119 protein-coding genes, 1 riboswitch and 1 other annotated feature (2 of these 121 cut by a window edge) are annotated in these 115,343 nt (G+C 40.0%); of the genes, 116 read left to right on the top strand and 3 right to left on the bottom strand.

Going from position 1 to position 115,343, the window contains the following annotated elements; all coding sequences use genetic code 11:
• The 40 genes from ftsL to M3206_RS02555 all read left to right on the top strand — a co-directional run.
• Nucleotides 1–246, top strand: the 3' portion of a protein-coding gene (gene ftsL, locus M3206_RS02750) for a cell division protein FtsL (protein WP_251310966.1). Its footprint begins 120 nt before the window's first position; 246 of the gene's 366 nt are visible here — the last part of the coding sequence; the start codon falls outside the window, past its left edge; its stop codon occupies nucleotides 244–246.
• A 15-nt stretch (nucleotides 247–261) separates the two neighbouring features.
• Nucleotides 262–2,502 (top strand): penicillin-binding protein, encoded by a 2,241-nt coding sequence (locus tag M3206_RS02745; protein WP_251310965.1) that lies wholly within the window; start codon nucleotides 262–264, stop codon nucleotides 2,500–2,502.
• A gap of 69 nt (nucleotides 2,503–2,571) precedes the next feature.
• Nucleotides 2,572–4,506, top strand: a complete 1,935-nt coding sequence (locus M3206_RS02740; protein ID WP_251310964.1) for a stage V sporulation protein D — start codon at nucleotides 2,572–2,574, stop codon at nucleotides 4,504–4,506.
• Between the two features lie 201 nt (nucleotides 4,507–4,707).
• Nucleotides 4,708–6,174, top strand: coding sequence for a UDP-N-acetylmuramoyl-L-alanyl-D-glutamate--2,6-diaminopimelate ligase (locus M3206_RS02735; protein ID WP_251310963.1), 1,467 nt, complete (start codon nucleotides 4,708–4,710; stop codon nucleotides 6,172–6,174).
• Nucleotides 6,171–7,553, top strand: coding sequence for a UDP-N-acetylmuramoyl-tripeptide--D-alanyl-D-alanine ligase (locus M3206_RS02730; RefSeq protein ID WP_251310962.1), 1,383 nt, complete (start codon nucleotides 6,171–6,173; stop codon nucleotides 7,551–7,553). The genes M3206_RS02735 and M3206_RS02730 overlap by 4 nt, the downstream gene beginning before the upstream one ends.
• Complete coding sequence (gene mraY / locus M3206_RS02725; RefSeq protein WP_251310961.1) at nucleotides 7,550–8,524, top strand: phospho-N-acetylmuramoyl-pentapeptide-transferase; 975 nt, start codon at nucleotides 7,550–7,552, stop codon at nucleotides 8,522–8,524. Before M3206_RS02730 ends, mraY begins: the two co-directional genes overlap by 4 nt.
• A complete protein-coding gene (gene murD, locus M3206_RS02720) occupies nucleotides 8,525–9,877 on the top strand; it encodes a UDP-N-acetylmuramoyl-L-alanine--D-glutamate ligase (RefSeq protein ID WP_251310960.1) in 1,353 nt (450 codons plus the stop codon).
• 69 nt (nucleotides 9,878–9,946) lie between these two features.
• The gene (gene spoVE, locus M3206_RS02715; RefSeq protein ID WP_425590699.1) at nucleotides 9,947–11,014 is read left to right on the top strand and encodes a stage V sporulation protein E; all 1,068 of its coding nucleotides are present in this window, start codon (nucleotides 9,947–9,949) and stop codon (nucleotides 11,012–11,014) included.
• Between the two features lie 279 nt (nucleotides 11,015–11,293).
• A complete protein-coding gene (gene murB / locus M3206_RS02710; protein WP_251310958.1) occupies nucleotides 11,294–12,205 on the top strand; it encodes a UDP-N-acetylmuramate dehydrogenase in 912 nt (303 codons plus the stop codon).
• Between the two features lie 243 nt (nucleotides 12,206–12,448).
• Nucleotides 12,449–13,228 carry a cell division protein FtsQ/DivIB gene (locus M3206_RS02705; RefSeq protein ID WP_251310957.1) on the top strand — a complete coding sequence of 260 codons (780 nt, stop codon included), beginning with the start codon at nucleotides 12,449–12,451 and terminating at the stop codon, nucleotides 13,226–13,228.
• Nucleotides 13,215–13,910 (top strand): DUF881 domain-containing protein, encoded by a 696-nt coding sequence (locus M3206_RS02700; RefSeq protein ID WP_251310956.1) that lies wholly within the window; start codon nucleotides 13,215–13,217, stop codon nucleotides 13,908–13,910. Before M3206_RS02705 ends, M3206_RS02700 begins: the two co-directional genes overlap by 14 nt.
• Nucleotides 13,911–13,915: 5 nt before the next feature.
• Entirely contained in the window at nucleotides 13,916–14,623 is a 708-nt protein-coding gene (locus M3206_RS02695) for a DUF881 domain-containing protein (RefSeq protein WP_251310955.1), read from the top strand.
• Between the two features lies 1 nt (nucleotide 14,624).
• Nucleotides 14,625–14,978: a small basic family protein gene (locus M3206_RS02690; RefSeq protein WP_251310954.1), complete on the top strand. Its 354-nt coding sequence runs from the start codon at nucleotides 14,625–14,627 to the stop codon at nucleotides 14,976–14,978.
• 142 nt (nucleotides 14,979–15,120) lie between these two features.
• On the top strand, nucleotides 15,121–16,401 hold the full coding sequence (gene ftsA, locus M3206_RS02685; protein WP_251310953.1) for a cell division protein FtsA: 1,281 nt from the start codon (nucleotides 15,121–15,123) through the stop codon (nucleotides 16,399–16,401).
• Nucleotides 16,402–16,432: 31 nt separating this feature from the next.
• Nucleotides 16,433–17,626: a cell division protein FtsZ gene (gene ftsZ / locus M3206_RS02680; protein ID WP_251310952.1), complete on the top strand. Its 1,194-nt coding sequence runs from the start codon at nucleotides 16,433–16,435 to the stop codon at nucleotides 17,624–17,626.
• Between the two features lie 690 nt (nucleotides 17,627–18,316).
• On the top strand, nucleotides 18,317–18,454 hold the full coding sequence (locus tag M3206_RS02675) for a hypothetical protein (RefSeq protein ID WP_251310951.1): 138 nt from the start codon (nucleotides 18,317–18,319) through the stop codon (nucleotides 18,452–18,454).
• Between the two features lie 197 nt (nucleotides 18,455–18,651).
• Entirely contained in the window at nucleotides 18,652–19,581 is a 930-nt protein-coding gene (gene spoIIGA, locus M3206_RS02670) for a sigma-E processing peptidase SpoIIGA (protein ID WP_251310950.1), read from the top strand.
• 31 nt (nucleotides 19,582–19,612) lie between these two features.
• Nucleotides 19,613–20,332, top strand: a complete 720-nt coding sequence (gene sigE / locus M3206_RS02665; protein ID WP_251311042.1) for an RNA polymerase sporulation sigma factor SigE — start codon at nucleotides 19,613–19,615, stop codon at nucleotides 20,330–20,332.
• 121 nt (nucleotides 20,333–20,453) lie between these two features.
• A complete protein-coding gene (gene sigG, locus M3206_RS02660) occupies nucleotides 20,454–21,236 on the top strand; it encodes an RNA polymerase sporulation sigma factor SigG (RefSeq protein WP_251310949.1) in 783 nt (260 codons plus the stop codon).
• A 90-nt stretch (nucleotides 21,237–21,326) separates the two neighbouring features.
• Entirely contained in the window at nucleotides 21,327–21,611 is a 285-nt protein-coding gene (locus M3206_RS02655; protein ID WP_066240570.1) for a YlmC/YmxH family sporulation protein, read from the top strand.
• Nucleotides 21,612–21,684: 73 nt separating this feature from the next.
• Entirely contained in the window at nucleotides 21,685–22,509 is an 825-nt protein-coding gene (gene pgeF, locus M3206_RS02650) for a peptidoglycan editing factor PgeF (protein ID WP_251310948.1), read from the top strand.
• 4 nt (nucleotides 22,510–22,513) lie between these two features.
• Nucleotides 22,514–23,194: a YggS family pyridoxal phosphate-dependent enzyme gene (locus M3206_RS02645; RefSeq protein ID WP_285876667.1), complete on the top strand. Its 681-nt coding sequence runs from the start codon at nucleotides 22,514–22,516 to the stop codon at nucleotides 23,192–23,194.
• Between the two features lie 12 nt (nucleotides 23,195–23,206).
• Nucleotides 23,207–23,629 carry a cell division protein SepF gene (locus M3206_RS02640; protein WP_251310947.1) on the top strand — a complete coding sequence of 141 codons (423 nt, stop codon included), beginning with the start codon at nucleotides 23,207–23,209 and terminating at the stop codon, nucleotides 23,627–23,629.
• A 19-nt stretch (nucleotides 23,630–23,648) separates the two neighbouring features.
• Nucleotides 23,649–23,924: a YggT family protein gene (locus M3206_RS02635; RefSeq protein ID WP_285876666.1), complete on the top strand. Its 276-nt coding sequence runs from the start codon at nucleotides 23,649–23,651 to the stop codon at nucleotides 23,922–23,924.
• Between the two features lie 9 nt (nucleotides 23,925–23,933).
• Nucleotides 23,934–24,707, top strand: a complete 774-nt coding sequence (locus M3206_RS02630) for an RNA-binding protein (protein ID WP_251310946.1) — start codon at nucleotides 23,934–23,936, stop codon at nucleotides 24,705–24,707.
• 76 nt (nucleotides 24,708–24,783) lie between these two features.
• The gene (locus M3206_RS02625; RefSeq protein WP_251310945.1) at nucleotides 24,784–25,293 is read left to right on the top strand and encodes a DivIVA domain-containing protein; all 510 of its coding nucleotides are present in this window, start codon (nucleotides 24,784–24,786) and stop codon (nucleotides 25,291–25,293) included.
• Between the two features lie 39 nt (nucleotides 25,294–25,332).
• Nucleotides 25,333–25,560, top strand: a binding site (T-box leader).
• Between the two features lie 282 nt (nucleotides 25,561–25,842).
• Complete coding sequence (gene ileS / locus M3206_RS02620) at nucleotides 25,843–28,605, top strand: isoleucine--tRNA ligase (protein WP_251310944.1); 2,763 nt, start codon at nucleotides 25,843–25,845, stop codon at nucleotides 28,603–28,605.
• 132 nt (nucleotides 28,606–28,737) lie between these two features.
• Nucleotides 28,738–29,217, top strand: a complete 480-nt coding sequence (gene lspA / locus M3206_RS02615) for a signal peptidase II (protein ID WP_349773991.1) — start codon at nucleotides 28,738–28,740, stop codon at nucleotides 29,215–29,217.
• Nucleotides 29,210–30,124 carry an RluA family pseudouridine synthase gene (locus M3206_RS02610; RefSeq protein WP_251310942.1) on the top strand — a complete coding sequence of 305 codons (915 nt, stop codon included), beginning with the start codon at nucleotides 29,210–29,212 and terminating at the stop codon, nucleotides 30,122–30,124. Before lspA ends, M3206_RS02610 begins: the two co-directional genes overlap by 8 nt.
• A 194-nt stretch (nucleotides 30,125–30,318) precedes the next feature.
• Nucleotides 30,319–30,861, top strand: a complete 543-nt coding sequence (gene pyrR, locus M3206_RS02605) for a bifunctional pyr operon transcriptional regulator/uracil phosphoribosyltransferase PyrR (protein ID WP_251310941.1) — start codon at nucleotides 30,319–30,321, stop codon at nucleotides 30,859–30,861.
• Between the two features lie 159 nt (nucleotides 30,862–31,020).
• Nucleotides 31,021–32,340 carry a solute carrier family 23 protein gene (locus M3206_RS02600; protein WP_251310940.1) on the top strand — a complete coding sequence of 440 codons (1,320 nt, stop codon included), beginning with the start codon at nucleotides 31,021–31,023 and terminating at the stop codon, nucleotides 32,338–32,340.
• Nucleotides 32,341–32,472: 132 nt separating this feature from the next.
• Complete coding sequence (locus M3206_RS02595) at nucleotides 32,473–33,393, top strand: aspartate carbamoyltransferase catalytic subunit (protein WP_251310939.1); 921 nt, start codon at nucleotides 32,473–32,475, stop codon at nucleotides 33,391–33,393.
• On the top strand, nucleotides 33,368–34,660 hold the full coding sequence (locus M3206_RS02590; protein WP_251310938.1) for a dihydroorotase: 1,293 nt from the start codon (nucleotides 33,368–33,370) through the stop codon (nucleotides 34,658–34,660). Before M3206_RS02595 ends, M3206_RS02590 begins: the two co-directional genes overlap by 26 nt.
• Nucleotides 34,657–35,754 carry a carbamoyl phosphate synthase small subunit gene (locus tag M3206_RS02585; protein WP_251310937.1) on the top strand — a complete coding sequence of 366 codons (1,098 nt, stop codon included), beginning with the start codon at nucleotides 34,657–34,659 and terminating at the stop codon, nucleotides 35,752–35,754. Before M3206_RS02590 ends, M3206_RS02585 begins: the two co-directional genes overlap by 4 nt.
• Nucleotides 35,747–38,953 carry a carbamoyl-phosphate synthase large subunit gene (gene carB, locus M3206_RS02580; protein WP_251310936.1) on the top strand — a complete coding sequence of 1,069 codons (3,207 nt, stop codon included), beginning with the start codon at nucleotides 35,747–35,749 and terminating at the stop codon, nucleotides 38,951–38,953. The genes M3206_RS02585 and carB overlap by 8 nt, the downstream gene beginning before the upstream one ends.
• Nucleotides 38,950–39,720, top strand: a complete 771-nt coding sequence (locus tag M3206_RS02575) for a dihydroorotate dehydrogenase electron transfer subunit (RefSeq protein WP_251310935.1) — start codon at nucleotides 38,950–38,952, stop codon at nucleotides 39,718–39,720. Before carB ends, M3206_RS02575 begins: the two co-directional genes overlap by 4 nt.
• Nucleotides 39,717–40,655, top strand: coding sequence for a dihydroorotate dehydrogenase (locus tag M3206_RS02570; protein ID WP_251310934.1), 939 nt, complete (start codon nucleotides 39,717–39,719; stop codon nucleotides 40,653–40,655). The genes M3206_RS02575 and M3206_RS02570 overlap by 4 nt, the downstream gene beginning before the upstream one ends.
• Complete coding sequence (gene pyrF, locus M3206_RS02565) at nucleotides 40,628–41,362, top strand: orotidine-5'-phosphate decarboxylase (RefSeq protein WP_251310933.1); 735 nt, start codon at nucleotides 40,628–40,630, stop codon at nucleotides 41,360–41,362. Before M3206_RS02570 ends, pyrF begins: the two co-directional genes overlap by 28 nt.
• Complete coding sequence (gene pyrE / locus M3206_RS02560) at nucleotides 41,331–41,969, top strand: orotate phosphoribosyltransferase (protein WP_251310932.1); 639 nt, start codon at nucleotides 41,331–41,333, stop codon at nucleotides 41,967–41,969. The genes pyrF and pyrE overlap by 32 nt, the downstream gene beginning before the upstream one ends.
• A gap of 30 nt (nucleotides 41,970–41,999) precedes the next feature.
• A complete protein-coding gene (locus M3206_RS02555; RefSeq protein ID WP_251311040.1) occupies nucleotides 42,000–42,659 on the top strand; it encodes a class I SAM-dependent methyltransferase in 660 nt (219 codons plus the stop codon).
• A gap of 242 nt (nucleotides 42,660–42,901) precedes the next feature.
• On the opposite strand, the gene M3206_RS02550 is transcribed toward M3206_RS02555, so the two are convergent.
• Complete coding sequence (locus M3206_RS02550; RefSeq protein WP_251310931.1) at nucleotides 42,902–44,611, bottom strand: Rqc2 family fibronectin-binding protein; 1,710 nt, start codon at nucleotides 44,609–44,611, stop codon at nucleotides 42,902–42,904.
• A 97-nt stretch (nucleotides 44,612–44,708) separates the two neighbouring features.
• Here M3206_RS02550 and M3206_RS02545 point away from each other — a divergent pair, with 97 nt between their 5' ends.
• The 17 genes from M3206_RS02545 to spoVM all read left to right on the top strand — a co-directional run bounded on the left by M3206_RS02545 (nucleotide 44,709) and on the right by spoVM (nucleotide 62,695).
• Nucleotides 44,709–47,381 (top strand): calcium-translocating P-type ATPase, SERCA-type, encoded by a 2,673-nt coding sequence (locus M3206_RS02545; protein ID WP_251310930.1) that lies wholly within the window; start codon nucleotides 44,709–44,711, stop codon nucleotides 47,379–47,381.
• Nucleotides 47,382–47,957: 576 nt separating this feature from the next.
• Nucleotides 47,958–48,215 (top strand): extracellular matrix/biofilm regulator RemA, encoded by a 258-nt coding sequence (gene remA / locus M3206_RS02540; RefSeq protein ID WP_066240628.1) that lies wholly within the window; start codon nucleotides 47,958–47,960, stop codon nucleotides 48,213–48,215.
• A gap of 15 nt (nucleotides 48,216–48,230) precedes the next feature.
• Nucleotides 48,231–48,848: a guanylate kinase gene (gmk, locus tag M3206_RS02535; RefSeq protein WP_251310929.1), complete on the top strand. Its 618-nt coding sequence runs from the start codon at nucleotides 48,231–48,233 to the stop codon at nucleotides 48,846–48,848.
• Nucleotides 48,848–49,054, top strand: a complete 207-nt coding sequence (rpoZ, locus tag M3206_RS02530) for a DNA-directed RNA polymerase subunit omega (protein ID WP_251310928.1) — start codon at nucleotides 48,848–48,850, stop codon at nucleotides 49,052–49,054. The genes gmk and rpoZ overlap by 1 nt, the downstream gene beginning before the upstream one ends.
• Nucleotides 49,055–49,223: 169 nt before the next feature.
• Nucleotides 49,224–50,435, top strand: a complete 1,212-nt coding sequence (gene coaBC, locus M3206_RS02525) for a bifunctional phosphopantothenoylcysteine decarboxylase/phosphopantothenate--cysteine ligase CoaBC (RefSeq protein ID WP_251311039.1) — start codon at nucleotides 49,224–49,226, stop codon at nucleotides 50,433–50,435.
• Complete coding sequence (gene priA / locus M3206_RS02520) at nucleotides 50,432–52,840, top strand: primosomal protein N' (protein WP_251310927.1); 2,409 nt, start codon at nucleotides 50,432–50,434, stop codon at nucleotides 52,838–52,840. The genes coaBC and priA overlap by 4 nt, the downstream gene beginning before the upstream one ends.
• Nucleotides 52,841–52,856: 16 nt before the next feature.
• The gene (def, locus tag M3206_RS02515) at nucleotides 52,857–53,330 is read left to right on the top strand and encodes a peptide deformylase (protein WP_251310926.1); all 474 of its coding nucleotides are present in this window, start codon (nucleotides 52,857–52,859) and stop codon (nucleotides 53,328–53,330) included.
• Nucleotides 53,331–53,336: 6 nt separating this feature from the next.
• On the top strand, nucleotides 53,337–54,266 hold the full coding sequence (fmt, locus tag M3206_RS02510) for a methionyl-tRNA formyltransferase (protein WP_251310925.1): 930 nt from the start codon (nucleotides 53,337–53,339) through the stop codon (nucleotides 54,264–54,266).
• Between the two features lie 2 nt (nucleotides 54,267–54,268).
• Nucleotides 54,269–55,642, top strand: coding sequence for a 16S rRNA (cytosine(967)-C(5))-methyltransferase RsmB (gene rsmB / locus M3206_RS02505; protein ID WP_251310924.1), 1,374 nt, complete (start codon nucleotides 54,269–54,271; stop codon nucleotides 55,640–55,642).
• On the top strand, nucleotides 55,635–56,720 hold the full coding sequence (gene rlmN, locus M3206_RS02500; RefSeq protein WP_251310923.1) for a 23S rRNA (adenine(2503)-C(2))-methyltransferase RlmN: 1,086 nt from the start codon (nucleotides 55,635–55,637) through the stop codon (nucleotides 56,718–56,720). The genes rsmB and rlmN overlap by 8 nt, the downstream gene beginning before the upstream one ends.
• 7 nt (nucleotides 56,721–56,727) lie before the next feature.
• The gene (locus tag M3206_RS02495; protein WP_251310922.1) at nucleotides 56,728–57,486 is read left to right on the top strand and encodes a Stp1/IreP family PP2C-type Ser/Thr phosphatase; all 759 of its coding nucleotides are present in this window, start codon (nucleotides 56,728–56,730) and stop codon (nucleotides 57,484–57,486) included.
• Nucleotides 57,483–59,465 (top strand): Stk1 family PASTA domain-containing Ser/Thr kinase, encoded by a 1,983-nt coding sequence (pknB, locus tag M3206_RS02490; RefSeq protein WP_251310921.1) that lies wholly within the window; start codon nucleotides 57,483–57,485, stop codon nucleotides 59,463–59,465. The genes M3206_RS02495 and pknB overlap by 4 nt, the downstream gene beginning before the upstream one ends.
• Before the next feature lie 2 nt (nucleotides 59,466–59,467).
• Nucleotides 59,468–60,358, top strand: coding sequence for a ribosome small subunit-dependent GTPase A (gene rsgA, locus M3206_RS02485; protein WP_251310920.1), 891 nt, complete (start codon nucleotides 59,468–59,470; stop codon nucleotides 60,356–60,358).
• Nucleotides 60,359–61,006 carry a ribulose-phosphate 3-epimerase gene (gene rpe, locus M3206_RS02480; protein WP_251310919.1) on the top strand — a complete coding sequence of 216 codons (648 nt, stop codon included), beginning with the start codon at nucleotides 60,359–60,361 and terminating at the stop codon, nucleotides 61,004–61,006.
• 20 nt (nucleotides 61,007–61,026) lie between these two features.
• Nucleotides 61,027–61,133: riboswitch (TPP riboswitch) on the top strand.
• 164 nt (nucleotides 61,134–61,297) lie between these two features.
• The gene (gene thiT, locus M3206_RS02475) at nucleotides 61,298–61,867 is read left to right on the top strand and encodes an energy-coupled thiamine transporter ThiT (RefSeq protein ID WP_251310918.1); all 570 of its coding nucleotides are present in this window, start codon (nucleotides 61,298–61,300) and stop codon (nucleotides 61,865–61,867) included.
• Nucleotides 61,864–62,508: a thiamine diphosphokinase gene (locus M3206_RS02470; RefSeq protein ID WP_251310917.1), complete on the top strand. Its 645-nt coding sequence runs from the start codon at nucleotides 61,864–61,866 to the stop codon at nucleotides 62,506–62,508. Before thiT ends, M3206_RS02470 begins: the two co-directional genes overlap by 4 nt.
• A gap of 106 nt (nucleotides 62,509–62,614) precedes the next feature.
• Nucleotides 62,615–62,695 carry a stage V sporulation protein SpoVM gene (spoVM, locus tag M3206_RS02465; protein WP_066240671.1) on the top strand — a complete coding sequence of 27 codons (81 nt, stop codon included), beginning with the start codon at nucleotides 62,615–62,617 and terminating at the stop codon, nucleotides 62,693–62,695.
• A 100-nt stretch (nucleotides 62,696–62,795) separates the two neighbouring features.
• Here the strand turns inward: spoVM and rpmB are convergent, their stop codons facing one another.
• Nucleotides 62,796–62,984, bottom strand: coding sequence for a 50S ribosomal protein L28 (gene rpmB, locus M3206_RS02460; protein ID WP_066240673.1), 189 nt, complete (start codon nucleotides 62,982–62,984; stop codon nucleotides 62,796–62,798).
• A 234-nt stretch (nucleotides 62,985–63,218) separates the two neighbouring features.
• On the opposite strand from rpmB, the gene M3206_RS02455 reads away from it, so the two are divergent.
• The 11 genes from M3206_RS02455 to rnc all read left to right on the top strand — a co-directional run bounded on the left by M3206_RS02455 (nucleotide 63,219) and on the right by rnc (nucleotide 73,974).
• Complete coding sequence (locus M3206_RS02455) at nucleotides 63,219–63,581, top strand: Asp23/Gls24 family envelope stress response protein (protein WP_066289314.1); 363 nt, start codon at nucleotides 63,219–63,221, stop codon at nucleotides 63,579–63,581.
• Between the two features lie 15 nt (nucleotides 63,582–63,596).
• Entirely contained in the window at nucleotides 63,597–65,270 is a 1,674-nt protein-coding gene (locus tag M3206_RS02450) for a DAK2 domain-containing protein (protein WP_251310916.1), read from the top strand.
• Nucleotides 65,271–65,583: 313 nt separating this feature from the next.
• On the top strand, nucleotides 65,584–66,246 hold the full coding sequence (gene sdaAB / locus M3206_RS02445; RefSeq protein WP_251310915.1) for an L-serine ammonia-lyase, iron-sulfur-dependent subunit beta: 663 nt from the start codon (nucleotides 65,584–65,586) through the stop codon (nucleotides 66,244–66,246).
• A gap of 14 nt (nucleotides 66,247–66,260) precedes the next feature.
• Complete coding sequence (gene sdaAA / locus M3206_RS02440) at nucleotides 66,261–67,148, top strand: L-serine ammonia-lyase, iron-sulfur-dependent, subunit alpha (RefSeq protein WP_251310914.1); 888 nt, start codon at nucleotides 66,261–66,263, stop codon at nucleotides 67,146–67,148.
• Between the two features lie 7 nt (nucleotides 67,149–67,155).
• On the top strand, nucleotides 67,156–69,192 hold the full coding sequence (recG, locus tag M3206_RS02435) for an ATP-dependent DNA helicase RecG (RefSeq protein WP_425590695.1): 2,037 nt from the start codon (nucleotides 67,156–67,158) through the stop codon (nucleotides 69,190–69,192).
• A 176-nt stretch (nucleotides 69,193–69,368) separates the two neighbouring features.
• Nucleotides 69,369–69,941 (top strand): transcription factor FapR, encoded by a 573-nt coding sequence (gene fapR, locus M3206_RS02430; RefSeq protein WP_251310912.1) that lies wholly within the window; start codon nucleotides 69,369–69,371, stop codon nucleotides 69,939–69,941.
• 6 nt (nucleotides 69,942–69,947) lie between these two features.
• Nucleotides 69,948–70,946, top strand: coding sequence for a phosphate acyltransferase PlsX (plsX, locus tag M3206_RS02425; RefSeq protein ID WP_251310911.1), 999 nt, complete (start codon nucleotides 69,948–69,950; stop codon nucleotides 70,944–70,946).
• Between the two features lie 3 nt (nucleotides 70,947–70,949).
• Nucleotides 70,950–71,900: an ACP S-malonyltransferase gene (fabD, locus tag M3206_RS02420; protein WP_251310910.1), complete on the top strand. Its 951-nt coding sequence runs from the start codon at nucleotides 70,950–70,952 to the stop codon at nucleotides 71,898–71,900.
• On the top strand, nucleotides 71,893–72,633 hold the full coding sequence (gene fabG / locus M3206_RS02415) for a 3-oxoacyl-[acyl-carrier-protein] reductase (protein ID WP_251310909.1): 741 nt from the start codon (nucleotides 71,893–71,895) through the stop codon (nucleotides 72,631–72,633). The genes fabD and fabG overlap by 8 nt, the downstream gene beginning before the upstream one ends.
• Before the next feature lie 212 nt (nucleotides 72,634–72,845).
• Entirely contained in the window at nucleotides 72,846–73,079 is a 234-nt protein-coding gene (gene acpP, locus M3206_RS02410; RefSeq protein WP_066289334.1) for an acyl carrier protein, read from the top strand.
• 178 nt (nucleotides 73,080–73,257) lie between these two features.
• A complete protein-coding gene (rnc, locus tag M3206_RS02405) occupies nucleotides 73,258–73,974 on the top strand; it encodes a ribonuclease III (protein WP_251311038.1) in 717 nt (238 codons plus the stop codon).
• A 47-nt stretch (nucleotides 73,975–74,021) separates the two neighbouring features.
• On the opposite strand, the gene M3206_RS02400 is transcribed toward rnc, so the two are convergent.
• Entirely contained in the window at nucleotides 74,022–74,246 is a 225-nt protein-coding gene (locus M3206_RS02400) for a DUF1128 domain-containing protein (RefSeq protein ID WP_251310908.1), read from the bottom strand.
• A 271-nt stretch (nucleotides 74,247–74,517) separates the two neighbouring features.
• Here M3206_RS02400 and smc point away from each other — a divergent pair, with 271 nt between their 5' ends.
• The 48 genes from smc to flhA form a co-directional block, all read left to right on the top strand.
• Nucleotides 74,518–78,084, top strand: a complete 3,567-nt coding sequence (gene smc / locus M3206_RS02395) for a chromosome segregation protein SMC (protein ID WP_251310907.1) — start codon at nucleotides 74,518–74,520, stop codon at nucleotides 78,082–78,084.
• A gap of 12 nt (nucleotides 78,085–78,096) precedes the next feature.
• Entirely contained in the window at nucleotides 78,097–79,086 is a 990-nt protein-coding gene (gene ftsY / locus M3206_RS02390) for a signal recognition particle-docking protein FtsY (RefSeq protein ID WP_251310906.1), read from the top strand.
• A 202-nt stretch (nucleotides 79,087–79,288) separates the two neighbouring features.
• On the top strand, nucleotides 79,289–79,612 hold the full coding sequence (locus M3206_RS02385) for a putative DNA-binding protein (protein ID WP_251310905.1): 324 nt from the start codon (nucleotides 79,289–79,291) through the stop codon (nucleotides 79,610–79,612).
• Between the two features lie 15 nt (nucleotides 79,613–79,627).
• Nucleotides 79,628–80,974, top strand: coding sequence for a signal recognition particle protein (ffh, locus tag M3206_RS02380; RefSeq protein WP_251310904.1), 1,347 nt, complete (start codon nucleotides 79,628–79,630; stop codon nucleotides 80,972–80,974).
• Nucleotides 80,975–81,056: 82 nt separating this feature from the next.
• On the top strand, nucleotides 81,057–81,329 hold the full coding sequence (gene rpsP, locus M3206_RS02375) for a 30S ribosomal protein S16 (protein ID WP_066393596.1): 273 nt from the start codon (nucleotides 81,057–81,059) through the stop codon (nucleotides 81,327–81,329).
• Nucleotides 81,330–81,349: 20 nt separating this feature from the next.
• On the top strand, nucleotides 81,350–81,577 hold the full coding sequence (locus M3206_RS02370) for a KH domain-containing protein (protein ID WP_077361335.1): 228 nt from the start codon (nucleotides 81,350–81,352) through the stop codon (nucleotides 81,575–81,577).
• Nucleotides 81,578–81,729: 152 nt separating this feature from the next.
• On the top strand, nucleotides 81,730–82,248 hold the full coding sequence (rimM, locus tag M3206_RS02365) for a ribosome maturation factor RimM (protein WP_251310903.1): 519 nt from the start codon (nucleotides 81,730–81,732) through the stop codon (nucleotides 82,246–82,248).
• 3 nt (nucleotides 82,249–82,251) lie between these two features.
• A complete protein-coding gene (gene trmD, locus M3206_RS02360; RefSeq protein WP_251310902.1) occupies nucleotides 82,252–82,992 on the top strand; it encodes a tRNA (guanosine(37)-N1)-methyltransferase TrmD in 741 nt (246 codons plus the stop codon).
• A 113-nt stretch (nucleotides 82,993–83,105) separates the two neighbouring features.
• Nucleotides 83,106–83,450, top strand: coding sequence for a 50S ribosomal protein L19 (gene rplS, locus M3206_RS02355; RefSeq protein WP_066289359.1), 345 nt, complete (start codon nucleotides 83,106–83,108; stop codon nucleotides 83,448–83,450).
• Nucleotides 83,451–83,534: 84 nt separating this feature from the next.
• On the top strand, nucleotides 83,535–84,086 hold the full coding sequence (gene lepB, locus M3206_RS02350) for a signal peptidase I (RefSeq protein WP_077361329.1): 552 nt from the start codon (nucleotides 83,535–83,537) through the stop codon (nucleotides 84,084–84,086).
• Nucleotides 84,087–84,097: 11 nt separating this feature from the next.
• A complete protein-coding gene (ylqF, locus tag M3206_RS02345) occupies nucleotides 84,098–84,958 on the top strand; it encodes a ribosome biogenesis GTPase YlqF (RefSeq protein WP_251310901.1) in 861 nt (286 codons plus the stop codon).
• Nucleotides 84,959–85,073: 115 nt separating this feature from the next.
• Nucleotides 85,074–85,859 (top strand): ribonuclease HII, encoded by a 786-nt coding sequence (locus M3206_RS02340; RefSeq protein ID WP_251310900.1) that lies wholly within the window; start codon nucleotides 85,074–85,076, stop codon nucleotides 85,857–85,859.
• 1 nt (nucleotide 85,860) lies between these two features.
• Nucleotides 85,861–87,303 (top strand): DUF6240 domain-containing protein, encoded by a 1,443-nt coding sequence (locus tag M3206_RS02335; RefSeq protein ID WP_251310899.1) that lies wholly within the window; start codon nucleotides 85,861–85,863, stop codon nucleotides 87,301–87,303.
• The gene (locus M3206_RS02330) at nucleotides 87,300–87,566 is read left to right on the top strand and encodes an EscU/YscU/HrcU family type III secretion system export apparatus switch protein (protein ID WP_251310898.1); all 267 of its coding nucleotides are present in this window, start codon (nucleotides 87,300–87,302) and stop codon (nucleotides 87,564–87,566) included. The genes M3206_RS02335 and M3206_RS02330 overlap by 4 nt, the downstream gene beginning before the upstream one ends.
• 55 nt (nucleotides 87,567–87,621) lie before the next feature.
• On the top strand, nucleotides 87,622–87,780 hold the full coding sequence (locus M3206_RS02325; protein WP_251310897.1) for a small, acid-soluble spore protein, alpha/beta type: 159 nt from the start codon (nucleotides 87,622–87,624) through the stop codon (nucleotides 87,778–87,780).
• A 202-nt stretch (nucleotides 87,781–87,982) separates the two neighbouring features.
• Nucleotides 87,983–89,143 carry an ADP-forming succinate--CoA ligase subunit beta gene (gene sucC / locus M3206_RS02320; protein ID WP_251310896.1) on the top strand — a complete coding sequence of 387 codons (1,161 nt, stop codon included), beginning with the start codon at nucleotides 87,983–87,985 and terminating at the stop codon, nucleotides 89,141–89,143.
• Nucleotides 89,144–89,180: 37 nt separating this feature from the next.
• Nucleotides 89,181–90,104 carry a succinate--CoA ligase subunit alpha gene (gene sucD, locus M3206_RS02315; RefSeq protein WP_251310895.1) on the top strand — a complete coding sequence of 308 codons (924 nt, stop codon included), beginning with the start codon at nucleotides 89,181–89,183 and terminating at the stop codon, nucleotides 90,102–90,104.
• A 103-nt stretch (nucleotides 90,105–90,207) separates the two neighbouring features.
• Nucleotides 90,208–91,074 (top strand): DNA-processing protein DprA, encoded by an 867-nt coding sequence (gene dprA / locus M3206_RS02310; protein WP_251310894.1) that lies wholly within the window; start codon nucleotides 90,208–90,210, stop codon nucleotides 91,072–91,074.
• A gap of 98 nt (nucleotides 91,075–91,172) precedes the next feature.
• Nucleotides 91,173–93,248: a type I DNA topoisomerase gene (topA, locus tag M3206_RS02305; protein ID WP_251310893.1), complete on the top strand. Its 2,076-nt coding sequence runs from the start codon at nucleotides 91,173–91,175 to the stop codon at nucleotides 93,246–93,248.
• A gap of 11 nt (nucleotides 93,249–93,259) precedes the next feature.
• Nucleotides 93,260–94,567: an FADH(2)-oxidizing methylenetetrahydrofolate--tRNA-(uracil(54)-C(5))-methyltransferase TrmFO gene (trmFO, locus tag M3206_RS02300; RefSeq protein ID WP_251310892.1), complete on the top strand. Its 1,308-nt coding sequence runs from the start codon at nucleotides 93,260–93,262 to the stop codon at nucleotides 94,565–94,567.
• A gap of 61 nt (nucleotides 94,568–94,628) precedes the next feature.
• Entirely contained in the window at nucleotides 94,629–95,531 is a 903-nt protein-coding gene (gene xerC, locus M3206_RS02295) for a tyrosine recombinase XerC (protein WP_251310891.1), read from the top strand.
• Nucleotides 95,532–95,556: 25 nt separating this feature from the next.
• Nucleotides 95,557–96,096, top strand: coding sequence for an ATP-dependent protease subunit HslV (gene hslV, locus M3206_RS02290; RefSeq protein ID WP_251310890.1), 540 nt, complete (start codon nucleotides 95,557–95,559; stop codon nucleotides 96,094–96,096).
• A gap of 25 nt (nucleotides 96,097–96,121) precedes the next feature.
• A complete protein-coding gene (hslU, locus tag M3206_RS02285) occupies nucleotides 96,122–97,516 on the top strand; it encodes an HslU--HslV peptidase ATPase subunit (protein WP_251310889.1) in 1,395 nt (464 codons plus the stop codon).
• Nucleotides 97,517–97,540: 24 nt separating this feature from the next.
• Nucleotides 97,541–98,320: a GTP-sensing pleiotropic transcriptional regulator CodY gene (codY, locus tag M3206_RS02280; RefSeq protein WP_251310888.1), complete on the top strand. Its 780-nt coding sequence runs from the start codon at nucleotides 97,541–97,543 to the stop codon at nucleotides 98,318–98,320.
• Nucleotides 98,321–98,657: 337 nt separating this feature from the next.
• The gene (flgB, locus tag M3206_RS02275; protein ID WP_251311037.1) at nucleotides 98,658–99,044 is read left to right on the top strand and encodes a flagellar basal body rod protein FlgB; all 387 of its coding nucleotides are present in this window, start codon (nucleotides 98,658–98,660) and stop codon (nucleotides 99,042–99,044) included.
• 8 nt (nucleotides 99,045–99,052) lie between these two features.
• Nucleotides 99,053–99,499, top strand: coding sequence for a flagellar basal body rod protein FlgC (gene flgC / locus M3206_RS02270; RefSeq protein ID WP_425590698.1), 447 nt, complete (start codon nucleotides 99,053–99,055; stop codon nucleotides 99,497–99,499).
• Between the two features lie 12 nt (nucleotides 99,500–99,511).
• Nucleotides 99,512–99,811 carry a flagellar hook-basal body complex protein FliE gene (fliE, locus tag M3206_RS02265; protein WP_251310886.1) on the top strand — a complete coding sequence of 100 codons (300 nt, stop codon included), beginning with the start codon at nucleotides 99,512–99,514 and terminating at the stop codon, nucleotides 99,809–99,811.
• 82 nt (nucleotides 99,812–99,893) lie between these two features.
• Complete coding sequence (gene fliF / locus M3206_RS02260) at nucleotides 99,894–101,486, top strand: flagellar basal-body MS-ring/collar protein FliF (RefSeq protein WP_251310885.1); 1,593 nt, start codon at nucleotides 99,894–99,896, stop codon at nucleotides 101,484–101,486.
• 13 nt (nucleotides 101,487–101,499) lie between these two features.
• The gene (gene fliG / locus M3206_RS02255) at nucleotides 101,500–102,513 is read left to right on the top strand and encodes a flagellar motor switch protein FliG (RefSeq protein ID WP_251310884.1); all 1,014 of its coding nucleotides are present in this window, start codon (nucleotides 101,500–101,502) and stop codon (nucleotides 102,511–102,513) included.
• Entirely contained in the window at nucleotides 102,506–103,312 is an 807-nt protein-coding gene (fliH, locus tag M3206_RS02250) for a flagellar assembly protein FliH (RefSeq protein ID WP_251310883.1), read from the top strand. The genes fliG and fliH overlap by 8 nt, the downstream gene beginning before the upstream one ends.
• Entirely contained in the window at nucleotides 103,302–104,621 is a 1,320-nt protein-coding gene (fliI, locus tag M3206_RS02245) for a flagellar protein export ATPase FliI (RefSeq protein WP_251310882.1), read from the top strand. Before fliH ends, fliI begins: the two co-directional genes overlap by 11 nt.
• Nucleotides 104,621–105,058, top strand: a complete 438-nt coding sequence (fliJ, locus tag M3206_RS02240) for a flagellar export protein FliJ (protein WP_251310881.1) — start codon at nucleotides 104,621–104,623, stop codon at nucleotides 105,056–105,058. The genes fliI and fliJ overlap by 1 nt, the downstream gene beginning before the upstream one ends.
• 14 nt (nucleotides 105,059–105,072) lie before the next feature.
• Nucleotides 105,073–105,639 (top strand): MotE family protein, encoded by a 567-nt coding sequence (locus M3206_RS02235; protein WP_251310880.1) that lies wholly within the window; start codon nucleotides 105,073–105,075, stop codon nucleotides 105,637–105,639.
• Nucleotides 105,640–105,653: 14 nt separating this feature from the next.
• A complete protein-coding gene (locus tag M3206_RS02230) occupies nucleotides 105,654–106,808 on the top strand; it encodes a flagellar hook-length control protein FliK (protein WP_251310879.1) in 1,155 nt (384 codons plus the stop codon).
• 6 nt (nucleotides 106,809–106,814) lie between these two features.
• Nucleotides 106,815–107,267, top strand: a complete 453-nt coding sequence (gene flgD, locus M3206_RS02225) for a flagellar hook assembly protein FlgD (RefSeq protein ID WP_251310878.1) — start codon at nucleotides 106,815–106,817, stop codon at nucleotides 107,265–107,267.
• 14 nt (nucleotides 107,268–107,281) lie between these two features.
• Nucleotides 107,282–107,659 carry a TIGR02530 family flagellar biosynthesis protein gene (locus M3206_RS02220; protein WP_251310877.1) on the top strand — a complete coding sequence of 126 codons (378 nt, stop codon included), beginning with the start codon at nucleotides 107,282–107,284 and terminating at the stop codon, nucleotides 107,657–107,659.
• Between the two features lie 85 nt (nucleotides 107,660–107,744).
• The gene (gene flgG / locus M3206_RS02215; protein ID WP_251310876.1) at nucleotides 107,745–108,545 is read left to right on the top strand and encodes a flagellar basal body rod protein FlgG; all 801 of its coding nucleotides are present in this window, start codon (nucleotides 107,745–107,747) and stop codon (nucleotides 108,543–108,545) included.
• A gap of 47 nt (nucleotides 108,546–108,592) precedes the next feature.
• Entirely contained in the window at nucleotides 108,593–108,808 is a 216-nt protein-coding gene (locus tag M3206_RS02210) for a flagellar FlbD family protein (RefSeq protein ID WP_251310875.1), read from the top strand.
• Nucleotides 108,809–109,237 (top strand): flagellar basal body-associated protein FliL, encoded by a 429-nt coding sequence (gene fliL / locus M3206_RS02205; protein ID WP_251310874.1) that lies wholly within the window; start codon nucleotides 108,809–108,811, stop codon nucleotides 109,235–109,237.
• A gap of 33 nt (nucleotides 109,238–109,270) precedes the next feature.
• Nucleotides 109,271–110,263: a flagellar motor switch protein FliM gene (gene fliM / locus M3206_RS02200; protein ID WP_251310873.1), complete on the top strand. Its 993-nt coding sequence runs from the start codon at nucleotides 109,271–109,273 to the stop codon at nucleotides 110,261–110,263.
• Nucleotides 110,257–111,399 carry a flagellar motor switch phosphatase FliY gene (fliY, locus tag M3206_RS02195; protein WP_251310872.1) on the top strand — a complete coding sequence of 381 codons (1,143 nt, stop codon included), beginning with the start codon at nucleotides 110,257–110,259 and terminating at the stop codon, nucleotides 111,397–111,399. The genes fliM and fliY overlap by 7 nt, the downstream gene beginning before the upstream one ends.
• 18 nt (nucleotides 111,400–111,417) lie before the next feature.
• Entirely contained in the window at nucleotides 111,418–111,780 is a 363-nt protein-coding gene (locus M3206_RS02190; protein ID WP_251310871.1) for a response regulator, read from the top strand.
• 15 nt (nucleotides 111,781–111,795) lie between these two features.
• Nucleotides 111,796–112,449, top strand: coding sequence for a flagellar biosynthetic protein FliO (locus tag M3206_RS02185; protein ID WP_251310870.1), 654 nt, complete (start codon nucleotides 111,796–111,798; stop codon nucleotides 112,447–112,449).
• Nucleotides 112,442–113,122: a flagellar type III secretion system pore protein FliP gene (fliP, locus tag M3206_RS02180; protein ID WP_251310869.1), complete on the top strand. Its 681-nt coding sequence runs from the start codon at nucleotides 112,442–112,444 to the stop codon at nucleotides 113,120–113,122. The genes M3206_RS02185 and fliP overlap by 8 nt, the downstream gene beginning before the upstream one ends.
• Before the next feature lie 17 nt (nucleotides 113,123–113,139).
• Nucleotides 113,140–113,412 (top strand): flagellar biosynthesis protein FliQ, encoded by a 273-nt coding sequence (gene fliQ, locus M3206_RS02175; protein WP_066289449.1) that lies wholly within the window; start codon nucleotides 113,140–113,142, stop codon nucleotides 113,410–113,412.
• A 1-nt stretch (nucleotide 113,413) separates the two neighbouring features.
• Nucleotides 113,414–114,187 carry a flagellar biosynthetic protein FliR gene (gene fliR, locus M3206_RS02170; protein WP_251310868.1) on the top strand — a complete coding sequence of 258 codons (774 nt, stop codon included), beginning with the start codon at nucleotides 113,414–113,416 and terminating at the stop codon, nucleotides 114,185–114,187.
• Between the two features lie 4 nt (nucleotides 114,188–114,191).
• On the top strand, nucleotides 114,192–115,271 hold the full coding sequence (flhB, locus tag M3206_RS02165) for a flagellar biosynthesis protein FlhB (RefSeq protein ID WP_251310867.1): 1,080 nt from the start codon (nucleotides 114,192–114,194) through the stop codon (nucleotides 115,269–115,271).
• A 23-nt stretch (nucleotides 115,272–115,294) separates the two neighbouring features.
• Nucleotides 115,295–115,343: the beginning of a flagellar biosynthesis protein FlhA gene (gene flhA, locus M3206_RS02160; RefSeq protein WP_251310866.1), read on the top strand. 1,985 nt of this gene lie beyond the right edge of the window; only the first 49 of its 2,034 coding nucleotides appear in the window; its start codon is at nucleotides 115,295–115,297; the stop codon falls past the right edge of the window.

Genomic DNA, 115,343 nt, shown 5'->3' with positions numbered 1-115,343 from the left:
CTTTGGGGAATGATGGGAGTGGTTCTGATAGCGGGTCTTGTATGGCTAATTTCACTATACGCATCTGTCTATCAGACTTCAGCAAAGGTTGAAACCATCCAGAGAGATATAGCTGCTGAAACAAAGATCGTAGAAGATTATCACCTACAAGTAACAGAATTAAGTGATCCTAATCGCATTATGAAAATTGCCAAAGAACAAGGATTTATTTTTGATGATAAAAACGTAAAAGTTGTTCAGGACTAAAAAGCAGGTGCTGTTATGAAACTTAAGAGAAAAAATGTGGGAGCAGGTATTCTTATGGTTTTGTTTACCGTGCTCTTTTTTGTATTAACAAGTAAGTTCTTTTTCGTTGCCTATTCTCAATCCGCAGAAGGTGTAGATTTAATTGAATATGGTAAGAGAAAATGGATGAAGAGTGATGTTCTAGATGCGAAGCGTGGAACGATGTTTGACAGGAATGGTGAAGTAATCGCACAAGACATTCCTTCTTATAGTGTTATCGCAATTCTTGACAAGAATTATCCGAATCATATTAAGGAACCCGAGGAAGCAGCAAAAAAGCTCGCAAAGATCCTAGATACAGATGAGGATAAGCTAGAAGAACTTCTTAGCAAGGACGGCAGGTTCCAAGTAGAGATTCCTGCAGGAAGAAAAATATCTTACCGGAAAAAAGAACAGATCGAAAAGTTGAAGATTGCTGGGATTGATTTTCTTCGAGAATCAAGGCGCTATTACCCTAATCAGACATTTGCATCTCATGTCATCGGGTACACAAGGAATGGAGAAAAAGGTGTACAAGCTGGTCTCATGGGTCTAGAGAAACAGTTGAATAAGTTTTTGCAGGAAAAGGACGGAAAGGTAACATTTCTTGGAGATGCATTCAGCCGTGCGATTCCAGCAAATAAAGAGACGGTTGAAAAGCCTATACACGGCAAGGATGTTTATCTGACACTCGATGAAAAAATACAGCTCTATCTGGATGAAGCTGTTCAAGAAGCTGCAAAGGAATATGAACCAGAAAAGATTATTGGAATCGTAGCAGATCCTAAGACTGGCAGAATATTAGGAATGACTAATTATCCATCATTCAATCCGAATGAAAAGAAAATTGATAATTATACCAACTTTGCTATTTCGGATGCGTTTGAACCTGGTTCGACCATGAAGATATTCACGCTTGCAGCAGCCATTGAAGAAGGCAAGTATAATGGGAACGAATCCTTCCAATCTGGATCGTATAAAATTCCAGGAAACAGACCGATCAGTGATCATAACCGAAAAGGCTGGGGAACGATCACATATAATGAAGGGGTGCAAAATTCTTCTAACGTAGCCTTCTCAAAAATTGTCCGGGAAAAGTTAGGCTACGAGAAGTTTAGAAGCTACATTTCAAAATTTGGTCTGGATCAAAAAACGAATATTGACCTGCCTAACGAGAAAACGGGTTCAATTCTATATAACTATGAGATCGAGAAAGTAACCACTGCGTTTGGTCAAGGTTCGACGGTCACACCGATTCAACAGATTCAAGCCGCTACCGCTATCGCAAATGGCGGGAAAATGATGCAGCCGTATGTTGTTGATAAGATCTTAGATCCTGAGACGAAAAAAACGATTAAGGAGAATAAGCCTAAAGCCAAAGGCCGGCCAATATCTGAAGAAACTTCTAAGCAAGTAAGAGATATTTTAGAGACGGTAGTTACAGAAGGAACAGGAAAACCGTATATGATCGACGGATATAGTGTAGCGGGCAAGACAGGTACTGCCCAAATTCCTGGGAAAGATGGCAGATATATTTCAGGATGGGGAGAAAACATTTTTTCATTCATCGGAATGGCGCCAAAAGATGATCCGAAACTGCTAGTCTACGTGGCTGTTGAACGACCCAATGTTGAATTTCCAGAAATGGGTTCCACACCAACAGCGAATATTTTTACGAGCGTCATGAAGAGCAGCCTTCAATATTTAAATATCCAGCCGGAAGCTGAAGAAAAGCAGAAGAAATCAAAAGTAAAAAAATCTTACGGTAAAGAATTGGATAATTACACGGGTCAATCTGCTAAGGAAACTAAATCACAACTTGAAAAGTTAGGGATGAAAGTATCTGTTATAGGTTCTGGCGATGAGGTGATCAAGCAAGAGCCATACGAAGGAGCCTACGTCATTAAAGGTGAGCGTGTCATCCTGCGAACATCAGGAGATGCCAAAATGCCAGATCTAACAAACTGGTCCTATATGGAAATACTTAGACTTAGTAAACTATTAGAACTAAAAGAAACCATCACAGGCTCGGGATTTGCTGTTAAACAAAACGTTAAGGTAGGAAATCCAGTAAAACGAGGGGATTACTTAGTGGTTCAGCTTGAATCGCCTAAGGAAACAAAGCCTGCAGCTGAAGAAGAAAATAGTGAAGAACTTGAAGAAAATAATGAAGGAACAAATCCGAATGATGAGCAATCGGAACAAAGCAGTGAAGAAGAAACCATCGTAACGGACTAAGTGTATTTGTTCTATGCGCTTGTGTACAAGCATATATTTGAAACGAACCATACAGAGGGGGTATTGTATGTGCGAGTTTCAAATGTGACAGTACGCAGGCGCTTAATTTTTGTTCTTGTATTTGGACTAGCATTCTTTTTTGTAATTTCGGTCCGTCTCGGATATGTACAGTTTGTTCTAGGGGATATGCTGACAGATCAAGCGCTGGATTCTTGGAGCCGGAATATTCCTTTTGAACCCAAAAGAGGTAAAATTATTGACAGAAACGACGTAGTACTCGCAACAAATATTAGTGCACCAACCGTTTTTGTCGTTCCAAGACAGGTGAAGGAACCGGAAGAAACAGCAGAAAAATTAGCGGCCGTCCTGAATATATCAAAAACAGAAGTTTATAAGAAGATTACGAAAAAAGAATCGATTGTAAGAATTGATAACGGTGGCAGAAAGATCAGCAACAATAAAGCAAAAGAAGTAGAAGCATTAAATTTATCAGGCGTGTTTGTTGCTGAAGACAGCAAGCGTCATTATCCCTTTGGTTCATACCTTTCTCATGTACTGGGTTTTGCAGGTATCGATAATCAGGGATTAACAGGTCTGGAACTGTATTATGACGATCAATTAAACGGTAAAAAAGGACATGTTTCCTTTTTCTCTGATGCTCGCGGCAGGAGAATGCCTTCATTATCCGATAAGTATGAAAAGCCTAAAGATGGTTATGATCTGCGCCTGACTACTGATTCAAGAGTACAGACGATCATTGAGAGGGAATTGGATATCGCGCAAGCCACATACAATGCAGATGGAGCAATTGCTATCGCTATGAATCCCAACACGGGTGAAATATTAGGTATGAGTTCAAGACCTGATTTTGACCCCGAAGAATATAAACGTGTAGCACCTGAAGTGTATAACCGAAACTTGCCTGTTTGGGCACAGTATGAACCTGGTTCCACTTTTAAGATTATTACATTGGCAGCTGCTCTGGAAGAAGAAAAAGTAGATCTTGAGAAGGACCACTTTCATGATCCGGGATCGATTGAAGTTGCAGGACGAAAGCTGAAGTGCTGGAAAGCGGGGGGTCATGGCAGCCAAAGCTTCTTAGAAGGTGTTCAAAACTCATGTAACCCTGGTTTTGTTATTTTAGGACAGCGATTAGGTAAAGAGAAGCTGTTCTCGTATATAAAAGACTTTGGATTTGGTGAAAAAACAGGGGTCGACCTCGCTGGTGAAGGAAAGGGAATCCTGTTTCCTCTAGATCGAGTAGGTCCGCTCGAACTAGCAACTACTGCTTTCGGCCAAGGGGTTTCCGTGACACCCATCCAACAAGTTGCAGCCGTTTCTGCGGCCGTAAATGGGGGGTACTTGTACGAACCATATATAGCTAAAGAGCTAGTAGATCCTGTAACGGGCAAAGTAGTGAGTAAGCAAACTCCGAAGCTTAAAAGAAAAGTTATATCCGAAGAGACTTCCAAAAAAGTTAGACACGCTTTAGAAAGTGTTGTCGCTCAAGGAACAGGGAAAAATGCATTTGTAGATGGTTATCGTGTAGGCGGTAAAACAGGTACTGCACAAAAAGCAGAAGGCGGCGTCTATTTAAAGAATAACCATATCGTATCTTTTATTGGAATGGCCCCTGCGAACAAACCTGAAATTGTCGTCTACGTCGCGATTGATAATCCAAAAGAAACCTTGCAGTTCGGGGGAATTGTAGCAGCTCCAATTGTAGGTAATATTATTGAAGACAGTCTTTCGGCAATGGGTGTGGCGAAGCAAAAAGGCCAGATTGAAAAAGAAAAAACCTGGCTGGATGCTCCTGAGGTGGTCGTGCCCAACCTAGTAGGAAAGAAAACAAAAGACCTGACAAATCTGTTATACAATTTAAAAATTGAAACATCTGGAAAAGGGAACTACATCGTTCAGCAAGCTCCTCAAGCAGGAGTGAAGCTTCAAGCAGGAAAAACGATTCGTTTATTTTTGGGTGACAAAAAAGATGTAGAAGATTAAAATGGAAGATGTACACATAGCCAAGCGCGTAATCTTGCCTTGGCTTATTTTTCTTAAAAAGCAGGTTTTTATCAATAGTACTCTTTTTACAATGTTTGCATGGAGTGAGAGATGCGAGACTCCTGGGCTTATGTTCCAGTCGAGACTCAGCTGTAAAAACCTTAAATTACTTTTTATCGATTAGAGGAGAGATCAGGATTAATGGAATTAAAAGAACTGCTTACATATTTAGTGAACTATGAAATGGATATAGAAGCCAATCCTGAAATTACCTCTGTTGAAATGGACTCGAGGAAAGCGGGGAAAGGCTGTCTGTTTGTTTGTATTGAAGGACTGATTTTTGACGGCCATGATTTTGCTGAGACAGCTGCAAAGAATGGGGCAGCCGCCATTTTAGCTGAGAAAGATATCGATGTTAATATTCCTGTTATAAAAGTTAAGAACTCTAAAAAGACGCTGGCTGTTTTGGCAGATGCCTTTTATGGACACCCTTCACAAAAGTTGCACTTAATCGGAATTACAGGAACAAATGGCAAGACTACAACATCTCATCTGATTGAAAAAGTTTTTCGTGACGCAGGCAGAAGTACTGGAATGATCGGTACGATTGAAATGAAGATTAAAGATCAAAGTTTTAAAGTTGCAAATACTACACCTGATTCACTATTTCTTCAAAATGCTTTCTATAGAATGAATCAGGAAAAAGTAGATGCGGCAGTCATGGAAGTTTCCTCACATGCTCTTGATCAGGGACGTGTATGGGGTTGTGATTTTGATATTGCGGTCTTTACAAATCTTACACAGGATCACTTGGACTACCATAAAAACATGGAAGAGTATCAGTTTGCTAAAAGTCTTTTGTTCTCTCAAATGGGCAATACTTATCATAAAACAGATCGAAAGGTAGCGGTCCTCAACAGCGATGATCCAGCTTCTAAATTATTTGAGAGAGTGACATCTGCGCAAGTGATTTCTTATGGGATCGACAGTGATAGTGATGTTAGGGCTTCAAACATAACGATCGGTTCAAACGGAACTTCCTTTACTTTAACTACTCCAAGAGGTACTAGAGACGTAACACTAAAATTGATTGGGAAATTTTCCGTTTATAACGTACTTGCCGCTATTACAGCTTGCTTATTATCCGGTTTAGAACTTGATCAGATCGTATCATCACTTGAAGAAGTTAAGGGGGTTTCCGGAAGATTCGAACCCGTTATAGAAGGTCAAGATTTTACAGTGATCGTTGACTATGCCCATACACCTGATAGTTTAGAAAATGTTCTAAGAACGATCAAAGAATTTGCGAAAGGAAATATCACCGCCATCGTGGGCTGCGGGGGCGACCGGGATAAAACAAAGCGTCCTTTGATGGCTGGGATTGCTGCGGACTTAGCGGACTCAGCTATTTTCACAAGTGATAATCCAAGAACGGAAGATCCTCTACAAATTTTAAAAGATATGGAAGAGGGAGCAGACAAAGGAACTTATGTGACCATTCCGGACAGAAAAAAAGCGATCGAATATGCGATTGAACGCGCAAATACAAATGATGTTATACTTATTGCCGGTAAAGGCCATGAGACGTATCAAATAATTGGAAAAGACGTGTTCGATTTCGATGATCGAATTGTTGCACGTGAAGCAATTAAGGCGGTGAAGAAATGAAGCTGGATTTTAAGGAACTGGTCGCATTAGCAGACCGCGCATCCGGTAAAATAGAAAACGTAGTACTTGAAGGTGTTTCAAAAGATACACGACAGAAATCCGAGAACGCTCTTTACCTGCCTATAGCAGGAGAGCGTTTTGATGGACATGATTTTTTAATGGATGCCATTAAACAGGGATGCATCGCTACAGTATGGGAAGAAGGAAAAGAACTTCCTTCAGGTCTTCCAGAGGAGTTCCCTGTCCTTTATACAAAAGATACAGTAGCGTACTTGCAAAAAATAGCTAAGCATTTCCTAAAGAAAGTGAATCCTGTTGTAGTTGCTGTAACAGGTAGCAATGGAAAAACGACTACAAAAGACATGATCGAAAGTGTGTCTTCAACGAATTTCAAGACCTTTAAGACACAAGGCAACTACAACAATCATATTGGGCTTCCTTTAACGATCCTCGCTATGGATGAAACGACAGAGGTTTTGATTCTTGAAATGGGAATGAGCAACTTTAATGAGATTTCCCTTTTAAGTAAAATGGCGGAACCAGATGCTGCAGTTATTACAAACATTGGTGAGAGTCATCTTGAACAGCTTGGCAGTCGAGAAGGGATTGCAAAAGCAAAACTGGAAATCGCAGATGGGTTAAAGCAAGGCGGTCTCTTAATCATAGATGGAGATGAACCGCTTCTTTCACATGTAAAGGGTGAGAATGTACTTCAAGTCGGTTTTGGAGATTCTTGCACACTTAAGTTATCCAACTTGCACACTGATGCTCAAGGAGTATCTTTTACTTTGGAAGAGGGAACAACTGAATACCGAATCCCTATGCTTGGGCGTCATAATATTAAAAATGCAGCATATGCGATTGCGATTGGGCATTATTTAAATATAGAAGAAAACAAAATTCAAGAAGGTCTTGAGAACTTAAAAGTTACGTCCATGAGATTAGAGTTGAAAAAGGGCCGAAAGGGTACGCTTTTGATTAACGATGCGTATAATGCTAGTCCTACAAGTATGATCGCAGCACTTACAACTCTAGCCGAATTAACTGATATCCCTAATAAGGTAGCTGTACTTGGAGATATGTATGAGCTTGGTTCTACTGAAGAGGAAATGCATAGAAGAGTAGCCCATTATGTAGGACCTACGATTAATCATGTGATTACCATTGGAGAAAAAGGCGCATGGATCGCAGACGAGTTAAAGAAAAGAAAACGGGAAGACCTTGAAGTGATTCAATGTCTGACAAAAGAAGAAGCGCAGGAACCGATTGAAAAGCTTCTATCGAAAGACACTGCTATTCTTTTTAAAGCATCAAGAGGGATGGTTTTAGAAAAACTAATCTCTACATTTACAGAGGAAGAACAGGAGTCGAAAAAATGATTGAGCAAGTCTTACTTTTTACATTAGTTGCATCCTTCTTAATAGCAGTTTTAAGCTCACCTTTTTTTATCCCTTTTTTAAGAAGGCTAAAATTCGGACAGAGCATTCGTGATGAAGGACCCAAATCTCATCAGAAGAAACAAGGAACACCTACAATGGGTGGAATTGTTATCGTGTTAGCTTTAATTATTGCCACATATGCGATGACAGCAAAGTTTTTCACGATTACAACTGAAACACACCTTCTTCTTCTTGTTACATTTGGTTATGCACTTATAGGATTTTTAGATGATTTTATAAAAGTTGTAAAGAAAAGAAATTTAGGATTGACGTCTAAACAGAAGCTAATCGGACAGCTTATCATAGCTGCACTTTTCTATTTAGGATTAAGATTAATTGACTTTTCCACTAAAGTCGAAGTTCCTGGAACAGATATTGCGTTTGACTTAGGCTGGTTTTATCCGATCTTTGTCCTATTCATGCTGATTGGAGCATCTAATGCAGTAAATCTTACTGACGGCCTTGATGGTCTGCTTGCTGGAACAGCTGCTATCGCATTTGGAGCCTTTGCCGTATTGGCTTCAACGATGCTTCAATTTGAAGCAGCTATCTTCTGTGTGGCAGTCGTAGGAGCAGTTCTAGGGTTCTTGGTGTTTAATGCGCATCCCGCAAAAGTGTTCATGGGCGATACAGGTTCACTAGCACTTGGTGGTGCAATAAGCGCAGTCGCAATTTTAACGAAGATGGAAATCTTACTTGTGATCATTGGTGGAGTTTTTGTTATTGAAACACTCTCTGTGATGATTCAAGTTACGTCTTATAAACTTACCGGAAGACGTGTATTTAAAATGAGCCCGCTTCACCATCATTATGAACTATCCGGCTGGAGTGAATGGCGCATCGTTGTTACCTTCTGGCTTGTAGGACTTGTTTTTGCAGCATTGGGAATTTATTTAGAGGTGTGGGTTTAAATGAAGAATAAAGAGTTTTTTAAAGGTAAAAACATTTTAATCGTTGGTTTGGCGAAAAGCGGTTTTGCTGCAGCAAAACTGCTTCATTCTTTTGGAGCACTTGTTGCAGTAAATGACAGACAGCCAAGAGAAGGGAACAGAGAAGCTGAAAGGCTTGAAGAGATTGGGATTTCAGTAGTATGCGGTGGACATCCCTTAAGCTTGCTTGATGGTGATATCGATTTTGTAGTAAAGAATCCAGGAATTCCTTACGAGAACCCTTTAATTGCCGAAGCAATAAAACGCAAAATTCCTGTTTATACAGAAGTTGAGATCGCTGGTCTTATTTCCGAAGCATCTATTATTGCTATAACCGGCTCTAATGGAAAAACAACAACGACTACACTTATTGGTGAGATGTTAAAGAACAGTGAAAAAAAACCAGTAGTAGCAGGGAATATCGGTACTGTATTTTCTGAGGTTGCAGCTAAATCAACTGTTGAAGAAATCCTTGTAGCCGAACTATCAAGTTTTCAGTTGATGGGGACAGAACAATTCAAACCCCAGATCTCTGTCTTTTTAAATTTATTTGAAGCACATCTCGATTATCATGGTTCTTTAGATGAATACGGTAAAGCAAAAGCGAAGATCACTGAAAATCAAAATGAGAGCGATTTTGTTGTCTATAATGCAGATGATGAACGTGTATCAGAGCTCATGAAAGATTCAAATGCTCAGCACATCCCTTTCTCGGTGAAAAAGCAGTTCAAAAACGGAGCATATATGCAAGATGATGCTTTGTATTTTCAAGATAAAAAGATTATTGAACGAAAAGATATCGTGTTGCCTGGTGAACATAACCTATCAAATATCATGGCAGCCGTTGCAGCATCGATGCTGGCAGGTGCAACGATCGAACAAATCGTAAACGTGTTAACCACCTTTGCCGGAGTAGATCACCGTCTTCAATATGTAGGCCAGGTGGAAGGAAGACGTTTTTATAATGACTCAAAAGCTACGAATATCTTAGCTACCAAAGCTGCTCTTTCAGCTTTTGAAAAAGATGTAATCCTTTTAGCAGGTGGTCTTGACAGAGGAAATCCATTCGATGACCTTATTCCAGCATTACAAAATGTAAAAGTCCTTGTTACATTCGGCCAAACAGCTGAAAAAATGGCGGATGCGGGACGAAAAGCAGGAATAGAAACGATAAAACGTGCTGATAATGTGGAAGAAGCTGTTCCCGTGGCGTACAGCCATTCAAAAGTCGGTGACGTTATCTTGCTTTCACCTGCTTGTGCAAGCTGGGATCAATATAAGACTTTTGAACAAAGAGGGGACATGTTTATCAACTCCGTGCATAAACTTAAATAAGGTTTGTACAAAAACTAAGAGTTGAGGTGTTTCCCTTTGCCTGCAACGAGATCAACCCCTGATATAATCATGATTGTAGTTACACTTGTTCTGTTATCCGTAGGGATTATTATGGTCTATAGCGCTAGCGCGGACTTAGGACAGTATAAGATGGATGATTCATTCTTTTTTGTGAAACGGCAGATGTTATTTGCTGGAGTAGGAATTGCAGCGATGTTTTTTATTATGAACGTAAACTATATGACATGGAGAGCCTGGTCAAAAATTCTGCTTATCATTTGTTTCTTTCTACTGGTTGCTGTATTAATTCCTGGTGTAGGGATGGTTCGCGGTGGTGCAAGAAGCTGGATTGGTGTAGGAGCTTTTTCTATTCAGCCTTCTGAGTTTATGAAATTAGCTATGATCGTCTTTTTAGCAAAATATTTATCAGAACACCAAAAGAAGATTACTTCTCTTAAAAAGGGTTTGCTTCCTACACTGTCATTAGTGATGGTTGCATTCGGAATGATCATGCTTCAGCCTGATCTTGGTACAGGAGCAGTTATGGTTGGAACGAGTATAGTTATGCTTTTTGTTGCTGGTGCAAGAATCTCGCATTTCGTTGGAATGGGAGTCCTCGGTTTAATCGGCTTAGCAGGATTGATTATTTCAGCTCCATATCGTATTAAACGAATTACATCGTTTTTAGATCCTTGGAGTGATCCGTTGGGCAGTGGATTTCAGATCATACAATCCTTGTATGCTCTGGGTCCAGGTGGCTTGTTAGGACTCGGTCTAGGGCAGAGCCGGCAAAAGTTCGGTTACCTGCCAGAACCGCAAACCGATTTTATATTCGCGATAATATCAGAAGAGCTTGGGTTTATTGGTGCGGTATTCGTTTTGATTTTGTTTAGTCTGCTCTTGTGGAGAGGGATTAGAATAGCCCTAGGAGCACCGGACCTTTTCGCATCATTCTTAGCAATCGGAATCATCGGTATGGTCGCTATTCAAGTAATGATCAATATTGGCGTAGTAACAGGACTTATGCCGGTTACGGGGATTACCCTTCCGTTTCTAAGCTATGGAGGTTCTTCTCTTACATTGATGCTCGCTTCGATCGGCGTAATATTAAACATTAGCCGCTACGCGCGGTATTAATACTTGAGTTTCATAGGGAATTCTCTTATTCTAAACATAGTGAAGATTCAATGGCTACCCTGTCGCATTTGACAGGGTATCTTCTTTTTTAAAGTTGTTTTTTTATGCTTCTCTAACAAGACTATACTAAAAAGGTTATTTCTTAAGACCTAATAGCAATAAACATACTTGTTCTTTCGAATACTTCTTTGTTGATGTTTATTAAACGTTTAAACTTGGAAAAGAATAATGCATAACATATAAATAGAGTTATGTGTGATGAATGTAGGGGGTTTTATAATGTTAAACCAATTAGCAGATACGTTAAAGAATGAAGATTTAGGTACCGTGGTATTAAATGAACCGTTAAAGAATCACACCACATTAAAAATCGGCGGTCCAGCCGATCTATATTTTGAGCCGAAGGATATCGACTCGCTTAAAAAAGCGGTTGTTTACTTAAAAGAAGCAAATGTTCCAATCCGTGCAATCGGCAGAGGTTCTAACCTTCTCGTAGCAGACGGCGGTATCGCTGGTGCAGTTATCAAAGTAGGGGAGGGGCTGAACCATTTAAAACAAGAGGGTAACAAAATTACCGTTGGCGGAGGGTATTCATTAATTCCGCTTGCAACCTTAATGTCACGAGAAGCATTTACAGGCTTAGAATTTGCGGCAGGAATCCCTGGTTCTGTAGGCGGGGCTGTATTTATGAATGCAGGAGCACATGGTTCCGATATGTCTCAAATCGTTGAGAAAGCACTTATTCTTTTCCCAGACGGTGAACTGAAGTGGCTGTCGAATGAAGAACTTGAGTTTTCTTACCGTACTTCTGTGCTTCAAAAAACAGGAGGCATCTGTGTAGAAGCTGTTTTAGTATTACAAAAAGGCGATAAAGAAACCATTATGGCAGAACTTAAGAAAAATAAAGACTATAGAAGAAATACACAACCATGGAATTTCCCTTGCTGTGGAAGTGTTTTTCGTAACCCGTTACCTAACTACGCTGGTCAGCTGATCGAATCATCTGGCCTTAAAGGAAAACAAATCGGCGGAGCTCAAATTTCAGAAACGCATGCTAATTTCATCGTAAACACGGGGGATGCTAAGGCACAAGATGTTTTAGATCTTATTGCTTTTATCCAAAAGACCATTAAAGAAAAGCATGGTATCGACATTGAAACTGAAGTTGAAATTATCGGTCGAAGTGAATAACAAAAAAATGGATAAATAGTGCTAAATTGGGACTTATCCGTGCTATAATACAAAGAACAAGAGAAAAATGACCAACGACGTTGTAAAGCGAAGAATCAGTTTCGTATAATCCTGATAAATCGGCTGCTTTCATGAAGCCTTAATATGTAGGGCTTGGCGTCTCTAGCCAAGTTCTTTTATTTGATTAAGCTATTGGGCATTTTAATTTTTTTCTTGTACTATATGATAAAACGGAGGAAGAGGATGGACAAGGTTAAGGTTGTCAAGATAGAGGACCGAATCCCTAAGCTAAAAGAACATCGCAAACAAAAAGCGAATCGCCGCCTGATATATTACTTGTCCTTTTTCTTCCTGTTATTAGTGGTCGTGGTATATTTTCAATCTGATTTGAGCCATGTAAAAAAAATAACGGTTTCAGGGAACTACTTTGTAACGGATGATGAGATTTTAGATCAGGGTCAAGTTTCTACACAGACAAAGTACTTAAATATATCAGAGGAAAACATACAAAAAAGGCTCGAATCGATTTCCGAGATAAGCTCTGTTTCCATTGAAAAGAAATTCTTTAATCATGTTGTAATTAACGTTAAAGAATATCAAAGGGTTGGTTATTTTAAAAAAGACGATACATATTATCCGATGCTTCAAAATGGAAAGATGCTTGAACCTCTCAAAAAAAATGAGAGACCAGTAAATGCTCCAGTCATTATTAGCTGGGAAGATCCTGAACAACTCGAAACGATGGCACAGGAACTTCAAAAGCTGCCAGAGGGAATCATTCACCGTATTTCAGAAATTACTCATACACCCGAGTCGGACAACCCTAGTAAACTAACATTATTCATGACAGATGGAAATAAGGTAGTTACTTCAATACCGAAGTTTTCTGAAAGACTTTCTGATTATCCAACTTTGATAAGTGAAATTAAGGAAGATGAAAAAGGTACATTTTATTTAGGTATTAGTACGCGATTTGAACGATACAACCGAGAAGTCACGGAGGAGAAAAATGAGGAAAATTAAAGGGATGCATCTCTTTTTATCTCTTATTCTTCTAGTTACCGGTTTCATTTTATCCTTTTCCTACCAAAGAGCTCAAGAAGAGCAAAAGGAAGCCGTCAAAACGAACGAGTGGAGAAAAGAAGATTCTTTGCGCAGTCAAATATTGAGTCTTCAAAAAACAAACCGAGAGCTGGCTACAGATCTTAAAGGATTGCAGCAGAGCGTAGAAATGAAAGAAAACAAACTGGCTGACCAGGAAGAAATATCTTCTAAACTCGTAGAAGAATTGAAAGATTTGCGAATGGTAGTAGGGAATGTGAAAGTGAAAGGGGAGGGGGTTGAAGTGACTCTTCAAGACTCCTCTTATATTCCAGAAGGTGAGAACCCCAACAATTATATTGTCCATGAAGAACATATTAGAAGTGTTATAGATGAACTTCATGTATCAGGGGCAGAAGCAATCGCAATAAACGGTCAGAGGATTTCACATGATACCTATATCGCTTGCGTCGGACCAGTCATAAGTGTTGATGGGAATCAATATCCAGCACCATTCGTTATTACAGCCATTGGTAACTCATCCGCTCTGGTTAAATCTCTAAATCTATATATTATAGATAAAATTGTAAATGATGGTGTAGAAGTAAGGGTTGAACAGGAAAGCATGATCGAGATGGAGCCATTTATAACAGAAGAGGGATGAGTAAGTTGAAAGATAAACCATTTATGTTTGCAACTATTGCCCTCATTTTAGGCGGAATGCTGGCGATCCAATTTGAGACCACCAATAATCCCATCATCAGAGATACTCGAGATTTATGGGAACTTAGAGCCGACCTTGAAAAAGAAAAACAGCGTCAGCAAGAGCTGAATGAGGAACTTCAGCGTTATAGCGAACTTTTAAACAAGTATAAAACTGAAGGAAAAGACGAAAAAATCGAAGCGATGGAGAAAGCTTTGACAGATTTAAAAAAACAAGCAGGATTAACTTCAGTGAGCGGTCAAGGAATCGTGATGACTATCGAACCTTTTAATGACGGGCTAATTGGGGTAGATCGCCCTCAGCCGAAGATTGACCCTGATATGCTTAGAAGACTTGTAAATGAATTAAATAGATATGACGCGAAAGAGATCAGTATCGATGGGCAGCGCATTATATCGAAAACACCGATCCGGGAAGTAAATGGAAACATTTATATAAACAACGAGCCGATTTCAACTTTTCCAATAGAAATCAGGGTACTGGCAAAGAACCATGAAAAATTGCATCAAAAAATTATTGCATCGCCTGCGGTTGAGGAGTTCATAAGGGAAGACTTTCTTGTGGAATCAACTCCATCACATAAGGTGATATTGCCAGCTTATGATAAAGAAATAAAGGTGAAGTTTATGAAACCGGCAAAGGAGGAAACATAAGATGTGGTTACCGGTACTTGGGCTTTTAATAGGTCTATTATTAGGTTTCATGTCTGATATCCGGGTCCCTCCTGAATACTCAAACTATTTATCAATAGCTGTATTGGCTGCACTGGATACATTGTTTGGAGGTATCCGTGCTCATCTCCAAGGCAGTTTTGAAGATAAAGTGTTCATTACAGGTTTTTTCTTCAATATTTTACTGGCTGCTGGTTTAGCATATCTAGGTGTTCACCTAGGTATCGACCTATATTTAGCTGCAATTTTTGCATTTGGGGTAAGGCTGTTTAACAATATTGCCGTTATCAGGCGACTATTGATCTCTAAATGGTCTGACTCACGTAAAAAGGCCTAAAAAATTTGAAAAAACGGTAAAAAAAAAGAGGGATAACCCTTTGTTTGTGGAATGTATTCCATAAATAAGCGGAAATGAAGGAATTTTGTTCATCTTTCATAGATGAAGATTTAATGGATGAAAGGTTAGGAGGTGCCACAGAATGAACAGCAATGAAATTTATGTAAGTTTAGACATCGGTACATCCAATATTAAAGTGATCATTGGAGAAATGACCAGTGAATCCTTTAATGTTATTGGTGTTGGCCATGCAAAATCAGCTGGAATCCGAAAAGGTTCCATTGTAGATATTGATGAAACTGTTCGTTCCATAAAGAAAGCCGTTGAACAGGCAGAAAGAATGTTAGGAATCCCGATTAATGCCGTTATCGTAGGTGTAAAAGGAAACCATATTCAACTTCAACCTTGTCATGGAGTTGTAGCTGTATCAAGAGAAGATCGTGAAATTGGCGATGAGGATATTGCTAGAGTCATAGAGGCAGCTCAGGTCATATCAGTGCCTCCAGAAAGAGAAATCATCGATGTTATTCCACAACAGTTCATTGTTGATGGTACAGATGAAATCATTGATCCAAGAGGAATGCTTGGGGTACGATTGGAAATGGAAGGAACGGTTATAACCGGTTCTAAAACCATCTTACATAACTTACTTCGATGTGTAGAACGAGCAGGTCTTACAGTTGCTGATATTTGTTTAGAACCATTAGCTACTTCATCAATCGCTCTTTCTCGTGATGAAATGGAGCTTGGCGTAGCACTGATAGATATCGGCGGTGGTTCTACTACGCTTTCCGTTTTCGAACAGGGGACGATGCAATTAACGACAGTTTTACCGATTGGCGGAGACTTTATTACAAAGGATATATCAATCGGTCTAAGAACCTCTGCAGAAGATGCTGAACAAATCAAATTAAAACACGGGCATTCTTTTGTCGATTATGCTTCCAAAGATGAAACATTCACTGTGTCTCAGATCGGCTCTTCTCAAGAACAGGAAATTTCACAATATGAGCTTTCATTAATCATCGAGGCACGTATGGCCGAAATCTTTGAAATGATTGATGATGAATTGCATCAGCGCGGATATTCTGAACTACCGGGTGGTTTCGTCATCACTGGTGGGGTAGCAGCTATTCCAGGAGTATTGGAATTAGCTCAAGACATATTTCAACAGAATGTAAGGGTCTCATTACCTGATTATATTGGAGTAAGAGAACCGAAGTTCACAGCTGGGGTAGGGCTGATCCAATTTACTCACAAAAATGTTAAAGTACAAGGAAAAGAAGTTGCTTCCGCATTAGCCGAAGATGCAGAGGAGCCTTTGCCAAAGAAAAAACAGTCCAGCCAGAAGCCGGCACAAGAGAAACAATCCGGCGGAATGAAATCAAAAGTGAAAGACTGGTTTGGTTTATTTTTCGAATAACTTAAGGAACTAGTCATTAGGAGGAACGCTCATGTTAGAGTTTGATATGAATATGGATCAATTGGCAACGATTAAAGTTATAGGTGTTGGCGGCGGCGGAAGCAATGCTGTTAACCGAATGATTGAACATGGGGTACAAGGTGTAGAATTTATTTGTGTGAACACTGATGCACAAGCCTTGAACCTTTCAAAAGCACCGGTAAAAATGCAGATTGGCACGAAGCTAACAAGAGGTCTTGGAGCAGGTGCAAATCCTGATATCGGTAAAAAAGCTGCAGAAGAAAGCCGCGAACAGATTGAAGAAGCTCTAGCTGGGGCCGACATGGTATTCGTCACAGCGGGAATGGGTGGAGGAACTGGAACTGGTGCAGCTCCAGTCGTGGCTGAAATCGCAAAGGATCTTGGCGCACTTACTGTAGGTGTAGTTACAAGACCTTTCACTTTTGAAGGCCGCAAACGTTCTACACAGGCAGTTGGTGGAATTTCTGTATTAAAAGAAAAAGTGGATACACTCATCGTCATTCCAAACGATCGTCTACTAGAAATCGTTGATAAAAATACACCAATGCTTGAAGCATTCCGTGAAGCGGATAATGTACTTCGTCAAGGTGTACAAGGTATTTCTGACCTGATCGCTGTACCAGGTTTGATTAACTTGGACTTTGCAGACGTTAAGACGATCATGACAGAACGCGGATCTGCCTTAATGGGTATCGGTGTGGGTACTGGTGAAAACCGTGCTGCAGAAGCTGCTAAAAAGGCGATTTCTTCACCACTTCTTGAAACGTCTATCGACGGAGCAAAAGGTGTCTTGATGAATATTACGGGTGGAGCTAACTTAAGTCTTTATGAAGTAAACGAAGCGGCTGATATCGTTTCATCAGCATCTGATCCGGAAGTAAATATGATCTTCGGTTCTGTAATCAACGAAGAATTAAAAGATGAAATTCTTGTTACTGTTATTGCTACTGGTTTTGATGAGACTGAAAAGCTTGGGAATAATCAGCAAAGAGCTGAACGTCCAAGAATGCAGCAATCACCTGCATCTTCTACTCAATCTTATTCCAATCAAAGCCAGCCGCAATCACAAAGTCAGTCTCAGTCTCAATCACGTGAGGAAAGCCAGTCTGAATCTAGAAGCAACAATTCTTATTCCAATGCGGATTCAGATACTTTGGATATCCCTACGTTCTTGCGTAACCGCAGCCGTAACAGAAGAAGATAAGTTAACATTTGAAAGCATGTTCTCTTTTATAGAGAGCATGCTTTTTTTGTTGATTATTTGTTAGGCTTTTTCAGAGTAGTATTTGTAAGGAGTTGATTTCCGCTCCAGGTTGCTCGCTTTCCACGGGGCGAACGGTGAGCCTCCTGCCGCTACGCGCCTATAGAAGTCTCCACCTGCCCGCTCGTCCCGTAGGACAAGGAAGGCTCCGGCAGCGAAACATCGCACGAAGAAAATGCGATTTTCCATTTTCGAGGAGTCGGCAACCTTACGCTTCAATCAACTTACAAGGGAGGAAAAGAAAATCATCAATAATTATTCTGTTAGATCAAGGTCGTTCTGTGAGTCATTGATTTCCGATCAAATCAACTTGCATAGGAGAAAATACATTAAAAACGATCTGTTAGAGCAAGGTTGTTTACTGCTCCCCTTCAAAAGAAATTTCACTAAACAAAACTTCCTCCTAAGGATCATCTCACTATCAACTGTTGAACTGAAGAAACTCTTCTTTGCTTGTTAATCGGAGAGGAAGGACAAGACTCCTGCAGGATGAGTGAGACAGGTGATATCGTTCAATGGCGCGAAGCGACGAACGGGCTCACCACGCATCCTGCGGAAAGGGAGTCCCGGATCGGAGAGTAACCTCTTTCAAGAGCATCTAAGATTTGCTCCTAAGAGAAATCGGAAAAATTCTTGAATGATTGGTTAATCGGAGAGGAAGGACGAGACTCCTGCAGGATGAGTGAGACAGGTGAGATCGTTCAATGGCGCGAAGCGACGAGCGGGCTCACCGCGCACCCTGCGGAAAGGGAGTCCTGGATCGGAGAGTAACCTCTTTCAAACTGCGAGAAATTTTAAGATTTTTCTCTCCTTTTTTGTCATAATCTTGTCCCAAAAACGTATATCTAGCATATACGTTTTTTTGACAAAAAAAGAGAAAATAAGAACAATACTTCTCTCAAAAACTGACAGACTTTCAAACAACCTATACGTTATACTAATTTCAAAATTAGGAAAGGAGAAAACCAATGACCCTTTACTTGGATGTCATTTGGTTTCTTAATTTCTGCATTGATTATGTATTGATCTCGTTAACAGCTTATATTTTAAAGCGCAATGCATCGAAAAAGAGAATCCTTCTTGCTTCACTCCTTGCATCCAGTTATGTCCTATTAATGGTTTATCCAGAATTAATGGTTTATCCAGAATTAATGGTTTTCTCACAGCCTATTGTGAAATTTATCTGGTCGATAGCCATTATGCTTGCGGCTTTTGGTTTTAAGCGTATACGTTTTGTGGTAAAAAATGTAGCCATGTTTTATTTTGTTTCTTTTATAACGGGTGGCGGGATATTTGCACTTCATTATTTTATGCAGAGTGATGCTGTAATTATGAATGGTGTAATTACTACAAAGAGTACAGGAATGGGTGATCCGGTAAGTTGGTTATTTGTAGCTGCAGGGGTACCTGCTTTATGGTATTTTTCAAAGAAACGAGTGGATGACATTACTGTGGAAAAAATGGATTCCAACAGTCTTGTCAAAGTGAAAATCTCCATAGGAGAAGTCATTATTCAGGCAAATGGACTTATTGATACAGGTAATAAATTATACGATCCCATTTCAAAAATGCCCGTTATGGTGTTAGACATGAATATCCACAGTTCGAATTTTCCAGAAGCCATCCAAGCTGCAGCAAAAGATGTCATGTCGATTGGTACTGAAGAGAATGAGCATCCGTGGATCAACAGATTGAGAATTGTCCCATATCGTTCTGTAGGTCATCAGCAATTTCTTGCGTGCTTAAAGCCAGATCGTATTGAAATCGAGAAGGAGGATCTTATAGCTTGTTCTCCACCTGCTTTAGTTGGCTTAAGCTGGACGACATTATCAAGTGAAGGGCAGTTCGATGCGATCGTGCATCCCAAAATGTATCTTCAACATGTACAAGCGTCATAGAAATACACAATGTGAAAGGGGAGTAAAAATGATCAGCAAATTGCGACTTAGATTAACAATGGTTTGGTATAAGTTATTATTTAAACTTGGTTTAAAATCTGATGAAATTTATTACATTGGCGGCAATGAAGCGCTGCCTCCCCCATTAAGCAAAGAAGAAGAAGCGGTTTTGCTCGAAAAACTTCCGTCTGGTGATAAGGCTGCTAAATCTCTGCTGATCGAGCGGAATTTACGTCTTGTTGTCTATATTGCCAGAAAGTTTGAAAATACAGGAATCAATATTGAGGACTTAATCAGTATAGGAACAATCGGCTTAATAAAAGCTGTTAATACATTTAATCCCGAAAAAAAGATCAAGCTCGCCACCTATGCGTCGAGATGTATAGAGAATGAAATTTTGATGTACTTAAGACGAAATAACAAAACACGTTCGGAAGTATCTTTTGATGAACCATTAAATGTGGATTGGGATGGAAATGAACTGCTGCTGTCAGATGTTCTTGGGACTGAAGACGATATCATTACAAAAAGAATAGAAGCAAATGTTGACCGAAAACTTTTGCTTAAAGCTCTATTTACGTTGAATGACAGAGAGAAACAGATCATGGAATTACGGTTCGGTCTCTCTGGAGGAGAAGAAAAAACACAAAAAGATGTGGCAGATATGCTGGGTATTTCTCAATCCTATATTTCAAGACTTGAGAAGCGAATTATTAAAAGACTTCAAAAAGAATTTAATAAGATGGTCTAGGCATTATTTTATATAGGGTATTGAATCATTAAGGGTTTAAATCACTATTTACAATTGCATAAATTTCCCTCCATTCGGTGATACTTAATTTGAAATTAGCTCCCGGCAGGAGGGAAAAGACTTGACAAGAAATAAAGTTGAAATTTGCGGAGTTGACACATCAAAGCTTCCTGTTTTAAAAAACCCAGAGATGCGTATCTTGTTTGATAAAATGCATAAGGGTGATCCCGATGCACGAGAAACTCTAGTGAATGGAAACCTCAGACTTGTACTGAGTGTGATTCAACGTTTTAACAATCGAGGCGAGCATGTTGATGATTTATTTCAAGTAGGGTGTATCGGACTCATGAAATCCATTGATAATTTTGACCTTAGTCAAAATGTAAAGTTTTCTACCTATGCGGTACCAATGATTATAGGTGAGATTCGCCGATATCTTCGGGACAATAATCCGATACGTGTTTCCAGAAGCCTAAGAGATATTGCTTATAAAGCTTTGCAAGTTCGTGACCAGCTTATGAATAAATTATCCCGGGAGCCGACCGCGCAGCAGATTGCAGAAGCATTAGATGTACCAAAAGAAGAAGTTGTTTTTGCACTTGATGCCATACAAGATCCTGTTTCATTGTTTGAACCAATCTATAATGATGGTGGCGATCCGATCTTTGTAATGGATCAAATTAGTGATGACAAAGCGAAAGACATGCAATGGATTGAAGAAATCGCTTTAAAAGAAGGAATGAGACGTCTAAATGACAGAGAGAAAATGATATTAACGATGCGATTCTTTCAAGGAAAGACACAGATGGAAGTGGCCGATGAAATTGGTATCTCACAAGCCCAAGTGTCAAGACTTGAGAAAGCGGCGATTTCACAGATGAACAAAAATATACAGAGCAGTTAAAACCCGTAGATTTGCGGGTTTTTTTTATTGACGGTGAACATGAAACTGCTTGTTCCCTCATATAATGAAAACAGAAAGGCGGGTTGTGACATGAACAAAATATCAGACTTTCAAGTTAAAGACGTTGTTAACGTAGCAAACGGAAAAAAACTTGGCCATATTGCTGATCTTGAAATCAATTTAAATACAGGAAAGATTGATGCGATCATTATTCCCGGTGCAGGAAAAATGCTTGGCTTTTTTGCAAGAGAGAATGATATTGTTATTCCATGGCGCAACATTGTAAAAATTGGTGCAGACGTCATACTCGTCCGGCATATGGAAGCAAGTGAACTAAATGAATATGTAAAAGAGCCGTTTGATCAAATGAAATAAACGGTTCTTTTTTTCTTTTTTCCTCAAAAAATGTGGTAAAATAAAGATAAAACTTTCCAGGAGGTACATACATATGAAGACGTTTAAACAAACTGGAAAGTACCTACTTATTGAAGAATGGCGAAAAGAGAACCCTTTGATCACCGCAGGTTTCACAATGCGTGATGGAGGGTATAGTCCAATGCCTTTCTGCTCATTAAATATGGGGTTTCATGTTAATGATGACCCCCGCTATGTACAAGATAACCGCAAAATGTTTGCAGATGAAATTAATTTTCCTATTACTAATTGGGTAGGTTCTAAGCAAGTTCACGGGACGAAGATTGTTAGAGTAACAGAAAAAGACCGTGGCAGAGGTTCACTGGATTTTGATTCAGCGATCCCGGATGTTGACGGATTGTACACTGAGCTTAGAGATATTCTATTAACTTCTCTTTATGCGGATTGTGTTCCATTGTACTTTTATTCCCCAAAGAATAATTTGATCGGACTTGCACATGCAGGGTGGCGTGGAACAGTAGGAAAAATAGGACCTAAAATGGTTGAGATCTGGTGTGAAAGAGAGAAAGCAGACCTCCATGAAATTAAGGCGGCGATCGGACCGGCAATCGGTGAATGCTGTTATGAGGTGGATGAAAAGGTTATCCGCGAAGTCAAGACAGCTCTAAATAAAGAAGAAAATCCTGATGTATTCACAGCTAAACACAATGGCCGTTATCAGCTGAATTTACAAAAATTGAATGAGAGTTTGCTATTGGAAGCAGGTTTGCTCCCAAAAAACATCATAACCTCTACACAATGTACGAGCTGTGAAAATTCTTTGTTCTTTTCACACCGCAAAGACAATGGCAAGACGGGCAGGATGATGAGTTTTATAGGCTGGAAAGGAGTTAAGTAAGCGTTTGAACATATTAGATAATAAAGAAAAGATTTTAAAGAAAATAGAAGAAGTTTGCTTGAAAAAAAACAAAGATCCTAAGGGCGTTAATCTAGTTGCTGTTACGAAATATGTAAGTAATGAAACAACGAAGAACGCTGTCTTAGCGGGCATCGAACATATCGGTGAAAATCGAATTGAAGGATTGCTCGAAAAAAAGGAATATCTGAAAGACATGGATGTGAAATGGCATTTTATAGGCACACTTCAGTCCCGAAAAGTAAAAGATATCATTAATCACGTTGACTATATTCATTCCTTAGATCGGCTAAGTTTGGCAAAAGAAATACAAAAAAGAGCTGACAAGACAATTTCTTGCTTTGTACAAGTGAACGTTGCAGAAGAAGATTCAAAGCATGGACTGGCAGTAAAAGAAGTCGTTGGTTTTGTCGATAAACTAAAAGACTACGATAAGATTAAAGTAGTCGGTCTTATGACGATGGCGCCTTATACAGAAGATGAGTCGGTCTTAAGAAATGTCTTTTCAACGTTAAAACAATTGCAACGAGACATTCAAAATAAAAAATTTTCTCATGCACCATGTGAAGAGCTTTCTATGGGAATGTCCAACGACTATGTGATAGCAGTTGAAGAAGGAGCAACTTTTGTACGAATAGGTACAGACTTAGTTGGAAAAGAATTCTAGGAGGTGGAATCAATGGGAATCAAAACAAAGTTTAAACGATTTTTTGATTTAGAAGATGATTATGAGTATGAAAATGAATACGAAGAAGAATCGTTGGCTGAAGAGGAAGAGATTACACCATCTCATACGAAAAAAGGCAAGCCGAATGTTGTGAGCTTGCAAAGTATTCAACAACAGGTTAAGGTTGTTCTTGTTGAGCCGCGCGTATATGCTGAAGCTCAAGATATTGCAGATCAGCTCAAAAATCGAAGAGCTGTAGTTATGAATTTACAAAGAATCCCGCATGATCAAGCGAAACGGATCGTAGACTTCTTATCAGGGACCGTTTATGCGATCGGCGGAGATATCCAAAAGCTCGGACCAAACACATTTTTGTGCACGCCTGAAAACGTAGATGTTTCCGGTACGATCTCAGAAATGATGGAAGAAGACTAAATCAGGCAGGTGAAATTTATTGGTATACGAAATTGCATACGTCGCTCAGAAACTTATACAAATCTACTACTACATGATTATAGGGTACATACTTTTATCTTGGTTTCCAAATGCTAGAGAGTCATCGATCGGGCAGGTAATAGGAAGACTGGTTGAACCTTACCTTTCTCCTTTCCGTAAGATTATTCCGCCTTTAGGAATGATCGATCTATCACCAATCGTAGCGTTGATGTCACTTCATTTTGCACAATATGGTGTAAGTGCAGTAGCTAGAATGCTTGCGGGTTCTTTTTAAGGAATATATATGAGTATTTATCAGCACTTCCGGCCTGATGAACATGAGTTCGTTGATCGCGTCATACGGTGGAAATTAGAAACAATAGAACGATACAGTCCGAAGCTTACTGATTTCCTGGATCCGCGGGAACAGGAAATTGTGAAAACAATTGTAGGAAACGATCCGGATGTCCGCCTCTCTCTTTGGGGTGGCTCTTCTTTTTCTGAAAGAAAAAGAGCACTGCTTTTTCCAGAGTATTATGACGCAACTCAAGAGGACTTTCAGCTCGTCTTTTATGACATTGACTATCCTTCAAAATTCACGACCATCGAGCATCGGGACGTACTTGGCGCCTTGATGAACATCGGTGTGAAAAGAGGTAAGTATGGCGATATCCTTATATCAGGAGATCGCGTGCAGTTTGTTTGTGCATCAGAAATATCAAGTTTTATAGAATTGAACCTTACGAAAGTAGGAAAATCAGGGATTAAGCTGCACCGTATTGAAAAAAGTGACTTGATGCCAATTGAAACGAATTATGATGAAAGAAATGGTACCGTTTCTTCTCTACGGCTGGATGTAGTCGTCGCGGAAATCTATAATCTATCACGCTCAAAAGCATCGCCTTTAATTCAAAGTGGCCGAGTTAAACTGAATCATAAAATAACCGACCAGCTATCATCAGAGGTGATGGAAGGTGATGAACTCTCTGTTAGAGGGTTTGGCAGAAGCAAATTATTCGCTATCGAAGGTATGACCAAGAAAGAAAAATGGCGTATTCGATATGGACTTTTAAAATAATTTCTGGGAATAGCAGGAATGACAGACATTTTGTCGAATTTAGGTAAAAAATAATGCATCTATGGAGGTGGCTGTTTTGCCTTTAACGCCGTTGGATATTCACAATAAAGAATTTTCAAGAGTTTTCAGAGGGTATAGTGAAGATGAAGTAAATGACTTCTTAGATCAAGTCATTAAAGATTACGAAGCGGTTATTCGTGAAAAGAAAGATTTAGAGGAGACAGTTTCCAAGCTCGAAGAAAAGATTTCCTACTTTAAAAATATTGAAGAAACGTTGAATAAATCCATACTTGTTGCTCAAGAGACGGGTGAGGAAGTTAAACGTACAGCTACAAAAGAAGCGCGTTTGATCGTTAAAGAAGCTGAAAAGAATGCAGACAGAATCATAAATGAAGCTTTATCAAAATCAAGAAAGATTTCCATGGAGATTGATGAGTTAAAAAAGCAATCATCTGTATACCGTACCAGATTCAGAATGTTGATTGAAGCTCAGTTAGAAATGTTAAAGAATGATGATTGGGATTCTTTAAATGCTCCAGAAAACCTTGAGGGCTATGAGCTTAAAGAAGTAAAGACGGAAACTTGACATTCATTTAAAAAATCGCATATACTTTTGTAAGATTAATATGTAACGAAGACGGGGACAGTAAAATACATAACTCTATTCTAGCGAACCAGGATACGGTGCAAGCCTGGTATAGGGAAGTATTCGAAAATCACCCCTGAGTTCCTGTACTGAAAAGCATGAGTAAGTTCAGGCGTTTCATCCACGCTACGGATGACTAAGTGGGTTTTAAATCTTAATTTAGAACTTATTAGGGTGGTACCGCGGGATAACCTTCTCGTCCCTACTGTAACAGTAGTGGGCGAGAAGGTTTTTTTTAATGTCTTTTCTAAATTGCAATTAAAAAGTTTGCCGTTTCTCTACATGGCAAGTTGATTGCGTGCAAGGTGCGAGACTCTTACGGGACAAGTGGGACAGGTGAGACTCCTAACGCCGCAAAGCGCAGGATGCTCACCGCCCGCCCCGTGGAAAGCGGGCATCCTGAAACGGAATCAACCTCTCACACAATCATCAAAGATCGCGGAACACAACCTTTTATTTTTACGGTAACGATATTAAGGAGGAAAAGCAATGAATTATAAAGACACACTCTTGATGCCTAAAACAGAGTTTCCGATGCGTGGAAACCTTCCGCAGCGTGAACCTGTCGTTCAAGAAAAATGGAACAAATTAGATATCTACAACAAGGTGATGGAAAAAACGAAGGATCTACCGCCTTTTATCCTTCATGATGGTCCTCCTTATGCAAATGGTGATATTCACATCGGCCATGCTGAAAATAAGATCTTAAAAGATATCATCGTTCGTTTTAAATCGATGACAGGTCACTATTCTCCATATGTACCTGGATGGGATACACATGGTCTTCCAATTGAGACTGCTCTAACAAAGAGTGGAAAAGTTAAAAGAAAAGAACTGACGGTTGCTGAGTTCCGTAAACTTTGTGAAGAGTATGCATTGAAGCAAGTGGATCATCAACGTGAGCAATTTAAACGTCTAGGTGTCCGCGGGGATTGGGAAAATCCTTATATCACGTTAAATAAAGGGTATGAAGCTAGACAGATTGAAGTATTTGGCGAGATGGCAAAAAGGGACTTAATCTATAAAGGATTAAAGCCTGTTTATTGGTCTCCATCATCAGAATCTGCACTAGCTGAGGCTGAGATCGAGTATCAAGATAAGCGTTCTCCTTCTATCTATGTAGCCTTTGATGTGAAAGATGGAAAAGGCATTTTAGATAATGATGAAAAATTAGTGATCTGGACAACAACTCCTTGGACGATTCCAGCAAACCTTGGTATTGCTGTTCATCCAGAGCTTGATTATGTTTCCGTTCAAACTGAAAACGGTAAATATGTTGTAGCTGAAGCGCTAGTAGAATCTTTAAAGCAAGAGTTCGAATGGGAACAAGCTGAAATTGTTAAGCGATTTAAAGGTGCTGAAATCGAACGCGCGGTTGCTGTTCATCCGCTGTATGATCGTGATTCCCTTGTTATGCTAGGTGATCATGTAACTACAGATGCAGGTACAGGTTGTGTTCATACTGCTCCTGGGCACGGGGAAGATGACTTCCTTGTAGGTAAGCGATATGGGTTAGATGTTTTATGTCCTGTGGATGACCGTGGTGTAATGACAAAAGACGCTCCTGGTTTTGAAGGTATGTTCTACGATGAAGCGAATAAGCCAATCACTGAACAGCTGAAGGAAAAAGGTGCATTATTGAAGCTATCGTTCATCACGCACTCCTATCCGCATGACTGGAGAACGAAGAAACCTGTTATTTTCAGAGCAACAGCTCAATGGTTCGCTTCAATCAAAGGAATTCGTGAAGATATGCTTCGCTCAATTGAAGAAGTAAACTGGATTCCTTCATGGGGAGAAACTCGCCTTCACAACATGATCAAAGACCGAGAAGACTGGTGTATTTCTCGTCAGCGTGCATGGGGTGTGCCGATTCCAGTATTCTATGGTGAAGATGGTGAAGCGATTCTTACGGAAGAAACAATCTCTCATGTTGCAAAACTGTTCAGAGAGCACGGTTCTAATGTTTGGTTCGAAAGAGAAGCGAAGGACTTACTTCCTGAAGGATTCACTTCTCCGCACAGTCCAAACGGACGTTTCTCAAAAGAAACAGACATCATGGATGTGTGGTTTGATTCAGGGACATCACACTGGGGTGTACTTGAAGAAAGAGAGAACTTAGTTCGTCCGGCAGATCTCTACCTTGAAGGTTCTGACCAATATCGAGGCTGGTTCAACTCATCACTTTCAACTTCAGTTGCCATCACTGGTAAAGCCCCTTATAAAGCTGTGCTAAGCCATGGATTTGTTCTAGATGGTGAAGGACGTAAGATGAGTAAATCGATCGGTAACACACTAGATCCGATTAAGGTGATGAAGCAGTTAGGTGCCGATATCATTAGACTTTGGGTTTCTTCTGTAGATTATCAAGCGGATGTACGTGTATCCGATGATATTTTAAAACAGGTTGCAGAAGTATACCGTAAAATCAGAAATACACTTCGTTTCTTATTAGGAAATTTGCATAATTTTGATCCTAAACAGCATGCAGTAGCATTTGAAGATATGCCGGACCTTGATAAATATATGATGGTTAAGCTGGATCAAGTGGTTGCAAAAGTTAAAAAAGCATATGAAGAGTATCAATTTATTACGGTTTATAATACGATCCACAACTTCTGTACGATCGATTTAAGTTCTTTCTATTTAGATATGGCAAAAGACACACTTTATATCCAAGCTGAAGATGATCAAAAACGCAGAAGCATTCAAACTGTATTATATGAATCACTCACGGCTCTAACTAAACTTGCTGCGCCTGTTTTATCCCATACGGCAGATGAAGTTTGGGAATATATCCCAGGAGTTGAAGAGGAAAGTGTTCAATTGACTTCTATGCCAGAAGTGAAGAACTACAAAGATACAGAACAGCTTGAAAAAGAATGGGATCTGTTCATGGATGTTCGTGATGAGGTTCTAAAAGCTCTTGAAGAAGCAAGAAGCCAAAAGACGATCGGAAAATCACTTACTGCGTTTATCACACTGTATCCGACGGATTCACTTAAGCCTTGGCTTGAACGTGTAGAGGATTTGAATAAACTCTTTATCGTTTCTAAAGCTGAAGTTGGAGGCGTAAAGTCCGAAGCACCTGAAAATGCATCTGTTTTTGAGCACGTGGCTGTTTCTGTAACTTCTGCAGAAGGTGAAACATGTGAGAGATGCTGGGTCGTTTCAGAGGAAGTTGGAAAAAGTGACAATCATCCAACACTTTGTGCGAGCTGTGCAGATATCGTAGAAAAGAACTATGCTTAATAGTGAGAGAAATCCCGTGATACCGCGGGATTTTTTCTTTTAAATCTATGCAGAAATAATCAGATGAATGGGTAAATTAAATTGTAGAACATCCGACGGCTGTGCTACAATTCATAAAGACATATTTCAAATATCGGAGGAGTTCTTTTGTTTTATTATCTATTGGCCTTGTTAATGTTTGCTGCTGATCAAGCGACAAAATGGATGATTGTAAAAAAGATGGACCTCGGCCAGTCTATCCCTGTCATCGATCAAGTATTCTACATAACCTCACACCGTAACAGAGGGGCTGCATTCGGTATTCTGCAAGATCAGCGATACTTTTTTATTATCATAACGATTATTGTTGTTGGAGCTGTCATCTACTATTTACAGAAGCATGCAACTGATAAATTGCTTAAAACGGCACTTGCACTTGTTCTTGGTGGTGCATTAGGAAACTTTATTGATCGTCTACTGCGTGGAGAAGTTGTAGACTTTGTTGATGTTTATATCGGAAGCTATGATTTCCCTATCTTTAATGTTGCAGACAGTGCGTTAGTAATCGGTGTAGGTTTGATTTTTATTCAGAGTTTTATGGATAGCAAACAGAAGGAGACAGAAAATGAGTAAATTTGAATATACGGTAACTTCAGAACAAAAAGGGAACCGTATTGATAAAGTTTTATCTGATGTCCAAGAGGAATGGTCAAGATCACAGATTCAAAATTGGATTAAAGATAAAATTGTCTTACTAAACGATAGACCGGTTAAATCAAATTATAAATGTGCAACCGGTGATGTTGTTGAAATCGAAATTCCTGAACCACAGGAACTGGACGTTGTGCCAGAAGAGATGGATCTTGATATCGTTTATGAAGACTCTGATGTTCTTGTGGTGAACAAACCTAGAGGAATGGTCGTTCACCCAGCACCAGGACACTATAGTGGAACCCTCGTAAACGGTTTGATGGCACATTGCAAAGATTTATCTGGAATCAATGGTGTTCTTCGCCCTGGAATCGTCCATCGGATCGATAAGGATACGTCAGGATTATTAATGGTTGCTAAAAATGATATGGCACATGAATCACTTGTAAACCAGCTTAAGGCCAAAACAACAACAAGAGTTTATAAAGCGATCGTACATGGGGTGATGCCGCATGATCAAGGAACAATTGATGCTCCAATCGGCCGGGATAAAAGTGACCGCCAGAAAATGACCGTAACGGATGAGAACAGCCGTGATGCTGTCACACATTTCAATGTGATTAAACGATTCACGAACTTTACATTCGTGGAATGCCAGCTTGAGACGGGTAGAACGCACCAGATTCGCGTTCATATGAAGTATATTGGATTCCCGTTAGCTGGAGATCCTAAGTACGGTCCCTCTAAAACCCTTCCAATTGATGGACAGGCTCTTCATGCTCAAACGTTGGGCTTTAAGCATCCTCGAACGGACGAGTACATGGAATTTGAGAGAGAGATTCCATCTGAAATGCAAGACCTATTGGATTTGTTAGAGAAAAGAAGTTGACAAAGAGAATACAGTTTGTCATAATCAATGTAACTTAAATAGTCCTTTAACTTTAGTCCCGTGAGGCTGAGAAGGAAACGTTATTAATGAGAATCCATATGGGATTACTCTATCCTCTCGTCATGCGTGACGGGAGGATTTTTTTTGCAGACGATGACGGTTAAAGGGACCATGGAAATAAGGGAGGGTGCATTATGTCAAAAACAGTTTTAATGGATGACCAGGCAATTAGAAGAGCGTTGACCCGAATTGCTCATGAAATCATAGAGCGGAATAAAGGCGTCACGAACATTGTATTAGCTGGCATAAAAACCCGAGGTGAGTTTCTTGCAAAAAGACTTGCTGAAAGAATTGAACAAATTGAAGGAAACGCTGTTTCAGTAGGTGTGATTGATATTACGCTCTATCGAGATGACCTTAGAATCAAGACGGAAAATCAAGAACCTGAGTTAAAAGGAACGGATATTCCTGTAGAAGTAACAGATAAAAAAATTATCTTAGTAGATGATGTTCTATATACCGGAAGAACCGTCAGAGCTGCTATGGATGCAATCATGGATCTAGGAAGAGCATCGAGCATCCAGTTGGCCGTACTGATTGACAGAGGTCACAGGGAACTTCCGATCAGAGCCGATTATGTTGGAAAAAACGTACCAACTTCAAGTGAGGAAGTCATTTCAGCTTCGTTGATCGAGGTTGACGGACTCGATGAAGTAGCGATCTCAACAAATAAATAATATCCCTTTAAATACAGTCCAGAGAGGCTGGCAAGGGAGGTAATAAATCGCGTGCAGTATAGGATAACTGTATGCGTGTGCCTCCACGGCCTCTTTTGCAAAAGCAAAAGAGGTTTTTTTATGGCAAGAAAGCTTTTTTAAAAGAGGAGGTCATTCGATATGGAAAACAATACAAAGGCAATTTTAGATGTGAATGAAAAACCATCACCGGTTCAATGGCTTACACTAAGCCTCCAGCACTTATTCGCGATGTTTGGTGCAACTGTACTTGTCCCGTTCTTAGTGGGACTTCATCCTGGTGTGGCACTTGTGTCAAGTGGACTTGCTACACTGGCTTACCTACTCGTAACAAAAGGACAGATTCCGGCATACCTCGGGTCGAGCTTTGCTTTTATTACTCCGATCTTGACTGTAAAAGCTTTTGGCGGTCCCGAAGCTGCAATGCTCGGAAGTTTCTTAGCAGGTTTGGTATACGGGGCGGTCGCATTACTCATTAGAGGCTTTGGTTTTAAATGGTTGATGCGCGTACTCCCTCCAATTGTAGTAGGACCTGTAATTATCGTAATCGGTCTCGGTCTTGCAAATGTTGCTGTAGGAATGGCAATGAATGTACCAGGAACTGAAAACTACAGCTTAACTCACTTTACAGTTGCTCTTTTTACGCTAGCTGTAACCATCATTTGCTCCATCTTTTTTAGAGGAATCTTAGGAATCATCCCGATCTTAATCGGAATCATCTCTGGATATACGTTCGCATACTTTAGAGGATTGGTCGATTTCACAAAAGTAGCTGAAGCAAAATGGATTCAAGCTCCGGATTTCATCGTACCGTTCGTAACTTATACTCCTGACTTCTCATGGAGCATCGCGATGATCATGATGCCTGTAGCAGCAGTAACGATCGCTGAACATATCGGACATCAGCTTGTACTATCCAAGGTAGTTGGACGCAATTTTATAGAAAAACCAGGTCTTCATCGCTCCATTTTAGGAGACGGAATTGGGGTTATGATCGGCTCTATGATTGGTGGACCGCCAGTAACAACTTACGGTGAAAACATTGGTGTATTGGCAATCACAAGAGTCTACTCAGTGTTTGTAATAGGAGGTGCTGCCGTGACAGCCATCCTGTTCGGATTCTCTGGTAAGGTAACAGCATTGATCAGCACAATTCCAACAGCAGTTATGGGAGGAGTATCGATCCTCTTGTTCGGAATCATCGCTTCTTCAGGATTAAGAATGCTGGTAGACAACAACATCGATTTCGGAAACAAAAGAAACTTGATCATCTCTTCTGTTATTCTTGTAACTGGAATTGGAGGAGCGGCACTCAAGATTAGTGAAAACTTTGAGGTTGCTGGAATGGCGCTTGCAACATTAATTGGAATCTTCTTGAACCTGGTACTGCCGGGAAAAGAAGAAGATAAAGATTTAATGAACAAGATGTTTAAAAAAAACGGTAACGACACAGCTGCATAAACCACCTTTTAATTAAGTACGAGAGACTTAAAAGGGTGAACTTTAATCAATAGGAGAACGTTGTTTCTTCTGTTAAGGTGCACCCTGAAAAAACTTTCAGGGTGCTATTTTTTTGTAAAAGGAGAGTTTGGGATGAATCATCTGCTATCAATGAATGAATTATCGATTGAAGACATCCAGTACATTTTAAATACGGCTGAAGAATTTAGAGGCGGTAAACAAGAGACATCGTTTGATCAGAAGATGATCGCAAATTTATTTTTTGAGCCAAGCACAAGAACAAGGTTCAGTTTTGAGGCTGCTGAGCACAAGCTTGGTATGAAACCTATGAATGTTGAAGTAAGTGGATCAAGTGTACAAAAAGGCGAAACCTTGTATGATACTTTACGCACACTTGAGGAAATCGGAGTTTCGGGGTTTGTCATCAGGCATCCTGAAGATCGCTACTTTGATGGCTTAGCTGAAAAAATAAAGGTACCAATCATCAACGCAGGTGATGGCTGCGGAAATCATCCCACGCAATCACTTTTAGACCTATTAACGATCCAGCAAGAGTTCATTGTTATTCAGGGGATCACGGTGGTCATCGTTGGCGATATTCTTCACAGTCGAGTAGCCCGCTCTAATGCTGAAGTTCTCCGAAAGATGGGTGCAAGAGTGCTATTTTCTGGCCCTGAAGAGTGGTTTGTAGATGAATGGAAGGATGATTTCATCCCGATGGATGAAGCAGTAGAAGTCGCTGATGTCGTAATGATGCTAAGGATTCAGCATGAAAGACATAGCGCAAGTATGCTGCTGACAAAGGATGACTATCACAAGCATTATGGTTTAACAGTAGAACGCGAAAGAAAAATGAAGGAGCATAGCATCATCATGCATCCAGCTCCAGTGAATCGCGGAGTAGAAATAGCAGACGAGCTGGTGGAATGTGATCGCTCTAGAATATTTAAACAAGTTCAAAACGGCGTATACATCCGAATGGCTGTGCTTAAATGGACACTAAAATCAAACCAGGAGGCGGTAAACAATGGGTTACTTATTGAAAAACGCTAGCATTTTAGACGGAAAGAACAATCTGATCGAAATAGATATCCTGATTGAAAATGATGTGATAACGAAAATAGAAAAGAACATCTCAAGTGATCAGCATGAAGTATTTGAAGCAGAAGGAAAACTCGTTACTCCCGGTTTTGTAGACCTGCATGTTCATTTAAGAGAGCCGGGTGGTGAACATAAAGAAACGATTGAGACAGGAACAAAAGCAGGGGTGAAAGGCGGTTATACAACTCTAGCCGCAATGCCTAACACTCGTCCAGTCCCAGATACGGTTGAAACGATGGAATTTATTCAGCAAAGAATCAAAGAAACGGCAAGCTGCAGAGTGTTGCCATATGCCTCAATAACAACTCGGCAGATCGGTAAAGAATTAACGGATTTTAGCGGATTATTAGAAAAAGGAGCCTTTGCTTTTACAGATGATGGAGTTGGTGTTCAATCAGCCGGTATGATGCTAAAGGCTATGAAAGAAGCAAGTAAGAATGACGCAGTAATCGTCGCTCATTGTGAAGACAATACACTCCTTCCTAAAGGAGGGGCGTTTCATGAAGGGGGATTCACTGAAGCAGAAGGCTTGCCTGGTATTCCATCTGTGAGTGAATCTGTTCATATCGCGCGTGATGTTCTTCTAGCTGAAGCTGCAAACGCAAGATATCATGTCTGTCATGTTAGTACAAAAGAGTCTGTAAGAGTTATTAAAGACGCAAAACGTGCTGGGATTAAAGTTACAGCAGAAGTTACGCCACATCATTTGATCTTAAGTGATAAGGACATTAAGCCAAACGATACACATTATAAAATGAATCCGCCACTTAGAAGCGAAAGTGATCGTGAGGCACTGATACAAGGATTAAAAGAAGGCACATTAGACTTTATCGCAACAGACCATGCTCCACACAGTGCAGAAGAGAAAAAACAGGATATTGAACTCGCCCCTTTTGGAATCGTAGGACTGGAAACCGCTTTTCCGCTTCTCTACACGGAGCTTGTTTTAAAAAAGAATATTCTTACACTGCAAGAGCTAGTCGACATGATGACCAAAAAGCCTGCTGAGAGCTTTAACCTTCCGTTCGGAAGACTTTCAGAAGGAGTAAAAGCCGATCTAACAGTCGTTGATCTCGATAGAGAAGAAACAATCGATGCAGAAACCTTTGTATCGAAAGGTAAAAATACACCTTTTGGTGGAAGAGTATGCAAAGGTTGGCCAGTCGCAACCATTTTTGAAGGAAAGCTTGTTTACAACAAGGAGGAGAGCTTCGTATGAAACGTTACTTAATCTTAGAAGATGGCACAATTTTTAAGGGTCTAGCATTTGGTTCAAGCCGTGAATCGAACGGTGAGGTTGTTTTTACAACGAGTATGACAGGCTATCAAGAGGTTTTGACAGATCCTTCATACTGTGACCAAATCATCACTTTCACATATCCGCTAGTAGGGAATTATGGAATTAATCGAACAGATTATGAATCCATACGCCCTGCAGCAAGCGGAATTATCGTAAATGAACATGCAGAGTTTCCAAATCATCATGAAGGCATGCAATCGTTAAGCAGCTGGCTGACAGCAAAGGACATTCCAGGACTTTACGGAATAGATACAAGAAAACTAACAAGAAAAATCAGACAGCATGGAACGTTAAAAGGAAGATTGTCGAACACGATTGAAAATGCTCAAGAAATAATTAATGAAATAAATGCAGCACCTCTAACAACGGATCAAGTATCAAAAGTGACGACGAAGACTCCCTATCACCTTCCAAACAGTGGAAATAGAGTGGTTGTAGTAGATTTTGGAGTAAAAACAGGTATGTTAAGAGAATTATCAAGAAGGTTGTGTGATGTGATCGTCGTTCCTTATAACACGCCAGCAGCCGATATTATCCGCTTACAGCCAGACGGTGTTCTATTAAGCAACGGACCTGGGGATCCAAAAGATGTACCTGAAGGCATCACGATGATACAAGAGCTTTTAAACTATAATATACCGATTTTAGGAATCTGCTTAGGTCATCAGCTTCTTGCTCTTGCTTGCGGCGGTGACACGGAGAAACTGAAATTCGGACATCGCGGATCGAATCATCCCGTGAGAGACCTCGAGACAGGTAAGATTGCACTTACTTCTCAAAACCATGGTTATGCCGTTACAGTGGATTCGTTAGTGAACACATCGTTGGAACTTACACATCAGGCTGTAAACGATGGGACTGTTGAAGGGTTGAAACATAAAGTGAAAAGGGCTTTTTCTATCCAATACCATCCTGAAGCATCACCTGGTCCTCAAGATTCGAATCCAATCTTCGATGACTTCATGAAAATGATCAAAACAACAAAGAAAGAAGGTTTGATGCAGAATGCCTAAACGACATGACATCCGAAAAATTTTAGTAATTGGATCAGGACCAATCGTAATTGGACAAGCAGCAGAATTTGACTATGCAGGAACACAAGCTTGCCAAGCATTAAAAGAAGAGGGATATGAAGTTGTTCTTGTGAACTCAAACCCGGCAACGATTATGACCGATCCGAACATGGCAGATAAAGTATACATTGAACCTTTAACGCTTGAATTTGTATCAAGAATTATCCGCCAGGAACGTCCAGATGGTCTACTTGCTACTCTTGGAGGACAGACCGGTCTGAACTTGGCAGTTGAACTCTTCAACTCTGGCATTTTAGAAGAATATAATGTGGAACTTTTAGGAACTAAGCTACCATCCATTCAGCAAGCGGAAGACCGTGATTTGTTTAGAGAATTAATGAGAGAGCTAAATGAGCCCGTTCCTGAGAGCGCAATTGTTCACAACATGGAAGAAGCAAAGGAATTTGTTGACCAACATGGATACCCGGTGATTATTCGCCCAGCCTTTACACTTGGCGGAACCGGTGGGGGCATCGTAAATGATGAAGAAGAATTCTTAGAGATCACAGCAGCGGGACTGCATGCAAGTCCTGTTGGCCAAGTATTGATCGAAAAAAGCATTGCTGGTTTTAAAGAAGTAGAGTACGAAGTGATGAGAGATAAGAATGACACAGCGATCGTTGTTTGTAACATGGAGAACATTGATCCAGTGGGGATCCATACAGGAGATTCAATCGTTGTTGCACCAAGTCAAACCTTAACAGACAGAGACTATCAGCTGCTAAGGAACGCTTCATTAAAGATAATCAGAGCTTTAAAAATAGAAGGCGGCTGTAATGTTCAGCTCGCGCTGGATCCAGATAGCTCGCAATATTATGTAATCGAAGTGAATCCGCGGGTAAGCCGTTCATCCGCATTAGCTTCAAAAGCTACCGGTTATCCGATCGCGAAGCTTGCAGCTAAGATCGCTGTAGGGTATACGCTAGACGAAGTTAAAAATCCTGTAACAGGTACTACTTATGCTTGTTTTGAACCAGCCCTGGATTACATCGTAACGAAAATACCAAGATGGCCGTTCGACAAGTTTGAAGGTGCGAACCGAAAACTTGGCACTCAAATGAAAGCCACTGGAGAAGTAATGGCGATCGGCCGTAACTTTGAAGAATCACTGTTAAAAGCAGTGCGCTCTCTTGAGATTTCAGCTTTCCACCTGGGAGTGACGGATAATCAACTAACGGTATCAGAAGTAGAAGAAAAAATCTTGCGAGCTGATGATGAGCGGTTATTCTATATCGCTGAAGCATTTAGAATGGGAATCACAGTTGAGCAGATTCATGAATGGACAAAGATTGATCTTTTCTTCCTTGAAAAACTCCACGGCATGATTCTACTTGAAAACAGAGTGAAAGAACGAAAGCATGATGCCGGTATCTTACAGAAAGCGAAGGAAAAAGGATTTAGTGATAGGTGGATCGCAGACGCATGGGGCGTGGATGAATATGACCTATACAAATTCAGACAAAAAGAAAACATCAAACCAGTTTTTAAAATGGTAGATACGTGTGCCGCCGAATTCGAATCGACAACACCTTACTACTATGGCACATATGGTGAAGAAGATGAGTCTGTCATCACAGATAAAAAGAGTGTGGTTGTACTAGGGTCAGGCCCGATCAGAATCGGACAAGGAATTGAATTCGATTATGCAACGGTCCACACAGTATGGGCAATTCAAGAAGCGGGTTATGAAGCCATCATTATTAACAACAATCCTGAAACTGTTTCTACTGACTTTAGCATGTCGGACAAGCTTTATTTTGAGCCATTAACGGTCGAAGATGTCATGCATGTAATCGAGCACGAAAAGCCAGAAGGGGTAATTGTACAATTTGGCGGACAAACTGCGATCAACCTCTCTGAAGAACTTGAAAGAAGAGGAATCAAAATTCTTGGAACCTCCCTCGACAGTATGGATTTAGCAGAAGACAGAGAACGTTTTGAGAAAGTGATGCAGGAGCTTAACATTCCTCAACCTGCTGGAAAGACCGCTTTTTCAGTAACTGACGCGGTAACGATCGCTTCATCTATCGGTTACCCGGTGCTCGTTCGACCTTCTTATGTTCTTGGCGGCCGAGCGATGGAGATCGTGTATCAAGAATCTGAACTCTTGCAGTATATGGAGAACGCAGCACGAGTTAACCCTGATCATCCTGTCTTGGTCGATCGATACCTTGAAGGAAAAGAGATTGAAGTTGACGCGATTTCTGATGGGAACGACGTCTTCATTCCAGGAATGATGGAGCATATTGAACGGGCAGGTGTTCACTCAGGTGATTCTATTGCTGTCTATCCTCCACAGACACTGCCAGAAGAAATCAAGCAAAAGATAATCGACAGAACGATTTCTATCGCGAAAGGCTTAAATATAATCGGTCTCTTGAATATCCAGTTTGTTTGGCATAAAGATGAAGTTTACGTCCTTGAGGTGAACCCGCGCTCCAGCCGAACAGTTCCTTTCCTAAGCAAGATCACAGGGGTACCGATGGCGAACGCAGCGACAAAAGTGATCTTAGGTGAAAGCTTGAAGCAGCAAGGATATGAAACAGGCTATCAAAAAGAAGCCGATGAAGTTTCTGTTAAAGTACCTGTATTCTCCTTCGCAAAACTGCGCAGGGTCGATACGTATTTAGGACCTGAAATGAAGTCGACAGGAGAAGTAATGGGAAGAGATAAGAATCTTCAAAAAGCGCTATATAAAGGACTTATCGCCTCTGGAATAAAGATTCCGGCCTATGGAACAGTGCTCTTTACAGTAGCTGATAAAGATAAAGCTGAAGCACTTGAAATGGTAAAAAGATATTATGAGATCGGCTACACTATTATGGCAACAGAAGGAACGGCGAGCATTATTGAAAAAGAAGGGATTCCCGTTGACGTAGTCGGTAAAATCGGTTCAAAAGGAAGAAACTTGCTTGATGTGATTCGAAAAGGAGAAGCACAGTTTGTTGTAAACACACTGACGAAGGGAAAGATTCCTGCAAGAGACGGATTCAGAATTCGAAGAGAATGTGCGGAAAACGGAGTGGTCTGTCTGACAAACTTGGATACTTCGGAAGCCTTGTTGGAAGTGCTTGAATCGATCTCTTTCTCGGCTCATGCCCTTTCATCCTTTACGAAAAAAGAAAAGGTGCTTGTATGAAGAAACATTTGCTAACCATTACTTCAAATACGGAAATTGCACGCAACATCTTTGAGATGAAACTGACTGGCCCTGGTACAGCAACGATGACTGTACCTGGTCAGTTTCTCCATGTCAGTGTCGGAAATAACACGTCTAAACTTCTGCGTCGTCCGCTTTCCATCTGTGATGTGGATCTTGAAAGAGAAGAAGTCACTCTGTTATATCGAGCACAAGGAGAGGGAACGAAGCAGCTGAGCCAAAAGCACACGGGAGAAACAGTGGATGTACTAGGACCACTAGGGAACGGTTTTTCGACTGAATCCAGTGAGGATCGTAAAAAAGCATTGTTGATCGGAGGCGGTATCGGTGTACCTCCACTCTATTATCTTGGAAAGAAACTAAAAGACAAAGGGATACAAGTAACTTTCATTTTAGGTTTTCAATCTCTCGAAGCCAGCTTTTATATTGAACAGTTTCAAGAAATAGGAGAGACGATCGTTACGACTGTGGATGGATCACTCGGTTTAAAGGGATTTGTAACGGATGCGATGGATCAGCCAATTTCGGATGAGCCTTTAATCTACTCTGTTGGACCGGCTGTCATGCTCAAAGCTGTTGAACAAAAAGCACAAGGATTAAATGGATTCATCTCTTTAGAGGAAAGAATGGGCTGTGGGGTAGGTGCTTGTTTCGCATGTGTATGCCCAACAGAAACTAGACAATCAGGCTATGTGAAAATCTGCAGCGATGGGCCTGTCTTTAAAATGGGGGAGGTTGTATTATGAGCCGATTACGTGTTTCATTGCCAGGATTAGATATGAAAAATCCCATCTTGCCAGCATCAGGCTGTTTCGGATTCGGAAAAGAATACGCAAAATGGTATGACTTAAGCCTATTAGGTGGAATTACGATAAAGGCAGCAACACTTGAAGGACGGTTCGGCAACCCCACACCGCGGGTAGCAGAAACTGAAAGCGGCATGTTGAATGCAATCGGACTACAAAACCCAGGAGTTAAAGGAATCATCGAAAATGAACTTCCTTGGTTGGAACCTTATAATATCCCTATCCTAGCAAACATTGCAGGATCTACGGAAGAAGAGTATATAGAGGTGACCAAGCATATCTCAGCTTCACCACTAGTGTCAGCCGTAGAATTAAACATATCCTGTCCCAATGTAAAAGAAGGCGGCATACAGTTCGGAACGCATTATAAATCTGCTGCTGATTTAACGAGAAAAGTAAAAGGTGTTTCTGAAAAACCTGTTTACGTAAAGTTATCCCCGAACGTTTCAAACATCACCGAGATGGCTGAAGCTGTTGAAGATGCTGGCGCTGACGGATTATCCATGATCAACACGCTAGTAGGCATGAAGCTTGATTGGAGAACAGGACAGCCTATCTTAGCGAATAAGACAGGCGGGCTTTCAGGACCAGCGATCAAACCGGTCGCTATCCGTATGATCTATGAGGTGAGTCAAAAAGTTTCCCTTCCGATTATAGGAATGGGCGGTGTGAGTACGGCTGAAGATGTGTTAGAGATGATGTCAGCAGGAGCTTCGGCAGTTGCGGTTGGGACAGCAAATTTTGTTAATCCATTTATATGTCCGGAAATTATTGAAAAACTGCCCGAACTGTTAGATGAGATCGGTGTTGAACAAATCAGTGAAATGACTGGAAGGAGTTTTAATCAATGGAAAACCCCGTTATCATCGCGTTAGACTTTGAAAATGGCGATAAAGCGAAAGAATTTCTTACATCTTTTGAAGGACAATCCCCATACGTAAAAGTAGGGATGGAACTTTTTTATGCGGAAGGACCTTCGTTCATCAAATGGCTGAAAGAAAGAAACTTTCGTATTTTCCTGGATTTAAAGCTTCACGATATCCCTACAACCGTTCATAAAGCAATGAAAGTTCTCGGCGGGATGAATGTTGATCTTGTCAACGTACATGCAGCAGGGGGAATACAGATGATGAAAGCTGCTAAAGAAGGTCTGGTAGCAGTTGGCGCACACCACACGAAATTGATAGCTGTTACTCAGCTTACAAGTACCACTCAGAACGTTCTAAGAGATGAACTTCTAATTCAAGATACAAGTGTAAACGACTGCGTTGTACATTATGCAAAACTTGCAAAGGATTCGGGGTTGGACGGAGTGGTTTGTTCTGTTAAGGAAGCGAATTCTATTAAAGAATACTGCGGAGAAAATTTCTTAACCGTAACCCCAGGCATCAGACCACAAGGATCAGATATTCACGATCAAGCGAGGATTGCTACACCTGCTGAAGCAGCCAAGATGGGATCAGATTTTATGGTTATCGGAAGAAGCATCACACAATCGGATCAGCCATCTGACACTTATCAAACCATAATAAATGAATGGAGAGAAAGCTATGAAAACAACAATCGCAAAACATTTGCTTAACATCAAAGCTGTTACACTTTCACCCGAGGAACCATACACATGGTCTTCAGGTATGAAATCTCCAATCTATTGTGATAATCGGTTGATACTTGCTTATCCTGAACTGCGTAAACAAGTTGCCGAAGAATTGGTTTCATTGATTAAAAAACATTACACAGAAGCTGATGTTATTGCTGGTACAGCTACTGCTGGAATCCCGCATGCTGCTTTTGTTGCAGACCAAATGTATTTACCGATGTGCTACGTCAGGTCGAGTGCAAAAGCGCATGGCAAAGGTAAACAAATTGAAGGTCTAACAGAAAAAGTGAAAAAAGCTGTAGTGGTGGAAGACTTAATATCAACAGGTAAAAGTTCTATTCAAGCCTGTCAGGCCCTTCAAGAAGCTGGAGTTGAAGTATTAGGTGTAGCAGCAATATTCAGTTATGGATTGAGTAAAGGAACTGCAGCATTCCAAAAAGAAGGTCTTTCCTTCCAAACGGTCACAAATTTTAGTACATTAATAGAGGAAGCACAAGAAAGCGGTACGATTAGTGAACAAGGGCTTTCTTTATTAAAAGAATGGCAAAAGGACCCTGAGAACTGGGGTGCAGCCACTTTTTCCAAATAGTTTTCTAAGGGGAATACGATTTTGAGAAAAATGAACGGTGAAGAATTTGATGATTTAGTATCTTTTTTCGACGGTATGGCACGAACCACTTGGCTTAAGAGTGTACACGATACCTTAAAAGAAATAACAGGATCCTGGGAAGGTAAGGACATTTTAGATGTCGGATGCGGAACAGGCAGGTTGTTGCTGCGGGGAGCAGAAGAAGCTAACAAAGTGGTCGGCGTTGACCTTTCTTCAGAAATGGTGAAAGCGAGCATTCAACAATTTTTCTATCATGAGCTCAGCGGCAAAAGTGAATTTTTAATTGCCGATGCTGAAAACCTTCCGTTTGATGAAGATTCCTTTCATCTAGCATTATCAACATGTGTGATGTTCTTATTGCCAGATCCTTCAAAGGGTATAAAAGAAATCAGACGTGTGCTGAGAAAAGACGGCCAGATGGCTATGTTTAACCCTAGTGAAAAGATGAGTCAAGCAGCAGCGGCTCAGTACGCAAAAGAAAATGATATTAGTGGTTTTGAGCGAATAGCTCTTCTAAAATGGTCGAACGTCAGTACAAGAAGACACCGTTATACACCAGATGAAATGACTAAATTGCTTAAAGAACTAGGTTTCACAGAAGTAACACACAAAGAAGTACTTGGCGGACTTGCCATAATAAGCAAGGCAAAAAAACAGCAGGACAGCTAATCGATAGCAGTCCTGCTGTTTTTTGTTTTGGTATTGATTGTTTTAGGTTGTAGTTAATCCTTGGAGTTTTACTCAAAGGTTGTAGTTGCGAGACTCCTGCGGGACTGGCGGTCAGGTGAGACACTTAAAAGTGAAACGCCCGAATGTGGCTCACCGCCTGCCCCGCGGAAAGCGAGCAACTGGAACGGAAATCAATAACCTTCAAAAACAACAAGAAATTACTTAAAAAAGCATTTGTATCCTTACTTCTTCAACTTAAAAACAAGATCTTCGTCAGGAGTTACATACAACGTCTGCTGATTGTCATATATAACAAAACCAGGCTTAGCCCCACTTGGTTTCTTCACATGTTTCACAAGTGTATAATCAACCGGCACCGAACTGGAGTTTTTAGCTTTGCTATAAAATCCGGCTAAAACTGCAGCTTCTTTTAGATCTGTTTCACTCGGGTCCGCCGAACGAATGAGCACATGTGATCCAGGGATATCTTTTGTATGAAGCCATGTTTCGTTCGCGCGTGATAATTTGAATGTTAAATAGTCGTTTTGTTTGTTGTTCTTTCCGACTAATATTTCAGTTCCATCACTAGAGATGAATTTCTCGGGTTGTGGAGCTTGGTTTTGTTTTTTCCTTTGCTTGCTCTGCCGGTGTTTTAAATAACCGCCTTCCGCAAGCTCTTCTCTTATTTCTTCCACATCCTTCATGGATGCAGAATCCATCTGAACGATAAGTCGTTCAAAATAGAGAAGCTCATTCTTAGATTTTTCGATCTGATCTTTTATGATAGAGACTGATTTTTTGAGTTTTCCATATTTTTTAAAATAGCTTTGAGCATTTTCGGCCGGTGTCTTTAAAGGATCAAGTTTAATTTGAACGACTGGCTGGTCTTCACTGAAGTAATCCTCAACTTCAATGACGGTATCACCTTTTTTAGCCAAATACATATAGGCAGTAAGGAGTTCACCTTTACGCTGATATTCCTCAGCGTTTACGGTTTGTTCAAGTTCCTTTTCTAATTTCCCGATCTTTTTCACAATCTTTTCATACTCATTCGAAAGGTATTTCTCAAGGTCGTTCGCCTGTTGTTTAATACGATCCCTGTCAGCTTTTCCGTAAAAGAAACGGTCTAATAACTTACTTACGGTTTCAAAAGAACGAATTTCTCCTTCAACATGTGTTAAAGAAATAACATAAAAGTATTCTTTCTTCGGATTCGTTATCATCTGAGGTTCATAGCGCTTTTCAGTAAGTTGATTCATCACCGATAAGAAGGACTCAGCTACCTGATCCTGAATGGATAAACCGGCTCTTTCTACGATTTCTTTGGCGATTAAGGGTGAAAACCCGCTGAATCTCGTAACTAGCTGTTTATCCAGTTTTCCTTCATTCCAAGAGATCTTAGAAATAAATTCTTCTTTCTTTGAAATCGTGAACGGATCAACTTTTTCTTGTGAAGGAGGAAGGATATACGTAAAACCAGGCAGTATGGTTCGATGTCTGTTTTGAAAACTAGGAATATGTTTGATGCTGTCTATTATTTTTTTAGACTTTTCATCCGTCAATATAATGTTCGAATGTCTTCCCATGATTTCTACATAAAGGACTTTTGTGGTCTCATCCCCAATTTCATCTCTGTTTTTAACAGTAATCTTTATGATTCGTTCTACACCCAGCTGTTCGATTTTTTCAATAAAAGCGCCTTCTAGATGTTTTCTGAGCAGCATGCAAAACATCGGAGGAGTTTCAGGGTTTTCATATTGGTGTTCAGTTAGATGTATCCGTGCAAATGATGGATTAGCGGATATCAATAGCTTATGATTCTTGCCATTTGAACGAATGGTAAATACAAGATCTGTTTTATGCGGCTGATAAACTTTTGAAATACGACCGGATGTTAAAGTATCCTGAAGTTCAACAGTTACAACGCGTGTCATTATTCCATCAAAACTCATGATAGGTTCACCTCTTATTTCTGATTCATAGTATAGCATTTTTGCGGACATGCCTGCATATAAATGGCTTTAACTAATCTTATTAGAGGTGGAAGCTATGAATTGGTACCAGCTGCCGCAAGACGAAATTGAATCAATTCTCAACAGCAGGTTAGAGAAAGGCCTAACCAAGAATGAACAGGAAAAGAGATTGAAGCTTGATGGACCCAATCAGCTCGAGGAAGGTAAGAAACAATCAGCAATCCTCATGTTCCTAGCACAGTTTAAGGATTTTATGGTGCTCGTTTTATTGGCAGCAACCTTGCTGTCTGGTTTTTTAGGCGAGTATCTAGATGCGATTGCTATTATTCTAATCGTGGTGATGAATGGGATACTAGGGTTTATTCAGGAAAGAAAAGCAGAGAAATCCCTTGCTTCTCTAAAAGAGTTATCAGCTCCTACTGCGCAAGTTTTAAGAGAAGGTAAGTGGGTTTCAATCCCTGCAAAAGAGGTCGTTACGGGTGATGTGATTCGAATTAAGAGTGGTGATAGAGTGGGAGCAGACATACGCTTGCTTAAAGCTTCTGGCCTTCAAATAGAAGAGTCTGCTTTAACGGGTGAATCCGTTCCTTCTCAAAAGCATAACAATATCATTACTGCAGAGGAGCTTCCACTGGGTGACCAAGAGAACATGGCATTTATGGGAACAATGGTAACTCGAGGAACAGGACAAGGAATCGTAGTAGCGACTGGTATGAAGACGGAAATGGGTAAGATCGCACACTTGATCCAGTCTGCTGAGAACCTGGCAACTCCTCTTCAAATGAAACTTGAACAGCTCGGTAAAATCTTGATTGCTCTAGCATTATTGTTAACCGTTCTTGTCGTGGTTGCAGGAGTTATGCAGGGACACGATCTGTACAGCATGATTCTAGCAGGAGTTTCACTAGCGGTTGCGGCAATTCCTGAAGGACTGCCTGCGATCGTTACAATAGCACTCGCACTCGGTGTTCAAAAGATGATCCGGAAACGAGCGATCGTCCGCAAGCTTCCTTCTGTTGAAACACTTGGCTGTGCCACGGTGATTTGTTCAGACAAAACAGGAACACTTACACAGAATAAAATGACAGTCACGCGAATTTGGTCTCAAGGCAGAACGTGGTCTGTCATGGATGATGAATTTGAAGTGGTGGGCTCAGGACTTAACGAAGACGGTAAAAGAGGAGATAAGCTTACAGAAGTGCTAGCTTATGCTGCACTTTGTAATAACGCTACTCTTGAAGAAGGCAAGAATGGTTCGTTGATTGAAGTGGGAGATCCTACTGAAACAGCTTTGTTAGTCAGCGCCTATAAAGCTGGGATTACGAAAGAGTCGTTAAGTGAACAATTTACAATTCAGCATGAGTTTCCTTTTGATTCATCACGAAAAATGATGAGTGTCATTGTTCAGGATACAGAAGGGAATAAGATGCTCGTTGTAAAAGGTGCTCCAGATGTTTTAATGGAAAAAAGTGATTACATTGTTTGGGATGATAAGAGACAGTTAATGAAACAAGCTCATAAGGAACGCATTAAAGAAGCGATCTACGCATTAGGCAGTCAAGCGTTGAGAACGATAGCTGTTGCTATCCGGCCATTAAAAGAAGGAGAGTATTATGCACAAGCCTCCTTTGCTGAAAGAAGCCTGACTTTTATCGGACTTCAGGGAATGATGGATCCCCCTCGTCCAGAAGTTGAAGAAAGTATAAGAGATTGTCAGACTGCCGGTATAAAAACGATCATGATCACAGGCGACCATGTCGTAACAGCAGCCAGTATCGCTAAACAGCTGAACATGCTTCCTGAAGGCGGACGAGTAATGGAAGGAGCAGAGTTAGCACAGCTGAATGATGAAGAACTAGACAAAGTTTCAGAGAATGTTTATGTGTATGCGAGGGTATCTCCTGAACATAAATTAAAAATCGTAAAGTCTCTGCAGAGAAAAGGGCATGTTGTTGCGATGACAGGAGACGGGGTGAATGACGCTCCTGCTATTAAGTCGGCAAATATCGGAATCGCGATGGGGATGACCGGAACCGATGTTGCAAAAGAAGCTTCGTCTCTTGTACTCGGAGATGATAACTTCGCAACCATTCGTGCAGCGATTGAAGAAGGAAGGAATATCTATGAAAATATCCGGAAGTTTATTCGATATCTATTAGCTTCCAACGTGGGCGAGATTCTTGTTATGCTTTTCGCGATGATCATGGGACTGCCTCTCCCGCTCGTGCCGATTCAAATTTTGTGGGTGAACCTCGTCACAGACGGATTGCCTGCAATGGCTCTAGGGGTGGATCAGGCTGAAGAAGACGTAATGAGGCGAAAACCGCGTCAGGCAAAAGAAGGGGTATTCTCCAGAGGTCTTGGATGGAAAATTGTTTCCCGCGGATTTTTAATCGGAGCGGCTACGATTCTCGCTTTCTGGGTAACGCTAAAAGAAAATCCAGATCAGTTGATCGTGGCACAGTCCGTAGCATTTGCTACACTCGTTATGGCGCAATTGATTCATGTGTTCGACTGCAGAAGCGAACGTTCCGTCTTCCATAGAAATCCGTTCCAAAACGGATATCTAGTATTAGCGGTCATCTCATCGATCCTTTTACTGCTGGTTGTTATGTATATACAGCCTTTACAAGAGATTTTCCACACTGTTCCGCTGTCAGTAAGACAATGGCTGCTTGTGCTAGGAATGGCTTCTATCCCAACATTCGCATTAGCTGGTTTTCAGCTGTTTAAAAGAGAAGCAAGATAAAAAGAAAGCTGGCTCACTAATTTAGGAGCCAGCTTCGTTTGTTTTTCTAACTACAAATTAATCTGCTGTGGGAATTTGTTTAATCTAGGTATGATTCTGGAGGTCTATGCACGTTTCAAGAGATCTATGCACGATTCAGTAAGGACTATGCACTGTTCCCGAAAATCTATGCATGATCACCGAGTTCTATGCATAATCAGGAGGTCTATGCACGATTCTGGGAGGTCTATGCACAAATCCGGCAGATCTATGCACATTCCATGTAAAATGATTACATAAAGTTAACATAAATGCGCGCTCCGGGAGATATCATGCTACTCCGTAAGAAATAGACCGACTTTAAAGCAACTCATCCGCAAATCTGCATATTAAACACGTTGTGAAAATATAAAACTCTACTCCTTACAAAGTGTTTTTTCACGTTATTTCCTCAAAATTAGGGAAAATAGTTTAGATTCTCGGATTTGTGTGCTAAAATATAAGAACATGTGTACAGTTTTTCACAATATCATGCAATTAGCGTATGACCCGTTATTCCATTTGGCTAGAATAGTAGCAGGTTAGGGGCGGTTAAAGATGAAATTAATTAATATTGGTTACGGAAATATTGTTGCTGCTCACAGAATTATTGCGGTAGTCAGTCCAGAATCTGCACCGATTAAACGATTAATTACGGTTGCAAGAGAAAAGAACATGCTGATTGATGCTACATATGGCCGTAGAACGAGAGCGGTCGTTGTGACTGACAGTGATCATGTCATTCTGTCGGCTGTACAGCCAGAAACTGTAGCTCACAGACTCATGTCAGTTGATGAGGGCTCAGAAGAAAGTTAGGTTGTGGAGGTTTATATGGAAAAAGAAAGAGGCATTCTGTTTGTGCTTTCCGGCCCTTCTGGTGTAGGAAAGGGTACTGTTTGCAAGGCGCTTCGTGAACAAAAGCTGGACATTCAATATTCAGTCTCAGCGACGACAAGAAAGCCGCGTGAAGGCGAACGACATGGGGTAGAATACTTCTTTAAAACAAAAGAAGAGTTTTTACGCATGATTGAAAATAAAGAATTACTAGAGTGGGCAGAATATGTCGGGAACTATTATGGTACGCCGATCGAATATGTGAACCGCACTCTTGACGAAGGCAAAGATGTAATTTTAGAGATTGAAGTTCAAGGTGCACTTCAAGTGAAAAATATCTTTCCGGAAGGTGTATTTATCTTCTTAACGCCACCTAGCCTGGATGAACTAAGAAACCGTATTGTTGGGCGAGGCACTGAGACTGAAGATTTGATAAACAATCGGATGACAGTAGCCAAAGAAGAGATCGAGCTTATGAAGCACTATGATTATTCTGTGGTTAATGATGAGATCGAATCAGCTTGTAATCGTATTAAAGCAATCATTACAACTGAACATTGCCGTGTGGACCGAGTTCGTCCAAAATACCAAAAAATTTTAGGAGATGACCAATAATGCTATATCCTTCCATCGATTCTCTTATGGAAAAAATCGACTCAAAATATTCTCTTGTTACTCTAAGTTCAAAACGTGCGAGAGAAATTCAAAAGTATGGCAACCAACAGATCGCTAAACCTGTTTCACATAAGTTTGTTGGGAAAGCACTTGAAGAAATTCAATCTGGAATCTTAACAAAAGTTGGAGAAACACCTGCTGATTAACATATAAATCTTGAAAAAATATACAACCTTATTTAGAGGTTGTTATTTTTTTGTTCTGCTTTCTGAACGTAAAATACGATTTTTATATAAATTCATAAAGTTTTTTAATACATATAAATGCTGTAAAATAGATGTGAATTGTTAAGCAAATGAGCGGCGGAAGGGGTTTATTATGGAAAAGAAAAAAATATTGCTTGCTGTTTCAGGCGGAATTGCGGCCTATAAAGCAGCTCCTGTGGCAAGTAAGTTATACCAAAGCGGATACGAAGTGAAAGTGATTCTTACAGAGTCTGCCCAAAAATTCATTACACCGTTAACCTTTCAAACGCTGACAAGACAAGCCGTATATACAGATACATTTGAAGAAAAAGACCCTGCGGTTGTTAGTCATATCGATATCGCGGATTGGGCAGACCTTGTACTGATAGCTCCTGCTACCGCAAACGTTATTGGGAAGCTAGCAAACGGCATGGCTGACGATATGCTTTCTACTACTTTACTAGCAACAAAAGCAGACGTGCTGATCGCACCTGCTATGAACGTAAATATGTTTAATCATCCAGCTGTAATAAAGAACATGGAAACACTTGCTTCGTTTGGGTGGAGATTTATTGAACCGAACGAAGGACTCCTTGCCTGTGGATGGATTGGTAAAGGAAGACTTGCTGAACCAGAAGAACTGATAGAAGCGGTTCATATGTACTTTAATGAGAAAAGAGATGATCAACCCTTTCCTCTTAAGGGAAAAAAAGTAATGGTCACAGCTGGTCCGACGAGAGAAGAACTCGATCCTGTAAGGTATTTTACAAACCATTCATCAGGCAAGATGGGGTATGCGATTGCGGCTGCAGCAAAAAACCTTGGGGCAGATGTTACGTTGATAACAGGACCTACATCTCTTGAGGTTCCATCTGGCGTGAAAGTTGAAAAGGTCATTTCTGCTAAAGACATGTTTGAAAAAGCAATCAGCCTATACGGTAAACAGGATGTCGTTATTAAATGCGCAGCGGTTGCAGACTATACACCCGTAACCGTTCATGAGAATAAGTTTAAGAAAAAGAATGATACATGGACGATCGAACTTAAGAAAACCGATGATATTTTAAAAGAGCTTGGCAAGAGAAAAGAACATCAGATTCTCGTTGGATTCGCTGCTGAAACTGAAAACCTTGAAGACTATGCGAAGGACAAATTGGAAAGAAAGAATTTAGACATGGTCGTTGGAAACGATGTATCTAAAGAAGGATCTGGTTTTGGTAGTGACACAAACGAGATAGTCATGATTAAAAAAGATGGATCCGTACGCCCGTTGCCTATCCTTTCAAAAGACCAGGCGGCAAATGAAATTTTACAAGAAGTGATGGAAATGATGAAACCATGATCGCTGCAGTCGTTGTTGATGTCCCTTCTGGAAGTGTCAATAAGACGTTTGATTATAAAGTCCCTCCTGAGCTGGAAAATTGGGCAGAACCAGGTATGCGTGTGATTGTTCCTTTTGGACCAAGAAAACTGCAAGGATTTATTTTAGCCTTAAAGGAATCGTCCTCTGTAAAGGGTATAAAGAACATTATCGAAATACTCGACCCTTTGCCTGTTCTTACACCCGAACTTATTGATCTTGGCCAATGGCTGGCAGAAAATACACTAAGCTTTTACATTACTGCTTATCAGGCGATGTTACCTGCAGCTATGAAGGCTACTTATGAGAAGATTTTTACGGTCCTTAAGCCTGAAAAGTTATCGGAAGAATTATCCGTACTTTTCTCAGCAAATGGAGAGCTAAGTTTAAATGAAGTCTTAAAATCCTACTCCCATCTACTGAAAGATCTACAAGAGCTGACAAAAACAGGAGTATTGGATGTTGTCTATAAAGTAAAAGACAAGGCGAATAAAAGGATCGTAAAATTTGTTTCTCTACTAGACAAAACGAAAGCTGAAGAGCTCTTAGAAGGAAAAGGGAATAGGGCTGAAAAGCAAAGAGCTATCATTTCCGAGCTCATAAAGAGACCACCTGGTGAATACTCCTTGCAGGAAATCCTTCATGAAACAGGTGCTTCTCTTTCTTCAGCTCAATCGCTTTTTAAAAAAGACGTCATTCTTATAGAAGAAAAAGAGGTATACAGAGATCCGTTCCAGGGCAGAAACATCCAATCGACAGAGCCGCTTCCATTAACGGAAAATCAGAAGAACGCAATCACTCCGATCTTAGATTCTATTGAAAACGATGAGCATCAAACGATACTTGTTCATGGGGTTACCGGTAGCGGAAAGACGGAGATCTATCTTCAATCCATACAAGCTGTCATTGATAAAGGGAAGGAAGCGATCGTTTTAGTTCCTGAGATCTCACTCACGCCTCAAATGGTCAACAGATTTAAAGGCCGCTTCGGAAGTTCCGTTGCAGTGTTGCATAGTGCCTTGTCCATAGGAGAGAAATATGATGAATGGAGAAAGATTCTTCGAAAAGAAGTATCAGTCGTCGTAGGTGCTCGTTCAGCTGTTTTCGCTCCATTTGAAAATTTAGGGATTGTTATTATCGACGAGGAACATGAATCAAGCTATAAGCAGGAAGATCACCCGCGCTATCACGCTAGAGACGTAGCAATCTGGAGAGGGGAATATCATTCTTGTCCGATAATCCTAGGTAGTGCAACACCCGCTTTAGAGACTTATGCAAGGGCGCAAAAAGGGCGCTATAAGCTTGCTCAGCTTAGTACTCGTGTTCATTCAAATTCGATGCCAGAAGTGAAAATTGTAGACATGAGGAATGAGTTGAAGAACGGAAACCGCTCGATGTTTTCTAATGAATTAATGGAGAAACTAAAAGAAGGAATTGAAAAAGGTGAGCAATCTGTTCTTTTTCTTAACAGACGCGGCTATGCTTCATTCATCTTGTGCAGAGATTGCGGATATGTAGCACAATGTCCACATTGCGATATCTCCCTGACTTATCATAAAAGATATGGTGAATTAAAATGTCACTATTGCGGATACAAAGAAATTACACCGAGAGCCTGCCCTTCTTGTTCCTCTGAACATATTCGTTTTTTTGGAACAGGAACACAAAAAGTAGAAGAAGAGCTTGCAAAAGTCCTGCCTGAAGCTAGAGTAATACGGATGGACGTAGATACCACTTCCAAAAAAGGTAGTCACGAAAAATTACTAACGTCTTTTGGAAATGGTGAAGCAGATATTTTGCTTGGTACTCAGATGATCGCAAAAGGGCTTGATTTTCCAAAGGTAACTTTAGTTGGTGTGTTGGCTGCTGACACGATGCTGCATCTGCCAGATTTCAGAGCGTCAGAAAAAACATTTCAGCTTCTTACACAAGTGAGCGGACGAGCAGGGAGACATGAACTTGAGGGAAAAGTCATTGTTCAAGGATATGATGTAGAACATTACAGCATTCAGTTAGCTTCACAACATGACTATATCAGTTTTTATAATTACGAAATGAAAACAAGGAAACTGCATCAATACCCTCCGTTTTATTATTTGGGTCTACTGACCTTCAGTCATTTGGAGTTAATGCAGGTTGTAGAAGCAAGCGAAAAGGCAGCCAGCTTTTTATCCAAAAGACTGTCACCTGAAAGCCTCATGCTTGGCCCTGTTACGTCACCTATCGCACGTGTGAAGGATAGATATCGCTATCAGGTAATGATAAAATACAAAAATGAGCCAGAGCTGAGAAGCTGGTTTGAAGAAATCATTGCTCATTTTCAAAAAGATAAAAGCATAAAAGATCTGCAGATTACGGGAGAATTAAACGCCCAGACACTTATGTAGCAGTTAGGAGAATACGATGACCATACTAAAGATTGTAGAACACCCAGATCCTGTTCTCGAAACAAAATGTGAACCGGTAACGGTATTTGATAAGAAGTTAAAAGAACTTATAAACAATATGTTTGATACGATGTACGATGCAGAAGGAGTTGGACTTGCAGCACCTCAAATCGGTATTGCTGAACAGATTGCAGTTGTAGATATCGGAGATGAAACGGGCCAGATCGTGTTAATTAATCCTGTTGTAACAGCATCTTCTGGGAGCCAGACGGGACCAGAAGGCTGCTTGAGTTTCCCCGGTCTTTTCGGTGAGGTTGAACGTCCTTTTAAAGTAACCGTAAAAGCACAAGATGAGAATGGAAAAGAATATACGATTGAAGCGGACGATTTTCTTGCAAGGGCACTTCTTCATGAGATCGATCATCTGCATGGCATTTTGTTTACATCAAAAGTAATCGCTTATTACGAAAACGAGGAAATGGAGAGATAGGATAGCATGAAGATATTATTTATGGGAACACCTGACTTTTCCGTACCCGTGCTTCGTCAGCTTGTTGAAGATGGCTATGACGTGATTGGCGTTGTTACGCAGCCGGACAAGCCGGTAGGAAGAAAAAAAGAAATCAAACAGACACCAGTAAAAGAAGAAGCAATTAAACATGGCATTCCTGTGTATCAACCTGTAAAACTGCGTGAAAGCTATGAAGAGATCTTGGCACTTAAGCCTGATCTTATCGTTACAGCTGCTTACGGTCAGATTCTGCCTCTGGCTATTTTAGAATCACCTCAGTATGGCTGTATCAACGTTCATGCTTCATTACTTCCAAAATACAGAGGTGGAGCACCGATCCATAAGAGCATTATCGATGGAAATGATAAAACCGGTATTACGATCATGTATATGGTTGAAAAATTGGATGCAGGTGATATACTTACGCAAGTTGAAGTGCCGATCGAAGAAAAAGATCATGTGGGATCCATGCATGACAAATTAAGTGCCGCAGGTGCTAAATTGTTATCAGAGACCATTCCTTTGCTTGTTGAAGGGGAAATCACACCAGTTCCTCAAAAGGAAGAAGAAGTAACTTTTGCTTGGAACATTACAAGAGATGAAGAAAAGATCGATTGGACACGCTCAGGTAAAGAAATTTATAACCAGATCCGCGGGTTGCATCCATGGCCAGTTGCTTACACCTTGTTAAATGGAAAGCCTCTTAAAGTTTGGTGGGCAGAAAAGCAAGAAACAAGCGCTGATGCAGAACCAGGTACGGTGATCGATGTACTTGAGAACGGACTTCAAGTGGCCACAGGAGATCAAACGAGTATTATAATTACCGACTTGCAGCTCTCTGGGAAAAAGAGAATGCTTGCAAGTGATTATCTTAAAGGAGCAAGCGTACCACAAGGCTTGAAATTAGGTGAATAAAGTTGGAAAACAACATACGGGCAATCGCCCTGGACGTTTTAATTAAAATCGAACAAAATCAAGCGTACTCCAATTTACAATTGAATCAGGCGCTTCAAGACACACATGTAAAAGACATTGATAAAGGTCTTTTAACGAGCATCGTTTATGGTACGATCCAGCGTAAGAATACGATTGATTTTTATTTGGATCAACTATTGAATAAACCAATCAAGAAAAAAGATCGTTGGGTTTTATCCCTGCTCAGGTTATCTATTTTTCAAATGCTGTATATGGACAGGGTCCCTGATCACGCAATCATTCATGAAGCAGTAGAAATCGCAAAACAAAGAGGACATCAAGGTCTAGCTGGTCTAGTAAACGGTATTCTTCGAAAATTACAGCGTGAAGGCACGGAAGAGATGGACAAAAAAGCCGGCACCGGTTCCAAGAAAGCTGCTTTAACTTATAGCATGCCCGAATGGCTTTTTGAACGTTGGACAGCTCAGTTTGGACATGAAGATGCTGAACGAATGGCCGAATCAAACCTCTTGCCATCCCCAGTTACAGCAAGAGTAAACACGATGCTGACCACAAGAGATGAAGTTCTTGAGCAGTTGAAACAAGAAGGAGTTTCTGCGGAAGAAGGAGAATTGTCACCTGAGGGTATCATAATAAAAGACGGATACCTTCCTGAAACAGAGGTTTATCGTAAAGGCTACGTGACGATTCAAGATGAAAGCTCTATGTTAGTAGCAAGAGCTGTCGCTCCTTTACCTGGAGAAACCATTCTAGATGCATGTGCTGCTCCAGGTGGTAAATCCACTCACATGGCTGAGATGATGAATGGAAGCGGAAAAGTTGTTTCACTGGATCTTCATGCTCATAAGATAAAGTTGATCAATAAACAAGCGGAGAGACTTGGGCTAGCCAACATCGAGGCATCCGTTTTGGATGCAAGAAAAGTTGGAGAACATTTTGATGATGCGTCCTTTGATAGAGTGCTTGTTGATGCTCCTTGCAGCGGATTTGGTGTGATCCGTAAAAAGCCGGATCTTAAATGGTCTAAATCTGAGGAAGACGTTTTGAAGCTTGCTTCCATCCAAAAAGATATTTTGGAGTCTGCTTCAAAAATGGTGAAAACAGAAGGGATACTCGTCTATAGTACGTGTACGGTAGATCAAGAAGAAAACACGTATTTGGCAGAATGGTTTTTGGAAAATCATCCGGAATTTGAATGGGATCCGGATTTTTCTGAAAAGATGCCAGCAAACGTGAAAACCTTTATAATAGAAGGGCGATCAGATTTGCAAATCATGCCTCATTATTTCAACAGTGACGGCTTTTATATTGCGGCTTTTAGAAAAACGAAAACAGGTGGTGAGAAACATGCTTAAACCTTTAACAGATAAACAGACTAAACCTAATATTAAATCCTCTATTTTCTCTTTGGAGCTTCATGAACTAGAAACGTGGTTAAAGGATATTAGAGAACCTAAATTTAGAGGTAAACAAATCTATGAATGGCTGTATAAAAAACGTGTGTCTTCTTTTGAGGAGATGACTAACCTTCCGCTAGGTTTACGTGAGAAGCTGGAAAAAGATTTTTATATCAAGCCATTAAAAGAAGTCGTTCGTCAGGAATCAGCAGACGGCACGATAAAATTCTTGTTTGAACTACAGGATGGCTATTCGATCGAAACCGTACTTATGAGACATGAGTATGGAAACAGCATCTGCGTAACCACTCAAGTGGGTTGCCGCCTTGGTTGTACGTTCTGTGCCTCTACATTGGGAGGATTGAAGCGTAATCTTCAGGCTGGTGAGATTGTTGCACAGGTTCTCCAGGTTCAAAGAGCTCTAGACGAAACTGATGAAAGAGTAAGTTCTGTAGTTGTCATGGGAATTGGAGAGCCGTTTGATAATTATGATGGGCTTATGTCGTTCCTCAAAATTATCAATCATGATCTAGGTCTTAATATCGGAGCGCGTCATATCACCATTTCAACGAGTGGTGTGGTTCCTTACATTTATAAATTTGCAGATGAAGGAATGCAGATTAATTTTGCCATTTCCCTTCATGCACCAAACACAGAAACAAGAAGTCGCTTAATGCCAGTCAACAGAATGTATCCTTTAAACGAACTGATGGATGCTATTCGTTATTACATCAAGAAGACCGGCAGACGTGTAACCTTTGAATATGGGTTATTCGGAAAAGTTAATGATTCCGTAGAGCATGCAAACGAGCTTGCGGATCTAATAAAGGATATCAAGTGCCATGTTAACTTGATACCTGTTAACTATGTACCAGAGAGAGATTATGTAAGAACACCAAAAGCACAAATATTTAAGTTCTTAGAGACGTTAACCTCAAGAGGCATTAATGCCACCATCAGAAGAGAACAAGGACATGACATTGACGCGGCATGTGGTCAGCTGCGTGCGAAGGAACGTAAAGAAGAGACGAGGTGACGGGGATATGCAAATTGCCTTTCAAACAGATGTTGGAATGGTAAGGAAGCATAATGAAGACAGCGGGGAAGTGTTCACAAAGGGTGAACACTTTCTTGCAGTTATTGCTGATGGCATGGGAGGCCATAAAGCAGGAGATATCGCAAGTCAGGAAGCCCTTAAAGTGATTAAAGAAGCTTGGGTACATTTTGAAGAAAATGTAGGGAACATAAAAGATTGGATTCAAAATGTGCTGAGTGATGCAAATAAACATATCTTTCAATTTTCACAGAATAACCCAGAGACTAGAGGAATGGGTACTACGATTGTAGCGGCTTTGGGAACGAAGCATGAGATTACGGTTGCTCATATCGGTGATAGCCGTTGTTATTTGTACTCTGACAATCAATTGAAGAGAGTAACAGACGACCATTCTCTCGTTCAGGAACTTGTAAAATCAGGGCAGATCACCGAAGATGAAGCTGAGATTCACCCAAGGCGAAACATGATCATGAAGGCTGTTGGAACGGATAAGACCGTTGAGGCAGAATTAAATGTAATCACCTGGAACACTGGTGATTATTTATTGCTTTGTTCAGATGGTTTATCAGACAAAGTATCATTTAATAAAATTAAAGAAGCTTTGGAAGACTCAATGGAAAGCGTTAGTGATAAAGTTGATAAATTAATAACCTGGGCAAAAGATGCGGGTGGAGAAGATAATATTACTGCTATCCTTATTCAAAACAGTTCTGACACAGAAACAAAAGGGGAAGCAAAAGCATGATTGGAAAAAGAGTCAGTGGCCGCTACAAACTTTTAGAAGTAATTGGTGACGGCGGAATGGCCATCGTTTATCGAGCAAAAGATCTAATACTCGATCGTGATGTTGCTGTAAAAGTTCTTCGTTCAGAGTTTAATAAGGATGAAGATTTTATTAGACGTTTTAAAAGGGAAGCAGAATCAGCTACAAGTCTGGATCATCCGAACATTGTAAGCATTTATGATGTCGGAGAAGATGAAGAGATTTATTTCATCGTTATGGAGTACGTGCAAGGGAAGACGCTTAAACAATACATAAAAGAACATGGGAAAATTTCTGTAGAAGAGTCCCTGCACATCATGAAGCAGATTGTTTCAGGTATGGCGGTTGCACATGAACACGGAATTATTCATCGTGATATTAAACCACACAATATCTTAATCACCGAGGATGGTACAGCGAAACTTACCGATTTCGGAATTGCGCTGGCAATTACTTCTGCAACCATTACACATACCAATTCAATATTAGGTTCTGTTCATTATTTTTCTCCGGAACAAGCTCGCGGAGGAATTGCTAATGCCAAATCGGATATCTATTCATTTGGTGCAGTTCTATATGAGATGGTTACGGGTAGAGTACCTTTTGTTGGGGAATCGCCGGTTTCTGTGGCATTGAAACACCTGCAGGAAAATGTGATTGAACCCCGCAGGTTAAACTCAGAAATTCCACAAAGTGTTGAGAACATCATCTTAAAGTCACTGGCAAAAAATCCTCTCAAACGATATGACAGTGCACAGGAACTATTAACGGATATGAACTCAGCACTTTCGCCAGATCGTATGTTTGAGCAAAAATGGACAGAAGACAGTGACGAGGATGAAAAAACAAAATTCATTCCACCAGTTGTTCCACCGCCTATTGAGGAAAAGCTTGTTAAGGAAGAAGAAGAAAAAGCTCCAAAAAAGAAGAAAAAGAAATGGTGGTTAATTCTTCTCATATCCCTTCTGTTGCTGGGAGGAGCAGCAGTAGCCGCTTTCACGATCTGGTCATCTGTGTTTTCCGTACAAGAAGTCAATGTACCAGATGTAGTTGGGGACACTTATGAGGACGCATTCGATAAGTTAAAAGCAAAAAATCTGAACGTAAAACGAGAAGAAGTCTTTGATCCCGAAATTGAAGACGGTCATGTAATACGTCAGAACCCTTCCTCTGGAACAGTTGTGAAAGAACACGCTGTTATCGTCCTTCATGTATCAAAAGGGCCAGAAAAGGAAAATATGCCAGATGTAGAGGGCTATAATATCGAATCAGCTCAAACACTTTTAAAGGACAAAGGTTTTACAGATATAAATATCAATTATGAAGAATCTGATACTGAACCAGAGGGTACAGTACTCACTCAGAGTCCTGATCGAGATGAAAAGGTAACACCTGCTGAGACTACCGTTACATTGACTGTCAGCTCAGGAACACCGACCGTTCAAATCTCTAATTTAATCGGATTAACAGAGCAAGATGTCAAAACCTATTCGGAAAATGAGGGACTGATTGCTGAATTTACATCCGAGTACTCAGATACGGTTGAAAAAGGAAAAGTGATCTCTCAAAATCCTGCTCCATTTACTCAAGTTGAAAAAGGAGCTACCATATCAGTGGTTCTATCTGATGGACCAGATCCCAACAAAGAAAAAGAAGAAGAAGCGCCACCACCTGAACCAGAGAAACCTGCCGGTGATCGAACTACAACTAAAAAGATAGAAGTAAGACTTGGTAAAAAAGAAAGAAATGAGCCGGCTCACGTAAGAATTGTTTATTCTGACAAAAATGCAAAAGATAAAGTATTTGTAGAAGAAGAAATATCGGAAACAAAGGAATACGCTCTTCCTTTAACTATTGCTGAAGGCGGCACCGCTTCATACGTTGTATATATCAATGACAAAGAAGAAAAGAAAGAAACCATAAAATATGATGATATTAAGGAAGGGGACGATGGTGATTAAGCATGCCTGAAGGAAGAATCGTTAAAGCGCTGGCTGGTTTTTATTACGTAAAGGAAACGGGCAAGGAGGAAGTTTTCCAATGCAGGGGTAGAGGGAACTTTCGAAAGAAAAAAGTAACTCCGCTTGTTGGGGACTGGGTAGAATATGAGTCGAGCAATGTAACGGATGGTTATATTCTTGATGTGAAAGAACGAAAAAATGAATTAGTCCGTCCTCCCATCGCAAACGTAGACCAGGCCATTCTCGTTTTTTCGGCAACTGAACCTGATTTTAGCACGCTTCTCTTAGACCGGTTTTTAGTCCATATAGAGGCAAATGATATTTTGCCTGTCATCTGTATTTCAAAGATGGATCTCGTTCAAGGAACTGACGACATTGATGAAATCCAAAAATACATTGAAATCTATAAAGGGTTAGGCTACGAGGTGTTTCCGACATCAACGAAAACAGACGAAAGTTTAGAAATGTTCTATCCGCTGTTTAAAGATAAAGTGACCGTATTTGCTGGACAGTCAGGTGTCGGAAAGTCCTCCTTATTAAATGCCATCAATCCAGAGCTCATGCTTGAAACAAATGAGATATCGAGTCACTTGGGACGGGGTAAACATACAACTCGCCATGTTGAGCTCATTTTATTCGGAAACGGACTTGTCGCGGATACTCCTGGTTTCAGTTCTTTGGATTTTATGAATATTGAAGCTGAAGATTTGTCTATGTATTTTCCTGAGATGAATGAAAGAAGGGGCAATTGTAAATTCCGAGGTTGTTCTCATACTTCTGAACCAAAATGTGCTGTCAAACAAGGTGTCGAAGAAGGTGCCATCCCACAATTTCGATATGATCACTACGCGAGCTTTTTACAGGAAATAAAAGATCAAAAACGGAGGTACTAAATGGTTAAAATAGCTCCTTCTATTCTGTCGGCTGACTTTTCAAAGTTAGGCGAGGAAATTAAAGCGGTTGAAATGGCTGGTGCCGATTACATCCATGTCGATGTAATGGACGGACATTTTGTACCAAATATTACGTTGGGTCCGCTTGTTGTTAAAGCCATACGTCCATTGACCGAACTGCCGCTCGATGTACATCTAATGATTGCGGACCCAGATTCTTATATCGATGCATTTGCTGAAGCGGGTGCAGACATTATAACCGTCCATGTTGAAGCTGCCACACATCTTCACAGGACTATACAATCGATTAAAGCTAAAGGTATAAAAGCAGGTGTAGTATTAAACCCCGCGACTCCTGTTGATACGATAAAACACATCATCCACGATATCGATATGGTATTACTAATGACCGTTAACCCTGGATTTGGTGGACAGTCGTTCATCCAGAATGTTGTTCCAAAAATCGAAGAAGTTTCTGAACTGGTTAACACTCATGGGCTGAATGTAGAAATTGAGGTAGATGGCGGAGTGAATGCTGAGACTGCACCATTATGTATTGAAGCAGGTGCGAACGTCTTAGTTGCAGGTTCTGCCATATATGGGAAAAAAGATTTAAAAGATGCAATTAAGGTCATCCGTGGTGTATAATTAAGCTGTAAATTAAAAAAAGTAACCACAGGGGGAGTCCTATTATGGACTGAGAGGGGAGTGTTCTCCCGACCCTTTGAACCTGAAGCTGGGTAATGCCTGCGTAGGGATGTGGAGTCGTATGACTTTATGCATTCAGATGATATGAATCTTAAAGCAACCGCGCTCACATGCCGGTTGCTTTTTTTAGTGGGCTGTTTTTCTAAGTTGTTGTTTCTACTATCACAAAAGCAACGATGAAAGAAGCCAGCTGAAAAAGAACGATAAAATCATTATGCAAGGAGGATTATCATGAAGAACAACAATGTCTCATTATTAACTGAGATTGCGATTATGTCTGCACTTTCACTTATATTAGGACTGATAAAATTTAATGGAGTATGGCCGCAAGGAGGTTCAGTTTCTCTAGAAATGGTGCCGATTTTTCTAATGGCATTTAGAAGGGGATTAAAAGCGGGCATTTTTACAGGGTTAGCAGTAGGGATGCTTCAGTTGCTTGTAAATCCTTATATCATACACCCAGCTCAACTTATATTAGATTACCCGCTAGCTTTCGCTCTAGCTGGTGTAGCAGGGGCATTTGCACCTTCCATTACCCAAAAAACAACAAAAAGAACCGTATTAATGATAACAGGAATTTTTATAGGATGTGCATTAAGACTAGCATCACATGTAATGTCTGGCGTGATTTTCTTTAGTGAATATGCGGAAGAGATGAATGTATGGCTATATTCTATTTTTTACAATGGATCGTTTATGATCGTTATCTTTGCGATTACATCACTAGTTGTCATCTTATTAACGAATACATCTCCTAGGTTATTACACGCAGCAAGAAAGGGTCACCATCAGGCGGCATGAAGATTAGAATAGTAGCCGGAGGTCCAGAACCTCTAATTCCTGACCTTAAAAACTATAATAACTCAGCAAGTGATCTGTGGATCGGAGTCGATAGAGGTACATTCGTGCTCGTGCAGAAAGGAATCATGCCTGATTATGCTTTCGGTGATTTCGATTCTGTCACTTCTGCAGAAAAGGAAATCATCAAGAAAGCGGATATCAGACTGAATCAATATCAGTCTGAAAAAGATCATACGGATTTGGAACTGGCGCTTCAATGGGCTGTCGATCAAAATCCAGAAGAAATTCTTTTATTCGGTGCAACTGGAGGCAGGCTGGATCATGAAATGATGAACATCCAGCTTCTTTATAGAACCATTTCTAGCAATATTGATGTGAAAGTGATAGATATTAAAAATGAAATTTCCTTGAAGTCGCCTGGAACTTATAAGATTGAAAGAGAGAAACCATATTCTTATATTTCCTTTTTGGCGTTTCAGGGAGAAGTTAAAGGGATAACACTTAAAGGATTCAAGTATCCTTTAGAAAAAGCATCACTGGGAGTTGGCCGTTCACTCTGTATATCAAATGAGCTTGTAAATAAAAGTGGTACTTATTCTTTCGACTCTGGCATAATATTGATGGTAAAGAGCCATGATTAAATAAATCATGGAAAACAGGCCCCGAGACACCTTTTTATACAACGGGGAATATTCTATGGTAGTGTTTTGCTCTTATCATTTTTTATGGGCCTGGAGGAGGGGTAAGATGAAATTTTATACCATTAAACTTCCTAGATTTTTAGGGGGATTCGTACGTGCCATCTTAGGTTCTTTTAAAAAAGGATAACAAACAAAAAAAGCGCCTAAGGCGCTTTTTTTGTTTGGGTTATTTCAGAGTTGAAAATAGGCAATAAAAAAAACAGCAGCTTTTTGCTGCCGTTCTTTTATTAAACGCGTTCAACTTTACCTGATTTAAGTGCACGAGCAGATACGTATACGCGCTTAGGCTTTCCGTCCACAAGAATGCGAACCTTTTGGACATTAGCTCCCCAGCTTTTCTTTGATTTGTTCATTGCGTGAGAACGCTTGTTACCAGTTTTAGGTCCTTTTCCAGTAATAAAACATTTACGAGCCATAGTAGGTGAACCTCCTTTACAGCAAAAAAGCTTTGCATCAATTCAATCGTATGTTAAATACTAAATAATATTAGCATGACTCTCTTTCTATTGCAACATATTCATGATGGATTTCAAGTAAATTCCCTTGACAATACTATTTGCATAGTGTGAAATGTACTAGTCCTTTCAAAAAAGCCTAATGTATAGTAAAATATTTGTTAGCCATTTAACAATTTAAAGGGGGATGTAAACATGTCCATTGAAATGAAAACGACTTATGGTCAAATTGATATTTCTAACGAAGTAATCGCTACGATCGCTGGCGGTGCAGCAATTGATTGTTACGGAATTGTTGGCATGGCATCAAGAAAGCAATTAAAGGACGGATTAACTGAACTTTTAGGACGTGAAAATTTCTCCCGAGGGATCGTTGTCCGACAAGAGGAAGATGAAGTACATATTGATATGTATATCATTGTAAGCTACGGAACAAAGATTTCTGAAGTGGCTCATAATGTTCAGAACAAAGTGAAATATACCCTGGATCAAATGCTTGGATTGGCGGTTGACTCAGTCAATATCTATGTTCAGGGTGTCAGGGTGACAACCCCTTAGTTAGGAGGAAGTTTTGTGTCTTTAAAAGTATTAGACGGAAAAAAGTTTGCAAAAATGGTGCTCGAGGGTGCTTCAAACTTATCTAGAAACGCAGCAATGGTCGATGCACTTAATGTATTTCCTGTACCAGATGGTGATACTGGAACGAACATGAACTTAACGATCACCTCTGGTGCAAAGGAAGTTGAGAAAAACACTTCAAGCCAAGTCGGCACAGTAGCAAATGCGTTCGCTAAAGGGCTGCTGATGGGAGCAAGAGGGAACTCTGGCGTTATACTATCACAGTTGTTCAGAGGCTTTTCTAAATCGATTGAAGGAAAAGAAAGCATTACTGCGGCGGAGTTTGCTAACGCGTTTGATAAAGGTGTTGAAACTGCATATAAAGCAGTTATGAAGCCTGTCGAAGGTACCATTTTAACAGTAGCAAAAGACGCTGCAAAAAAAGCAGTCAAAGAAGCGAAAAAGTCAGACGATGTCCTTCACATCATGAAGGAACTTGTTAAAGAATCTAAAGCTTCCTTAAATCGTACACCAGACCTGCTTCCTGTCTTAAAAGAAGTAGGCGTTGTAGATTCAGGCGGGCAAGGTCTTGTCACTGTATATGAAGGATTCTTAGCTGTATTGGAAGGTAAAGAGCTGCCGAAAGTATCGGCTAATGCTCCTTCAATGGGTGATCTTGTCAACGCTGAACATCACAAAGCTCAAATACACATGAAAACGGAAGATATCCACTTTGGATACTGCACAGAGTTCATGGTGAAATTTGAAGAAAACAAGACGAAGATCAATCCGTTTGATGAAATAAACTTCCGAAATGAACTCGCCGAGCATGGTGATTCTCTTCTCGTTGTTGCTGATGATGAAGTAGTAAAAGTTCATATTCATACTGAACAGCCTGGCAACATGCTGACTCTTGCTCAACGTTATGGGAGTTTGATCAACATTAAGATTGAAAATATGCGTGAACAGCATTCGGCGATCTTAGAAAGCGAAAACGAATTAGTTCCTTCTTATTCTCAACCTGCTGAGAAAAAGAAAGAATACGGAATGGTTACTGTTGCTATGGGAGAAGGAATAGAAGAAATGTTTTCTTCTATGGGAGCCTCCGTTATCCAAGGCGGGCAAACGATGAACCCAAGTACAGAAGACATCGTACGGGCTATTTCAGAAGTGAATGCAGAAAAAGTATTCATTCTTCCTAACAACAGCAATATCATCATGGCTTCTGAACAAGCTGCAAGCGTAGTCGATCAAGAAGTTGTGATCATCCGTACGAAGACGGTTCCACAAGGTATCGCGTCTATCTTAGCGTTCAACCCTTCCGCTGACATGAAGGAAAACGAAAAGAAGATGAACGAAGCTATTTCTTCCGTGAAATCCGGACAAGTCACTTATGCGGTTAGAGACACTTCCATTGATGGAGTGGAAATCGCAAAAGGTGACTTCATGGGAATTTCAGAAGGGAAAATTGTTACTTCGAAGACGAATAAGCTGGAAGTAACGAAAGAACTTTTAGAAAAAATGATGGATGAAGATTCAGAAATCGTAACCATCATCTATGGTGAAGATTCTTCAGAAGATGAAGCACAAGAACTCGCGGACTTCATCGAAGGAAAGTTCCCAGATGCAGAAGCTGAACTCCACAACGGAAAACAGCCGATCTACTCATTTATTCTTTCAGTTGAATAAAATGCATTGTCTTATTTAAAAATTGTTGTTCAGTAATGTTATTCATTTTCTTCTTCGACCAATTGATTGGAGCGGAAGATGCGAGACTCCTGTGGATTAGTGGGACAGGTGAGACTAAAAACGCAAAGCGCTAGGAGGCTCACCGCCCGCCCCGCGGAAAGCGAGCATTCTGGAATGGGGATCAATTCCCTCCAGCGAACAACAAATTATAATACAGACATAACCAAAGTATTCTCTCTTAAACTTAAAGTGTGATAAAGTTAAGAGGGAATACTTATTTTAATGGGAAAAAACGCAATCGAAGGAGATCGACATGAAATATAAAAGTGTTTTTGATATTATTGGTCCCATCATGATCGGACCATCCAGTTCACATACAGCCGGTGCTGCAAGAATTGGTAGAGTAGCTAGGCATTTATTTGGAAGAAAACCGGAATTTGCTAATATATCTTTCTATGGTTCATTCGCGAAAACATATCGCGGTCATGGTACTGACGTTGCGATAGTCGGTGGAATCCTAGATTACGACACATTTGATACCAGGATTGTGGATGCGCTTACAATAGCAAAACAAGAAGGTATTAAAGTAAAAATGACGGAAGAAGATGCAGTAACAGATCATCCTAATACAGCAAGAGTCATTATAGGGGATAAGGATGATCAGATTGAAGTTGTAGGGATTTCCATTGGTGGAGGAAAGATCGAGATCATAGAATTGAACGGATTCAGTCTGCGACTTTCCGGTAACCACCCTGCCCTTCTTATCGTCCATAATGATAAGTACGGTGCGATCGCTGGTGTAGCAAACATACTCGCGAAGCATGAGATCAATATTGGACATATGGAAGTATCACGGAAAGAAAAAGGGAAAGAAGCATTAATGGTGATTGAAATCGATCAGAACGCGGATGAAGTGATCATTAATGAATTGAGTACTCTTCCAATCGTCCAGCAAGTCGTAAAGATACATGATTAAGAGGTGATGAACGAATGTTTCGTAATGTAGCTGAATTAATAGAATTGGCTGAATCGAAGAAATGCAAAATTGCAGATATTATGATTGAACAAGAGATGGGTGTAACAGGCCGTTCAAGAGATGAAGTAATTTCGTTCATGGACCGAAATTTAACCGTTATGGAAGAGGCTGTTTTAAGAGGGATTACAGAAGACGTTAAATCTCACTCTGGGTTAACGGGAGGAGATGGGAAGCTTCTGCAAGAATATATTAAATCCGGCAAATCGCTTTCCGGAGATTTAATGCTTGATGCAGTGAGTAAAGCAATGGCCACGAACGAAGTAAATGCTGCAATGGGAACGATCTGTGCAACACCAACTGCCGGATCTGCAGGCGTTGTACCAGGAACTTTATTCGCCTTAAAAGAAAAGCTGAAACCTGAAAGGGACCAAATGATCGAATACCTGTTCACAGCAGGAGCTTTCGGGTTCGTTGTAGCTAACAATGCATCCATTTCAGGAGCTGCAGGAGGCTGTCAGGCAGAGGTGGGATCAGCAACTGGAATGGCAGCAGCAGCTATTGTAGAATTAGCTGGCGGTACTCCTTCGCAGGCAGCAGAAGCTATGGCCATCGCCTTAAAGAACATGCTGGGTCTCGTTTGTGATCCAGTCGCAGGTCTTGTAGAAGTACCATGTGTAAAAAGAAACGCGATGGGAGCTAGCAATGCAATTGTTGCAGCAGATATGGCTTTAGCTGGTATCGTAAGCAAAATTCCTTGTGATGAAGTTATTGACGCTATGTATAAGATTGGTCAGTCTATGCCTTCTGCACTTCGTGAAACCGCTCAAGGCGGTCTTGCTGCTACTCCAACTGGAAGAGAGCTTGAGGCGAAAATCTTTGGCATCCCGTTGAACGAGAAGTGATGGAATGATGATTACGGAGTCAATAACGGCCGTTCAAGGAATCGGTGACAAAAAAGCAGAAGAATTAGCAAGTTTGGGTATCTATAATGTTCAGGACTTAATAGAATATTTGCCTTATCGTTACGAAGATTATCAGAAAAAAGATTTATCAGATATCGCACACGATGAAAAAGCAACTATTGAAGGGAAGGTTCATTCTGAGCCTTCTCTACGTTATTTTCCTAAGAAAAAATCAAGACTCTCATTTCGAATGTTGATCGGAAAATATTTGATCACGGCTGTAATCTTTAATCGGCCATTCTTAAAAAGTCAAATAAGCCTTGGCCAATCCTTGACGCTTACAGGGAAATGGGACCGAAATAAAATGACCTTAACCGTAAGTGATGTTCATTTTGGTCCATTCTCCGATGAAAGAAAAATAGAGCCCGTCTACTCTGTTAAGGGTACATTGCATGGAAAAACCATGAGGAAATTCATGTATCAAGCGTTCAAACAATTTTCTGGGCAGGTTCCAGATCCTTTACCTGAAAAACTTCGTGAAGCTTATCGTTTGCCTGAAAAAGAAGCAGCCTTAAGAATGATGCATTTTCCAGAGAACTTTCAGATGCTAAAGGCCGGAAGAAGAAGACTCGCTTACGAAGAATTACTATTTTTTCAATTAAAAATGCAGATTTTCAGAAAGTGGAACAGACAGCAATCTGAAGGTGCTTCGATTTTATACGATAGATCTAAAGTTGATCTGTTTATTCAATCCCTTCCGTTTCAGCTTACAGAAGCGCAGAAGCGGGTAGTAGAAGAGATCTTAAAAGACCTTTCTGATACAAGTAGAATGAACAGGCTCCTGCAAGGTGATGTGGGTTCAGGAAAAACTGTAGTTGCTGCGATCGCACTGTATGCTGCTGTAACAGCGAACAGACAAGGTGCACTTATGGTACCTACCGAAATCCTTGCAGAACAGCATTTTCAATCTTTAAAGGAACTGTTTCAACCATTTGGCATTACCGTAGCATTGTTAACGAGCTCGGTTAAAGGAAAACTGCGAAAAGAAACGCTGAGCTTGTTGAGCGAAGGTGAGATTCACATCATGGTAGGTACGCATGCTTTGATTCAAGATGAAGTGAATTTTAACAACCTAGGATTGGTTATAACAGATGAGCAACATAGATTTGGTGTAAATCAGAGAAGAGTTCTAAGAGAAAAAGGGGAAAAACCTGATGTTCTCTTTATGACGGCTACACCTATCCCCCGTACACTCGCCATTTCAGCCTTCGGGGATATGGATGTTTCTACAATCGATGTGATGCCTGCAGGAAGAAAGCCAATCATTACACACTGGGCAAAGCATGGAATGTTAGAACGTGTTCTTGATTTTATAAGAAAAGAAATTATGAACGGCAGACAAGCCTATGTGATTTGTCCTCTAATCGAAGAATCAGAAAAAGTAGATGTTCAAAATGCGATAGATGTGCATGCTCAAATGAGCCAATACTTTCATGAATATGAAGTGGGATTAATGCACGGGAGGCTGCACTCTTCGGAGAAAGATGAAGTAATGCGTAAATTTGCGTCAAATGAATGTCAGATCCTTGTTTCAACGACTGTCGTTGAAGTAGGTGTGAATGTCCCAAATGCGACGATCATGGTGATCTATGATGCTGAACGATTTGGGTTATCACAGCTGCATCAGCTGCGAGGAAGGGTTGGAAGAGGCAGTGAACAATCCTATTGTATTCTGATCGCTGATCCAAAGACAGAAGAAGGTCAAGAACGTATGAGAATCATGACGGAGACGACTAATGGTTTTGAACTCTCAGAAAAAGATTTAGAGCTTCGTGGACCAGGAGATTTCTTTGGCAACAAGCAGAGTGGTCTCCCAGAATTTAAAGTTGCTGACCTTGTACATGATTATCGAATTTTAGAGACTGCAAGAAATGATGCGGCGAAACTGGTAAATTCGGATGAGTTCTGGACGGACTCTACGTCTAGGTTAATCAGAGAGATCCTAACCGATCAAGGTGTATTGGATAAGGAAAGGCTCGATTAATTCTTGAAAGTTGTATTCTGATACTATATACTACTATTAGTACCAGCTCTTAATAGCAGAAAAACATACAGCAGGTACGCCGTAACACGGCGCCTGCTTTTCTAACGCCCTTCATTTGAAGAGAGAGTAATCTTTCTCATAAATGGAACCTTTTTAACGGAAGAAGGAAAGTATTTATGAAAAAAACAAAACGGGAGCGGCAAGAGCTGCTAAAGGAAACGATAAAACAGACCCCTTTTATTACGGATGAGGAACTGGCTGAAAAGTTCAGTGTTAGTGTCCAGACCATACGTTTAGATCGACTGGAACTTTCGATACCAGAGCTCCGAGAGAGGATTAAGACAGTTGCCCAGACAAAACTGGATGATGTTAAGGCACTCCCTCTGGAAGAAGTGATTGGTGAAATTATTGACCTTCAGTTGGATGAGTCAGCAATCTCTATTCTGGATATAAAAGAAGAACATGTATTTTCGCGCAACAAGATCGCAAGGGGACATCATGTCTTTGCACAGGCAAACTCTCTTGCAGTGGCAATCATTAATGACGAACTCGCTTTAACTGCACGTGCAAACATACGTTTTTCTCGAACAGTTAGAGTTGGCGAAAGGATCGTCGCAAAAGCGAAAGTGATCGAAAAAGGCTCAGAACGGACAACTGTTGAAGTCAATAGCTATGTAGAAAAAGAGCTTGTCTTCCACGGTGAGTTTACGATGTTTAGATCAAAACAAGATTCAAAGGAAGGAAGTTAAATCAGCATGATTATCGCAATTGATGCAATGGGCGGTGACAACGCACCGAAAGAAATCGTAAAAGGTGCATTGCTGGCTGTTGAACAATATCCTGAACTCCAGATCACGTTAATTGGTGACCAGGACAAAATTAATGAACATTTACCGAAGGATCATTCTTTTAAAATTATTCATACAACAGAAGTGATCGAAACGGCTGAAGAACCGGTTCGTGCAGTACGCCGAAAAAAAGAAGCTTCAATGGTTCTGGCTGCAAATGAAGTAAAGACAGGTAATGCAGATGCCTATATTTCAGCTGGTAATACAGGAGCTCTTATGGCCAGCGGACTCTTTTATGTGGGCAGAATTAAAGGGATCGAACGCCCGGCGTTAGCTCCAACACTCCCAACTCTTAACGGGAAAGGATTCTTATTCTTGGATGTTGGGGCAAACATGGATGCTAAACCAGAACACCTCTTACAATATGCACTGATGGGTTCAGTCTATTGTAAAGAAGTTAGGGGAATTGAAAATCCTCGCGTTGGATTGCTTAACGTGGGTACAGAAAATGAAAAAGGAAATGCTTTAACAAAGGCTGCTTTTCCTTTGCTGCAGGAAGCTAATATTCATTTTGTTGGTAACGTTGAATCTAGAGATCTATTAATGGGAGCGGCAGATATAGTCGTTTGTGATGGGTTTGCGGGTAACCTTGTGTTGAAATCGATTGAAGGTACAGCAATGAGCATGTTTTCCATGATCAAAGATACACTCACTTCAAGCTTTACGAGCAAACTAGCAGCAGGTGTATTAAAACCGAAGCTAAGAGGAATTAAAGATAAACTTGACTATACGGAATATGGTGGAGCAGGATTGTTTGGATTAGCCGCACCTGTCATTAAAGCACATGGTTCATCAAATGCAAATGCCGTGTTAAATGCGATCAGACAAACAAAAGATATGGTAGACAAGGATGTTGTAAACACAATTTTAAGCCATATTCAGCCTGACAGCCAAAAGGAGGAATAACTGATGGGTAAAATCGCCTTTCTATTTCCTGGACAAGGGTCTCAATTTGCAGGAATGGGAAAACAATTAGCAGATCAAGAAACACTTGCAAAAGATATCTTTAATAAAGCGGATGAAGTTTTGAAATTCGATCTTTCGAAGATTATTTTTGAAGGTCCTGATGAACTTTTAAAGAAAACCGAGAATACTCAGCCAGCATTACTTACTGTATCAACAGCTGTTCTTGAGGTTCTTAACAAACATGGTATTTCTCCTGACTACACGGCTGGTCATAGTTTAGGGGAATATTCAGCACTTGTTGCAGCTGGCAGTATTTCGTTTGAAGATGCGGTCTATGCAGTGAGACACCGCGGGCTTTTAATGGAAGAAGCTGTTCCTGCAGGTGTAGGAACAATGGCAGCGATTATCGGTTTCGACCAAGAACGCCTTGAGGCCATTACAGCTGAAGTTTCAGAGTCCGGAGAAAGTGTACAGGTGGCAAACTTAAACTGCCCGGGTCAAATTGTTATTTCTGGAACAGTAAAAGGTGTTGAAGAAGCGGGCAAGAAAGCGAAAGAAGAAGGCGCTAAAGTCATTCCATTGCAAGTCAGCGGTCCTTTTCACTCTTCACTTATGAAACCGGCAGCAGAAAAATTTGAAGAAATTTTATCAAACATCACCATACAAGATGCGAAAACACCTGTAATCGCAAACGTAACAGCGAAACCTGTTACATCTAAAGAAGACATTAAATCGAAGCTGATCGAACAATTGTATTCTCCCGTACGCTGGGAAGAAACAATCAGAGAGTTAATGGATGCTGGTGTAGACACATTCATTGAAATCGGACCTGGAAAAGTTTTATGTGGTCTTGTAAAAAAGGTAAATCGCCGAGCTAATGTGTTCGCGATCGGAGATATGGATTCAATGAAGCAAGCTTTAGAGAAACTGAAAGGAGAATCTGTTGATGCTTAATAATAAATCGGTATTAGTAACAGGTGCTTCACGAGGTATTGGTCGGGCCATTGCCTTATATTTTGCAAAAAATGGAGCGAAAGTAGCGGTCAACTATTCTGGAAGCGAAGAAAAAGCGAATGAGGTAGTTGAAGAAATTAAAGCAAACGGCGGAACAGCTTTTGCGATCAAGGCTGATATTTCTAGTTCAGACGATGTAACAAACATGATCAAGACTGTTATCGATGAATTTGGTAGTCTTGATGTACTTGTGAACAACGCTGGAATTACGAGAGATAACCTTTTAATGCGAATGAAGGAAGAAGACTGGGATGCGGTCATAAACACAAACTTAAAAGGTGTATTCTTGACAACAAAAGCTGTTACAAGACAGATGATGAAACAAAGAAGTGGCCGTATTATCAATATTGCTTCAATCGTTGGTGTTTCAGGAAATGCTGGGCAAGCCAACTATGTAGCGGCAAAAGCTGGAGTGATCGGGCTTACAAAAACGTCTGCTAAGGAGCTTTCTTCAAGAGGAATTACGGTTAATGCCATTGCTCCTGGATTCATCGAAACAGATATGACAGGAAAACTTGAAGAAGGTATAAAAGAAGATATGCTAAGAAATATTCCGCTTGCTCGTTTCGGTCAACCAGATGATATCGCAGCAGCTGCAGCTTTTCTAGCAAGTGATGCTAGCTCATATATTACCGGTCAGACCCTGCACGTTGACGGCGGAATGGTGATGTAATCAAGCTTTTTATGTGTCTTTAATAAAGATATTTCTAATAGGCTGTTGTTGTGTCTCGTACCTTTATGAATGTAAGATGTGAGGCGCCTACTAAATTCTACCTCTTGTGAAGACATTAATAAATTTAAAAAAACAGACCAATTAATACATCGGAAACCCTCTAGTTTTTTTAGAGGAAAAAGCATATACTATTGAAAGGAGGTGACACACAAATGGCAGACGTTTTAGAAAGAGTTTCGAAGATTGTTGTTGACCGTCTAGGTGTTGACGCGTCTGAGGTTAAGCCTGAAGCTTCCTTTAAAGAGGATCTAGGTGCAGACTCTCTTGATGTAGTGGAACTAGTTATGGAACTTGAGGATGAGTTCGAACTAGAGATTTCTGATGAAGATGCTGAAAAAATTGCAACTGTTGGTGACGTTGTAGATTACATAAACAGCAAACAATAAGGTTTTACGGATAAAGTCCCGATGAAAAATGCGGGGCTTTCTTCCCTTTTTGGGGAGAAAACAGTAGTAAATAGCCCTTTTACGAGATTTTTGGAGGAAGTGTATGAAAGGTTCAAAACATCAATCAACTCAAAATAAAACAATAAAAAACCGCTTTAAATCGGCTTCCAAAAAGGGCATGGATGACAGAGTGCGCATCCAGAAAGTAGCCCCTCTTCAGGACCGTTTAAACATCCAGTTTGAAAATGTAAAATTACTAGCTCAAGCTTTTACCCATTCATCATATGTGAATGAGCATCGAGGAAGAACATTCGAGGATAATGAAAGATTAGAATTTCTAGGCGATGCTGTTCTAGAATTGACCATTTCCCAATACTTGTACAGCAAGTTTACGAACATGAGTGAAGGTGAACTCACAAAGCTCAGAGCAGCTATCGTCTGTGAACCATCATTGGTATTGTTCGCTAACGATCTGCACTTTGGTGACTATGTACTTCTGGGAAAAGGAGAAGAGAACACGGGTGGACGAACACGGCCTGCTTTATTAGCGGATGTTTTCGAGGCCTTTATAGGAGCACTGTATCTTGATCAAGGACTCGAAAAAGTGAAAGAGTTTTTAAATCAGTACGTTGTACCACGAATTAATGAAGGTGCTTTTTCTCATGTGATGGATTTTAAGAGCCAGCTGCAAGAATATGTTCAGCGTGAAGGGTTGGGGCATATTGATTATAGGATTGTACAGGAAAAAGGACCTGCGCATAACAGGGAATTTGTGTCTGAGGTCAGGCTGAATGATGCTCCTTTTGGTATCGGATATGGAAGATCCAAAAAAGAAGCCGAACAACATGCTGCACAAGAAGCGATTGAAAAAGTAAAGAAGAAATCAAACCAATAAGTAAACCCCCTTAAAGGTGAATGCCAGATAAGGGGGTTTCTATTATTTTATCTTTTTTTAAGAGATGCGAGTTCTTCGATGATTCCTTCCATATCTCTTATGCTGAACGAAGGCATCTTCATGACCATGTCATACAGCTCTTTAATATCGTCGTATTTGTTAAGTTCATAATCTTCAGGCTGAATCAATCCGCTGTTAACGAGTTGCAGTTTTTTCTTTAAGGTCTCAATCATAAAAGATAAGTTCTCGTGATTTTCTTTAGTTAAGTCCATTGTGAAACTCCTTTAGTGTGTAATTAAGAGATACTAAGTCTATGCCGTTCCATTAACTTTCTCTATTTTAGCATACTGTAATCTTTGTGACTATGAGAGAGTAAATCTATGATAAAATAAAACAGTTAGAGAATTTTTTTTACATAATTAAAAGATAGTCAGCTGCTGGGATTTCATCGGGCACTCAGGAAAGACAATCTCATATAAAATTACTGAAATAACCGTTTGAACACGAACGCTTATATAAAGCATGAAAAAGGGGGATTTAAAGATGTTCCTCAAACGAATTGATGTAGCAGGATTTAAATCATTTGCAGAGCGGATCCAAGTAGAATTTGTTCAAGGAGTAACAGCTGTAGTAGGTCCTAATGGAAGCGGAAAGAGTAATATCTCTGATGCTGTAAGATGGGTCTTAGGCGAACAATCTGCAAAGTCACTTCGCGGTTCAAAAATGGAAGATATCATTTTTGCAGGAAGTGATAATCGTAAACCATTGAATGTCGCTGAAGTAACACTCACTCTAGATAATGAAGATCAGCATCTGCCGCTAGATTATAATGAGATTTCTATTACAAGAAGAGTTTATCGCTCTGGGGATAGCGAATATTTAATCAATAAGCAGCAATGCCGATTAAAAGATATTGTTGAATTATTCATGGATTCAGGACTCGGCAGAGAGGCATTTTCAATCATCGGACAAGGCCGTGTAGAAGAAATATTAAGCAGTAAATCAGAAGAAAGAAGAAAGATTTTTGAAGAAGCTGCAGGAGTTTTAAAGTATAAGACAAGAAAACATAAGGCTGAACAGAAACTTTTCGAGACTCAGGAAAACTTAAACAGGGTTGAAGACATCCTTCATGAACTTGAAGGGCAGGTTGAGCCTTTAAAGATACAGGCGTCCATTGCGAAGGATTATCTGGATAAAAAACAAGAATTAGAAATCGTTGAGACTGCTGTTCTCGTTCAAGAGATAGAAGACCTGCACGAACGCTGGGAAAAACAAAAAACATGGGTAGCAGAATTGCAGAAACAAGAATCTGAACTCTCAGCAAAAGTAAAGCAAGGGGAATCTGCCATCGAAAGAGCCAGACTTGATATGCAAGCGATGGATGAATCGATCGATGAACTTCAGGGAGCCCTTCTCTTAGCTAGTGAAACTCTAGAAAAACTAGAAGGCAAAAAAGAGGTTTTAAAAGAGAGAAAAAAAAATTATGATCAGAATAAAACTTCTCTTTTGGAGCAGATTCAGCAACTGAAAGTAAAAAAAGAACAACTAGAAACACAATTACGATCTGAAAAAAGTATTTTGACAGATAAAGAAAAGCAATTAAAAGCGGTTCGCAAACAAGTTTCTGAGGAAGAAAGTCGACTAACCGTCCTTGAAATGGATGTAGAAGCAGAACTCGAAAAATTAAAAAGTGATTATTTTGAACGCTTAAACGAACAAACGACCATTAGAAATGAAATGCGTTATATTGAGGACCAAGCGAAACAGCAGACGTTTAAAAGCAGCAGGCTAGATGAAGAAAACAATAGATTCCTTCAACAAAGAGAAGAAATAAAGAACAAGAGAGAACAAGCGGAAAAGAGTTATAAAGAAGCGGAGGCTCAGTTGAAGGAGAAGCAAGAGGAGTATCAGAAGTTAAAAGCTGCTGTTTCAGTAGAAGAGCAAGAAAGCCGTTCACTTCAAGAGAAATTGTATCAGGCTTACCAATACATTCAACAGTTCAAGTCAAAGAAAGAAATGCTTGAATCCATGCAGGATGAATATGCCGGCTTCATGCAGGGAGTTAAAGAGGTCTTAAAGGCCAAAGAAACCAAGTTACCTGGAATTCAGGGAGCGGTTGCGGAACTATTATCAGTTCCATCTGAGGTTGAAACCGCTATTGAGACTGCTTTAGGAGCTTCTATGCAGCATGTGGTAGTCGATCGTGATCAGAATGCGATGAAAGCTATTCAATTCTTAAAACAAACGAGAGCAGGAAGAGCAACATTCTTACCATTGAATGTAATCAAAAGCCGTAATGTTTCAAGCGCGGATGTTCATAATGCGCGCACTGTAGACGCTTTTGTAGGTGTGGCCGCTGATCTTGTTCAATATGATCAAAAGTATAAGAACATCGTTGGTAACTTATTAGGTAATATTATTATCTCTAGGGATCTAGCGGGTGCTAATGCGATTGCTAAAAAAGTGAACTATCGTTACCGTATCGTCACACTTGAAGGGGATGTAGTCAGTCCTGGAGGCTCCATGTCTGGGGGAAGCCTTAAACAGAAAAGTTCTTCTCTACTAAGCAGACAAAGAGAAGTAGAAGCCTTGACTGAAAAACTAGCGTCCATGCAAAAACAAACACTTAGCTTGGAAGATAAGGTCTCTAAACTTAAAGAAAAAGTTGTAAAAAACAATGAAGCGTTAGACCGACTTCAAGCAGAAGGTGAGAAGCTGAGGGAGCTTGAACAAGAACTCAAGAGTAACCTGCGTGAGCTTGAGATCCAAGAGAAGAGTCTAAACGATAGATTGCAGCTGTATGACCGTGAAAAACATACGTTTGAATCTGAAAAATCGGCTGCTGATCATCGATTATCGAAGCTTAAGAAAAAGCTTGAGGAAGCCGTGAAATCTGGAAATGAACTTGAGAAAACAATCGCTGATCTAACTGAAAAGAAAAAGATGCACCAATCTTCTAAAGAAGAGCTTAGAGAAACGTTGACCAAGTTGAAAATTAAAGCGGCAGAACTTGAACAGCAAGTTGCAAATCAAAAGGAAAAAAGTGTGCGGCTTGAAGAAGAGTTTTCAGATGTAAGTGCAAGAAGTAAAGAAACGGAAGAAGATTATTGGCTTCTTGAAGAAGAAATGAACTCTAGTTCGTCTGGTGAGGATTCACTCGATGAACAGATCATGCAGAAGAGACATGAAAAGAATACAGCTTTAAAATTAATAGCAGAGCGAAGACAAGAAAGGACGGAGTCATTCCGTACGATCGAGTCGATGGAAGTCGAGCTTAAGGAAGCTAAGCGTCAATACAAACAGTTGAGTGATGGATTAAAAACGGAAGAAGTGAGCATTAATAGACTTGATGTTGAACTTGAATCCCGTCTGACTCACTTGAGAGAAGAATATGAGCTCTCCTATGAAGGCGCGAAACTAAAACACAAATTAGAGATACCGTTAGAGGATGCTAAACGAAAAGTAAAGCTGATCAAGATGGCGATCGAAGAGCTAGGTGTCGTAAACTTAGGCGCTATTGAGGAATATGAACGAGTCAGTCAGCGTTATGAATTCCTGATCGAACAAAGGGATGACCTGACAGAAGCGAAAAACACTTTGTATGGTGTGATCTCAGAGATGGATGAAGAAATGAAGAATCGGTTTGAAGAGACCTTTACATCGATCCGATCGCATTTTGGAATCATCTTTAAAGAACTGTTCGGTGGTGGCCGTGCAGACCTAGTTTTGACGCAGCCAGAAGATATGCTTGCTACAGGTGTGGATATCATGGCTCAGCCTCCAGGCAAGAAACTTCAGCAACTAGGGCTGTTATCTGGTGGAGAAAGAGCGTTGACCGCTATTGCACTATTGTTTGCCATCTTAAAGGTTCGTCCTGTTCCGTTTTGTATTTTAGATGAAGTAGAAGCGGCATTGGATGATGCAAACGTGAACCGTTTTGCAAAGTACTTGCGAACATTCAGTAAAGAAACACAGTTTATCGTTGTAACCCACCGAAAGGGTACGATGGAAGAAGCGGATGTATTGTACGGAGTGACCATGCAGGAATCAGGTGTGTCAAAACTTGTATCAGTCCGTTTAGAAGAAACAAAAGAATTGGTAACATCGTAGGGAGGAAATATAGTGAGTTTTTTAAAGAAGTTAAAAGAAAAATTTTCGAATCAACCATCTGAATCCTCTTCAGAAAAATTTAAAGACGGATTAGAAAAAACAAGAAGTTCATTTTCATTTAAAGTGAATGATCTTTTAAAAAGATATCGTAAAGTAGATGAGGAGTTTTTCGAAGAACTTGAGGAGATCTTAATCGGTGCAGACGTAGGGGTCCATACCGTTCTCGATATTATTGATGAGCTTAAAGATGTAGCCCGCACAAAAAACATTAAAGATCCACAAGAGCTCCGTTCAGCAATTACAGAAAAACTTGCTGAGATGCTTCAAAAAGACGATAGTGACAACAAGCTAAACATGCAAACAGATGGGATGACCGTTATTTTATTCGTTGGTGTAAACGGAGTTGGGAAGACTACGACCATTGGTAAGCTTGCTCATCAGCTCAAGAATGACGGCAAGAAAGTCATCCTGGCTGCTGGAGATACATTCCGAGCAGGTGCAATCGATCAGCTGGAAGTTTGGGGAGAGCGTGCTGGCGTAGATGTGATTAAACATCATGAAGGTGCTGACCCAGCTGCGGTGATCTATGACAGTATCCAGGCAGCAAAATCAAGAAAAGCAGATGTCCTTTTATGTGATACTGCCGGACGGCTGCAAAATAAAGTAAATTTAATGAACGAACTTTCAAAAGTTAAACGTGTGATCGAACGTGAAATACCAGGTGCTCCACATGAAGTGCTGCTTGTTGTAGATGCTACAACCGGACAGAACGCGATGAACCAGGCAAAAACCTTTGGACAATCAACAGATGTTACAGGACTTGTTTTAACAAAACTCGATGGAACAGCAAAAGGCGGAATCGTTTTAGCGATCCGTCATGAACTAGATATTCCAGTGAAGTTTGTTGGACTTGGCGAAAAAATCGATGATCTTCAGGAATTTGATCCGGAACAGTTTGTATACGGCTTATTCGCTGGAACAGAAGAGGAAGAAGCAGAGTAAACCTGCTTCTTTTTCTTTGGGTAAGAAATAATCGGAAATTCCATAAAGGTAACGCAATTTTGAAGTGGAAATAATTGATCACATAAAAAAGACTCTAGCACTCATTACCATTTATTCTGTTAAGAAAAAAACTTGACATCTATTTTTTATGGTTGTATAGTATTCACGTAAAGGCATTTCACTTAACAAGGGTTGTGGAACTATGCTTGATAAAACGATGAGAATTAATTATCTTTTTGATTTTTACCAATCATTGCTAACCCCTAAACAAAAGAATTATATGGGCTTATATTATTTAGACGATTATTCTCTCGGTGAAATTGCTGAACAATATAATGTCAGCCGCCAGGCCGTTTATGATAATATTAAACGGACAGAGGCGATGCTAGAAGAATACGAAGAGAAGTTAGGGCTTTTTGCAAAGTTTCAGGAACGTGAACAGTTGCTGTCATCTTTAAGAGAGCTTCTGAAATCTGAACCTGATAACGTACTTGCAATTATCGATCGCCTTGAAAATATGGAATAGGAGGCGTTCAGTGAGATGGCATTTGAAGGTTTAGCCGACCGTCTTCAGAACACTTTACAAAAAATTCGTGGAAAAGGGAAAGTAAATGAAGCGGATGTAAAGGAAATGATGAGGGAAGTACGCCTTGCTCTTCTTGAGGCGGATGTTAACTTTAAAGTGGTAAAAGATTTTGTGAAAAAGGTATCTGAACGTGCAGTTGGTCAGGAAGTATTAAAAAGCCTGACACCTGGACAACAAGTTGTAAAAGTTGTTAATGATGAACTTACGACTTTGATGGGCGGAGAACAAAGCAAGATTGCGGTATCCAACAAGCCCCCGACAGTCATTATGATGGTGGGTCTTCAAGGTGCAGGTAAAACAACGACAACTGGTAAGCTTGCGAACCATTTACGAAAAAAACAAAATCGTAAACCACTTCTTGCTGCAGCTGACATATACCGTCCCGCTGCGATTAAGCAGTTAGAAACGATCGGGAAACAGCTTAATTTTCCAGTGCATCAAATGGGAGACCAAGTTAGTCCCGTAAAAATTGCTGAAACAGCGATTGCGAAAGCAAAAGAAGAGCACCATGACTATGTTCTTATCGATACAGCCGGGCGTTTACACATTGATGAAACGCTCATGGATGAATTAAAACAGGTGAAAGAAACAGCAAAACCTGATGAAATCTTCCTTGTTGTTGATGCGATGACTGGTCAGGACGCGGTAAATGTTGCTGAAAGTTTTAACGAAGCACTTGGAATTACAGGTGTTATTCTTACAAAGCTGGACGGTGACACACGCGGTGGTGCTGCACTTTCTATTAAAGCTGTTACAGGACTCCCTATTAAATTTGTGGGTCTTGGGGAAAAGATGGATGCTCTTGAGCCTTTCCATCCGGACCGAATGGCTTCAAGGATTTTAGGAATGGGCGACATGCTAACACTCATTGAAAAGGCTCAGTCCTCAGTAGATGAAGAGAAAGCTCGTGATCTTCAGAAGAAGATGCGTGATATGTCGTTCACATTTGATGATTTTCTTGATCAGATGGGACAAGTTAGAAATCTTGGACCATTAGATGAAGTACTTGGCATGCTTCCTGGTGCGAATAAGATGAAGGGCCTTAAAAACGTACAGATCGATGAAAAACAGATCGGTCACGTTGAAGCTATCATCCGTTCGATGACTCTTCATGAAAGAGAACAACCTGAAATAATCAATGCCAGCCGTAAAAGACGTATCGCTAAAGGAAGCGGACGGTCTGTACAAGAAGTAAACCGCCTAATCAAACAATTCGAGGACATGAAGAAGATGATGAAACAAATGTCCGGAATGATGAATGGCAAAAAGAAAAAAGGTGGATTTAAATTCCCTTTTATGTAAACTGAATTTTCAGGTTTACAAACCTGTCAATTTATACTATTATATTATTTTGTGTGAACTATTTTCGGAGGTGCAAGATATAATGGCAGTAAAAATTCGTTTAAAGCGTATGGGTGCTAAGAAAGCTCCTTTTTATCGTGTAGTAGTAGCAGATTCTCGTTCTCCTCGTGATGGACGTTTCATCGAAGAGATCGGAACTTACAACCCAGTTGCTAACCCAGCTGAAGTTAAAATTAACGAAGAAAAAGCTCTTGAGTGGATGACAAACGGTGCAAAGCCATCTGACACAGTTCGTAACCTATTCTCAAAAGCTGGTCTAATGGAGAAATTCCATAACGCAAAAAACCAAAAATAATTTGACGAAGGGGAACTGATATGACAGAGTTGATCGAAGCGATTGTGAAAGCTCTAGTTGATCACCCAGAAGAAGTTAGCGTCAAAGAGGTAAAAGAAGGACATCGCCTAGTTTATCAATTATCTGTGAACCAGACTGATATGGGAAAAGTAATCGGTAAACAAGGAAGAGTGGCCAAAGCGATTCGTACTGTTGTAAATGCGGCAGGTACGAATCAAAATAAACGGATTTCAATAGAAATCGTCTAAAAAGGATGAGGGATTCCCTCTTCCTTTTTTTATATTCAAGCTGTTATTTTAGAATTAAATAGGATTGAATAAAAAAGTATACATACCTGTATTTATGATAAACTTTAGACTAGCTAATACTATGAATAAGATGTATGAGAGAAGGTTTTTATATGACGGATAAATGGCTTAACGTAGGAAAGATTGTTAATACACACGGGATAAGAGGAGAAGTCCGTGTCATTTCAAGAACAGATTTTCCTGAAGAACGTTATAAGAAAGGCAATACATTATATGTAGAAAAAAGCCCAGGGGATCTTATCCCTGTAACGATTGAGGCTCATCGGAAACATAAACAGTTTGATCTATTAACGTTTGAAGGCTTACATAATATTAATGATGTTGAATCTTTTAAAGGACATTTATTAAAAGTGCCTAAAGAACAGCAAGTTTCCTTAGAAGAGGGCGAGTTCTTTTATCATGACATCATTGGATGTTCTGTTTTTACAGTGGATGGAGAAGAGCTGGGTAAAGTGAAAGAAATCTTATCGCCAGGTGCGAACGATGTATGGGTAGTTAAACGTAAAGGGTTCGGTTCCGACGTATTAATTCCATACATTCCTTCGGTTGTTAAGAGCGTTGATGTAGAAGCGAAGAAGATTTCAATCGAACCTTTAGAAGGACTGTTTTAATATATGAAAATCGATGTGTTAAGCCTGTTTCCAGATATGTTTTCGGGTGTTTTCGGTCAGTCTATTTTGAAAAAAGCACAAGAAAAAAACGCTGTTCGGCTTCAAGTACATGATTTTCGTGAATACTCAACGAACAGACATCGAAATGTTGATGATTATCCTTATGGTGGAGGAGCAGGGATGGTGTTGACTCCCCAGCCTCTATTTGATGCCGTTGAAAGCTTAACGAAAGAAGCAGCTGAAAAACCAAGGATTATCCTGCTTTGTCCACAAGGAGAGCAGTTTTCTCAAAACAAAGCGGAAGAACTTTCTAAAGAAAAACATTTAATCTTTTTGTGTGGTCACTATGAAGGTTATGATGAGCGGATCAGAGAACATCTCGTTACTGATGAGATTTCTATCGGCGACTACGTCTTAACTGGCGGAGAACTAGGGGCGATGGTCGTAATTGATGCTGTGACAAGGTTGCTCCCAGGTGTGCTTGGAAAAGAAGAATCACATCTAGAGGATTCTTTTAGTACAGGTCTCTTAGAACATCCTCAATATACAAGACCGGCAGATTTTAGAGGGATGAAAGTTCCTGATGTACTTATGTCTGGAAACCATAAAAATATTGAAGAATGGCGAAAGAAAGAGTCTTTGAAACGTACTTATAAAAGACGTCCAGACCTATTAGAGAAAATAGAATTAAGTAAAGAAGAAGAAAAATGGCTGGAAGAAATAAAAGATAATAAAACAACTTGATACTCGTCTAATTTATATGGTATTATATTGTTTGTGGCTTATGCCCGTTTAATCCGGTGTTCCGCTGCTTGATAATCACGCAAGAACATCTATGGGAAGGGAGGCAATAAACTATGCAACAGCTTATTGCAGATCTAGCAAAAGATCAATTAAAATCAGATTTACCAAAATTCCGTTCAGGTGACACTGTACGTGTACACGTGAAAGTAATCGAGGGTACTCGTGAGCGTATCCAGCTTTTTGAAGGTGTTGTTATCAAAAAGCGTGGGTCTGGGATTTCTGAAACGTTTACTGTTCGTAAAATTTCTTACGGTGTTGGAGTGGAGCGTGCGTTCCCTGTACATTCACCTAAGATTGCGAACCTTGAAGTTGTACGTCGCGGTAAAGTACGCCGTGCTAAGCTATACTACTTGCGTGCACTTCGTGGTAAAGCAGCTCGTATTAAAGAAATTCGCTAATAATTCTCGAAAGGAGCTTGACTTACTCAAGCTCCTTTTTCCATATTATAAGTAAGGAATTTCTATAGATGGTGAGGATTAAGAATGGCTCGTACAAAAAACGAAACGTGGGAATGGATTAAAGCACTAGCTGCAGCACTGTTATTGGCAGGTATTATCAGGTTCTTCCTCTTTGCTCCAGTAGTAGTAGATGGGCAATCCATGATGCCAACTCTTCATGATGGAGATCGATTAATTGTAAATAAGTTCAGCTATATGATTGGTGAACCAAACAGATTTGATATCGTCGTCTTTCACGCAACAGAAGAAAAAGATTACATAAAAAGAGTAATCGGTTTGCCAGGAGATACAATCGAGTATAAAGATGATACTCTTTATGTGAATGGCAAAAAGGTGAAAGAAGAATACTTAGAAGCATATAAGAAAAAAACAAAAGACGGGAACTTTACTTATGACTTCACTTTATTAGAAGTAACGGCTAAACAAAAGGTTCCAGAAGGACAATTATTTGTTTTAGGTGATAATCGCCGGAACTCCAGTGATAGCCGGAACATAGGTACCGTTAGTGAAGATGAAATCTTAGGAAAAGCATCATTCCGTTTTTGGCCATTATCGGATATAGGATTTGTAAAGTAGGGTGAACGAACATGACCATTCAATGGTTTCCGGGCCATATGGCAAAAGCGCGCCGGGAGATAACTGAAAAACTAAAAATGATCGATGTGGTTTTCGAACTAGTTGACGCCAGAATTCCTTTAGCGTCACGGAACCCTATGATCGATGAAATACTAGGTGAAAAGCCGCGCATTGTGTTGTTGAACAAAGCAGACCTAGCAGATCCGAAAGTAACGTCAATGTGGCAAGGCTATTTTTCTGATTTAGGAATACCTTCTCTTGCAATAAATTCAAAAGACGGAAAAGGCATTAAGAAGATAGAACCTCTTGCCCATGAACTTGTAAAAGAAAAGTTCGATAAGATGAGAGCAAAAGGAATTGTTAAGCCACGTGCAGTCCGCGCTTTAATTGTCGGTATTCCGAATGTAGGGAAATCCACAATTATTAATAGGATGGCCGGCAAGAACATTGCTATTACAGGTGACAAGCCAGGCGTAACGAAAAAACAGCAGTGGATCAAAGCAGGTAAGACACTGGAACTCTTGGATACTCCAGGTATTCTTTGGCCAAAGTTTGAAGATCAAACGATAGGTCTAAAGCTTGCTGTAACTGGTGCAATAAAAGAAACATTATTTGATTTTACAGAAGTAGTATTGTTCGCTGTGAAATATTTAAGTGAACATTATCAAGAACGTCTGGTTGAGCGTTATAAATTAACGGATATATCTGATGACTCTCTTCGTTTATTTGAGGAAATCGGTAAAAAAAGAGGATGCATCGTAACCGGTGGAGAAGTTGATCTTGAGAAGACAGCAGAGATTGTACTTCGTGATCTACGATCTGAAAAGCTTGGCAGCTTGTCTTATGAGCGGCCATCAGTATCAAGTGAATAAAGTGATAGAACAGGCGCGTATATTCTATGTGCCTGTTTTCTTTGAATCGAATCGATAACGCTTAAAGGTTAGTTTTAAAGACCGATAAAAAATACATAAAGAGTGTGAATAAAAAATGAAACGATCCATAAAAGAATGGGAGCAACTATTAAAAGACAGTTCTGCCGAAGAGATCAGCAGCCATCTAACGCAGTTAGAATCCGATGAGAGGCAAGGTGCCAAAAAGTTATTTAAAACGTATACTAACCGTTTATTAGAGGCTGAAGCCGAATTGAAAAGGCTGGAGATCATGTGTCGTTATGAAAAACAGTGCATATCAAACGGTAAAAGATTGATTGCTGGAGTCGATGAAGTTGGAAGGGGTCCATTAGCGGGACCTGTAGTAGCTGCAGCTGTTATACTCCCGGAAGGCTATATGCTAAATGGAATAAACGATTCCAAAAAGCTATCAGAAAAAAGAAGAGAAGAATTATATGAAAGAATCACTACAGATGCTATTTGTTATAGTACGCATTTGGTGCAGCCTGATAAGATCGATGAGATCAACATCTATCAGGCATCTAAACTAGCTATGACTGAGTCGGTCTGTCAGCTAATGGTAGAGCCAGATCAGCTATTGATCGATGCAATGGAAATCGCCCTGCCGATTGATCAAATAAAGATCATAAAGGGAGATGAAAAAAGCATCTCTATTGCAGCCGCGTCAATCATAGCAAAAGTTACTCGGGATCGATACATGAAAAAACTTGACCAAATGTATCCTCATTATGGGTTTAAAACAAATATGGGTTATGGCACAAAAGAACATCTAGAAGCCTTGAAAAGATTCGGGGCAACGGAAATACATCGCAAAACGTTTAGTCCAGTTGGAGAAATGATTCAGTTTACTGGGAGTGAATAAGGTGTTATCGACAAACAACATCATCCAGCCACCGCCGATTGCTTCGCATACATCTGCAAACATTCAATTAAAATTAGATCAGTTGTTAACGGCTAAAATCTTAGAGATCTTTCCGGACCAAACGGCAAAAATTTTATATCAGGGAACAGAAATACATGCCAAACTGGAGGCTCCTTTAACAAAAGGAAATCACTATTTGTTTGAAGTCGGAGAGAAAAATGGGGTATTAATCTTAAAAAAAGTAGATACAGATCCCATGAAATCAACAACTGAACAAATGCTGCAGAAGTTACATCTTTCACAAACCGAGAATAACAAAAAGGCTGCTGAATTTTTAATATCCGAAAAAATGACGGTCACAAAAGAAAATGTTAAACAGGTAGCTATTATCCTACAGCTTGCAGCAAACATTTCCTTTAAAGAGAAGAAAGAGGTTATCCAACGGATGCAGGCACTTGAGATCCCTGCTAAGCCTGCTTTAGTTCAAGCGGTCTTAACCAGTATTCAGAGTAAATCGGCTCAAGCTGAAATGAGGCAATTGTTCGAGTCTCTTACACCTTACATACATAAAGATAAAAGCATAAGAAACACCGTGGAACTCCTACAAAGTTTATATGGTTTCAAAACCAGTCAATCCGTTGAAAAAGAGGTTTCCGTAGTCTCTTCTGGATTTAACGGCACCAAAAATGTGTCAAAACAAAATAGCGGTCATTCAGGACATTCAGATCTAGAAACAAAAAGCTTTCATCTGCCTAAAGAAACAATCCACAATCAAATTACGCTATATGAAAAAGAAGTCCAGGGAATTGACACCAAACGTCAGGCTTCAACTGATTTCTTGCAAGCTGTTCAAAAATGGTTTCATAAATCAGGGATGCTGCACGAAAGGAATATTATGAAAGAACCCGTTCTACTCATGCAAACGGATTCCTTAAAGGCAAACTTGATCACTTTAAGACAACATGTAGAATCACTGGGGCTGCCTGAAAGCATTTCATTCAAAACTGAACAAGCGCTAAATAAACTAACAAGCCAGCAGATTCAGAACATATCCGTTAATGAGCATCTTCATCAATTTGTTTTACAGATCCCTCTTGGACAGAATGAGAACCCTAAAGAGATTTCGATTCGTTGGGAAGGAAAAAAGCATAGTGGGCAACCGTTAGATCCCGATCACTGCAGAATGGTGTTTTGCCTGGAGATGAAACATTTAAAAGATATTGCTGTAGATGTCCAAATACAAAACAGAATCTTATCCTTAAAAGTTTTTAGCAGCCATTCTGAAATCGAGAAGCTTTCAAAGGCATTTCTTCCTTCATTAAAGAAAAAGTTAAATGAAATGAACTATACACTATCCTCTTTACATTTTGTGCAGAATTCAGAAAATGAAATGAAAATCATGGACAAGCGAACAGCGTATAAAGGGATGGACGTACGTATATGAAAAAACAATATAAAGAAGCCGTTGCTCTTTCCTATAATCCAGAGGAATTAAGTGCTCCAATAATAAAGGCAAAGGGCAAAGGCGAGACGGCCGAACACATTGTTCAAACGGCATCTCAGCACAATATCCCGATTCAGCAAGATCCTTCTCTAGTCCATTTATTATCTAAATTAGAGATTGATGAAAAGATCCCGAAAGAACTATTTGAAGTCGTAGCAGAATTGTTTGCTTTTATTTATCAAATCGATCAAAAGGCAAAATAAAAAACATAATTCTTTTTATAAACGGGCATTGCTAACTATAAAAGGAGTGTGTACAATGCCAAAAAGTAAACTTGTCGTACAGCAATCTGAGCAGTTAGTTAATCAGTTTAAAGAAGAGATGGCTGAAGAATTTGGAGTCTATCGTCCTGCAGCAGAAAAAGAAGCAATTACACCAAAGCTCATTAAAAAGCAGGAAAATGAGAAAAACAAATGAAAGAAACTTTGGAAAGATCTATTTTCCAAAGGTGAAAAACAGTAAAACCAAAACCTTAACTCGAAGGTTTTGGTTTTTTTATTTGGGCATAACCCCTGTATGCGCTTGCAATTTTCTGAAGAATAGTGGACATTACACGCTTGGTCTTATACAATGATAACGGTACTTTAAGTTTTCACCATGATAGGAGGATGGAGAGTAAATGAATATCCACGAATACCAAGGTAAAGAGATACTTAGAAAATATGGTGTGGCTGTTCCAAACGGAAAAGTAGCATTTTCAGTGGAAGAAGCTGTAGAAGCTGCTAAAGAACTGGGGAGCACTGTATCTGTTGTTAAAGCACAGATTCATGCAGGCGGCCGTGGTAAAGCAGGTGGCGTAAAAGTTGCCAAGAATATTGATGAAGTGCGTACATACGCAGAAGAAATCTTAGGAAAAGTATTAGTTACTCACCAAACTGGCCCAGAAGGTAAGGAAGTAAAGCGCTTACTTATCGAGGAAGGCTGTGACATTAAGAAAGAATATTACATTGGTCTTGTACTTGATCGTGCAACTTCTAGTGTAGTAATGATGGGATCTGAAGAAGGCGGTACTGAGATTGAAGAAGTGGCTGAAAAGACCCCTGAAAAGATCTTCAAAGAAGTAATCGATCCAGCGATTGGTCTTCAAGCATTCCAAGCAAGACGCTTAGCATATAACATTAACATTCCAACTGAACTAGTAGGCAAAGCTGTAAAGTTCATGCTGGGATTATATACAGCATTCGTTGAAAAAGATTGTTCTATCGCTGAAATCAACCCATTAGTTGTTACGGGTGACGGAAACGTAATGGCACTTGATGCGAAAATGAACTTTGATTCAAATGCTTTATACCGTCATAAAGACATCTTAGAATATAGAGACTTAGAAGAAGAAGATCCAAAAGAGATTGAAGCTTCTAAATACGACCTAAGCTACATCTCTTTAGATGGAAATATCGGCTGTATGGTAAATGGTGCTGGTCTGGCTATGGCTACAATGGACATCATTAAGCACTACGGCGGAGACCCTGCTAACTTCCTTGATGTTGGGGGCGGTGCTACAACTGAGAAGGTAACTGAAGCTTTCAAGATTATTCTTTCTGACAAAAATGTTAAAGGGATTTTCGTTAACATCTTTGGCGGTATCATGAAGTGTGACATCATTGCGAACGGTGTTGTAGAAGCAACAAAACAAGTTGGTCTTGAACTTCCTCTAGTAGTTCGTCTAGAAGGTACAAACGTTGATCTTGGTAAAAAGATCTTAAAAGAATCCGGCCTAAATATTACAGCTGCTGATTCAATGGCTGATGGCGCAGAAAAAATCGTTGCTTTGGTTAAGTAACAAAGAAAACATTGCAGGAAGGATGGGAATTTAAAGCATGAGCATTTTTATTAATAAAGACACAAAAGTCATCGTTCAGGGTATTACAGGTTCCGTAGGACTTTTCCATACGAAACAAATGCTTGAATATGGTACGAAAATTGTGGGCGGAGTTACACCTGGCAAAGGTGGAACTGAAGTTGAAGGACTCCCGGTATTCAACACAGTTTCGGATGCTGTCAGAGAAACTGGAGCAAACGCTTCTGTTATTTATGTTCCTCCAGCATTTGCTGCTGAAGCTATCATCGAAGCTGTCGATGCAGAACTTGATCTAGCTATTTGTATTACAGAAGGTATTCCTGTAATGGATATGGTTAAGGTTAAACGTTATATGCAAGGTAAGAAAACTCGCTTAGTCGGACCAAACTGCCCAGGTGTTATCACTCCTGAAGAATGTAAGATCGGGATCATGCCTGGTTATATTCACACAAAAGGACACGTTGGGGTTGTTTCACGTTCAGGAACATTAACGTATGAAGCTGTTCATCAGCTTTCAGAGCGCGGAATTGGACAATCTACTGCAGTTGGTATCGGTGGAGACCCAGTTAACGGTACGGACTTTATTGACGTTTTAAAAGCATTTAATGAAGATGAGGATACGTATGCTGTAATCATGATCGGTGAAATCGGCGGTACTGCAGAAGAAGAAGCTGCAGAATGGGTAAAAGCTAATATGACTAAACCTGTTGTCGGCTTCATCGGCGGACAAACAGCACCTCCAGGAAAACGTATGGGCCATGCCGGTGCGATCATCTCAGGAGGAAAAGGTACTGCAGATGAAAAAATCAAGACGATGAAGGCTTGTGGAATTAAAGTAGCTGCAACGCCATCTGTAATGGGTGAAACGTTAGTAGAAGCTCTTAAAGAAAACGACCTTTATGATGCTTGCGTAACGAATAAAGAAAAAGCATCAAAGGCATAAAACCTTATAAGAGGTGTGTAAGGCATCTCGTTCATCGTGAGAAGCTCCCAAGGATAGGGAGCTTTTTCATTTTTTATCAATGATTCATAGGGAGGAAATAAATTTGGATGATGAACGCTTAATCTTTCTTCATCATTGTGATGGTCTTTCATGGAAACATATAAAGAATATTTTAACTGCTGATCCTGAATTGGTAGATATATTTAAAATGGACATAATCAGCCTGATGAAGTCGTTCGGTTTAAGTGAAAAAGCAGCTTCTCGTCTATATTCCTTTATGAATCATAAAAATAGTACATACATAATGAATGTTTTAAAGAAAAATTCGATATCTGCTATTCCTTTTTTTCATACCGACTACCCGCCTAGTTTAAGAACAATATTTGATCCTCCCTGGGTGCTATACGGAAAAGGAGATTGGAGTACACTGAAACAGGATAAGATATTAAGTGTAGTAGGAACCCGGAATCCGAGTTCGGAAGGGTTGGGTTCGTTAAGTAAGGTTCTGTCACCATTACTAAAAAAGAAATGGGTGGTCGTTAGCGGCCTGGCAAGAGGAATAGATACCTATGCTCACCGATTATGTTTAGAAAACGGGACACGCACAGCTGCAGTTTTAGGTTCTGGAATAAAATGCGTATATCCCGCCGAAAATAACACTCTTGCAGAACAAATTAGCAGTCAAGGTATTGTCGTTTCAGAGTTTCCTCCTTTTGTTCAGCCAAAACGCTGGCATTTTCCTTTACGGAACCGTATAATTAGCGGTCTCGGTAAAGCAACTTTAGTTGCTGAAGCGAGAAGAAAGAGTGGCTCACTCATTACAGCCGATCAAGCACTAGAGCAAGGCAGAGACGTTTATGCCATTCCAGGGTCCATCCTTGAAGATTGTGCAGCAGGTACGAATTTTTTGATTCAAAACGGAGCAAAACTTGTAATGTGTGCAGAGGATATTGCTGCTGAATGGACTTAACCGTTTTCATTTAATGAGGAAACAGTTTGACAAAAGCAGATACATTATTTAATAATAGGGAAGATTTCACTAAACCCTTAAAGGGGGATAAACTGTAAATGGAAAAATACTTAGTCATTGTTGAGTCTCCCGCAAAAGCAAAGACGATAAAGAAATATCTCGGGAGCAAATATGACGTAAAAGCATCTATGGGACATGTTCGTGATCTGCCCAGAAGCCAAACCGGCGTAGATGTAGAAGCAAATTATGAACCGAAATACATTACAATCCGAGGAAAAGGTCCGATCTTAAAGGACTTAAAAACAGCAGCGAAAAAAGCCAAAAAAATATTTCTCGCAGCTGACCCGGATCGCGAAGGTGAAGCAATTGCTTGGCATCTTGCTCACAGTTTAGAGATGGATTTAGATTCTGATTGCCGAGTTGTATTTAATGAGATAACTAAAACAGCGATAAAAGATTCATTTAAAAGACCAAGAAAAATTAATATGGACTTAGTAGATGCCCAGCAAGCAAGAAGAGTTCTTGACAGACTTGTCGGGTACAAAGTCAGTCCACTATTATGGAAGAAAATTAAAAAGGGTTTAAGTGCAGGACGTGTTCAAACTGTAGCAGTTCGATTAATAGTAGAACGCGAAAAAGAAATAGAAGCCTTTCAGCCAGAAGAATATTGGAAGATCAAAGGGATATTCAGTGCTTCAGGTGAAGACTTTGAAGCTCAATTCTATGGTCTAAATGGCAAGAAACAAGAGCTTTCTAATGAAGAGGAAGTAAACGAGATTCTGAGTAAAATCAAAGGGAAATCCTTTACGATTGATTCTGTTCAGAAGAAAGAACGGAAAAGAAATCCGTCTCCTCCGTTCATCACCTCATCCTTACAGCAGGAAGCAGCTAGAAAGCTTAACTTCAGAGCGAAGAAAACGATGATGCTCGCTCAGCAGTTATATGAAGGGGTCGACCTTGGAAAAGAAGGTACAGTCGGTTTGATCACGTATATGCGTACGGATTCAACCCGAATCTCTGACACTGCCAAGAGTGAAGCTGCAGAGTTTATCGAGAAAGAGTTTGGAAAACAATTCGTAAACCGTACTAGAGCCGAAAAGAAATCAGGAAAAAATGCTCAGGATGCCCATGAAGCGATTCGTCCTACTTCTGTTATGTATCATCCAAAAGAGTTAAAGACCTATTTATCCAGAGACCAGCTTCGCTTGTACAAGTTGATTTGGGAACGTTTCCTAGCAAGTCAGATGTCTTCAGCGATCTTAGACACGATGACTGTAGATCTTCAAAACAATGGTGTAACCTTCCGTGCTACTGGTTCAAAAGTGAAGTTCCCTGGATTTATGAAGGTATATGTAGAGGGCAATGATGACGGTAAAAAAGAAGAAGACCGAATCCTTCCTGATGTACAAGAAGGAATGAAGGTTGACAAGAAGGACTTGGATCCGACTCAGCATTTCACACAGCCACCGCCGCGCTATACGGAGGCAAGGCTAGTCAAAACGATGGAAGAATTGGGGATAGGAAGACCTTCGACATATGCACCTACTCTTGATACGATTCAAAAAAGAGGCTATGTTGCTTTAGATGACAAGAAATTCGTTCCAACTGAACTTGGAGAACTTGTTCTAGAGATGACCCTTGAGTTTTTCCCTGAAATATTTAACGTTGAATTTACTGCTAGGATGGAAAGTGATCTCGATAGAGTTGAAGAAGGAACGATTGATTGGATCAAAATCATTGATGAATTCTATAAAAACTTCGAGAAAAAACTTAAAATTGCAGAAGCAGAAATGCAAAAAGTTGAGATTAAAGATGAGCCTGCAGGCGAAGACTGTGAGAAATGCGGCCATGAAATGGTCTATAAGATGGGTCGTTTCGGTAAGTTCATGGCATGCTCGAATTTTCCGGATTGCAGAAACACGAAACCGATCGTTAAAGACATTGGCGTTGAATGCCCTCTATGTCATAAAGGATCTATCGTCGAAAGAAAAAGTAAGAAGAAACGAGTTTTCTATGGATGCAACAGATATCCTGACTGCGAGTTCGTTTCTTGGGACAAACCAATCGCGAGAACGTGTCCGAAATGTAACAGCATGCTAGTTGAAAAGAAAACGAAAAAAGGAAAAGTCGTTCAATGTGTATCCTGCGACTATTCTGAAGAGGAAGCAAAGTAAGGAGTTTTACCATGAGCCATCAACATGTGAACGTAATTGGAGCGGGACTTGCCGGCAGTGAAGCTGCTTGGCAGATCGCTAATCGAGGAATAAAAGTTAAATTATATGAGATGAGACCGGTAAGACAGACACCGGCTCATCACACTGAAAAATTTGCAGAACTCGTATGTTCGAATTCATTACGGGCAAATACATTAACAAATGCTGTTGGTGTATTAAAAGAAGAGATGAGAAAATTGGATTCTGTAATCATCTCTTCTGCAGATAATTGTGCTGTGCCTGCGGGAGGCGCATTAGCTGTTGACCGTCACGAATTTGCGGGTCTTGTAACAGAACGCGTTAAGAATCACCCGAATGTAGAGGTATTAACAGAAGAAGTAACTGAAATTCCTGACGGGCCAACAATTATCGCGACAGGTCCTTTAACTTCTGATAACCTTTCGAAAGCTTTAAACAGTCTTACGGGCGAAGAATATTTATACTTTTACGATGCTGCAGCTCCTATCATTGAATTGGATAGCATCGATATGGATAAGGTGTATTTAAAATCCCGCTACGATAAAGGGGAAGCTGCTTATTTAAACTGTCCGATGACAGAAGAAGAATTCGACCGTTTTTATGAAGCGCTTATCTCTGCTGAAACAGTGCCTTTAAAAGAGTTTGAAAAAGAAATCTTTTTTGAAGGCTGTATGCCAGTTGAGGTAATGGCTAAGAGAGGCAAGAAGACCCTCCTATTCGGCCCGATGAAACCGGTAGGTCTTGAAGATCCGAAAACAGGGAAGATTCCTTATGCTGTCGTTCAGTTAAGACAAGATAACAGTGCTGGAACTTTATATAATATTGTAGGGTTTCAAACGCACTTGAAATGGGGACCTCAAAAAGAGCTGATTCGCCTTATTCCAGGATTAGAAAATGCGGAAATTGTACGGTATGGCGTTATGCACCGCAACACATTCTTAAACTCGCCTAAACTCTTAAAGGATACCTATCAGCTAAAAGACAGAGAAGATCTTTTCTTTGCAGGTCAGATGACAGGTGTTGAAGGATATGTGGAAAGTGCGGCTTCTGGACTCATTGCAGGGATAAATGCTGCAAAGCTTGTAAGAGGTGAAGAGTTAGCTGTTTTTCCACAAGAAACAGCAATCGGAAGTATGGCTCATTACATTACAACAGCTAATCCTGATAATTTCCAGCCGATGAATGCAAACTTCGGTTTGCTGCCTCCTCTTGAAAAAAGAATTAAGAACAAACAAGAGAGAAATGCAGCGATTGCAGAACGAGCACTAGAAACAATTCAGAATTTTATAACAAATTTGTGAACATCTATTGCTTTAGCCCCTAAGTTGTGATACGATTTAGGGGCTTTGTGAGGTGTATGGAATGAAATCAGAACGCCAGCTCGTGGTGGATTTTCTTAATTATTTGATGATTGAGAAGAACTATTCACCATATACGATCGAACACTATGAAAAAGATATTAATGATTTTACTTCTTTTTTGAAACAGCAAGCAATCGAAGGATTCGCTGCTGTTTCTTATGTTTTAGTCAGACATTATCTCGTCGTTCTTCATGAAAAGAAATATGCGAGAAATACAGTTGCAAGAAAGATATCTTCCATGAGAAGCTTTTATCATTTTTTAAATCGTGAAAAAGTCGTGGAACAAAATCCTTTTGCAATGGCCTCACTTCCTAAAAAAGCAAAGATGCTTCCTCAATTTCTTTATGAAAAAGAGTTGGAGAAGCTTTTTAACGTGTCTGATTTAAGTACACCAATCGGACAAAGAAACCAGGCTATTCTTGAATTGCTATATGGCACTGGGATTCGTGTGAGTGAATGCTGCAAACTTCAACTGAGAGATCTTGACCTTTTTGTAGAAGCTGCCTTAATAAAAGGCAAAGGGAAAAAGGAAAGATATGTCCCGATCGGTTCTTTTGCCAAGGAAGCATTAGAAAGATATATCAACGATGGACGGAAACAGCTACTTGAAAAAACAGAAAATAAAACGGAATTCTTATTTTTAAATTATAAAGGGGAACCTTTAGGCGCGAGAAGCGTAAGAAACATATTGAATAAAATTATTGAAGAGTCGTCGCTCAATATACATATCAGCCCACATGTTCTAAGGCATACATTTGCGACACACTTATTGAATGAAGGTGCAGATCTAAGAGCCGTTCAAGAACTTCTCGGACATTCTCAGCTCTCATCTACACAAGTCTATACTCACGTAACGAAAGACCATTTAAAAAAAATCTATAATAATGCACATCCTCGTGCATAAAAAACAAAAAGGGAGGGATTTTTCGATGTCAACATTTCATGCAACTACTATTTTTGCTATTCATCACAATGGAGAAGCTGCCATGACCGGTGACGGTCAGGTTACATTTGGCAATTCAGTTGTCATGAAGCATACTGCTAAAAAGGTTAGAAAATTGTATGGCGGGAAAGTACTTGCTGGATTTGCTGGTTCAGTAGCTGATGCATTTACTCTTTATGAAAAATTTGAGAGCAAGCTTGAAGAATACAGCGGTAACATTCAGCGTGCATCTGTTGAAATGGCCAAAGAATGGCGTACGGATCAAGTCTTGAGAAAACTTGAAGCACTCCTAATCGTGATGAACAAAGAGCATATGCTGCTAATTGCAGGAACCGGTGAAGTCATTGAACCCGATGACGGCATCCTTGCGATTGGATCAGGTGGAAATTATGCTCTTGCAGCGGGAAGAGCATTGAAAAATAATGCTCCTCAGCTTTCTGCTAAAGAGATAGCGCTTGCTGCATTGAAAACGGCTGGGGAGATTTGTGTCTACACAAATACGGAGATTGTTTTAGAAGAACTGTAAAATTCCATATAAGGAGTGATTTTGTTTGAACAGTCAACTTACTCCAAGGCAGATCGTGGAAAAACTCGATCAATACATTATCGGACAGAAAGATGCAAAAAAAGCAGTAGCGGTAGCTTTGCGAAATCGTTATCGAAGAAGTCTTCTGGATGATAAACTTCGTGACGAGGTATCCCCAAAAAATATTTTAATGATTGGACCGACTGGTGTCGGAAAAACAGAGATTGCAAGAAGACTTGCAAAACTTGCTCAAGCTCCATTTATTAAAATAGAGGCTACCAAATTTACTGAAGTCGGCTATGTTGGCCGTGATGTTGATTCCATGGTTCGTGACCTGGTGGAAACGTCTGTAAGGCTTGTTAAAGAACTGAAAATGAATGAAGTTAAAGATAAGGCAGAAGAAAACGCTAATAAGCGTTTAGTAGAGCTCCTTGTGCCGGGTAAGAAAACAGAAACTAACTTTAAGAACCCTCTTGAAATGTTTTTTGGCGGAGGTAATCAAACGCAAGAACAAACTGTAGAACAAGATGACGATGTTTCTTTAAAACAGAAGCGGAATCAAATGGCGCAAAAACTAGCACTTGGAGAAATGGAAGATCATCTCGTAACAGTGGAAGTTGATGAGCAGAATCCTTCCATGCTTGATATGTTTCAAGGTTCTGGCCTAGAACAGGTAGGCATGAATATGCAAGATATGTTGGGCGGAATTATGCCGAAGAAAAAGAAAAAGAGAAAGCTTACCGTTCGTGAAGCGAGAAAAGTTCTTACACAGGATGAAGCTGCAAAATTAATCGATATGGACGATGTAACGAGTGAAGCAGTTTATAAGACGGAACAAACAGGTATTATATTTATAGATGAGATTGATAAGATTGCAGGAAAGAACCAAAACTCCGCTGATGTCAGCAGAGAAGGCGTTCAAAGAGATATACTTCCTATCGTCGAAGGTTCCACTGTTATGACGAAATATGGTTCAATCAGGACTGACCATATTCTATTTATTGCAGCTGGAGCGTTCCACATGGCAAAACCTTCTGATCTTATCCCTGAGCTACAAGGTAGATTTCCGATCCGTGTGGAGTTGAATAGCTTGTCTGTAGAAGATTTTACACGTATATTAATAGAGCCTGATAATGCGATTATAAAACAGTACAAAGCTCTATTAAGTACAGAAGGTATAAATGTTGAATTTTCTGACGATGCTATTGCTAAGATTGCAAGTATCGCATTTGAAGTCAATCAAGATACCGACAATATTGGTGCTAGAAGACTTCATACGATATTGGAGCGATTACTCGAAGATTTATCTTTTGAAGCTCCAGATATCAGTTTGGATCAAATTACGATTACACCCGAGTATGTAGAAGAAAAACTGGCTAACATCGCAAAGAATAAGGATCTAAGCCAATATATTTTATAGGATGCACTAGGAGGAAGAAATACTATGAATTTATTAAACAAAGCAAGAACAATTAACTCAATGCTGCAACAAACAGGTGGTAAACAAGTAAACTTTAAGGAAATGGCGGAAACACTTAGCTCCGTTATCGAAGCTAATATTTTTGTAGTCAGCCGCAGAGGGAAGTTATTGGGTACTGCTCTTAAACAGGATATTGAAAATGAGCGTGTGAAAAAGATGATCCAAGAACGTCAATTCCCTACCGATTATACGAAAAATCTTTTCAATATCACTGAATCAATGGCTAACATTGATATTGAGAGTGACTATACGGCTTTCCCTGTTGAAAACAAAGATTTATTCTCAACAGGCTTAACGACGATCGTACCAATCGTTGGAGGCGGTGAAAGACTAGGAACGCTAATCCTATCTAGACTATCCACTAAGTTTGAAGAAGATGATCTCGTATTAGCAGAGTATGGTGCGACAGTAGTTGGAATGGAAATCCTACGCGAGAAAGCGGAAGAGATTGAAGAAGAAGCAAGAAATAAAGCAGTTGTTCAAATGGCGATCAGTTCTTTATCATACAGTGAACTTGAAGCGATTGAACATATCTTTGAAGAATTAGAAGGCAATGAAGGTCTTTTAGTAGCAAGTAAAATTGCTGACCGTGTAGGTATCACAAGATCAGTAATCGTTAATGCGCTTCGTAAGCTGGAGAGCGCAGGGGTGATCGAGTCTCGTTCACTCGGAATGAAGGGAACATACATTAAAGTATTAAATGATAAGTTCTTACTTGAACTTGAAAAATTAAAAACTTCTTAATCATTACGATTTAAAACCAATCCGAAAAGGATTGGTTTTTTATTTTGTGCTTTATACCGATCAAAGAACGAGAAAAAATTTGATGATAGATATATAAGCGAAATATGTCGATTAGAAGTATAGGAAAGTTGTCCTGTTCTGCAATTTAGGACAGGGAATTTATGACTAGGACAAAAATTAGGTAAAAAGTCACGGTCGAAATATAGTCCTTTCTATCGAAAAAAGTCATTTTGGGAAAAAATACATAGACACTTTTTGGATATATACCTTAAAATATGATTTAGCGGTAAGATTTAACAAAAAATGAAGAACTTTTATAGTAAAAAAGAGGGAAGTGATCAACTTGTTCTCTAGCCCTATAATGAAAAATTTAGAAATGGCATTAGATGGATCAGCCTTAAAACAGAAAACCATTTCAAATAATCTGGCTAATGTGGACACTCCTGGATATAAAGCGAAAGAAACCGTTTTTAAACAGGAATTTAAAAAAAGTTTAAATGCCTATCGGACAAATCAACATCATTTTACATTCAGTACGGATAAGTCGCCCTCTATTTTTGTTAAAGAGCAAAATGGCACAACGATGAACCATAACGGAAATAATGTGGATGTAGACAAAGAAATGACTGAATTGGCTAAGAATCAATTGTATTATCAAACTCTTGTACAGCGAATTAACGGAAAATTCAATACGATTAAGATGGTTGTTAAAGGCGGGAGATAAATATGGGAATGTTCGATGCAATGAATTTTTCTGCATCTGGATTAACAGCGCAGCGATTAAGAATGGATGTAGCTTCCTCTAACATGGCAAATGTTGATTCGACAAGAGGCAGGTTATTAGAAAATGGTGAATGGGAACCGTATAAACGAAAAATGGTGATGCTGGGTTCAGGAGAGTCCAGTTTTAAAAGTATGTTTCATAAAGCAGTAAATGAGAAGGAAAATCTTCAAGGTGTTAAGGTAAGCGGGATTATGAATGATGAGACACCGTTCAAATCTGTCTATCAGCCAGATCATCCGGATGCAGGAGAAGATGGGTTTGTAAAACTTCCAAATGTTGATCCTCTAAAAGAGATGGTCGATTTAATGAGTGCGACTCGGTCATACGAAGCAAATGTTACAGCATTGAATGCAGCAAAAGGAATGTATTTAAAAGCCCTAGAAATCGGCCGTTAGGAGTGTTAACACATGGATAAAATTTCATTAGGAACAATTCAAGACATGAGCTGTATATCTCCTTCTGCAAAAACAACACCTATTAAAGCTCAAGAAAGCTTTAAAAATTTTTTGATGGGTGCGTTGGAGAATGTCAATGAGACACAAGCTCAATCTAATGCCGCTACACAAGCGATGATGAATGGTAATATGGATAATCTTCATCAGGTCATGATTACAGCAGAAAAAGCGAGTGTAACCCTGCAGACCACTCTTGAGATTCGCAATAAAGTGGTTGAAGCATACCAAGAAATCATGAGGATGCAAGTTTAATAGCTAATACATAATTCGAAGTTCGCATTCTATTTTGGGGGTAGCTTCAAAAAAATTTTTATTGTGTTTATCGGGGGAAAAAATGAAAGAAAAATGGAAACAAGTCACCAAGCAAATCACGGAACGTTTTAAATCACGTTCTACTACACAAAAAGGCCTAATTCTTGGCGGGATATTCATTTTCATTACCGGTTTTATTTTTCTAACCGTGATGATGTCCAGTCCGAATCTAGTACCTTTATATACGAATCTTTCTCCACAAGAAGCTGGACAGATCCAAGAAAACTTAAACAGTAAGGGGATTACAAACGAAGTTCAAGAAGGTGGGAAAACAATAGTTGTTCCCCAGGAAGAGGTAAACAACCTAAAGGTACAGCTTGCTGCTGAGGGTCTGCCTAAAAGTGGGAATATCGATTTTTCATACTTTGGAGAAAAATCGGTTTTTGGAATTACCGATAAAGAATTTGGAGTGCTTGAAAGAGAAGCAACACAAAACGAAATTGCGAACTTAATCAAGAGTATCAACGGAGTAGATGATGCGAGTGTAATGATTACACTTCCTGAAAGCAGTGTATGGGTCAATCAGGAAAAAGAGAAAGCCTCTGCATCTGTTGTTCTTTCTTTGGCTGACGGTGCACGTCTAGAGGAGGAACAGGTGAAAGCACTGTATCACCTTGTATCAAAAAGTGTATCTGATCTACCTGTGGAGAATATCATCATCACTGATCAATACTTTAATTACTATGATCTGAACACAGTGAACGCTGCATCCTCAGGTTCAAAGTATGAAGAGCAAAGAAAAATAAAACAAGATGTTGAAAGAGACCTGCAGCGTAGAGTACAGCAGATGCTAGCTACCATTATGGGACAGGGGAAAGTCGTAGCGACTGTAACTACGGATATCGATTTTACTGAAGAAAAACGAGAAGAAACCTTAATCGAACCAGTAGATAAAGAGAATATGAAAGGTATCGAGATAAGTGTTGAACGAATTCGTGAAACGTTTACGGGAGAGGGCAGAGCTGCAGGGGGTGTATCCGGAACGGGCGATCAGGAAGTACCAACATACCCTGGGTCAGCTGCTGGTTCGAACGGAGATTATGAAAAAGTTGAAGAACGTATCAACAATGAAGTCAATAAAATCCGTAAAGAAATTGTGGAAAGTCCCTATCAGATTCGCGATCTAGGGATTCAAGTCATGGTTGAACCTCCTAATCCGAAACAACCGAATTCATTGCCGCAAGAAAGATTAGATGATATTGAACAGATTTTGAATGCGATTGTTAGAACGAGTATCTCAAAAGAGGTTAACAACGAATTAACAGAAGAGCAGATCCAAGACAAAATTTTTGTTTCTGCACAGCCTTTTAATGGCAAACCAGACATGGAAACTACCAAAGCAGGCATTCCACTTTGGGTCTATATAACAGGCTCCATTCTTTTGATCGTTATTATTCTATTAATCTTCTTATTGATACGCAAAAGAAGAACGGAAGAAGATAAAGGAACGATCGAAGAATACGAGATGGAAGAACAGAAACATTATTATGTACCTGATGTGAACAAGGAACAAGGTTCAGAAGGTACAGTACGCAAAGAACAATTGGAACGAATGGCAAAAGAAAATCCAGAAGAGTTTGCAAAACTAGTACGAACTTGGTTATCAGAGGAATAGGAGGTAACGAACGATGGCAAAGGGTGTAAAAGAGCTGTCAGGTAAAGAGAAAGCAGCGATCCTCGTTATCTCTTTAGGTCCTGATGTAGCAGCACAAGTATATAAGCATTTGAGCGAAGAAGAAATTGAAAGGTTGACTCTGCAAATCTCTCAAGTAAGAAAAGTAGATTCGACCTTAAAAGAAGAGATAATTACTCAATTTCACCAACTGGCGCTTGCACAAGACTATATCACGCAAGGCGGTATAGGATACGCCAAAACGGTTCTGGAAAAAGCGGTCGGAAAAGATGAAGCGATGCAGATTATTAACAGGCTGACTTCTACTTTGCAGGTTCGACCATTCGATTTTGCACGAAAGGCAGACCCCGGTCAGATTCTTAACTTTATACAAAATGAACATCCGCAGACGATCGCACTTATCTTAGCCTATTTAGATTCATCTCAGGCAGGACAGATCCTTTCAGAATTGCCGCAAGAGATGCAGGCTGATATAGCAAAAAGGATTGCTTTAATGGATAGTACTTCACCTGAAGTGATCAACGAGGTTGAACAAATCTTGGAGAGAAAGCTATCAGCTACAGTTACTCAAGACTTTACTCAAGCTGGCGGAGTAGAAGCTGTTGTTGAAGTGCTGAATGGTGTAGACCGAAGTACAGAAAGAACGATACTTGATGCTTTAGAGATCCAAGATCCTGAACTGGCGGAAGAAATTAAGAAGAGAATGTTTGTGTTTGAAGATATCGTTACGCTTGATAACCGAGCGATTCAGCGTGTGATTAGAGAAGTTCAGAACGAAGACTTATTACTTTCTCTGCGTGCATCTAGTGAAGAAGTAAAAGAGGTTATGTTCAATAACATGTCACAGCGTATGGCTGAGAACTTTAAAGAAGAGATGGAGTTTATGGGGCCTGTAAGATTGCGTGACGTAGAAGAAGCCCAGTCAAGAATTGTTGGCACCATCCGCAGACTTGAAGAGGCAGGAGAGCTAGTCATCGCTAGAGGTGGAGGGGATGATGTGATTGTCTAAGGTAATAAAATCTTTTAACAATCGCACGCCTGAAAACAAGGATACCGCAACCGACTTCGTAATCGGAATCCGCCCTGTTTCTAAGTTTATCGCTTCTACTGACAGTGTGGTTCATATGGATGATGAAATAAGTGTTCAAAGATTAAATAAAGAAGCATCGGATTGTCTAAGAGAAGCTGAGAGCCAGGCGGCAAAAATTAAAGCAGAGGCAAAAAAGTTGTTGCAAGAAAATCAAAAACGATTGGCTGATGAAGAACAAGTATGGCGCCTTAAAATGGAACAAGAATTTGAGAGGAAGAAACAAGAAGGCTATGAAGCTGGTTTTCAGATGGGATTAGATCAAGGGCTAGAAAACTGGAGAGATCAACTAGAGCAAGTTAAGCAATTCACAGATAAAACAAGACAAGACTATTACCAAGTTTTAAGTGAAGCAGAACCACAGATGATCCTATTAGCTATAAAAGCAGCTGAAAAAATAATCGGAAAAGAACTTGAAGAAACACCTGAAACGTGGGTAGACCTTGTAAAGCGGCTAATAAAAGAAGCACGAGAGTTTGAAGAGGTAAAGTTATATGTTCCTGTCCATTGGTTTGAGTTGACGGTGCAGCACCGTGAAGAGTTGAAGAACGTACTGCAATCTACTTCTTCCTTATTTATTTATCCTGATGAAACATTGACAGAAAATGGAGCGGTTATTGAATTCCCGTTCGGAAGAGTAGATGCCACTCTGGATGTTCAGCTAAAGGAAATAAGAGAAAAACTGCTGGAACAAAATGAGGTGACAGAAAATGAACGTTGATCACCTTGTGGAATCTTTGCAAACTATTGATTCTTTTAAAAGATTTGGAAAAGTAATTCGAGTCATCGGTCTGATGATCGAATCCAAAGGGCCGAAAACTTCCATAGGTGATGTTTGTTATATACACACCAGTAATGGAAGAAAACAAAAAATAAAAGCAGAAGTAGTCGGTTTTCAAGAAGAGAATGTGTTGTTAATGCCTTTTACATATGTGAAAGATATCTCAGTTGGCTCACTTGTTGAGGCAACTGATCGACCTCTTGAAATAAAAGTAGGCCAATCGTTAATCGGTAAAGTGTTAGACGGAATGGGGACTCCGCTCGATGGAGCAGCCATGCCTAAAGGATTATTCCGGTATCCAACAGAAAACGAGCCTCCAAATCCGATGGAACGTCCTAGGATTCATGAGAGCATTCAGCTTGGGATACGGTCCATAGATAGTCTATTGACTGTAGGAAAAGGGCAGCGTGTAGGAATATTTGCAGGTAGTGGTGTAGGAAAGAGCACTCTGCTTGGAATGGTTGCACGGAATTCAACAGCAGATCTGAACGTGATCGCTTTAATAGGTGAACGTGGCCGTGAAGTACTAGATTTTATTGAAAGAGACCTCGGAGAAGAAGGGTTAAAGAGATCGGTGGTTATTGTTGCAACATCAGATCAGCCCGCACTGATGCGTATAAAAGGTGCACTGACAGCTACAGCTATTGCTGAATATTTCCGAGACCAAGGGAAGAATGTCATGCTCATGATGGACTCAGTAACACGTGTAGCCATGGCACAACGGGAGATCGGATTGGCTGTTGGTGAACCTCCGACTACAAAAGGATATACTCCCAGTGTGTTCGCTGTGCTGCCTAAGCTGTTAGAACGCTCCGGGACGAACAGAAAAGGCACGATTACAGCTTTTTATACGGTGCTTGTAGATGGCGATGACTTTAACGAGCCGATTTCTGATACGGTCCGAGGAATATTGGATGGACACTTTATCTTAGATCGAAATCTAGCCAATAAAGGTCAATTTCCGGCTGTGAATATTTTAAAAAGCATCAGCCGTGTTATGAACGATATCGTTTCAAAGGAACACCGACAAGCTGCAGACAGGTTTAGAGAATTGCTTTCATCATACGTAGATGCAGAAGATCTTATAAGCATCGGGGCTTATAAACGAGGATCTTCGAAATCTGTCGATGAAGCTATTCAGATCTATCCAAGCATTTTAGCTTTTTTAAAACAGCAAGTTGATGAAGATATAAGCTTTGACGAAGCCATTGAGAAGCTTCTTATGGAATTTGGAAAGGATGAAATATAATGTCGTTTCAATTTTCAATGGAAAAAGTTCTTTCCGTTAAACAAAAAGAAAAAGAATCCATAGAACTGGAGCTTGGTGAGGCTGTTCAGGCATTCGAAAGTATTGCAGAAGAGATCTACAAACTATTAAAACGTAAAGAAGATATTGAGAAACTCTCAAATCAGCAGTTTCAGCAAAAAATGGGCGTTAATGATCTTCAAAATACACAGCGTTTTCTTCTTTCTATGTCAAATAAGATCAAGGAATTACAACCCATTCTCCAAAGAGCAAGGGAACGCATGCAGGCCATTCAGCAAAAGCTGCTTCAACAGACGATCGAAGTAAAAAAGTATGAAAAATTAAAAGAAAAACAGTTTCATACCTATGAGACGAAACTTACTATATATGAAAACATGCAGAATGATGAATTCTCCGTTTTGCGTTATGCGAAGTCGTGAAAACAGGTGAGCTTATGAAAGAAAATGAAAAATCTAGCAAGTTAGTATGGTTTCTTCTAGTAATTGCTGTTCCAGCTGTTTTTGCAGTGACTGTATTTGGAATCGTTCTTTCCTTTATGGGAGTGAATGTCTTAGAAGAAGCCAAAAATTCAGGAAAGAAAATCCCGATCGTGAAAAATGTATTTAATGATGAAACACAAGCAGCTTCTGCTACTCAGAATAAGGATAAACGTTGGCAAATTAAGTTCAATGAGCAAGAAGAATACATAAAAATAGTTTCAGCCGACCTTAAAAAGAAAGAAAAAGAGGTGACTGGCCTAAAGAATGAAATCGCTCTATTGGAAAAACAAATGGAAGATGCTGAGACTTCTGTTAAAGCAGATGAGAAAAAACAATTGAAAAAATTGTATGAAGCCATGTCGGCAAAAGATGCAGCAGCTGTCTTTTCTGAGATGAACAATGATGAAGTCTTAGGAATCCTCACATTATTACAAACAGAATCGCAAGCAGCAATTCTTGCAAAACTTGATGCGAAAAGAGCTGCAGAGTTAACCGTGCTAATGGCAAGCAATTCTCTTTAAAGGTGGTGAAAAAAATGCAAGTCATGATGGAACGAGTATCAGCGCCAGTACAAATGACACATAGCAGCAAACCAACCGGTCAAATAAAATCTCTTTTTTCTCAGTATTTAATACCTATGGAACAAACGCCGTACGAGAGCAATCAAGAAGTAGATGTCAGCATAGCAGAGTTACTTACGAAGTTATTATCCGATACAGATGAGTCCAATCCATTCTGGAATCCGTCTATTGAAGACAAAGATGTGCAAGCATTAATGAAGGATCTTCCTGATGAAATAAAGGAACTGATCGAGTCGATGTTAGGTGAACAGATTAAAGGTGAGGAAAGTATTCAAATTCATTTACCTGAAATGAAATTAGCTTTCTTATTACAAGTGATGTTCTATGATCAACAGCACACGTTGTCACAACCGCAGCAAAAAGAACTGACTCAGCGGATTGGAAAATGGTTTCCAGAAGTAAAGCTAGATAGCAAAGATAGTCTTTCGAAACAAATTGAACAAATATTTAATCGCGTAAAAAAAGTGATGGACATTAATGGTTCCACAGACAAAAGTAGCTTCATTAAAATCATGGAAGATCTTTCAACTGTGAAAAAGGTACAGACATTTGCTGAACAAGCCTTTCAAAGATACGTACCAGTAAAACAGACGGAACATGTATCAAATCATTTTCAATCGGTACAAAGCCCTTTATCACCATTAGAACAATGGACTTTAAAAGTACCTGTTTCGACAGAAGAAGGTCAAAAACAACCATTTATTCGTGAATTACAGCAGATCATCACAAAAGGAAAACTGATCGTTACGGAATCAGGTTTCACAAAAATGCAAATAAAACTTACGCCAGAAAATCTCGGCACGATTGAAATTCAACTGATTCAGAAACACGGTGAGATCGCAGCAAGGATAATCGCTTCGTCTCAGGCAGCCAAAGATGCGTTGGATGGACAGCTAACTCAGCTTAAACAAGCTTTTACTGGACAGAATATAGAATTTGAAAAACTTGAAGTTGTTTTTTATAAGGATGATCAGTCCTTTCCATTTCATGATCAGGAAAGGCAAGAGCGTGAAAATCATCATCCAAACAATAAAGAAACCGATGATGTCGAGAATGAATTTTCATTTGAAGAACAACTCTCAGAAGTGATTTTAAATGAGGAAGTGTGATGAATAATGTCGAAAGTATCAGAAAATCTCATGTTATCCAACTATCAAGCTAACACAAAACAAACCGGATCTAATATTCTAGGAAAAGATGATTTTCTTAAGATTCTAATCACTCAGCTGCAAAATCAAGATCCTACAAGCCCTATGCAAGACCGAGAATTCATTGCACAGATGGCAAGCTTTTCGTCACTAGAACAAATGACAAACATGAATAAAACGATGCAGCAGTTTTTGACCTTCCAAACTGAAGCTTCCCTTCTTCAGCAGAGCCAGATGATTGGTAAACAAGTGACGTATGAAACGGAAACTATAAATGAAAAAGGCGAAAAAGTGCTAGAAGAAAAAGAGGATACTGTGAATTCCGTATTGTTTGAAAAAGGCTTGGTCATGCTTGAGATGAGTGATGGATCAAAGATTACAAGTTTCCAAGTTATTAAGATTACAGACCCAGCGAACTAAAAGGAGTTGAAGTTATGAGCGAACGGATTACCGCTCATCAAATGTTCCAGCCAACCCTTTACCCAGCACGAAATCAACGACCAAAAGTTAACCAACATTCGTTCGAGTCACTGTTTGATAAAGAGCTGAATTCGTCTCTTACGGTCAGTAAGCATGCAAAAAAACGGTTTGAAGACAGGAATATAAAAATAACAGATGCAAGCTGGAACAAAATTAGTGAAAAGGTAAAAGAAGCTGAACGAAAAGGAGTAAAAGACTCTCTTGTAATTTTGAGAGATGTAACTCTTGTTATAAATGCGCCAAATAAGACCGTAATCACAGCTTTAGGAAGAAACGAGTCCGCATCCCAGATCTTCACAAACATTAATGGTGCCATCGTAATTGACGAATAAACGAGCTGGACCTTTACAGGAGGCTCACAGAAACTGCAGATAGACAGAAGCAGTTTACTAAACCAAGTAAGGGAGATAAAAACAAATGTTACGTTCTATGTACTCAGGAATCAGCGGTATGAAAAATTTTCAGGTAAAGCTTGATGTAATCGGAAACAACATTGCAAACGTCAATACATACGGCTTTAAAAAAGGTCGTACGACATTTAATGATCTTGTGAGTCAACAGATTGCTGGGGCTAGTGCTCCAACTGCAGGAGGAAGAGGTGGTGTGAATCCTATGCAGGTAGGATTAGGTTCACAACTTTCAACTATTGATACCGTTCATACGCAAGGTAGTTTGCAAACAACGGGTCGGCCCTTAGATCTAGGGATATCTGGAGATGGCTTTTTTAGATTAGGTAGTAATACCGGTACAGATATAAGTTACACAAGAGCAGGGAATTTTTATTTAGATAAGTCAGGCTCAATAGTAAGTTCGGATGGAAAGTATTTGCTTGGAGGTAATAATCTTCCTATTGTTATTGATACAAATGCAAAGAGCTTTAGCGTTGGGGCAGATGGAACAGTTAATTATATCGATAAAGATGGTGCTTTAGTTAAAGCTGGGCAAATTCAATTGGCTAAATTTCCAAATAACGAAGGTTTGGAAAAAATCGGAGGTAATGAATATAGTAAAAGCACAAACTCTGGGGAACCAGTTAATTCATTTCCAGGAGATGGGGGTGCCGGAACTTTAGTAGCTGGTGCGCTTGAAATGTCCAACGTTGACCTTTCTGAAGAATTTACTGAAATGATCGTGGCTCAGCGTGGTTTTCAGGCAAATACAAGAATTATCACAACATCTGATGAAATCCTTCAAGAACTGGTGAACTTAAAACGCTAATGAAGGGAGGAAGGGCTAAACATTCGGTTGCTTGGTCCTGAATTCATATGATTACTTTAACCCAATTAAATGGTAACACGTTTACTTTAAATGCCATTTATATTGAACAGGTTCAATCGTTTCCTGATACGACAATCACCTTAACGACAGGAAAGAAATTTGTTGTGAAAGAAAGTGAGGAAACGGTCACTCAGAAAGTCGCCTCATTTTACAGAGGCATTACTTTGTTGCCGATTAACGGCAACAAAGAGGAGGATCGATAGATGGGTAAAAACAAAGCGGTAACGATCATGCTTTCCATGATTGTTGCTATTGGCCTTATCGGTGCAGCAGGTTATTTTGGGTTTCAATACTTCTCTCCTAAGACCGAAGCTTCTGAGCCAACTGCCGAAGAACTGGATAAGCTGATGGTGGAAACTGAAGAAATCACCACAAATTTGGCAGATCAGTCTTATATCAAGATCAAGTTTAAAATACAAGCCGATAGTAAGGATGCAAAAACAGAACTTGAAAAAAGATTGTTTCAGGTTAATAACTTGATCATTTATGAAATTTCCAACAAAAAAACCAATGAACTCTCAGGACAAAAAGGGTTAGTTTCACTTGAAAACACCTTGAAAACCGAAATCAATAAAGTTATGAAAGATGGAAAAGTAGTAAGAGTCTACACTACTCATAAGATCGTTCAATAATTATAAATACATGCATGAAAAGAGGTGAGACTCTTGGTAGATGTTTTGTCGCAAAACGAAATTGATGCGCTTCTTTCCGCTCTATCAACAGGCGAGATGGATGCAGAAGAACTAAAAAAGGAAGAGTCAGAGAAGAAAGTAAAAGTTTACGATTTTAAAAGAGCCCTTCGGTTCTCAAAAGAACAGATTCGCAGTTTAACTCGTTTGCATGAAAACTTTGCAAGGCTATTGACCACCTATTTTTCAGCTCAGTTAAGAACGTATGTACAAATCGGAGTGGCGTCTGTTGATCAGCTGCCTTATGAAGAATTTATTCGTTCTGTCCCGAAGATGACGCTTTTAAATGTATTTGAAGCACACCCATTTGAAGGCAGAATCTTGATGGAAGTGAATCCGAACATTGCCTATGCGATGCTGGACAGAGTAATGGGCGGCAGTGGTACGGGTATGAACAAGATCGAGAACCTGACTGAGATCGAGACAAGAATCATGAGCCAGCTATTCGAAAATACATTGGATAGTTTTAAGGAAGCTTGGACAAGTGTTATTGAACTTGATCCTTTCATGCTGGATCTGGAAGTTAACCCGCAATTTTTGCAGATGGTTTCCCCTAACGAAACAGTAGTCGTTATTTCACTAAATACGACGATTGGAGAAACGAGCGGGATGATCAATATTTGTTTGCCTCATGTTGTGATCGAACCGATTATTCCAAAACTCTCAGTTAGTCATTGGATGCAGAATAAAAAGAAAGTTCGTACACCAGGTGAATCGGAGTTTATTGAACAAAAATTAAAAAATGCACTCCTTCCTTTTAAAATTGAATTAGGTTCTTCAGAGATGTCAATCGAAGAATTCCTTTACCTTGCTTCAGGAGATTGTATTGAGTTAGACCAAAGGATTGGTCAGCCGCTAGTGATAAAAGTGGAAAACACTCCTAAGTTTCTTGGTCAGCCAGGAAAGGTAAAGAAAAAGCTCGCTGTACAAATTTTAGAGACCATTAAGGAGGATGAGGATCAATGGTAAGTGGAGATATGCTTTCACAAGACGAAATTGATGCTTTATTAAATGGTGGAAGTCCTTCCTCGTCCGGAACGACAAAAACCGAAGACTATTTATCTACTATTGAACAAGATGCATTAGGTGAAATTGGGAACATCTCATTTGGAAGTGCAGCTACAGCCCTCTCTACACTTTTAAATCAAAAAGTAGAGATTACGACTCCTACTGTTAGCGTTGTTAAACGAACGGAGTTAAAAAATGAATTCCCGATCCCGCATGTGGCTGTACAGGTTACATATACAGAAGGCATTGAGGGTGCAAATCTTTTGGTCATCCGGAAGTCGGATGCACAGATCATCGCTGACCTCATGCTTGGCGGTGAAGGTACGAATCCTTCGCCGGATTTCGGAGAACTTCAGTTAAGTGCCGTTGGTGAAGCAATGAACCAGATGATGGGTTCTGCATCGACATCGATGTCAACGATCTTTAACAAGAAAGTAGATATCTCTCCGCCTAAGATTGATTTTCTGGATGTGGAATCAAACATGAGTATGATTCCAGATGAAGAAATTCTAGTAAAAGTCTCGTTTCGTCTGAAAGTAGGAGAATTGATAGATTCCAACATCATGCAATTGATCGATGCTGAATTCTCAAAAGATCTCGTTTACAAACTGATGAATCCTGAACCTCCAGTAGAGCAGGCGCCTGTTGCAGACCATACGCCTCTAGAGGAAGCTCAGTCTGTTTTAGAACCATCTTTACGAGATCATGAACAATCGTATGCACAAAAAGAGACTAAGACAGAACCATCTCCATCTTATCAACCGCAATTGAGAGACGTTTCTGTGAAGCCTGCTAGTTTTTCAGATTTCAGTGATTTTGGTTCAAACCAGGCTGAAACGAAGAACTTGGATATGCTTCTAGACATTCCGCTTCAAGTAACTGTGGAATTAGGACGTACGAAAAAAACGATTAAAGACATTTTAGAGATGTCAGCCGGCTCGATTGTAGAGCTTGATAAGCTGGCGGGAGAGCCTGTAGATATCTTTGTAAATCAAAAGATGATAGCAAAAGGTGAAGTCGTTGTAATCGATGAGAATTTTGGCGTCCGGGTAACCGAGATATTAAGTCAGCGTGACCGATTAGAAAAACTGAAATAGACAACGGGGGTAATAGTTATGGGAGAGCGTATTTTAGTTGTTGATGATGCAGCTTTTATGAGAATGATGATTAAAGACATCTTAGTGAAAAATGGGTTTGAAGTAGTAGGGGAAGCTGCAGACGGAGCTCAAGCTATAGAAAAATTCGAGGAACTAAAACCAGACTTAGTAACAATGGATATTACGATGCCAGAAATGGACGGTATTACAGCACTAAAAGAAATTAAAAAATCACACCCGCAGGCAAGAATCATTATGTGTTCAGCGATGGGCCAGCAAGCAATGGTTATTGATGCGATCCAAGCAGGGGCGAAAGATTTTATCGTTAAGCCTTTTGCAGCTGATCGTGTAATTGAAGCCATAAAGAAAACCTTGGGATAAGCAGGAATCATTCGAATGTGGAAATGGGTGATTTGTTTATTTACAGCAGTTTGCCTTTCGTTTGTACCTTATAGTGTACAAGCGGAAGGCAGCGGTCAAGGGAAAACGGTATGGGATACCGTAAATGATACTAAGAAGGACAAAAATACAGATAAAGAAGGCACTCTTGAAACGAAAGAGTCCGTTAAGAATGAAAGTACCTTTTTCATACTAATAAAACTTATTTTCATGCTTGGAATTGTGCTGGTCATCTTGTTCTTCGTCTTAAGGTTTATCCAAAGAAAATCAGTTAGTTTTCAAGATGGTAAAAACCTTCAGTCTCTCGGTGGGATAGGAGTCGGCCAAAACCGTTCCGTCCAGTTGATTAAAACAGGTAACTCTGTGCTGGTGGTTGGCGTTGGAGATACCGTGACTTTATTAAAAGAAATAAAAGATGAAGAGGAAGTAAGGCTGATGCTCGAACAACGTCCTGCTCAGCAAGTGAGCACAATGGCTAATCAGCTGAAAACAAAATGGCATAAACACATGGGTTCGTCACAAAAGACGGAAGATGTTCCACAAAATCAAAAGACGAACTTTAAGAACTTACTCGCTACATTAACGAATGAAAGAAAAGAACAGCGTAATGAAATACAGAAGGCTTTTGAGGACGGTAAACATCATGAATGAATTTATTCCAGGTCTAGATTTGGATTTTATCAATAATAGCGATCCGGCAAACATGGAAACAACCATACAGTTGCTGCTGCTTTTAACGGTTCTGTCTCTTGCGCCAAGTATTCTGATCCTAATGACTTCTTTTACTAGAATCATAATTGTTCTTTCATTTGTAAGAACTTCACTCGCTACACAACAAATGCCGCCGAACCAAGTATTAATTGGAATTGCGCTCTTTCTTACTTTTTTTATCATGGCGCCAGTGATGCATGATGTGAACAAAGATGCTATACAGCCGCTTGTAAAGGGTGAAATATCGCAAAAGGAAGCTTTTGATAAAGGAAGTCTTCCAGTTAAAGAGTTTATGGCAAAACATACGAGGCAGAAGGATCTGATGTTATTTCTCGAATATTCGGGAGCGAAGAAGCCAGAGAGCATTCAGGATATCCCTCTTACGACACTCGTACCCGCGTTTGCGATCAGTGAGTTGAAAACGGCATTCCAGATGGGCTTTATGATCTTTGTTCCGTTTCTGATCATTGATATGGTCGTAGCTTCTGTTTTAATGGCGATGGGGATGATGATGCTGCCGCCTGTGATGATTTCACTGCCATTCAAAATATTATTATTCGTTCTTGTCGATGGCTGGCATCTAATCGTTAAGTCATTACTATTAAGCTATTAAAACGGGCAGGTGGTAACATGGATTCTCAATTTGTAATCTCTTTAGCGGAAAAAGGTGTATACATAACTCTTCTCTTGTGTGGACCATTACTTGCTTTAGCTCTCGTGGTAGGTTTGATCGTCAGTATCTTTCAAGCCACCACACAGATACAAGAACAGACACTTGCATTTATACCTAAAATTGTCGCAGTTTTGGTAGGTCTCGTATTTTTTGGACCTTGGATGTTATCCCAGATTCTTGCCTTCACGGCAAATATCTTTCAAAATCTGCACACATACATAGGCTTATAACATGATAGATTTGCTTTCTTTTCCGCCGTTTTTATTAATCTTTACTAGAGTATCGGCATTTTTTTTAACGATTCCTGTCTTTTCTAATAAAAATTTACCGGTCATGCACAAGATCGGTCTTTCCGTATTCTTATCTTGGATCATGCTGTACGCGATCAGTCCAGATCCTGTACCCATCAACGGATTTTTTCTTCTTCTTATCCTGAAGGAAGCGATGATAGGGCTGACGATCGGTTTTATAGCAGCTATTGTCTTTTTCGCAATTCAAGTAGCAGGAGGATTTATAGATCTGCAAATGGGTTTTGCCATTGCAAACGTTTTTGATCCTCAAACAGGGATTCAATCACCATTGATGGGAAGATACCTTTATGCGTTCGCGATGCTCTTTCTTTTAGCGATAGATGGGCATCACATGCTAATGGATGGCATTTTTTACAGCTATAACTTTCTGCCTCTGGATTCTCCAATCGCGAATTTTGGAAACGGCAGTATGACTAAATTTGTGGTGAGTGTATTTTCAGGAATGTTTCTAGTAGCTCTCCAAATGGCCATTCCGATAGTAGGAACACTGTTTTTAGCCGATTTAGCTTTGGGAATCGTGGCAAGGACGGTTCCTCAGATGAACATATTTGTTATCGGTCTCCCGGTGAAAATCTTGATAGCACTCGTATTATTCTTGGTTGTTATGCCTGCTTTTTTTGTGTCTATTCAAATGCTGGTCGGACAGATGCGAGACACGATGGTTAATTTAATGGAACTGTTAGGGGCTGCGTAGTCAGATGAGATACCAAATTAACTTAAAGTATTTTTCACAGGAAAAAACAGAAAAAGCAACCCCTAAAAAGCGTCAGGAAAGCCGGAAGAAAGGACAGGTAGCAAAGAGCGCTGATATTAACGCAGCATTCGTATTGTTCGTTTCGGTTATGTTTTTATCATTCATGGGCGGATGGATGGGTGAACGATTAAAGCACCTGTTTACACATAGCCTGGAGAAGAAACTTTTATATGATGTGACAGAAACCAGTATACCGAAGCTGTTTTGGGAGCTTTCAATTGAGGTTGCTATTATTCTTGCTCCCGTTATGATCGCGGCTATGGCAGCTGGCGTGATCGGAAACTATTTACAGGTGGGTTTTCTGTTCTCAACAGAAGCGATTCAGATGAAGCTGGAACGCATAAACCCTTTGTCAGGTTTTAAACGAATTTATTCTGTGCGTGCGCTTGTCGAACTGTCAAAATCATTATTGAAGATTTTGCTGATCGGTGGTGTGACCTTCTTTGTCTTATGGATGGAGAGAGATGTTTACTTAAGAATGTCTCTCGTCAGTATTGAATCTTCCCTCCCTGTTTTTGGGGGGCTTGCTATAAAAATGGGATTTGCTGCTTCACTTGTTTTGCTTTTTCTTGCGTTTCTCGATTATATGTATCAGAAATACGACTTTGAGAAAAACATCCGTATGTCAAAACAAGATATCAAGGATGAATACAAAAAATCTGAAGGTGACCCGAAAATCAAAGGAAAGATTAAAGAAAAACAAAGGCAGATGGCCATGAGACGGATGATGCAGGAAGTGCCAAAAGCAGATGTGATCATTACAAATCCTACTCATTACGCAATTTGCTTAAAGTATGACGATTCTGGAATGGATGCACCTGTCGTAATAGCAAAAGGTGTTGACTTGATCGCCCAACGAATCAAAGAAATCGGTAAAGAACATAATGTCGTGGCTGTCGAAAACAAACCATTGGCGAGAACGCTTTATGCAAGAGTCGAAATCGGACAAGTCATACCAGAAGACCTCTTTAAAGCCGTTGCTGAGATATTAGCCTTTGTTTATCGCATCAAGAAAAAAGTGTAAGGAATGAATAGGAGAGTATATAGATGAAAGCTAGAGATTTAAGTGTATTAGCCGGTGTGATCTTGATCATTG

Source organism: Fictibacillus phosphorivorans, from assembly GCF_023715845.1.
In the GTDB taxonomy this organism is placed as follows: Bacteria; Bacillota; Bacilli; order Bacillales; family Fictibacillaceae; genus Fictibacillus; species Fictibacillus phosphorivorans_D.
The sequence above is the reverse complement of the archived record's forward strand: the minus strand, read 5'-3'. Positions and strand labels throughout refer to the sequence as shown.

Excerpts from the sequence above, each read along its gene's own strand:
- M3206_RS02745 (WP_251310965.1), top strand. The coding sequence starts at position 262 with ATGAAACTTAAGAGAAAAAATGTGGGAGCAGGTATTCTTATGGTTTTG.
- M3206_RS02735 (WP_251310963.1), top strand. The coding sequence starts at position 4,708 with ATGGAATTAAAAGAACTGCTTACATATTTAGTGAACTATGAAATGGAT.
- M3206_RS02730 (WP_251310962.1), top strand. The coding sequence starts at position 6,171 with ATGAAGCTGGATTTTAAGGAACTGGTCGCATTAGCAGACCGCGCATCC.
- mraY (WP_251310961.1), top strand. The coding sequence starts at position 7,550 with ATGATTGAGCAAGTCTTACTTTTTACATTAGTTGCATCCTTCTTAATA.
- murD (WP_251310960.1), top strand. The coding sequence starts at position 8,525 with ATGAAGAATAAAGAGTTTTTTAAAGGTAAAAACATTTTAATCGTTGGT.
- spoVE (WP_425590699.1), top strand. The coding sequence starts at position 9,947 with ATGATTGTAGTTACACTTGTTCTGTTATCCGTAGGGATTATTATGGTC.
- murB (WP_251310958.1), top strand. The coding sequence starts at position 11,294 with ATGTTAAACCAATTAGCAGATACGTTAAAGAATGAAGATTTAGGTACC.
- M3206_RS02705 (WP_251310957.1), top strand. The coding sequence starts at position 12,449 with ATGGACAAGGTTAAGGTTGTCAAGATAGAGGACCGAATCCCTAAGCTA.
- M3206_RS02700 (WP_251310956.1), top strand. The coding sequence starts at position 13,215 with ATGAGGAAAATTAAAGGGATGCATCTCTTTTTATCTCTTATTCTTCTA.
- M3206_RS02690 (WP_251310954.1), top strand. The coding sequence starts at position 14,625 with ATGTGGTTACCGGTACTTGGGCTTTTAATAGGTCTATTATTAGGTTTC.
- ftsA (WP_251310953.1), top strand. The coding sequence starts at position 15,121 with ATGAACAGCAATGAAATTTATGTAAGTTTAGACATCGGTACATCCAAT.
- ftsZ (WP_251310952.1), top strand. The coding sequence starts at position 16,433 with ATGTTAGAGTTTGATATGAATATGGATCAATTGGCAACGATTAAAGTT.
- spoIIGA (WP_251310950.1), top strand. The coding sequence starts at position 18,652 with ATGACCCTTTACTTGGATGTCATTTGGTTTCTTAATTTCTGCATTGAT.
- M3206_RS02655 (WP_066240570.1), top strand. The coding sequence starts at position 21,327 with ATGAACAAAATATCAGACTTTCAAGTTAAAGACGTTGTTAACGTAGCA.
- pgeF (WP_251310948.1), top strand. The coding sequence starts at position 21,685 with ATGAAGACGTTTAAACAAACTGGAAAGTACCTACTTATTGAAGAATGG.
- M3206_RS02640 (WP_251310947.1), top strand. The coding sequence starts at position 23,207 with ATGGGAATCAAAACAAAGTTTAAACGATTTTTTGATTTAGAAGATGAT.
- M3206_RS02630 (WP_251310946.1), top strand. The coding sequence starts at position 23,934 with ATGAGTATTTATCAGCACTTCCGGCCTGATGAACATGAGTTCGTTGAT.
- ileS (WP_251310944.1), top strand. The coding sequence starts at position 25,843 with ATGAATTATAAAGACACACTCTTGATGCCTAAAACAGAGTTTCCGATG.
- M3206_RS02610 (WP_251310942.1), top strand. The coding sequence starts at position 29,210 with ATGAGTAAATTTGAATATACGGTAACTTCAGAACAAAAAGGGAACCGT.
- pyrR (WP_251310941.1), top strand. The coding sequence starts at position 30,319 with ATGTCAAAAACAGTTTTAATGGATGACCAGGCAATTAGAAGAGCGTTG.
- M3206_RS02600 (WP_251310940.1), top strand. The coding sequence starts at position 31,021 with ATGGAAAACAATACAAAGGCAATTTTAGATGTGAATGAAAAACCATCA.
- M3206_RS02595 (WP_251310939.1), top strand. The coding sequence starts at position 32,473 with ATGAATCATCTGCTATCAATGAATGAATTATCGATTGAAGACATCCAG.
- M3206_RS02590 (WP_251310938.1), top strand. The coding sequence starts at position 33,368 with ATGGGTTACTTATTGAAAAACGCTAGCATTTTAGACGGAAAGAACAAT.
- M3206_RS02585 (WP_251310937.1), top strand. The coding sequence starts at position 34,657 with ATGAAACGTTACTTAATCTTAGAAGATGGCACAATTTTTAAGGGTCTA.
- carB (WP_251310936.1), top strand. The coding sequence starts at position 35,747 with ATGCCTAAACGACATGACATCCGAAAAATTTTAGTAATTGGATCAGGA.
- M3206_RS02575 (WP_251310935.1), top strand. The coding sequence starts at position 38,950 with ATGAAGAAACATTTGCTAACCATTACTTCAAATACGGAAATTGCACGC.
- M3206_RS02570 (WP_251310934.1), top strand. The coding sequence starts at position 39,717 with ATGAGCCGATTACGTGTTTCATTGCCAGGATTAGATATGAAAAATCCC.
- pyrF (WP_251310933.1), top strand. The coding sequence starts at position 40,628 with ATGGAAAACCCCGTTATCATCGCGTTAGACTTTGAAAATGGCGATAAA.
- pyrE (WP_251310932.1), top strand. The coding sequence starts at position 41,331 with ATGAAAACAACAATCGCAAAACATTTGCTTAACATCAAAGCTGTTACA.
- M3206_RS02555 (WP_251311040.1), top strand. The coding sequence starts at position 42,000 with ATGAACGGTGAAGAATTTGATGATTTAGTATCTTTTTTCGACGGTATG.
- M3206_RS02550 (WP_251310931.1), bottom strand. The coding sequence starts at position 44,611 with ATGAGTTTTGATGGAATAATGACACGCGTTGTAACTGTTGAACTTCAG.
- M3206_RS02545 (WP_251310930.1), top strand. The coding sequence starts at position 44,709 with ATGAATTGGTACCAGCTGCCGCAAGACGAAATTGAATCAATTCTCAAC.
- remA (WP_066240628.1), top strand. The coding sequence starts at position 47,958 with ATGAAATTAATTAATATTGGTTACGGAAATATTGTTGCTGCTCACAGA.
- gmk (WP_251310929.1), top strand. The coding sequence starts at position 48,231 with ATGGAAAAAGAAAGAGGCATTCTGTTTGTGCTTTCCGGCCCTTCTGGT.
- rpoZ (WP_251310928.1), top strand. The coding sequence starts at position 48,848 with ATGCTATATCCTTCCATCGATTCTCTTATGGAAAAAATCGACTCAAAA.
- priA (WP_251310927.1), top strand. The coding sequence starts at position 50,432 with ATGATCGCTGCAGTCGTTGTTGATGTCCCTTCTGGAAGTGTCAATAAG.
- def (WP_251310926.1), top strand. The coding sequence starts at position 52,857 with ATGACCATACTAAAGATTGTAGAACACCCAGATCCTGTTCTCGAAACA.
- fmt (WP_251310925.1), top strand. The coding sequence starts at position 53,337 with ATGAAGATATTATTTATGGGAACACCTGACTTTTCCGTACCCGTGCTT.
- rlmN (WP_251310923.1), top strand. The coding sequence starts at position 55,635 with ATGCTTAAACCTTTAACAGATAAACAGACTAAACCTAATATTAAATCC.
- M3206_RS02495 (WP_251310922.1), top strand. The coding sequence starts at position 56,728 with ATGCAAATTGCCTTTCAAACAGATGTTGGAATGGTAAGGAAGCATAAT.
- pknB (WP_251310921.1), top strand. The coding sequence starts at position 57,483 with ATGATTGGAAAAAGAGTCAGTGGCCGCTACAAACTTTTAGAAGTAATT.
- rsgA (WP_251310920.1), top strand. The coding sequence starts at position 59,468 with ATGCCTGAAGGAAGAATCGTTAAAGCGCTGGCTGGTTTTTATTACGTA.
- rpe (WP_251310919.1), top strand. The coding sequence starts at position 60,359 with ATGGTTAAAATAGCTCCTTCTATTCTGTCGGCTGACTTTTCAAAGTTA.
- thiT (WP_251310918.1), top strand. The coding sequence starts at position 61,298 with ATGAAGAACAACAATGTCTCATTATTAACTGAGATTGCGATTATGTCT.
- M3206_RS02470 (WP_251310917.1), top strand. The coding sequence starts at position 61,864 with ATGAAGATTAGAATAGTAGCCGGAGGTCCAGAACCTCTAATTCCTGAC.
- spoVM (WP_066240671.1), top strand. The coding sequence starts at position 62,615 with ATGAAATTTTATACCATTAAACTTCCTAGATTTTTAGGGGGATTCGTA.
- rpmB (WP_066240673.1), bottom strand. The coding sequence starts at position 62,984 with ATGGCTCGTAAATGTTTTATTACTGGAAAAGGACCTAAAACTGGTAAC.
- M3206_RS02455 (WP_066289314.1), top strand. The coding sequence starts at position 63,219 with ATGTCCATTGAAATGAAAACGACTTATGGTCAAATTGATATTTCTAAC.
- sdaAB (WP_251310915.1), top strand. The coding sequence starts at position 65,584 with ATGAAATATAAAAGTGTTTTTGATATTATTGGTCCCATCATGATCGGA.
- sdaAA (WP_251310914.1), top strand. The coding sequence starts at position 66,261 with ATGTTTCGTAATGTAGCTGAATTAATAGAATTGGCTGAATCGAAGAAA.
- recG (WP_425590695.1), top strand. The coding sequence starts at position 67,156 with ATGATTACGGAGTCAATAACGGCCGTTCAAGGAATCGGTGACAAAAAA.
- fapR (WP_251310912.1), top strand. The coding sequence starts at position 69,369 with ATGAAAAAAACAAAACGGGAGCGGCAAGAGCTGCTAAAGGAAACGATA.
- plsX (WP_251310911.1), top strand. The coding sequence starts at position 69,948 with ATGATTATCGCAATTGATGCAATGGGCGGTGACAACGCACCGAAAGAA.
- fabD (WP_251310910.1), top strand. The coding sequence starts at position 70,950 with ATGGGTAAAATCGCCTTTCTATTTCCTGGACAAGGGTCTCAATTTGCA.
- fabG (WP_251310909.1), top strand. The coding sequence starts at position 71,893 with ATGCTTAATAATAAATCGGTATTAGTAACAGGTGCTTCACGAGGTATT.
- acpP (WP_066289334.1), top strand. The coding sequence starts at position 72,846 with ATGGCAGACGTTTTAGAAAGAGTTTCGAAGATTGTTGTTGACCGTCTA.
- rnc (WP_251311038.1), top strand. The coding sequence starts at position 73,258 with ATGGATGACAGAGTGCGCATCCAGAAAGTAGCCCCTCTTCAGGACCGT.
- M3206_RS02400 (WP_251310908.1), bottom strand. The coding sequence starts at position 74,246 with ATGGACTTAACTAAAGAAAATCACGAGAACTTATCTTTTATGATTGAG.
- smc (WP_251310907.1), top strand. The coding sequence starts at position 74,518 with ATGTTCCTCAAACGAATTGATGTAGCAGGATTTAAATCATTTGCAGAG.
- M3206_RS02385 (WP_251310905.1), top strand. The coding sequence starts at position 79,289 with ATGCTTGATAAAACGATGAGAATTAATTATCTTTTTGATTTTTACCAA.
- ffh (WP_251310904.1), top strand. The coding sequence starts at position 79,628 with ATGGCATTTGAAGGTTTAGCCGACCGTCTTCAGAACACTTTACAAAAA.
- rpsP (WP_066393596.1), top strand. The coding sequence starts at position 81,057 with ATGGCAGTAAAAATTCGTTTAAAGCGTATGGGTGCTAAGAAAGCTCCT.
- M3206_RS02370 (WP_077361335.1), top strand. The coding sequence starts at position 81,350 with ATGACAGAGTTGATCGAAGCGATTGTGAAAGCTCTAGTTGATCACCCA.
- rimM (WP_251310903.1), top strand. The coding sequence starts at position 81,730 with ATGACGGATAAATGGCTTAACGTAGGAAAGATTGTTAATACACACGGG.
- trmD (WP_251310902.1), top strand. The coding sequence starts at position 82,252 with ATGAAAATCGATGTGTTAAGCCTGTTTCCAGATATGTTTTCGGGTGTT.
- rplS (WP_066289359.1), top strand. The coding sequence starts at position 83,106 with ATGCAACAGCTTATTGCAGATCTAGCAAAAGATCAATTAAAATCAGAT.
- lepB (WP_077361329.1), top strand. The coding sequence starts at position 83,535 with ATGGCTCGTACAAAAAACGAAACGTGGGAATGGATTAAAGCACTAGCT.
- ylqF (WP_251310901.1), top strand. The coding sequence starts at position 84,098 with ATGACCATTCAATGGTTTCCGGGCCATATGGCAAAAGCGCGCCGGGAG.
- M3206_RS02340 (WP_251310900.1), top strand. The coding sequence starts at position 85,074 with ATGAAACGATCCATAAAAGAATGGGAGCAACTATTAAAAGACAGTTCT.
- M3206_RS02330 (WP_251310898.1), top strand. The coding sequence starts at position 87,300 with ATGAAAAAACAATATAAAGAAGCCGTTGCTCTTTCCTATAATCCAGAG.
- M3206_RS02325 (WP_251310897.1), top strand. The coding sequence starts at position 87,622 with ATGCCAAAAAGTAAACTTGTCGTACAGCAATCTGAGCAGTTAGTTAAT.
- sucC (WP_251310896.1), top strand. The coding sequence starts at position 87,983 with ATGAATATCCACGAATACCAAGGTAAAGAGATACTTAGAAAATATGGT.
- sucD (WP_251310895.1), top strand. The coding sequence starts at position 89,181 with ATGAGCATTTTTATTAATAAAGACACAAAAGTCATCGTTCAGGGTATT.
- topA (WP_251310893.1), top strand. The coding sequence starts at position 91,173 with ATGGAAAAATACTTAGTCATTGTTGAGTCTCCCGCAAAAGCAAAGACG.
- trmFO (WP_251310892.1), top strand. The coding sequence starts at position 93,260 with ATGAGCCATCAACATGTGAACGTAATTGGAGCGGGACTTGCCGGCAGT.
- xerC (WP_251310891.1), top strand. The coding sequence starts at position 94,629 with ATGAAATCAGAACGCCAGCTCGTGGTGGATTTTCTTAATTATTTGATG.
- hslV (WP_251310890.1), top strand. The coding sequence starts at position 95,557 with ATGTCAACATTTCATGCAACTACTATTTTTGCTATTCATCACAATGGA.
- codY (WP_251310888.1), top strand. The coding sequence starts at position 97,541 with ATGAATTTATTAAACAAAGCAAGAACAATTAACTCAATGCTGCAACAA.
- flgC (WP_425590698.1), top strand. The coding sequence starts at position 99,053 with ATGTTCGATGCAATGAATTTTTCTGCATCTGGATTAACAGCGCAGCGA.
- fliE (WP_251310886.1), top strand. The coding sequence starts at position 99,512 with ATGGATAAAATTTCATTAGGAACAATTCAAGACATGAGCTGTATATCT.
- fliF (WP_251310885.1), top strand. The coding sequence starts at position 99,894 with ATGAAAGAAAAATGGAAACAAGTCACCAAGCAAATCACGGAACGTTTT.
- fliG (WP_251310884.1), top strand. The coding sequence starts at position 101,500 with ATGGCAAAGGGTGTAAAAGAGCTGTCAGGTAAAGAGAAAGCAGCGATC.
- fliI (WP_251310882.1), top strand. The coding sequence starts at position 103,302 with ATGAACGTTGATCACCTTGTGGAATCTTTGCAAACTATTGATTCTTTT.
- fliJ (WP_251310881.1), top strand. The coding sequence starts at position 104,621 with ATGTCGTTTCAATTTTCAATGGAAAAAGTTCTTTCCGTTAAACAAAAA.
- M3206_RS02235 (WP_251310880.1), top strand. The coding sequence starts at position 105,073 with ATGAAAGAAAATGAAAAATCTAGCAAGTTAGTATGGTTTCTTCTAGTA.
- M3206_RS02230 (WP_251310879.1), top strand. The coding sequence starts at position 105,654 with ATGCAAGTCATGATGGAACGAGTATCAGCGCCAGTACAAATGACACAT.
- flgD (WP_251310878.1), top strand. The coding sequence starts at position 106,815 with ATGTCGAAAGTATCAGAAAATCTCATGTTATCCAACTATCAAGCTAAC.
- M3206_RS02220 (WP_251310877.1), top strand. The coding sequence starts at position 107,282 with ATGAGCGAACGGATTACCGCTCATCAAATGTTCCAGCCAACCCTTTAC.
- flgG (WP_251310876.1), top strand. The coding sequence starts at position 107,745 with ATGTTACGTTCTATGTACTCAGGAATCAGCGGTATGAAAAATTTTCAG.
- M3206_RS02210 (WP_251310875.1), top strand. The coding sequence starts at position 108,593 with ATGATTACTTTAACCCAATTAAATGGTAACACGTTTACTTTAAATGCC.
- fliL (WP_251310874.1), top strand. The coding sequence starts at position 108,809 with ATGGGTAAAAACAAAGCGGTAACGATCATGCTTTCCATGATTGTTGCT.
- fliY (WP_251310872.1), top strand. The coding sequence starts at position 110,257 with ATGGTAAGTGGAGATATGCTTTCACAAGACGAAATTGATGCTTTATTA.
- M3206_RS02190 (WP_251310871.1), top strand. The coding sequence starts at position 111,418 with ATGGGAGAGCGTATTTTAGTTGTTGATGATGCAGCTTTTATGAGAATG.
- M3206_RS02185 (WP_251310870.1), top strand. The coding sequence starts at position 111,796 with ATGTGGAAATGGGTGATTTGTTTATTTACAGCAGTTTGCCTTTCGTTT.
- fliP (WP_251310869.1), top strand. The coding sequence starts at position 112,442 with ATGAATGAATTTATTCCAGGTCTAGATTTGGATTTTATCAATAATAGC.
- fliQ (WP_066289449.1), top strand. The coding sequence starts at position 113,140 with ATGGATTCTCAATTTGTAATCTCTTTAGCGGAAAAAGGTGTATACATA.
- fliR (WP_251310868.1), top strand. The coding sequence starts at position 113,414 with ATGATAGATTTGCTTTCTTTTCCGCCGTTTTTATTAATCTTTACTAGA.
- flhB (WP_251310867.1), top strand. The coding sequence starts at position 114,192 with ATGAGATACCAAATTAACTTAAAGTATTTTTCACAGGAAAAAACAGAA.